Consider the following 115,343-nt stretch of genomic DNA (forward strand, 5'->3'; position numbering starts at 1 on the left):
TCTCGCACTTGCAGCAGTACGTGCCGGCTCCGGCGGTCCAGGACGAATTCGACCTGCGAAACCAGCTTGAGCAACTGCTGACCCGGGTCAGCGTCAAAAGCGGCAAGTCGCGTGTGGTCGGCGTCGCTGACGAAGATGTGATCAACCTGATTGCCATGCTTTTCGAATGCATCCTCGATGACCGCAATCTGCCGGATTCTCTCAAGGCGCTGATCGGGCGCTTGCAGATCCCGATGCTGAAAGTGGCGGTGATCGACAAGAGTTTCTTCAGCCGCAGCAGTCACCCGGCCCGTCGTCTGCTCAACGAAATCGCCGCCGCGGCCCTGGGCTGGGGCGAGTGCGATGACCACGAGCGCGACAGCCTGTACCTGCGCATCGAGCAAGTGGTGCAGCGTTTGTTGAACGACTTTGTCGACGATCCGGCGATCTTCTCCGAATTGCTGGCGGATTTTCTGGCGTTTACCAGCGACGAGCGTCGTCGCAGCGATTTGTTGGAGCAGCGTACCCGCGACGCCGAAGAGGGCCGCGCCAAAACCGAACTGGCCCGGCAACGTGTCGAGCTGGCGTTGAATCAGGCGTTGTTGGGCAAAGTGCTGCCGCAACGGGTGGTGGCGTTTGTTCAGGACGCCTGGAGCCAGGTGCTGCTGCTGACCTGCCTCAAGCACGGCGATCAGTCCGCCGAGTGGCATGCGGATGTGCAAACCATGGAGCAATTGATCTGGAGCGTGCAGCGCCATGACGACGCTGACGCAAGCCTGCGCCTGTTGGCGCTGGTGCCGGGGTTGCTCAAGTCCTTGCGCGACGGGTTGAGCAGTTCGGCGTTCGATCCGTTCGCCACCGGAGAGTTTTTCAGCGAGCTGGAAGGCTTGCACGTTCAACTGTTCGAACGAGCGGACCAGGCACCGGCCGCCACCCGTCCAGCCGATGCGCCGCTGATGGTTGAAGTGCGCGAAGAAATCGTGCTGCTCACCGCCGACGAAGGACCAGTCGAAACGGCCTCGGTGCGCTTGCCGGCGGATGATCCGGGCCTGCTTCAAGTCGATCAGTTGCACGCGGGTTGCTGGGTCGAGTTTCAGGAAGACGAGGAAAACACCCTGCGCTGCAAGCTCGCCGCGATCATCGAAGCCACGGGCAAGTACATTTTCGTCAACCGCACCGGCATGAAAGTGCTGGAGCGCAGCCGTACCGGGCTGGCACTGGATTTCCGTCGTGGCGCGGTGCGCACCCTCGACGACACCTTGCTGTTCGATCGGGCCCTGGAGTCGGTGGTCGGCAACCTGCGGCGGCTCAATCGCGGCAAGTGATCGCGCGCCGAGGGTCTATCGCGGCATACTGGGCACCAACACAGTCGTCGTTGAAGGAACCTGTATGCAGTTGGACCCCGCGAGCGGTTGGTGTCAGGGCGTGAACGTTTGCCCTTCACCCAACTTCAATGCGCGCCCCACGGGCGAAATTTCCCTGCTGGTGATCCACAACATCAGTCTGCCGCCGGCGCAGTTTGCCACCGGCAAGGTGCAGGAATTTTTCCAGAACCGGCTGGATGTCACAGAGCATCCCTACTTTGAAGGGATCGCTGGCCTACGGGTGTCTGCGCATTTTCTGATTGAGCGTGACGGCACCGTCACTCAGTTTGTCTCTTGTCTTGAACGCGCCTGGCATGCCGGTGTGTCGTGTTTCGACGGCCGGGAAACCTGTAACGATTTTTCCGTGGGCATCGAGCTTGAAGGCACGGATGATCTGCCGTTCACCGAAGCTCAATATGACGCGTTGACGGCCCTGACCTTGCAACTGCAAAGCGCTTTTACGGGCATCACCGCGCAGCGCATCTGCGGGCATAGCGACATCGCGCCGGGGCGCAAGACGGATCCCGGACCTGCGTTCGACTGGGCGCGTTATCGCGCGGCCCTGGCCAAAGAGGAACCACAATGAGTTTTCTGGTGTTGCTGTTGGCGGTCTGGATCGAGAAGTTCTCGGCCCTGCGCCATCGGGTTCAACGTGATGGCGGTTGGGTGGCCGAGTTGCACAAGCTTGAAGTCAACCCGCGTCTGGTCAATCGTCCGTGGTTGATTTTGCTGATTCTGGTGCTGCTGCCGGTGGCATTGCTGGGGTTGCTGCTGGTGGTGCTGGAGCCGGTCGCTTACGGTCTGTTGGCGCTGCCGGTGCATTTGCTGGTGGTGATTTATAGCCTGGGGCGCGGTGATCTGCTGGCCGATCTCGGACCGTTTCGCGATGCCTGGCGCCGGGAAGACCTGCAAGCTGCCGCTCATGTGGCAAAACGTGACCTGGACATTTGTGCCGAAAACGGCGAGCAACTGCTGGAACGGGTCGAGGGGCATCTGCTCTGGGAGGCGTACCAGAGCTTTTTTGCGGTGATTTTCTGGTACTTCCTGCTGGGTCCGGTGGCGGCGCTGAGCTATCGACTGCTGGCCCTCGCCGAAGAACACGGGCAGAACCCGGCCGTCGTCGAGCGTGCCGCACAACTGCGTCACGCCTTCGATTGGGTGCCGGTGCGTCTGTTGGCGGCGAGTTTTGCGCTGGTCGGCAATTTTGTCGCCGTCAGTCGGGTGATGCTGAGCGAACTGCTGAACTGGAACATCAGTGCCGCCCAATTGATCGAGAAGGTCGGGCTGGTGGCCGGTGAAATTCCTGCGCCGGTGGTCGGGCCCGATGGCATCAACAGCCTCGACCGGATCTGGGAGCTGTTGCTGCGTGCGGCGGTGCTCTGGTACGCCGGTTTCGCGCTGTGGACAGTCTTCCCCTAAACACAATCCTCTCTGTAGGAGCGAAGCTTGCTCGCGAAAGCGGTGTGTCATTCACATTGAACACGCCTGACCCACCGCTTTCGCGAGCAAGCTTCGCTCCTACAGGATCCGAGGCTGCCGTTAACCTTAAGTTACAAAACCTCCCGTCGATTTAAGCTATACAGAGATAGCACTCAATAGTGGCTATCTGCTGCTTGTCTGTGCCTGCCAATAAAAATAAGAAACCCAAGGGAGACTTCCAGTGAAGAGCTTGCTCTATCCCGCCGTCGCGCTAATGAATCGCCTGAGCTTCGGCATGAAGTTCAGCCTGATCAGCGTTCTGTTCCTGGTGCCCATGCTGGTGACCAACTTTTATCTGGTGCGTGATTCCTATCGCGAATTCCAGGGCACCCGGGTGGAACTGCAGAGCCTCGACCTGCTGGGCAGCAGCCTGTCGCTTCGACGCGACCTGGAAACCCTGAACAACCTGGTGCAGATCAACGTCATCCTTGGCCAGTCCGGCAAGGCCGGTAATCTCGAATCCCAGATCACATCCCTGGAGCAAAACGTTCTGGCCCGCCTGCAAGGGCTGACTGCGATGACCACCGATCCGGAACTGATCACCGTTTTCGATGGCAAGCGCGACGAAATGATCACCGCGTTCAAGGCCCAGCAAACGGAAAACTCCCTGCAAAGCAAAAGTGCGCTGATCGGCAAGTTGCTTGGCAATGCACAGATTTTCAGCCAGATCATCGCCAGCCAGGCGGGTTTGAGCCGTGACAATCAGAGCGACATGCGTCAGCTCACCGAACTCATCACCAATGTCACACCGCCCGTCACCCAGACGTTGGGCGATGGCCGCGCCATGGGTTCTTACTCGCTGGGGCAAGGGTTTCTCAATTCGTCTTCGAGCACCCGCTTCGATGAATTGCTGGTGCAGATTGAAAAGCTGCAAGCCGAGTACGGTCTGAAGTTGCAGGATGCGCTGGGGTCGAGCAAGGCGGCACGTGAAACCCTGGCGGCGCAGGCCGAGAGCAGCAAGGCGTCGCTGAAAAAAGCCAGTGAACTGTTCGAAGAGCAGGTGGTGATGGCCGACACCCTCGATGCGCCGTGGCTGGCCTTCTACGATCAGGTCAGCGGTCTGATGGATCAGACTTACCAACTCAACGAAGCCACCCTGAAATTCCTCGACACCCAATTGCAACAACGACTGAGCCAGAACCGCACGCACATGGTCTTGCAGGCCGTGGCGCTGTCGGTGGTGTTTGTGTTGATTTTTTATCTCTACGGCGGCTTCTACGCCTCGACCCGCACCACCCTCAAGCGCCTTGGCGCGATGATGGACAAGGTCGCGGCCGGCGACATGACCGTGACCTTCAACGCCAACAGCCGTGATGAGCTGGGCGAGTTGGGCGAGGTGTTCAACGGCACGGTGAAGAAAATCCATGACTTGATCGAGCGTGTCGGCCAAACGGTCGGGGAAGTCGAGCGTCAGGCCGGTCAGGTCGAGAACGTGTCAGCCCAGAGCAACCAGGCTGTTGCGGGGCAACGCACGCAGATCGAACAGGTCGCCACGGCGATGAACCAAATGTCGGCCACCTCACTGGAGGTGGCCCGCAGCGCCGCCGCGGCGGTCAGCAGCGCTCACAGCGTCAATGACGAAACCATCAGCGGTCGCGGGTTGGTGGAGTCTCAGCAGGGCAGCATCGCTGCGCTGGCCAGCGAGATCGATCAGTCGGTGCTGGTGATCAATCAACTGGCCAGCGACAGCCAGTCCATCAGCCGCGTGCTGGAAGTGATCAAAAGCATCGCCGAACAGACCAACCTGCTGGCGCTCAACGCCGCTATCGAAGCTGCGAGGGCAGGCGAGCAGGGGCGTGGTTTTGCGGTGGTGGCGGACGAGGTCCGGACCCTGGCCAAACGCACCCAGCAATCGACCGAAGAAATCGAACAGATGATCGCCAAACTGCACAGCGGTGTCGGTGCCGCGGTGAAGGCCATGGGCACCAGTCATCAAATGGCCAACGGCACGGTGGGGCAGTCGGAAAAGGTCCAGCAGGCGCTGGAAAACATCCTTGGCGCTGTCGGCATGATCGTCGATCAGAACCAGCAGATTGCGGCCGCCGTAGAGCAGCAGACCGCCGTGGCCCACGACATTGACCAGAACATCGTCGAGATCAACCGGGCTGGCGAACGCACCGCCGAAGGTGCGCACCAGACCGAGGACGCCAGCCGGGCGTTGTCGGCGCAGGTGGTGGAGCTCAAGCAGTTGATCAGCGCGTTCCGGGTTTGATGGCATAAACCGGATCAAATGTGGGAGCGGGCTTGCTCGCGAAAGCGGTGTGTCAGTCGCCATTGATGTTGTCTGACAGGACGTTTTCGCGAGCAAGCCCGCTCCCACAAGATTTGGATGGGGTCTGTAAGAATTGTTGCCTCTCAACGTCAGGATTTTCCTGTTTCTCTCCGTAGTCTGGTTTTTGGTCTTCAATGAGGGATGATCCACAACCCTGACCTACTCTGAGGAGGCTCGGTTATGTCCTTCGCTACAACTGGAATCCAGGGCCATTGTGCTCATTGCGGATGCACACTCCTGCTCGAACCCTGGCAACTCAACGCCATTGCCATCCATGAAGCCTTCGCCTGTTCCCACTGTCACAAAGCCTTGCAACTGAGCGACCCGAAACAGATCAGGCGCATCAAGTCCCTCGACTCACTCGCGATGCTGCGGGCGAGCACGCTGGTGATGGTATGCACCGCGTTGCTGGTGGCATTAGTGATGGAATGGGTGGGGATGCTCAGCGTGGTCGAGCAGCTGAATTTTTCGTTGATCGCGATTCTGGTCTACTTCGCGGTTATCCGGTTCGCCCGTCACCGACAACACATGACGCTGATTCTGGAAGCGGCCAAGGCTCACGCCGACTGATTACCAGTTGAACAACTCACACGCATTGGCCGTGCTGGCAGCCGCCAACTGCTCGGGGCTGATCGCCATGATGTCAGCCAGCGCCGAGCAGATCGCCGGCAAATGCGCCGGGCTGTTGCGTTGACCGGGAAACATGGCGGGGGCCATGTCCGGTGAGTCGGTTTCCAGCACCACAGACTCCAACGGCAACTCGGCAAGCACCCGGTGCATGCGCAACGCCTGCGGCCAGGTCGCCGCGCCACCCAGGCCCAGTTTGAAGCCGAGCCTGATGTACTCGCGGGCCTCTTCCTTGCTGCCGGCGAAGGCGTGAATAATCCCCGCGCGTTTCAACTTGAAGCGCTTGAGCGTGGCAATCACCGCTGCATGGCTGCGTCGCACGTGAATCAAAGCCGGCAGATTGAAGTCCGCCGCCAGTTGCAGTTGCGCGTCGAACAACGTCTGCTGGCGTTCGCGGTCGAGGGTTTCGATGAAGTAATCCAGGCCAATCTCGCCCACCGCGCACAGTTGTCGGTGACCGGCCAGGCGGGTCAGCCACTCGGCGAGTTCGCGTAGGTCCTCAGGCCGATGCTCGTCCAGATACACCGGGTGCAAACCGAACGCCGCGTACAGATCGGGATCGCTTTGCACCAGATCCCAGACCCGCTGCCAATTGGCCTGATAAACCCCCAGCACCACCATCCGCCGCACGCCGAGGGCGCGGCTCTCGGCGAGCAGCGCCTGACGATCCTCGTCGAAGTCCGGAAAATCCAGATGAGTGTGGCTGTCGATCAGCTCCACGGTTCAGTCCTGGCGAATACGCTGCTTGAAGGTCCGCGCAATGGCTTGCACACCGGGCTGGTAATCGGACTGCTCGATGGCGGCGAGGGCCAGTTCCAGCGCTTTGTCGGCGATCAACTGGTGTTGCTGGGCCATGGCGTTGACCGGCAGCGGCAGAAAGTCCAGCAACTGCGTGTCGCCGAATGTGCCGAGGCGCAGCGGGCGGTTTTTCAACGGGAAGTCGTGCAAGGCGTCGAACACACCCTGGAGCAGCACGTAGGAAGTGGTCACCAGCGCGTCCGGCAAATGCCCCAGGCGCTGAAGCATTTCTTCCATCAGTTGCTTGCCGTACTCACGGCTGAACGATTCGCCGTGTTCGATGAGGATCTCGCCTTTGAACCCGGCCAGCGCTTCCTTGAAACCGGCGGCCCGTTCCTGACTGATGCTCAGTTCGGGGCGCGCGCCGATCAGGGCGATCTGCTTGGGCAATGGATCGAGCAGGCTGCGCGTCAGTTGCAGGCTGGCTTCACGATCATCACTGATCACCGAGCAGAAATGCTCGGGCTCCATGACCCGGTCGATGGCGATGATTGGGATGCCTTTGGCTTGCAACTGGCGGTAACTGTCGTCGCCGGACGGCAGGCAACTGGCGACGATCAACGCGTCGCAGCGCCGGGCGCGGAACAGTTGCAGCAGTTGTCGTTCGCTGTCCGGCGCATCGTCGGAACTGGCGATCAGCAACTGATAACCGCGGGCCCGGGCACCTTGCTCCAGCAGCTTGGCGATACGTGCGTAACTGGGGTTTTCCAGGTCCGGCAGAATGAAACCCAGCGTGCGGGTGTGCCGACTGCGCAGCCCGGCCGCTTGCGGATTGGGCGTAAAGCCATGTTCTTCAACAACCGCGCGCACGCGCTCGACGGTGGCACTGCTGATGCGTTGCTGTTCCGCCTTGCCGTTGATGACATAACTGGCGGTGGTCACGGACACACCGGCCAGTTGGGCGATATCACTGAGTTTCAACTCGGGATTTCCTTGTTTTTCGGCCGATACTTTCGCCAATCCTACCCGATTCAGGCAGGGGACTATTGTTGCAACATATCCGACAAGTTGGACTTCAAGGATGGGACATTATCGAGTAACGTGCCAATCATTCTAGATTAAACGTTTCAGCAAGCGTATTTTCTACGCATCAGGTGCATTTGGCCGGTTCTGCCGCGAAACCGCCAAAAGTGATGATTAAGCGCCTAAGCTGACTCATTCAAAACAATACCTGGCGCCTCAAGGTGCCAAAAAGGAGAAAGCATGCTCGAGCTCACTCTAGAGCAGATTTCCATGGGCCAGTCGGCCGTGGACAAGTCCGCAGCACTGCATTTGTTGGCGCAGCATCTGGTCAACGACGGCCTGGTCGCCGAAGGTTATCTCGCCGGTTTGCAGGCGCGTGAAGCCCAGGGCTCGACCTTTCTCGGTCAAGGTATTGCCATCCCCCACGGTACGCCGCAAACCCGCGATCAGGTGTTTTCCACTGGCGTGCGGCTGATGCAGTTTCCCGAAGGCGTGGATTGGGGCGATGGTCAGATCGTCTACCTGGCGATCGGCATTGCGGCCAAATCCGATGAACATTTGCGCCTGTTGCAATTGCTGACCCGCGCCCTTGGCGAAACCGATCTGGGCCAGGCCCTGCGTCGCGCCAGTTCTGCCGAAGCGTTGCTGAAACTGCTGCAAGGCGCGCCGCAGGAACTGGCGCTGGATGCGCAGATGATCGGTCTCGGGGTGTCGGCCGATGACTTCGAAGAACTGGTCTGGCGCGGTGCCCGTTTGCTACGTCAGGCGGATTGTGTGAGCAATGGTTTTTCTGCGGTTTTGCAGCAAGTCGACGCGTTGCCGCTGGGCGACGGTTTGTGGTGGTTGCACAGCGAGCAAACGGTGAAGCGTCCGGGCTTGGCGTTTGTCACGCCGGACAAACCGATGCGCTACCTAGGCCAGCCGCTCAGCGGTCTGTTCTGTCTGGCCAGCTTGGGCGAGGCGCACCAGGCGTTGCTCGAACGCCTTTGCGCGTTGCTGATCGAAGGCCGTGGCCATGAACTGGGACGCGCCACCAGCAGCCGAAAAGTCCTCGAAGTGCTCGGCGGTGAACTGCCGGCGGACTGGCCGAGCGCACGCATTGCGCTGGCCAATGCCCACGGTTTGCATGCGCGCCCGGCGAAGATCCTCGCGCAACTGGCGAAGAGTTTTGAAGGCGAAATTCGTGTGCGCATCGTCGATGGCCAAGACAGCGCGGTGTCGGTGAAAAGCTTGAGCAAACTGCTCAGCCTCGGCGCCCGTCGCGGTCAGGTGCTGGAATTTATCGCCGAGCCGAGCATCGCCGCCGATGCCTTGCCGGCGTTGTTGGCGGCAATCGAAGAGGGGCTGGGTGAAGAAGTCGAGCCTTTGCCTGCCGTGAGCCCGCAGCGCGAAGTGATCACCGAGGTGGCCGAAGTGCTGCTCGCCCCTGCGTCCGGCAGCCTGGTTCAGGCGATCCCCGCCGCACCGGGCATCGCCATCGGTCCGGCGCATATCCAAGTGCTGCAAACCATCGAATACCCGCTGCGCGGCGAGTCCGCCGTCATTGAGCGCGAGCGTCTTAAACAAGCGCTGGCGCACGTGCGTCACGACATCGAAGGCTTGATCGAACGCAGCAAGGCCAAAGCCATTCGCGAAATCTTCATCACCCATCAGGAAATGCTCGACGACCCGGAACTGACCGATGAAGTCGAGACGCGCCTCAAGCAGGGCGAAAGCGCCGAAGCGGCGTGGATGGCGGTGATCGAAGCAGCGGCGAAACAACAGGAATCGCTGCAGGATGCATTGCTTGCCGAGCGTGCGGCGGACTTGCGCGATATCGGCCGTCGCGTGCTGGCGCAACTGAGCGGCGTCGAAACCCCGAGCGAACCCGATCAACCGTACATTCTGGTAATGGATGAAGTCGGTCCTTCCGACGTGGCACGTCTCGATCCGACCCGAGTCGCCGGCATTCTCACCGCCCGTGGTGGCGCCACCGCGCACAGTGCCATCGTCGCCCGTGCGCTGGGCATTCCGGCATTGGTCGGCGCAGGTGCCGCGGTGTTGCTGCTGGCGCCGGGCACACCGTTGCTGCTCGATGGCCAGCGCGGTCGCCTGCACGTGGACGCCGATGCGGCGACCTTGCAGCGCGCCACCGAAGAGCGTGACACCCGCGAGCAACGCTTGAAAGCCGCGGCCGAACAACGTCATCAACCGGCGCTGACCACCGACGGCCATGCGGTCGAAGTGTTCGCCAACATCGGCGAAAGCGCGGGCGTCACCAGCGCCGTGGAGCAGGGTGCCGAAGGCATTGGCCTGCTGCGCACCGAACTGATTTTCATGGCCCACTCGCAGGCGCCGGACGAAGCGACTCAGGAAGTCGAATACCGTCGTGTGCTCGATGGCCTCGCCGGTCGGCCACTGGTGGTGCGCACCCTCGACGTTGGCGGCGACAAGCCGCTGCCGTATTGGCCGATTGCGAAAGAAGAAAACCCGTTCCTCGGCGTGCGCGGCATTCGCCTGACCTTGCAGCGTCCGCACATCATGGAAGCGCAATTGCGCGCCTTGCTGCGGGCCGCTGACAACCGCCCGCTGCGCATCATGTTCCCGATGGTCGGCAGCGTTGACGAGTGGCGTCAGGCGCGGGACATGACCGAGCGCTTGCGCCTGGAAATCCCCGTGGCGGACCTGCAACTGGGGATCATGATCGAAGTGCCATCGGCCGCACTGCTGGCGCCGGTTTTGGCCAAAGAGGTCGATTTCTTCAGCGTCGGCACCAACGATCTCACGCAATACACCCTGGCCATCGACCGCGGTCATCCGACCTTGTCGGCCCAGGCTGACGGCTTGCACCCGGCGGTGCTGCAACTGATCGACATCACCGTGCGCGCGGCCCATGCCCATGGCAAATGGGTTGGTGTGTGCGGCGAACTGGCGGCCGATCCGCTGGCGGTGCCGGTGCTGGTCGGCCTCGGTGTAGACGAGTTGAGCGTGTCGGGCCGCAGCATTGCCGAGGTCAAGGCGCGCATCCGCGAACTCAGCCAGACCCAGACTCAAACCCTTGCCCGACAGGCGCTGGCCGTGGGCAGCGCCAATGAAGTGCGCGCATTAGTGGAGGCCCTGTAATGGCCAAGATCCTGACCCTGACACTCAACCCGGCGCTGGACCTGACGGTGCAGTTGCCGCGCCTTGAGCCCGGCCAGGTCAATCGCAGCGACGAGATGCACACCCACGCCGCCGGTAAAGGCGTGAACGTGGCGCAGGTGCTGGCAGACCTCGGGCATTCGCTCACCGTCAGCGGCTTTCTCGGCGAGGACAACCTTCAGGCGTTCGAAACCCTGTTCGCCAAACGCGGTTTTGTCGACGCGTTTATCCGCGTTCCCGGTGAGACCCGCAGCAACCTCAAACTGGCGGAAAGCGACGGGCGCATCACCGACATCAACGGTCCAGGACCCAAGGTCAGTGAAGCGGCGCAGCAGGCGTTGCTTGATCGACTGGATCAGATTGCCCCGGGGCATGACTCGGTTGTCGTGGCCGGCAGCCTGCCGCAAGGCGTCAGTCCTGAATGGTTGCAGGCGTTGGTACAGCGCTTGAAAAACCTCGGCTTGAACGTCGCGCTCGATACCAGTGGCGAAGCATTGCGGGCGGCGCTCAAGGCCGGTCCGTGGCTGATCAAACCGAACACCGAAGAGCTGGCCGAAGTGCTCGGCTGCGAGGTTGTTTCGGTTGCGGCTCAAGCCGAAGCCGCGAGCCGTTTGCATGCCCAAGGCATCGAGCACGTGGTGATTTCCCACGGTGCCGACGGTGTGAACTGGTTCAGTGTCGGTTCGGCGCTGCACGCCACGCCGCCCAAGGTCAGCGTCGCCAGCACGGTAGGCGCAGGGGATTCGTTGCTGGCCGGCGTGCTTCACGGTTTGCTTAAGCCCGATACGCCGGAACAGACCCTGCGCACCGCCACGGCGATTGCGGCGATGGCGGTCACGCAGATCGGTTTCGGTATCGGCGATGCGGCGCAGTTGGCGCGGCTCGAACAGGGTGTGCGCGTGCGCCCCCTGACAGAACAATAAGAGGGTTTGTCATGAAGTTAGCCATCGTTACGGCTTGCCCCAACGGCATGGTCACCAGCGTGCTGTGCGCCCGTTTGCTCGATGCCGCGGCGCAGCGTCAGGGCTGGAGCACCAGTGTCGAAGTGGTGGATGTGGCGCACCCGGAACGCCAGTTGTCGGCGGCCACGATCGAGGCTGCCGAGTGGGTGTTGCTGGTCACCAGCGCACCAGTGGATATGTCGCGATTCGTCGGCAAGCGTGTGTTCCAAAGCACCCCGGCCCACGCCCTGCAAGATGTCGAAGCGGTGCTGCGACGCGGTGCCGAAGAAGCGCAGGTTTACGCCGCAGCCGAAGTCACCGTCGAACCTGCAGCCGTTACCAAAAGCGCCCCGCGCCTGGTCGCGATCACCGCGTGCCCGACCGGCGTTGCTCATACTTTCATGGCCGCTGAAGCCTTGCAGCAGGCGGCCAAGCGATTGGGCTATGACCTGCAGATCGAAACCCAGGGCTCGGTCGGTGCGCGCAATCCGTTGAGCGCGGCAGCGATTGCCGACGCGGACGTGGTGCTGCTGGCCTGCGATATCGAAGTCGCGACCGAGCGTTTTGCCGGCAAGAAAATCTACCGTTGCGGTACGGGCATCGCCTTGAAGCAAGCCGAAGCGACGCTGAATAAAGCGCTGGCCGAAGGCAAGCAGGAAAGTGCCGCGACCGGCGCCAAAGGCCCGGCCAAACAAGAGAAGACCGGCATCTACAAACACCTGCTGACCGGCGTGTCGTTCATGCTGCCGATGGTGGTGGCGGGCGGTCTGATGATTGCTTTGTCGTTCGTGTTCGGCATCACCGCGTTCAAGGAAGAAGGCACACTCGCCGCTGCGCTGATGCAGATCGGCGGCGAGACCGCGTTCAAGCTGATGGTGCCGCTGCTGGCGGGCTACATCGCCTACTCGATTGCCGACCGTCCGGGCCTGGCGCCGGGGATGATTGGCGGCTTGCTGGCGAGCACGTTGGGTGCCGGTTTCATCGGCGGGATCATTGCCGGTTTCATCGCCGGTTACGCGGCGCAAGCGATCAACCGTTACGCGCGATTGCCGCAAAGCCTTGAAGCGTTGAAACCGATCCTGATCATCCCGTTGCTGGCGAGTCTGTTCACCGGGTTGGTGATGATCTACGTGGTCGGTAAACCGGTGGCCGGGATGCTCACCGGGCTCACGCATTTCCTCGACAGCATGGGCACCACCAACGCGATCCTGCTCGGCGTGTTGTTGGGCGGGATGATGTGCGTCGACTTGGGCGGGCCGATCAACAAAGCCGCTTATGCCTTCTCGGTGGGGCTATTGGCGTCCCAGAGTTACGCGCCGATGGCCGCGACCATGGCCGCCGGGATGGTGCCGCCGATTGGCCTGGGCATTGCCACGTTCATTGCCCGGCGCAAGTTTGCCCAGACTGAACGCGAGGCGGGTAAAGCGGCGTTGGTGCTGGGGCTGTGCTTCATCTCCGAAGGCGCGATTCCGTTTGCCGCCAAGGACCCGCTGCGGGTGATTCCGGCAAGCATTGCCGGTGGCGCGCTGACCGGTGCGCTGTCGATGTACTTCGGCTGCAAACTGATGGCGCCGCACGGTGGATTGTTTGTGTTGGCGATCCCGAATGCGATCAACCATGCGTTGTTGTATTTGCTGGCGATTGTGGCCGGGAGTCTGCTGACGGCGGTGGTTTATGCGGTGGTCAAGCGGCCTGAGGTTGCCGAGTTGGCAATAGAACCCGTCAACGCATAATCCACCTTTGTAGGAGCCAGCTTGCTGGCGATATCGGTCTTGAAATCGCCATCGCCAGCAAGCCGGCTCCTACAGGTGTGAGTCGATCACAAAATGCATGAACGACACGGACCTGTAGGAGCAAGCTTGCTCGCGATAGCGGCTTCCCAGCCAACATAGTTCCTGAATGCTAAACCGCTCTCGCTCCCACAGTGGGGCTGGTTTGTTTTCGGAGTCAGGATGCCCATGCCTCATTTCTCCTTGAATCCGGGCAGGCCTTGGGCTGCACGCCACTGCTTCACAGTCTGCGTGATGCCTTCATTTGAGTTGTCCGCACCAGCTTCAGGGTAGTAAATGAGATCGGTTCCGTCAGGATGCTCTGTAATCTCGCAAAACTGTTTCAGCAAAGGATCGAGAATCTCGTCCGGTGCAGTCTGGTTCGCGGCCCGGATTTCCTGCATGAGCTGAATAAACTCTGCTTCGGTGAAATCAGCAAATTTTTTTTCAAGGGCGGTCAATTGTGGCTCGATGGCAAAAGTCACTCGACTTTGAACCCCGGCAAACCTTGAGTGGCGCGCCATTCCTTGAGTGTGCGAGTGATACCTTCTGCCGAGTCGTCAGCGCCGTCTTCCGGGTAAAAAATCAGATCTGACCCTGATGGATGTTCACTGATTTTTTCAAAGTGGAACACCAATGTGTCAATCTCTTTTTCCGTTCCGTCGTGGCTGATGATGCTCTGAAGCAAAGCCACGAACTCGCTCTCTGTGTATTCACCGATTTTGTTTTTCATGGTTTCTGCCGGTCTTCCTTGTGGGTTGTTGCGTGTTGTTTGGGTGTCATTACGCGAAGGTTATCAATATCGAAAACAGCACCTCCATGCTGGATCTGTTCAATGTGATGCAGTTCATAACGAGCGTTTCCTCCGTTACGCCCGGTCTTGGGGGCAAACGGGGAGTTGCCACCCAGAACGAAACTTTGGTTGCTGGCCTTGAACTGGCCAAGTAGCTCGGCATCATTTCCCACCGCAGTCCAAAACGCCTTCCTGAATGCATCAAAGTCTCTGAATTTTTGCCCCCGAAGCACATCCGCAATGCGTGTTGGAATGGGCGAACCCTGCCCAGTACTGGCCCCCGCCAGCCAAACCCCCGCAACATCTTCACCCACCCCCGTGACACCGCCCGGCTCATACCGTGCATTGAGCACAATGTAGATCGGCTCAAGCCCGGCATCCGCCGGGAACCAGATAATTGCATCCTGGTACTCGGGAGGATGCTCCGGGTTCTCCAGTATCTTGTCGGCCTGTTCCGTGGGCGGGTACACCCATATCGTCGGCAGTGGCGGGGCGCCTTCCAGGGCGGGGACAGTTGGGGCGTCGTCAGGATTGGCGGCGGGTGTCCAGGTCAGGCCAATGCCGTTGCCGAGGTCGGCGATGAACTGCTCGCCGTCCTTTCGGGCCTTGATGACGGGGACAAACTCCCAGTCTTTTTTTCCGCCGGTGTAGAAGCCGTAAGCGCTGATGGCGTTGTCCGGCAAGACCTTTACGTTGACGCGTACACGGGTGCGTCCCGCCTCCAGTGCTGCGTATTGCTCGTTTTTGTAGAAGGCGCTGTCGGGCGAAAGGCGGGTGTTGGGCATTAGCAGCGCCACTGTCCCGACGGCTGCCCCGGTCGCCACCACCGAACCCGTCAGCGATAGGGCGAGCGAACCACCGAGACGTTGGGCAAAGGCGTTGCCCGTCGCCGAGCCGGCCACCCATTCAAGCGGTGTGCCTTCGGCGGTAATCGCCGCGCCGGTGCCCAGTACCGCCCACAACCCGTAGTCAGCCAGTTTCTCGACGGGGACATAACCGGCGTGGTTGTTGTGATTGATGACACCGTCCGGGAGGTTGCAGCTTTTGGCGAACACGCAACCTTTGAAGTGCGAATCGGACGTTGTGTCGAGAGCGTTTTGTCGTGTTTTTCGACGGACCTCCCAACGGGCATTGGCGTCCAGTTCATGCCGTTCGTTCTTGGCGGATACCGCTGCGCCAGCATCCTGGAAGGCTTGCACTTCCTCCGTCGTGGGGAGTTGTCTTGGGGCGGGCAGATAGTCCGGGGTTTCCGGGAAACCGAGCTTTTTCATCAGCGCTTCTTTTTCGTCCTTGGACAATCCCGGCATGTAGCCGGGTTTGCCTCAACCCTATCCGGGACGCTCAGGCGTAGGCGTTAGGACGTTTCCTAAAAGCGGTGCTGAAATTTCCTATTTCATGGTGTTGCCGGGTGCTGTGGTGGTGAGTCAGTAAGTCCGCGTTATCGTTCTTCGCGGGCCAGCCACGCTCCCACAGGGTTTGGCGTTGAACACAAATCTTGTGTACGGCATCGAACACTGTGGGAGCGGGCTTGCCCGCGATGGGGCCGGCGGCAACACCGCTAAATCGTGGCTTTGTACTCATTCTCCCGCTGCGATGCCCGCGCCTGAACCACATCCAGCACCGCACAGCCTTCACGCATCAGCAGATGCACGGCGCGGGTGACCCGCGTCAGATCACAGTCGGAAATGTTTTTCAGATTCAGGCTGGTCAGCGTGTCTGCCAAATCGCGAACCACGGTGAAGCGATGCATGGCGCAGGCGGTGAGTTCACTGAGTTCTTTGTGGGTGTTGACGAAGAGCACCGGTGTTTCGGCGTCGTAGGTATCGATGGGGAGGTAGCGCGGCATGACTTGGAACATAGGTGTAACTCCAAATAGAGCTACCACCGTTCGCGGCCAAGCGAAAAAGGTGGCAGCTGTGTGCGGGTTGGCCGACCGGCACACCCAACCCCGGCACACCCTAAGGTGTCCCGCGCACAGCTGCCATAACACGACATCCAGACATGAAAATGCCTAAACAATGACGCTGATGCGTTTGGTGTGGTCGACCGGCCAAGGTCGTTCGCGGGTGTTTTCCGCGAGCACGAACTATGGAGTCGATACCGAAACGCGGCAACAAGATACGTTGTAGGAAACGTCTTGAAAAGTTGTGTGCCTCACGGTGATCATTTCCACCTGTGTGGGAGAGCGACGCAGATCCTGTAGGAGCAGAGCTTGCTCGCGAAGGCGGTGTAACTGTTGGCATCGTTGGTGAATGTTAAACCGTCTTCGCGAGCAAGCTCGGCTCCTACAGGGATTTGTGGTGTTGGTGGATTTTGTGTCATGCCCGGTTCACACGGCCATGCTTTAGTTTTCCTTTTTCAGGGAGAACACCATGAGCGAATTCAACCTCGGTCGCCGTCGTGTCATGCAAGCAGTCGGCGCCGGGATTCTGCTTCCCGGTCTTGCGCCGGCGGTGATTGCCTCGGTCAAGGATCGGCCGCAACTCACCGATGGCGTGCAGTCCGGCGACGTTCTGGGCGACCGGGCGATGGTCTGGAGCCGCAGCGATCGTGCGGCGCGGATGGTGGTGGAATGGGACACCCGTAGCCTGTTCACCAACCCTCGGCGTTTTGTTTCGTCGCTGGCTGATGCCCGTAGCGATTTCACCGCGCGGGTCGAGCTCACCGGTCTGCCCGCCGATCAGGCGATTTTCTATCGCGTGCATTTCGAAGACGCCCAGAGCGGTGTCACCAGCGAACCCTGGTTTGGCCACTTGCGCAGCGTGCCGCAAACCCGGCGCGACATCCGTTTCGTCTGGAGCGGCGATACCGTTGGCCAGGGCTACGGCATCAACCCGGACATCGGTGGCATGCGCATCTACGAAGCCATGCGTTTGCGCCTGCCGGACTTCTTTATCCACAGTGGCGACACCATCTACGCCGACGGCCCGGTGCCGGCACAGCTTGTGACTGAAAGTGGCCGCGTGTGGCGCAACATCACCAGCGACGCCAAGAGCAAAGTCGCCGAAACCCTCGACGAGTATCGCGGCAATTACCGCTACAACCTGATGGACGAAAACGTCCGTCGCTTCAACGCCGAAGTGCCGCAGATCTGGCAGTGGGACGACCACGAAGTGGTCAACAACTGGTCGCCGGGCAAGCAACTGGATGAGCGTTACCAGAGCAAGGATATCCACAGCCTGGTAGGCCGCGCACGTCAGGCGTGGCTGGAATATGCGCCTATGCGGTTGCAGAGCGCGGATAACGGCGGGCGGATCTATCGCAAGCTCGGTTATGGGCCGATGCTGGATGTGTTTGTGCTCGACATGCGCAGCTATCGCGAGGCCAATGATGACAACCTCGGTGCAGCCAAACCCTTTCTCGGGCGTGAACAGCTGGACTGGCTCAAGCGTGAATTGAAAGCCTCCAGCGCCCAGTGGAAAGTCATTGCCGCCGACATGCCGATCGGCCTCGGCGTACCGGACGGTGAAGTCAGCCCCGGCGTGGCGCGCTGGGAAGCGGTGGCCAACGGTGATCCGGGCGCGGCCCAGGGGCGTGAGCTGGAAATTGCCGAACTGCTTGGTTTTCTGCGGGCGCAACAGGTGCGCAATTTCGTGTTCCTGACGGCGGATGTGCATTACTGCGCGGCGCATCACTACCATCCGGATCGTGCCGCGTTCCAGGATTTCGAACCGTTCTGGGAGTTTGTTGCCGGACCGTTGAACGCGGGGAGCTTCGGGCCTAATCCGCTGGATAAAACCTTCGGGCCTGAAGTGGTGTTCGAGAAAGCACCGCCGGCGCAGAACATGTCGCCGTTTGCCGGGTTTCAGTTTTTTGGCGAGGTGAATATTGAGGGGGCGACGGGGGAGATGAGTGTGGTGTTGCGGGATCTGGATGGGGTCAGTGTGTTTGAGCAGAAGTTGCAGCCGGTGTGAGACGTAGCCGACCGGCCTAGATCAATGTGGGAGCGGGCTTGCTCGCGAAAGCGGTATAACAGGCAACACAGATGTTGAATGTTAGTCAGTCTTCGCGAGCAAGCCCGCTCCCACATTGAATCGTGTAGGGTCAGTAGACGTCGCGGCGGTAGCGGCCTTGCTCGATCAAGCGCTCAACCTCTTCAGCCCCGAGCACTTCGTTGAGCACCTGATCCACCCCCGAAGCCATTCCCTGCAAGCTGCCGCAGATGTAAATGACGGCACCGTCATCCAGCCATTGCTTGAGTAAACCGGCGGATTCACGCAGGCGATCCTGCACGTAGATCTTCTCGGCCTGATCTCGCGAAAACGCCAGGTCCAGACGCTCGATATCCCCTGAAATCAACCAGTCTTCAAGTTCGTCGCGGCACAGGTAGTCGTGCTCGCGATTTCGTTCGCCAAACAACAGCCAGTGACGTTGCTGCCCATCGGCGATCCGCGCCTTGAGCAAACTGCGCAGCCCGGCCAGGCCGGTGCCGTTGCCCAGCAGGATCATCGGCAGCGGTTCGACCGGCAGATGGAAACCGCTGTTGCGGCGCACCCGCAGGCTGATGGTGCTGCCCACCGGCGCGTGTTCGGTCAGCCATCCGGAGCCGATACCCAGGCTGCCGTCGGGGTGCAGTTCCTGGCGCACGATCAGTTCCAGCACACCGTCGGCGGCAATCGAGGCGATGGAGTATTCGCGCATGGCCAGCGGCACCAAAGCATCCACCAGTGCTTGCGCGTGCAAGCCGACAAGGTGCGTACGGTTCTCGGGCAATTGTCGAGTCGCGAGTGCTTGTTCCAGCGCTTGCGACAGGCCATCGAGCATCACCGAGGCGCGACCGTCGATCCCGAGGCCATCGAGGAAGTGCTCGATGGCCCATGGGCAGTTACGCGGCAACACTTCCACCAGATCACCGGCCAGCCAACTGCTGGTGGTCGGCGCGCTGAGGCCCAGCAGGTACACCGGCGAGCCGCTGCTGTCCGGGTTCATCACGTCGCGGCGGCTCAGCGTCCAGTTGTCGTAGCTTGGCGCTTGCCAGGTGTCCACGGGGGCTTGTCCGGTCAGCAGACCAAGTTGCTGCTGCCAGTGACGCAAGGCGTAAGGGTCGCCGCAGTCGACTTCCACCGGCGCGAACAAATGCTTGCCGCCGTGCTCGCCGAGCCAGGCATGCAAGCGTCGGGCGAAACCGCAGAAGTGTTGATACTGCCGGTCACCCAATCCAAGCACCGCATAATTCAGGCTCCCCAGGCTCAATGCCCGGCCCAGCACTTTGCGTTCGAAACCACGGGCGCTGTCCGGCGCTTCGCCGTCGCCGAAGGTGCTGACGACGAACAGCGCGTTGCTGGAATGACGCAGGTCATGCTCGCTGACGCTGGCCAGTGGCTGAACCTTTACCGGCAGGCCTGCTGCCTGCAGTTGGCCGGCGGTCTGCCACGCTAGTTGTTCGGCAAACCCGCTTTGGCTGGCGAAGCCGATCAGCCACGCCGGAGCATCGCTGTTTGGTTGTTCGAGACCTTTGCGGGCGTCCTTGATCTGCTTTTTCTTGCGTCGGCGATCGAGGTACAGCAACCAGCCCGTGACAAAAAACAGTGGCATGGTCAGCGCGCTGAGCGTCAGGACGATCCGCCCGACAATCCCGAAGTAACTGCCGACGTGCAGCGCGTAGATGCTCGTCAGCAGTTGCGCCTTGAAGCTTTTGTCGCTGTAGCGGTCATGGCGTTTGACGACGCCGGTGGCCGGATCAAGGGTGATCTGGTTCAGCGCGCGGTCGTGAGGCGAGGTGGTCAACAGGTAGAACACCGTCGCGGGTTGCCCGGCCACAGGCGGCATACGAATGTTGTAGGCACTCAATGCCGGGCCGGCAGCGCTGTAAATGCTGCTCCACATCGACGCGTAATCGGCCGTCGGTGCCGGGCCTTCCGGTGCCGGGCCACGATTGCGAACGCGTTCATTCTGCGGCGCATCGGACAGCAATCGGGTCAGGCCCTTGTTGTACCACTCATAGGACCAGGACAACCCGGTCAGCGCTGCCAACAGATAAAACACCAGGCACCAGGTGCCGGCCACCGAGTGCAAATCCCAGTTGAAGCTGCGGCCTGTTTTCTTCCAGTCGAGGGTCAGCCAGGCGCGCCAGCTTTTCCATTGACGCGGCCAGCGCAGGTACAGGCCGGACAGGCAGAAGAACAGCAGAATCAGCGTGCACGCGCCGGTGATCTGCCGACCGGTATCGCCCATGGCGAGGAAGCGGTGCAGTTTCAGCATCAGGTCGAAGAAACCCTGGCCGGTGGCGTCGCCCATGAACTCGGCGGTGTACGGGTCGAAGTAGCGCATCTCCCCGCGACGCTCACCCGGTGGCGGGGTGAAGTTCACCCGTGCGGCGTTACCGCTGTCGGTGTCGACCCAGAGCATCGCGACTTTCTTGCCCGATGCACCCTCGATTTTTTCCACCAGCTCAGCGGGCGGCAGCACGCCGGCGACCTGTTTCTCGACCTGCAACACCGACGGGTTGAGTGCGCGCAGGATTTCATCCTCAAACGACACTATCGCCCCGGTGATGCCCATGAGGGCCAGGACCAGCCCGGCACTGATACCGAAAAACCAGTGCAACTGGAACAGGGTTTTCTTCAACACGTCACTCGCCTTGTTCGTTCGAAATTGTCATCACGGCGCGCATTATGCCGTGGGCTGTCGAGAAGCATTCTTTTTTACGCACAAAAGCCCCGTTCAATTGCGTGAACGGGGCCTTTCCCTGATTCCAGCCTTCATCTGCACACCTGTAGGAGCACAGCTTGCTGGCGATGACGGTGTGTCAGGCAACATAAATGCTGTCTATGCCGACGTCTTCGCGAGCAAGCTTTGCTCCTACAGGGTTGTGGTGTGGTCAAAAGTGGAAGTTGGCGCTCAGCAGGGCGGTACGGCCGGCCGCTACGTGGGCGTAGTGGGTCTGCAGTATCTGGTCGAAGTAACGCTTGTCGGTCAGGTTCTGCACGTTGAGTTGCAGATCGACGTTTTTGGTCAGGCGGTAGCTGGCCATCGCGTCGTAACGCCAGTAGGACGGGATCTCCACCGAGTTGGCGATGTTGCCGAACTGCGAGTCAACAAAAGTGGCACCCGCACCCACGGTAAGCTTGTCCGGCACTACGTCGTAAGTCGACCACAGGGTGAAGTTGTTCCGCGGGGTGCTCGGCATGTGGTTGCCTTCATCGGCGGCGAGGGTGGTTTTGACCACTTCGCTTTCCATGTAGGTGTAGCCGCCGAAGACTCTCCAGTTGCGGGTCAGCTTACCGGTGTACGTCAGCTCGAGGCCGTTGACGGTTTGCTCGCCGTCCAGCACTTGCGAGGTGGCACCATCCGGATCGTTCATACGTGCGTTGGTTTTCTCGGTGCGGAACAGTGCAGCGGTCAGCGACAGGTCGTCACCGAAGAAGTCCCACTTGGTGCCGATCTCGTAGTTGCGGTTCTTTTCCGGGTCCAGATCGGTGTTGTTCGCCGCCAGATCCAGGCCACCGTTGCCGCTGGTTTCACCGGACGGGTTGCTGGAGGTGGAGTAGGCCGCGTAGATGCTGCCGTTAGGCAACGGGTTGTAGACCACGCCGATCTGGTAGTTGACCAGGTCGCTGGTGTTCTCGCGGGAGAAGTCGTTCGCCGGCGCTGTGCTGCTAGCGTTGGCGTGGCCGCTGGATTCGACTTGGTAGTTGTCATAACGCAGGCCCAGGTTCAGGGACCATTGATCGTTGAACTTCAGCGTGTCGAACACGTAGGCCGCGGCGGTTTTGGTGTCGGTGTCGGTGAACGCGGCGCTGTCGGTGATCTTGCCGTTCCAGGTATCCCCAGGCGTCGGGTTGTACAGGCTGGTGCAGTCGCCGGAGCGGAAGAGTGCAGTGTTGCACGTCGTGCCGCTGGCGGCCGAAGTCAGGATGTAAGGGCGGTTGTGGGTGTCTTGATAAGAGAACTCAATACCGGTGACCAGGCTGTGTGCGATGGTGCCAGTGTCGAACTTGGCGCTCAGGTCGGTCTGGTTGATCCAGCCGCTGGACGTCGAATTACGGCTCTTGGCGCCACGGTACACACTGCCCTTGGCGACGTTGCCCTTGCTGTCGTCCGGGTTGGTGACGATGTAGTCCAGCGTCGAACGGGACATGCGGAAGCTGTTGGACACGGTCAGGTCTTCATTCAGATCGTGCTCGATCTTGAAGGTGCCGCTGTCATTGGTGGTCTCGCGGAAGTCGCGGCTGGTGACGCCGTAGAAGTTGTCGCGGTCGACATGCACTGGTTTGTCGACGTTGTACTTGCTGCGGGCCGGGTTCAGGGTCAGCGGAATGCCGTAGTCCGGCATGTCGTCGGTTTCAACGTGGTAGTAACCGAGGGTCATGCGGGTATCGGTGCCCAGGCCGAAGGCGAACGTCGGCGCGACACCCCAGCGGCTGACGTCCACGGTGTCACGGCCGGCGACATTGGCTTCGTGTTTCATCAGGTTCAGGCGGAAGGCCGAGGTGTCGGTCATCTGCTGGTTCAGGTCGAGTGTGGTGCGCTTGGTCTGATCCGAGCCCCAGGTGAAGCCGCCATTGTAGAAACTGCCCAGTTTGGCGGTCTTGCTCACCAGGTTCAGGCTGCCACCGGTGGAGCCGGCGCCGGTGTAGGCCGACCCCGGGCCTTTGCTGACTTCGATCGATTCAACGTTGAAGATTTCGCGGCTTTGGGACGCCGGGTCGCGCATGCCGTCGACGAACGTATCGCTTTCAGCGCTGAAGCCACGAATGATCGGACGGTCGCCCGCCGGGTTACCGCCTTCGCCAGCACCGAAGGTGATGCCGGGTGTCGTGCGCAAGGCGTCGACCAGGCTGGTAGCGCCTGTGTCGCGGATCACCTGCTGCGGAATCACGGTGACACTTTTCGGCGTTTCACGCAGCGGTGCGGTGTATTTCTTGTTGGCCGAGGTATCGGTCTTGTAGGAGGTATCGTCCTGTGTTTCGCCGGTGATGGCAGTGGCGTCCAGGGAAATCGCATTGTTCGGCGCTTTTTCGGTCTTTTCGGCCGCGAAAACCATATGCCCCGCAGAGCCGGCGGTGATTGCCACGCCAATCGCAGAAGCGAGCAAACGCGGTGAATTGACAGGTAATTGTGGTTGTTGGCGTGACATGTGAATTCCCCTCCCCAAGGATTTGAGGCCGCGGAATATAGGGTAGACGCGTCTATGTATCAATTGCGAAACGTTTCTATTCGCACTGAATTTACATTCTTTACAATTTACCCTTACGGTTTTTGCTGTTTCATTCGTCATGGGGGTTTTACAGCGTCAATAAGAATCAATACCATTGACGCCCCTTTGTCTTCAGGTGGTCCTCATGCTGCTGCACATTCCCGGCTTGTTCACTAAAGAAGAAGTGCAGCGCATCCGCGAGGCTCTGGAACAGGCGGATTGGGCCGACGGCAAGATCACCGCCGGCTACCAGTCGGCCAAGGCCAAACACAACCTGCAACTGCCGGAAGGTCATCCACTGGCCAAGGAAGTCGGCGCGGCGATGCTGGAACGGTTGTGGAAAAATCCGCAGTTCATGTCAGCGGCGTTACCGCACAAGGTCTTTCCTCCGTTGCTGAACTGTTACACAGCGGGCGGCAGTTTCGATTTTCATATCGACAACGCCGTGCGCCAGCCCAAAGGCAGCATCGAGCGTGTGCGCACGGATTTGTCGTCGACCCTGTTCTTCAGTGAGCCGGAGGACTACGACGGCGGCGAACTGGAAATCCAGGACACCTACGGCACCCAGCGCGTGAAGTTGCCGGCCGGCGACATGGTCTTGTACCCCGGCACCAGCCTGCACAAGGTCAATGCCGTCACCCGTGGTACACGGTTCGCCTCATTCTTCTGGACCCAAAGCCTGGTCCGCGAAGACAGCCAGCGCGCCTTGCTGTTCGAGATGGACGGTGCGATCCAGCAACTGACGCAGGACATGCCCGACCACCCTTCACTGATCCGCCTGACCGGCACGTATCACAACCTGTTGCGTCGCTGGGTCGAGGTATGAGTTTTCAACTGCGCCGCGAGGAAGTGCTCGACGGCGATCACCTCAAAGTCATGCTTGAGGAAAGTCCTGCGCGTGCTGCTCAGGCGATCCTGATCGCTGCCCGCGAAGGCGTGCTCGACGCGCAAGCCTTGCTCGGCCAGATTCTGCTGGACGGACAGGGCATCGCGCTGGATCAACCGCTGGCGCTGCGTTGGTTCGAGATAGCCGCTCAGCGCGGGCACCTGATGGCGCGCAACATGCTCGGTCGCTGTCATGAACATGGCTGGGGTTGTGCGGCAGATGCTTCGGTTGCAGCGCAGCATTATCGCGTCGGCGCTGAAGCCGGACTGGATTGGGCGATGTACAACTACGCCAACCTGCTGGCGACCGGACGCGGGGTGATCGAGGATCAGCTACAAGCGCTGAACCTCTATCGCCGCGCTGCGGAGCTGGGCCATGCGAAGTCGATGAACCTGCTTGGGCGTTACCTGGAGGAAGGACGGATTTGTCCTGCGGATCTGCAAGGCGCACGCGAGTGGTATCGACGCTCGGCCGATGCCGGGGATTTTCGTGGGCAGTTCAGTCATGGCGCGGTTTTGGTGGAGCAGGGCAGGCTTGACGAAGGAATGGCCTGGTTGCGCCAGGCGATGGTCAACGGCAATCAGCGGTTCCTGCGGGTCAGTGTCCAACGCTTGCGTGAAGCGTCCGACCCTGCGCTCAAGTGTTTGGCTGAGGAGTATGCCCATCACGAACAAACACTGTTCGGTCGAGCCTGAAAGACGCTTCATATAAACATTAAGTGGGTTGTTTTGCAGGTTTGTATTCTTTTCTTATATATGCCCCTCAGGGTTTCTTTGACAGCACTTTTATAAGTGGATTAGTCTTTTGTTCGGCGCAGTTAAATTGGATTTGACAGCGCGCCGTTACGATCTGCTTTAAGTTATTTAAAGATATTCATGCCTATAGTTAATGGAGTAGTTATGAGCAATGATACGTTGTGGGAGCACTCTTTACAGGGAGCGAACTACGAGAAAATAACCGAGTTTGCAACCGAAGTTCCAAAGATCCTGTCCGATGCGTCCAACGCGGAGGCGGACAATGTGACGCGTGAAGCCGGTTTGTTACTGACCAAAAAACAGATCATTGATCTGCGCAGGTACGAAGCTGCAGGCTTGGCCCTTCCTTATACATTGAAGGATGTCACCGACTATCTGCGCTTCGGTGCGGGCCAGGATGGCGGTGACGGACTCAGGGCCGCCGACTTCCTGAAGACGTTTGCCGAGACTCGTGATCACGCCAGGCGCTGGTCACCGCTACGCGAACGCATCATGATCACCGGGACCGAACTGAAGCTGTTTGGCGCAAGCATGCAGCGCTACGGCGAAGACATGGAAGAGGTCTACCTCGATCTGAAGTCCGGTCCATTGCTTGAACAATATAATGTCAAAACACTGGAGCAACTGAAAAAGTTGCAACTTGAACTGGGCGATAAGTTTCCCGGTATAGAACTTGATGCGGATACGGTTCCGGACATGAGGTTTTACCTGGGTAAAATATTCGACAGGGTTGCATCCAATCTGGTGAGTGTCCGGGGTATAAAAACCGATCTGGACAAGTTTGGTTATGACCTGCGTGAAAAAGTGCTTCCAGGTATCAAGTTGCGAGTGGCATTGATTCAAACCAATTCCTATCCAGCGGAAGTCAAGAAACTCGATGAAGTCATCGCCCGTCGTGCCGAAGAGATTCTGGAAAAGAATACCCAATACCAGGCGTTGGTCGACAAGGCGCTGGGCTCGGCAGCCGGGTTGAATATTTTCGGCTTGGGAATGGCTGTTTACTACGGTGTCGAAGCGGAGGCGGTACGAGCCAAACGCAAGGAACTGAACGCGGCGCAGGACAAAGACATTGAAGTCCTGAGAAACATGAACCAGACCCTCGGTTCGTTAAAGCGTGTCGAACAGGATCTGCAAAACCTGACCGTCATCGCCATTGATGCTGATCTGGCCACGCAGAATCTCATACACGTCTGGAATGTCATGCATCGGTACGTCGATGAGTCGTCGAACGCCATGTTGGGCATCACCGATGCGCTGAGTTTGAGGCGCTTCATGTCGTCATTCCGAGAGGTCGTCGGCCCTTGGGTGCAAATCCACAATGATGCGGACCTCTTGATCGAAGTGTTCAAGGAAGCGGATCAGGAATACAACCAGGACCAAGGAAGGGCGGTACCCAAAATGACAACTTTTTCCATCAAACAGAACTATCCGGAACCCAATCTTCAGGTTCTGAAGGACAGCCATCACGCGATGCGTGACGATGCTGTCGCGGCCGAAGCCCTTTTTATCCGGCTCAATTACTTGCCGGGTGTATTCGATCGCTTTCAAAGGTTGCTCGGCGATGTCGGTGCCGCAGCCCGGGATCTGCGTGAATCGAGCCTCAACAGCAAGATGGACCTGGAGTCCAAGGTTCGTAAGTTAGTGGCGCTTGAAAAGGAACTGACCGGTGCCGTTGAGGGTTCCGAGGAGTTCGACGAGATTGAAGAGGATCTCATTGCGGCATTGAAAAAAATGCTCGCCATCACGCGCAGCGAGGCGAGCAAAGTGAGTATTCGCCTGGCCAACATCAGCGACGGGTATGACAGACGTACCACATTGGGCTACATCGCGGGTCTGGAAAAGGACCAACTCGACGCCAGGGAGTCCAAACAAGCGTTGGGCGAGACTCAGGTCAAGCTTCAACGTGAGCTCAAGGTTTTGTCCGAGGCAATCAGCGCAATCGAAAAAGCCGGTATCGAGAAAATTGGCAAAGACATTGCCTTGACCATCGATAAGCTCAAAGAGCTGGGCATGGCGCCGCCGCAAGCTCAGATCGTGATGTTTGTGATCGATGAGCTGAAGAAAGCTATGGACGATATCAATGCAGGCATCACGTTCGTCAACATGATCCATGAAAGCAACAAACTGCAGGACAAGGTCAATGAGCTTGGTCGAAAGATTGCGCTCAAAGACCGGGATATCGATCAGTCGGTGGGCAAGATCGAGTTTATCCATTTGATTCATGCGCTGGAGGACCAACGTCAGCGTTATGTGGGCGAGTACAAGCCGGCTGTTGCTGCATTCAATCAATTCCTGACGGTCATGGAGGGCAACACGGCGGGTGATGTCGCGACGCGCAGTGCCAGGGCCATAAAAGAAGCGAACCAGTTCATTGGCTTTCTGACGCCGGTTTCACTGCCGTAACGCCAGCATTCACTGATGGCAGGGGTGGCTTTCATCGAGCATCGCTACCCCTGCCGGATATTGATCAGCGACGGTTTCCCACGCTGGCCTTCGTCAGTGTCATCAGGTTATTTGCCATGTATGAATTTTTGCTTGCGAAGACGCATTTCGTTGCGTTGAAAAAATACTTCGATTTCCTCCGCGCACTTCCCGCCACGCTGGATCAACTGAAAAGCCATTCAGACAACTTGCAGCGTCAGGGACATGTGCCGACGCCAGGGCCTGACGCTGAGCGTCTTAAAGTGCTGGCTTCATTCAGCACCGGTTATCTGGAAAGGCTTGAGGCTGATATTTCGGCGCTGGGTAAGGTGTGTGACGAGAGCTTGCACCACATCTGGGTGTTTACCGTGGAGTGCCGAATACTGGCCAAACTGTCGCACAAGCAAGGCCGCTCTTTCAGTATCAGCTCCGTGAACTACAAATTATTCAGCCTGTCCCGATCGCAGTGGTGGATCTGGTTTCCTCCCAGTGATGTCGACGGCCTGGCTTTCGAGCTTTCTCTGCGCCTGGGTCGTACCAAGTCTGCACTGTTGGACTTCAAGGCTGTGCCGCAGGAATTGCACAATGATATCCAGAACGTGTTCGAGCGGTTTTTCCGGTCGTTGACGTTGAAATCCTGTGAGTGCCACTCGCGCTATTCCCGACTTGAAGCCTGGTACGTGGATGGCGGATCAGGCCTGCCCGGGCTGAGTGGCGCTGCCAGTCCAGGCGATTCTGCACAGGCGCGTCAGGCGCGGGCGAACGAGCATCTGCGTGAACTATTCGCGATCAAGACAGAGGCCTGCTCGGCGATTCACAATCTGAGCGACTTCCTCTATGCAATGCAGCACTTTCTGACGGTAGCGGAGCTTGAATTACGTAACGTCAGGTCGACTATTAAACTCTCGCAATTGAACTGCGCTCTGGCGCAGGTCGAGCATGTGCTGAGAGAGGTCAAGTCGATGGCTGAACAAATGCGGTACTGGTCCCGGGCATAAAAAAAGGTCCATGACATGTCATGGACCTTCTGTTGTTACAGCAAGCGGTATTACACGTAGAACGACTTCAGCGGCGGGAAGCCATTGAACTCGACGGCGCTGTAGCTGGTGGTGTACGCACCGGTCGACAGCCAGTACAAACGATCACCGATCGCCAGGTTCAGCGGCAAACCGTACTTGTAGTTTTCGTACATGATGTCGGCGCTGTCGCAGGTCGGGCCGGCGATAACCACTTCTTCCACTTCGCCTTTCTTTTCGGTCCAGATCGGGAACTTGATGGCTTCGTCCATGGTTTCGATCAGGCCGGAGAACTTGCCCACATCCGTGTACACCCAACGCTCGACGGCGGTGCGGGATTTGCGTGCAACCAACACCACTTCACTGACCAGGATGCCGGCGTTTGCGATCAACGAACGGCCTGGTTCCAGGATGATTTCCGGCAGATCGTCACCGAAGTCTTCCTTGAGGAAACGGATGATTTCTTCGGCGTAGGTTTCCAGGCTGTTGGTGCGGGTGATGTAGTTGGCCGGGAAGCCACCGCCCATGTTGATCAGCTTCAGGTGGATGCCGTCTTCTTCTTTCAGGCGCTCGAAGATCACTTTGACCTTGGCGATCGCTGCGTCCCAGACGCTGATGTCGCGCTGTTGCGAGCCGACGTGGAACGAGATGCCGTAAGGCACCAGGCCCAGGTCGCGAGCAAGGATCAGCAGGTCCATGGCCATGTCGGTCTGGCAGCCGAATTTGCGCGACAAAGGCCAATCGGCAGTGGTCGAGCCTTCGGTGAGGATGCGCACGTAGACTTTCGAACCCGGTGCGGCCTTGGCGATGTTGCGCAGGTCGGCTTCGGAGTCGGTGGCATACAGACGCACGCCCTTCTCGTAGAAGTAGCGGATGTCCTTGGATTTCTTGATGGTGTTGCCGTAGCTGATGCGATCCGGGCCGACGCCCTGGTTCATCACTTTATCGAGCTCGTAGATCGAGGCGATGTCGAAGTTCGAGCCTTTCTCTTTGAGCAGGTCGATGATTTCGACGGCCGGGTTGGCCTTGACGGCGTAGTAGACCTTGGCGAATTCGAAACCGGCGCGCAGGTCGTCATAGGCCTGGCTGATCATCGCGGTGTCGATAACCACGAACGGGGTTTCTTGTTTGTCGGCGAAAGCCTTCATTTTCTGAAAGGTATCGCGCGCGAAATAGTCTTCGACGTTGATCGACATGCTGGGAACTCCTACTGGCAAACTAGATTAATCAATGGGTGCGAGGGTGTGTCATCAATGAAATCGCGAGTGCGTTGCGCCTGAGCGCGTGCCAGGCAAGGCGCAGGCCGCCGCTAATGGTCATTCCCTTCGCAAGGCCTGCAACGCAGCATGGCGCGCGCTCAGGCACAACCCGAAGGGCCGGGCCTGCTTTTGCGCAGGGCTGCGTTGCTCGTCCCTTATTTGGAACAACCAAACCGCGGGCCTCGCGCCTTGCCCTGCGCAAAAGCAGGCTCCGGCGCACTCGTGATTTCATTGATGACACACCCTCCTGAACGTCCTCCGTATCCCCACTTTGGTTCGCCTACTTCCCAAGGCATGTCGCCGAAAGCAAAAAGGCCATGGGAAGCGGTGCTTTCCCTTGGCCTTGCTGTCTCGTCGTCAGTACTTGAGCCGGATGGATCGTTTCCAGCATGGACGTTCGGCGCGAACTTTAGGGCGTGAGGGGCTTGAGATCAACAAAAAATGTCGCGTTTTTGCACTTGTCTGACGCACGTTGCCGCCAGCTCTCCTTGTACTCGACACAGATGACAGGCCGATGTTCCCGAGGAAATCTGAAGTGTTAAAAATACCTGCACGTTCGACGCTTATGTCTGCCAACTCAAAGATAACTGCGATGGCGTCAACATCGGCGACGATAGCTGCGAAAAGGTCGGCTGAGCGATTTTTTGACTGTTTCGGCGGACCTTTTTAGAGGCCGCTTGCCGAGGCAGGTGTTGATATTTTTTTCCGGTCACAGGCTGTGCGGTTTTTGTGGGAGCGAGCCTGCTCGCGATGGCAATTTCAAATTCAACATCGTCGTTGGCTGACCATGCGCTATCGCGAGCAGGCTCGCTCCCACAGGTTTTGCATTTTTACCCAGCGATTCAGGCTGTCAGGCGACTGCCTCGGCCGGCGACACGATATTGGTTTTCATGCCTCGTGAACGTCCTGAGCTCAGATAGGCCGCAATCGACTCCTGCGTCACCTCCCCCAAAAACACCCGCTCGGCATCCATCACCGGCAACCACGAACGATTGAACTCGTACATCCGCGACAGCAGGATACGCAAATGCTCGTCGTACGCTGCCGTGGCATTGAACTCACGCAGGTACTGCGCGCAAGCCCCGGTCTGACGGTGCAGGTCGCGACGTCGTACATAACCGAGCGCCTTGTTCTCACCGTCCGTGACCACGACATAACGACGGTCATGTTCATCCATCAGCTCCAGCGCTTCAGCCACCGGCGTCTCCGGGCTGACGGACGGTGCGTTGTCCGCCGCGTCTTCGGCCTTCACCAGCAACAGACGCTTGAGCGTGCTGTCCTGGCCGACGAAGTTGCTGACAAAGTCGTCCGCCGGGTGCGCCAGCAGCGTGTCCGGGTGATCGATCTGCAACAGCTTGCCGGCGCGGAAGATTGCAATCTTGTCGCCCAGCTTGATCGCTTCGTCGATGTCGTGGCTGACCATGATCACGGTCTTGTTCAGTGCCCGTTGCATCTCGAAGAACTCGTTCTGGATCATCTCGCGGTTGATAGGGTCGACCGCGCCGAACGGTTCATCCATCAACAGCAACGGTGCATCCGCCGCCAGTGCGCGAATCACGCCGATCCGTTGCTGCTGACCACCGGACAATTCTCGCGGATAACGATTCAAATACTGCTTGGGCTCCAGCTTGATCATGCTCATCAACTCGCGGGCGCGGTCGTGGCACTTCTGTTTGTCCCAGCCCAGCAGGCGCGGAACGATGGTGATGTTTTCCTCGATGGTCATGTTCGGGAACAGACCGATCTGCTGGATCACGTAACCGATGTTGCGACGCAGGGTCACTTCGTCGAGGTCGGTGGTGTCTTCGCCGTTGATCAGGATCTTGCCCGAGGTCGGCTTGATCAGGCGGTTGATCATCTTCAGCGTGGTGCTTTTGCCGCAGCCCGATGGCCCGAGGAACACACAGATTTCGCCTTCATTGACGGTCAGGCTGACCGAGTCCACGGCTTTCACATCTTTGCCGTTGCTTTGGAAAGTCTTGCTGAGGTTTTGAAGTTCGATCATTTGAGCAGTCCTTTTGGAGTCAGCGTGCGTTGCAGCCATTGCAGAAGCAGGTCGGCGAAGATGGCCAGCAGGCTGACCAGCACGGCGCCGACGATCAGCATCGACATGTCGCTGCGGCTGATGGAAGCGAGAATGAGGACACCGAGGCCACCGGCGCCGATGGTCGCGGCGATGGTCATTACACCGATGTTCATGACCACGGCGGTGCGCACGCCGGCGAGGATCACCGGCACGGCGATGGGCAGTTCGACCATGCGCAGGCGCTGGCCGAAGGTCATGCCGATGCCGCGTGCGGCTTCGCGAATGCCCGGTTCGACGTTGGTCAGGGCGAGGTAGGTGTTACGCATGATCGGCAGCAGCGAGTACAGAAACACTGCCGTGATCGCCGGCATCGGCCCCAGGCCCTGGCCGAATTTGGAGTAGAACGGCAGCAGCAGACCGAACAGTGCAATCGACGGCACGGTCAGCAGCACCGTGGCGCTGGCTTGCAAGGGGCCGGCGAGCGTCGGGAAACGTGTCATCAGAATGCCCAGCGGCACGCCGACCAGAATCGCCAGGGTCACGGCGATGCCGACCAAGGTGATGTGCTGCCAGGTCAGGTGCAGCACCAGCGGCCAGTCGAGATGGGAAAAGGCGTTGAGAAATTCCATGACTTTTCCTCCTTAGTTGATGGGGTGCTGGCGCAGGAAATCGGCAGCAACGGATGAAGGGCTTTCGTGATCGACATCGACCCGCGCGTTGAGCTGGCGCATGGTTTCGTCATCGAACAGCTCGGCCAGCGGCTTGATCTCTTGCGCCAGTTTCGGGTGGGCATCGAGGTAAACCTGACGCACCACCGGCGCGGCGGTGTAGTCCGGGAAGTAGTGCTTGTCGTCTTCAAGCAGTTTCAACTTGAAGGCGTTCAAGCGACCGTCGGTGGTGTAGACCAGGCCGGCGAACACCTGGCCGTTGCGCAGGGCGGTGTAGACCAGGCCTGCATCCATCTGGCGGATGTTTTTGCGCGTCAGGTTCATGCTGTAGAGGTCGACCATGCCGTCCAGACCGTCGGAGCGGTTGGCGAACTCGGTGTCCAGCGCGACCAGGTGATTAGTCTTCGCCTCAGCCTGCATCACCGTGTTCAGTTCGCTGATGGTGTTGATCTGCGGGTAGGCCTTCGCAGTTTTTTCCGGCAGGGCCAGGGCGTAGGTGTTGCTGAACTTCGACGGGGTCAGCCAGACGAGGCCTTTTTTCGCGTCGAGTTCTTTCACCTTGGCGTAGGACTGAGCGCTGTCGAGTTTTTCGGTGACATGGTTGTAGGCCACCAGTGAGACGCCGGTGTATTCCCACATCAGATCCAGTTGGCCACTTTCGTGGGCGCTGCGAGCGAGGTTGCTGCCCAGACCGCCAGTCACCTGGGTGTCATAACCCTTGGCGCGCAGGTACTGGGAGGTGATTTCCGCGAGCAGGGTTTGTTCGGTGAACACCCGGGCGCCGATGCGGATCACCGGTTTTTCAGCGGCTTGGGCGATTCCCGAGAACAGCAGAACGCAGCCTAGTAAAAAGCTTGATGTCTTCATGATTATTCCTTTGCCGAGGCTTAAGACGGGCGCAAGCCGCGTTCGAGCCAGAGGCGGCTGGCGAGTGTCACCAGGCCGTCGAGCAGCAAGGCCAGCAGGGCGGTGCAGGCCGCGCCGAGCAGCAGTTGCGGCTGATTGTTCAGGGCGATGCCGGGGAAAATCAGGCTGCCCAGACTGTTGGCGCCAATCAGGAACGCCAGCGGTGCGGTACCGACGTTGATCGCCAGCGCCACACGCACACCGCCGATGATGATCGGCACGGCGTTCGGCAGTTCGACCTGCCACAGCACTTGAGTCGGCGTCATGCCGATGCCGACGGCCGCTTCCTTGAGGGAACCCTGAACATTTTTCAGGCCTTCATAGGTGTTGCGCACGATCGGCAACAGCGAGGCGAGGAACAGGGCGAAGATCGCGGGGCCGCTGCCGATGCCCAGAATCCCCAGGGCAATGGCCAGTACGGCAAGTGGCGGCACGGTGTTGCCGATGTTGAAGATCTGCATGAAGCGTTCGGCGCGTCCCACCATGGTCGGACGGCTGAGGAAGATACCGGCGGGTATGCCCACAACAAGGGCGGCCAGCATGGAGGCGAGGACGAGAATCAGATGAGCTTGCAGGTAAAACAACAAATCGTCGCGGTACTGTTCGATCGTGTTGATGCCAATCCAGTGGACCAGCAGGGCCAGAAGGGCGACGACAACCGCACCTCCTGTCAGCCCTTTGCCATAGCGAATAGCCACAGGCGGACTCCTTTTTTCTTTGTCGGCGAACGCAGCTTCGTGTGGCAATGCCAGTCCTGGCTGCCGAAGTAAGCGTTCGCGAGAAGCAGCGCGTTCTATGCCTGCGAAGGGACATGAATCGAGCCATAAGCGCAGCCTCGTCAGGCTAACTTGCTGATTTTTCAGCCCCTGGGACGAGTGCCGTAACAGGGGAGTGGACGCCTCCACCTTTTAAAAGGTTCCATAATTAGCAGCAGATAGCCACCCTTGATGCCGACGCGTACCTGCCCGATGCCATAACACCCACCTGTAGGAGCCGGCTTGCTGGCGATGGAATCACCTCGGTTTGTCAGGTGCACCGAGGTGATGCGATCGCCAGCAAGCCGGCTCCTACAAAGATCTATGCGTCCGGGCGGGCGGTGGTCCGTGGCGGTCGGTTTGCGCTATACTCGCCGCCCTTTTTTGAATCACCGCCAGGCGATTTCCCATGACCAAACAGGCCGCCGAAGTCGCGAAACGCCGCACTTTCGCCATTATTTCCCACCCCGATGCCGGTAAAACCACCATCACCGAGAAGCTCTTGCTGATGGGCAAGGCGATTGCGGTTGCCGGCACGGTGAAGTCTCGCAAGTCCGACCGCCATGCCACCTCCGACTGGATGGAAATGGAAAAGCAGCGGGGTATCTCGATTACCACGTCGGTCATGCAGTTCCCGTATCGCGATCACATGATCAACCTGCTCGACACCCCGGGCCACGAAGACTTCTCCGAAGATACCTACCGCACCCTGACGGCAGTGGACTCGGCATTGATGGTCCTCGACGGCGGTAAGGGTGTAGAGCCACGGACCATCGCGCTGATGGACGTTTGCCGTCTGCGTGACACGCCGATCGTCAGCTTCATCAACAAACTCGACCGTGACATCCGCGACCCGATCGAACTGCTCGACGAAATCGAAGCGGTCCTGAAAATCAAGGCTGCGCCGATCACCTGGCCGATCGGTTGCTACCGCGATTTCAAAGGCGTTTATCACCTCGCCGACGACTACATCATCGTGTACACCGCCGGTCACGGCCACGAGCGCACCGATGTGAAAATCATCGAAAAGCTCGACTCCGATGAAGCCCGCGCACACTTGGGCGACGAGTACGATCGCTTCGTTGATCAACTGGAACTGGTGCAAGGCGCCTGCCACGAATTCAACCAGCAGGAATTCCTCGACGGCCAACTGACCCCGGTGTTCTTCGGTACCGCACTGGGCAACTTCGGTGTCGATCACGTGCTCGACGCCGTGGTCAACTGGGCACCGAAACCGCTGGCCCGTGTCGCCAACGAGCGCACCGTGGAGCCGGTCGAAGAGAAATTCAGCGGCTTCGTGTTCAAGATCCAGGCGAACATGGACCCGAAACACCGCGACCGTATCGCCTTCATGCGCATTTGCTCCGGCAAGTACGAAAAAGGCATGAAGATGCGCCACGTGCGCACCGGCAAGGACGTGCGGATCGGCGATGCCCTGACGTTCTTCTCCTCCGAGCGTGAGCAACTGGAAGAAGCGTTTGCCGGCGACATCATCGGCCTGCACAACCACGGCACCATCCAGATCGGCGACACCTTCACCGAGGGCGAAGTCCTGGGCTTCACCGGTATCCCGCACTTCGCCCCGGAACTGTTCCGTCGCGTGCGTCTGCGTGATCCGCTGAAATCCAAGCAACTGCGCCAAGGCTTGCAGCAGTTGGCGGAAGAAGGCGCGACCCAGGTGTTCTTCCCTGAGCGTAGCAACGACATCATCCTCGGCGCCGTCGGTGTGCTGCAGTTCGACGTGGTCGCCAGCCGCTTGAAAGAGGAATACAAGGTTGAGTGCTCCTACGAGCCGATCACCGTGTACTCCGCGCGCTGGATCGATTGCGACGATAAGAAGAAGTTCGAGGAGTTCCGGGTCAAGGCCGTGGAAAACCTCGCGGTCGATGGCGGTGGTCACCTGACCTACCTGGCGCCGACCCGCGTTAACCTGGCGCTGATGGAAGAGCGCTGGCCGGACGTGAAATTCCGTGCGACGCGTGAGCACCACTAAGCGCTGAGCTGCAAAACCAAAAGCCCCGGTCGCGAAAGCACCGGGGTTTTTTAATGCCCGACACAAATCCCCCTTGTAGGAGCGAGCCTGCTCGCGATAGCGGAGTGACATTCAACACATTCATTGAGTGAAAGAATGCCATCGCGAGCAGGCTCGCTCCCACAGGGGATCACCGTTGTTAGTGGATTCGGAGATAACGCTTATTTCAAACCAATCTCCCTACCCAGGGCATTTCCCGTCCATCGTTCGGGTCCTATCCGGTGAATCCCGCCAAACTCAATACCGTCGGTCCACCACGTTTCACTTGCGATAAGGATGGAATCAGCCATGAACATTTTTCAACGCATTGTGTTGTTGCTGAAGGTTTTGGTAATGCTGTCGGTCGGCATGTCGGCGGCAGCGTGGGCTGAATGCCCGGATCATGATGAGCAGGCATCGAGCGGGCAGGTGACGCACCCCGGCATGATGATTGCCAAGTCCGAATCAGAGCCCGGTGATCAGGGGCAGGGCGGCAGTGCGGACGATGATGATACGACCACTGACGAGCCGGACAGTGATGAGGAAGAAGGGGCCTGAGTAGCAGGTAAAATAAAACCCCTTCGACCCGATTGACGCGCAATCGAACCAGAAGAGGTTTTTGAACAGAACACCTATCCCTTGTAGGAGCGAGCCTGCTCGCGATGGAGTATCAGTAACAGCCGTGTTGGCTGACACTCCATCGCGGGCAGGCTCCCTCCTACAGGTTTTTTCAGCCCGCTGTTATGCCGCGCCGTCGAGGAATTGCTCGGCGTAGTGGCAAGCCACCTGGCGGTTATCGAGAGGGCGCAGGGCTGGCTCTTCGGTTTTGCAACGGTCGGTCGCGTACGGGCAACGCTTGTGGAAAGCGCAGCCCGACGGCGGGTTCAGCGGGTTGGGCAACTCGCCGACGATCTTGATCTTCGGCTTGTTCGGGTCCGGGTGAATGGTCGGTGTGGCCGACAGCAACGCCTGGGTGTACGGGTGCAGCGGACGCTCGTAGATGTCGTTCTTCGGGCCCATTTCCACCGGGCGACCGAGGTACATCACCATCACGTCATCGGCAACGTGTTGCACCACGGCCAGGTTGTGCGAGATGAACACGTAGGCGGTGTTGAACTCTTGCTGCAGATCCATGAACAGGTTCAGCACCTGCGCCTGGATCGACACGTCCAGCGCCGAGGTCGGTTCGTCCGCGACCAGCACTTTAGGCTGCAGCATCATCGCGCGAGCGAGGGCGATCCGCTGGCGTTGACCGCCGGAGAACATGTGCGGATAGCGCTGGTAATGCTCAGGGCGCAAACCCACCTGCTTCATCATCGCCTGCACTTTCTCGCGACGCTCGGCTGCGCTGAGGCTGGTGTTGATCAGCAGAGGTTCGGCGAGTTGATCACCGACTTTCTGCCGAGGGTTCAACGAGGCGTACGGGCTCTGGAACACCATCTGCACGTCTTTGCGCAGTTGTTTGCGTTGAGCCTTGTCAGCCCCGGCGACTTCCTGCCCGGCGATTTTCAAGGAGCCGGAAGACGGCTCTTCGATCAGCGTCAGGGCGCGGGCCAGGGTGGATTTGCCGCAACCGGATTCGCCTACGACAGCGAGGGTCTTGCCGGCTTCCAGTTCAAACGACACACCGTTCAGGGCGCGTACGGTCGCATGGCCCTTGAACAGGCCGCGGGACACTTCGTAGTGACGGGTGAGGTCGCGGGCGGTAAGTACGACGGCCATTACGCCACCTCCTGGTTCAGCGGGTAGAAGCAGCGGGCGAGGCTGTTGCTTTTCGGGTCAAGGGCCGGACGCTGCGCGCGGCAGCTGTCTTGCACATACGGGCAGCGCGGCGACAGCAGGCAGCCTTGCGGACGGTCGTAACGACCGGGAACGATGCCCGGCAATGTCGACAGGCGTGAGGCGCCGAGGCTGTGTTCCGGAATCGCCTTGAGCAGCGCTTCGCTGTACGGGTGCGCCGGAATGTCGAACAGTTGTGGCACCTGACCGACTTCTACGGCCTGGCCGGCGTACATCACGCACACACGCTGGGCGGTTTCGGCCACGACCGCGAGGTCGTGAGTGATCAGCACCAGGCCCATGTTCTGCTCTTTCTGCAACGCCAGGAGCAGGTCCATGATCTGCGCCTGAATCGTCACGTCCAAAGCTGTGGTCGGTTCGTCGGCGATCAGCAGTTTGGGCTCGCCGGCAATCGCCATGGCGATCGCAACACGCTGGCTCATACCGCCCGACAGTTGATGCGGGTAGGCGTCCATACGGCTGGCGGCGCCCGGGATTTCCACTTTTTCCAACAGTTCGATGGCGCGTTTGCGCGCTTGCTTACCGGACATTTTCAGGTGCAGGCGCAGCACTTCTTCGATCTGGAAACCGACGGTGTAGCTCGGGTTCAGCGCGGTCATCGGGTCCTGGAAGACCATGGCCAGGTCTTTGCCGACGATTTGCCGACGCTGACGGTTGCTGAGCTTGAGCATGTTCTTGCCGTCGAAATTCAGGGCGTCGGCGGTGACGATCCCCGGATGCTCGATCAGGCCCATCAGCGCCATCATGGTCACGGATTTACCCGAACCCGACTCGCCAACGATGGCCAGTACTTCGCCTTTGTCCACGGAAATGTCGAGCCCGTCGACCACCGGAACGGCGTTCTTGTCGCCGAAGCGAACGTTGAGATTCTTGATTTCTAACAGTGACATTTGAATCTCCTCAGGCGGCGTTCTTGAGTTTCGGGTCCAGCGCATCGCGCAGGCCGTCGCCCATCAAGTTGATTGCCAGCACGCTGAGCAAAATGGTCAAACCAGGCAGACTTACTACCCACCAGGCGCGTTCGATGTAGTCGCGAGCCGAAGCCAGCATGGTGCCCCACTCAGGGGTTGGCGGTTGTACGCCAAGGCCCAGGAAGCCAAGGGCTGCGGCATCGAGAATCGCCGAGGAGAAACTCAGGGTGGCCTGAACGATCAGCGGCGCCATGCAGTTGGGCAGCACGGTGACGAACATCAGGCGTGGCAGACCGGCACCGGCCAGGCGCGCGGCGGTCACGTAGTCGCGGTTCAGCTCGCCCATCACCGCAGCGCGGGTCAGACGAACATAGGACGGCAACGAAACCACGGCGATGGCAATGATGGTGTTGATCAGGCCAGGGCCGAGGATGGCGACAATCGCCACGGCCAGCAGCAGCGAGGGCAGGGCCAGCATGATGTCCATCAGACGCATGATGGTCGGGCCAAGGATGCGCGGGAAGAAGCCGGCGAACAGACCGAGCAGGATGCCCGGGATCAGCGACATCACCACCGACGACAAGCCGATCAGCAGGGACAGGCGCGAACCGTTGATCAGGCGCGACAGCAGGTCGCGGCCCAGTTCATCGGTGCCGAGCAGGAACTGGATTTGCCCGCCTTCCAGCCAGGACGGCGGGGTCAGCAGGAAGTCACGGTATTGCTCGCTTGGGTTATGTGGCGAGACCCACGGCGCGAAGATCGCGCAGAAGATCACCAGCAACATGAACATCAGGCCGGCGACGGCGCCTTTGTTCTTGGAGAACGCTTGCCAGAATTCTTTGTACGGGGACGGGTACAGCAGGCTTTGATCGACTGTTACCGCTTGATTTGCAGTTGAAGCTGGAGTGGTCATGGTCATGATCTCAGCGCTGGTGACGGATGCGTGGGTTGGCGAAGCCGTAGAGGATGTCCACGATGAAGTTCACCAGAATCACCAGGCAGGCGATTAACAGGATGCCGTTTTGCACCACGGGATAATCCCGTGCGCCAATGGCTTCGATCAGCCATTTGCCGATGCCGGGCCACGAGAAGATGGTTTCGGTCAGGACCGCACCGGCCAGCAATGTGCCGACTTGCAGGCCGACCACGGTCAGTACCGGAATCAGCGCGTTGCGCAGGCCGTGCACGAACACTACGCGCGACGGCGACAGGCCTTTGGCCTTGGCGGTCCGGATGTAGTCTTCGCGCAGCACTTCGAGCATCGAAGAACGGGTCATCCGCGCAATCACCGCCAGCGGGATGGTGCCGAGCACGATGGCCGGCAGGATCAGGTGATGCAGGGCATCGAGGAACGCACCGACGTCATCGGCCAGCAGCGTGTCGATGAGCATGAAGCCGGTGCGCGGCTCGATGTCATAGAGCAGGTCGATCCGCCCGGACACCGGGGTCCAGCCCAGGGACACCGAGAAGAACATGATCAGGATCAGGCCCCACCAGAAGATCGGCATCGAATATCCCGCCAGGGAGATGCCCATCACCCCGTGGTCGAACAGGGATCCTCGCTTGAGTGCCGCGATCACCCCGGCCAGAAGGCCCAGGATGCCGGCGAACAACAGGGCGGCCATGGACAGTTCCAGGGTCGCGGGGAATAGAGAGCTGAACTCGCTCCACACGCTTTCACGGGTACGCAGGGATTCGCCGAGATCGCCGTGAGCCAGTTTGCCGATGTAGTCCAGGTATTGGGCATACAGCGGTTTGTTCAGACCTAGGCGTTCCATTGCCTGAGCATGCATTTCGGGGTCGACTCGTCGTTCGCCCATCATTACTTCCACGGGGTCGCCTGGAATCATGCGAATCAACGCGAAAGTCAGCAAGGTGATGCCGAAGAACGTGGGGATCAATAACCCCAATCGGCGGGCAATAAAACTAAACATCTTCTGGTGTACCTCATCAGCCGGTTAGGCGTGCCTGGTGTCCCTGGAGTCAGGGACACCGGGAGTTTTCTTATCTACTTCACCTGGGTGGTGGCGAAGTTATTAGTGGTGAGGGGGCTAATGTGATAGCCCTCTACGTTGTTGCGCATAGCGGTGAACATTCTAGTGTGCGCCATGCTGATCCATGGCTGGTCCTGGTTAAAAATAACCTGGGCCTGCTCGTACAGCGCTGCCCGCTCGGCCGGATCGGTTTTTTCGCGAGCCTGGTCGATCAGCGCCTGGAACTTGTCATTGCACCAGCGTGCATAGTTTTCGCCGTTCTTCGCGGCTTCGCAACTGAGCATAGGCGTCAGGAAGTTATCCGGGTCGCCGTTATCACCCGCCCATCCGGCGGAAACCATGTCGTGCTCGCCGTTTTTCGCGCGTTTGAGCATTTCGCCCCATTCCATCACGCGAATGTCGATCTTGATCCCGACCTTGGCCAGGTCAGCCTGCATCATCTGCGCGCCGAGCATCGGATTCGGGTTGGTCGGGCCACCACCGTTGCGGGTGAACAGGGTGAAGGTGGTGCCTTCCGGTACGCCGGCTTCCTTGAGCAGGGCGCGAGCCCTGTCCAGATCACGGGCCGGGTTTTTCAGGCTGTGGTTGTAGCCCAGCAGCGTGTCCGGGAACGGGTTGACCGCCACTGTCGCATTGCCTTTACCAAACAGCGCGTTGACATAAGCCTCTTTATCGAAGGCGATGTCGATGGCTTTGCGCACCCGCACGTCGCTCATGTATTTGTGCGTGGTGTTCATGGCGATGTACGAAACGGTCATCGCGTTCAGTTCATCGACGCTCAGTTTGGCGTCTTTCTTGATGCTCGGGATGTCATCCGGCTTCGGATACAGCGCAACCTGGCACTCGTTGGCCTTGAGCTTTTGCAGGCGCACGTTGTTATCGGTGGCGATGGCCAGGATCAACGAGTCAGCCGGCGGCTTGCCACGGAAGTAGTCCGGGTTGGCCTTGAAGCGAACCTGGGCGTCCTTGGCGTAACGCTGGAAAACGAACGGGCCGGTGCCGACCGGTTTGTTGTTGAGGTCGCCGGTCTTGTTCGCCTTGAGCAGCTGGTCGGCGTACTCGGCAGGGTAAATCGAGGAGAAGGCCATGGCGATGTCGGCCAGGAACGGCGCTTCGCGACGGGTCAGGGAGAATTTGACCGTGTTGTCGTCAACTTTCTCGACGCTTTTCAGCAGTTCCTTGAAGCCCATGCTTTCAAAGTACGGGAAGCCCACGCTCGACAGTTTGTGCCACGGGTGATTCGGGTCCAGTTGACGCTGGAAGCTCCAGACCACGTCGTCGGCGTTCATGTCGCGGGTCGGCTTGAAGTATTCGGTGGTGTGAAACTTGACGCCTTTGCGCAGGTGGAACGTGTAGGTCAGGCCGTCTTCGCTGATGTCCCAGGACTCGGCCAGTGCCGGAATCACTTCGGTGGTACCGGGCTTGAAGTCCGCCAGGCGGTTGAAGATGGTTTCGGCCACCGCATCGGCTGTGACTGCAGTCGTGTATTGAACCATGTCGAAGCCTTCCGGACTGGCTTCGGTGCAAACCACCAAGGGTTTGGCCGAGACGCCAACGGCAACACTCAGCAACGCGGCAGCGATGGCCGCACGTAGGGGAAGCATTTTCATCAAGAGCCCTCTGCAATCAGTTAAGGACAAAAGCCGAACGGTAGATTCGTCACTGAATCAGCCGTTCGGCGGGTGCATTACAGAACGTTGAACGGGATGGTGGTCACGAGACGGAACTCGTTGAGGCTGCCATCCGCCTGGTTTTCGCTGGCGCGGTGAGCGGTGTAGGTCGCGCGGATCGCGGTCGCCTTGAGCGGGCCACTCTGCACGGCGTACGAAGCACCGATGCCGTATTCGTAATGGTGCTCGCCGTCCATTCCTTTCACGTCGCCGTAGCCGGTGCTGTTGTAGTGAGTACCGTCGATGCCCCAGCCGCGCGCCTGGTAGATGTTGAACTTCAGGCCTGGAACGCCGTATTCAGCCATGTTCAGGCCGTAGGCGACCTGGAAGGATTTCTCGTTCGGGCCGTTGAAGTCCGACAACAGGGAGTTGGCCAGGTAGATGCCGTTGGTTTCGTGCAGGTAGTCGAAGTACTCGTTACCGTTCACTTCCTGGTACGAGAAGGTCAGGCTGTGAGCCTGGTGGGTCAGGCCGAACGACAGGGAGTAGGTGTCGTTGTCGATCTGGCCGAGCTTGGCTTTACCTTCGTCGACGGTTTTGTAGTAGTTCAGGCCGGTGGTCAGGCTCAGGATCGAGCTGTCGCCCAACACATGGCTGGCGCCGAAGTAGTACTGGTTCCACAGGTCTTCAGCCTGGGTGCCCCACAGACTGGTGGTCAGGCTGGCGAACGGCTGGTAGGTGATACCGGCGGTGTTGACGTGATCCGCTTCGGCAGTACCGTCGCCGTATTCGGAGCGGAACTTGCGCTGGCTCTGTTCGGTACGCGGCGAGTTACGGTCGAAGGTGCCGAGGTCGAAGGAGAGGTTTTCCAGCTCTTCGCTGTGCAGGGTCACACCTTCGAAGCTCGAAGGCAGGGGACGGTTACCGATGACATCCACTTGCGGGCTGCTGAAATTCTGGCGGCCGGCGGTCAGTGTGGTGTTGGAGACGCGTGCCTTGACGTTGGCCAAGCCCAGTTTGCTCCACTGATCAACAGCGTCACCGCCATTTTCAGTCAGCGTACGGTTGTTACCACGGCCGGAGCGACCTGGCTCAGGCGCACCGCCGTTGCCGGAGGCGAGGTCTTTACGGTCACGGTCCAGGGCAATGGCGTTGTAGGCGGCGATTTCGGTGCTGAAGCCTACGGTGCCTTCGGTGAAGCCCGAGTTGTACTTGATGATCGTGCCTTGCACCCAGTTGATGCGGCGGTCAGTCGTGTGAGTCTCACCATTTTTACGATAGTTGAGCGTCGCGCCCCGCTTGAACGACTCATTCGCATACCAGTTACGCGTGGAACCGGTGACCGATTGCCCTTCAACAAAGCCGGTGGCTTCGCTTTGGGCGCTCTTTTCCTTGACGGTGACCGGTGTGAAAGCCTGGCTCTGGGACTCAGCGTAGGCCGTGGCGGTAACGCTGCTGATGGCCAGGGCCAATAACGCGGTGCTGCTCAGTTTCATGGGTGAAGCTCCTTTCTTTCTTTTTTTATACCGGTCTTTTTTTGTGATCCGGCTATTGGTTTTGGAACTCATACAAGGCTTCGCAAACGTTTGCTGTCGGCCTGATCGGCAAATAACGGCAATACGCTTGCGTGAGGGCGGAATCCGCCCCCTGCGTTTTTTTGGCTAATCGGTTATTTGTCGATACTGACGCCCGAGAACACGTTGCGGCCGAAAGGACTCACCTTGAATCCTTCGACTTTGGCGCTTAACGGCTGGTTGACCGTCGAGTGAGCGACAGGTGTGATCGGCACTTGCTGCTTGAGCAACTGCTGAGCCTGTTTGTAAAGCACGGTGCGCTGGTCACGGTCGGTGACGACCTTGGCCTGCTTGATCAGTTTGTCGTAAGCCGGATCACACCATTGGGAGTAGTTGTTGCCGCCAATGGCGTCGCAGCTGTAAAGCGTGCCGAGCCAGTTGTCCGGGTCCCCATTGTCACCGGTCCAGCCAATCAGGCTGACGTCGTGCTCGCCATTTTTGGTGCGCTTGATGTACTCGCCCCATTCGTAGCTGACGATCTTCACTTTGAGACCGATCTTCGCCCAGTCTGCCTGGAGCATCTCGGCCATCAACTTGGCGTTGGGGTTGTAGGGACGCTGAACCGGCATCGCCCACAGGGTAATTTCGGTGCCTTCTTTCACGCCGGCAGCCTTGAGCAGTTCCTTGGCTTTTTCCGGGTTGTAGGCGGCGTCTTTAATGGTCTCGTCGTAGGACCATTGGGTCGGCGGCATGGCGTTTTGCGCCAGTTGACCGGCGCCTTGGTAAACGGCGTTGAGAATGCTTTGCTTGTTCACCGCCATGTCCAGCGCCTGACGCACTTCGAGCTGGTCGAATGGCTTGTGGCGCACGTTGTAGGCGATGTAGCCGAGGTTGAAGCCAGGTTTTTCGATGAGCTTGAGATTCGCGTCGTTCTTCAGCGCTTCGACATCGGCGGGACGTGGGTGCAGGGTGATCTGGCACTCGTTGGCCTTGAGTTTCTGCACCCGCACCGAGGCGTCGGTGTTGATGGCGAAAATCAGGTTGTCGAGCTTGACCCGGCTCGGGTCCCAGTACTGCTTGTTGCCGCTGTAACGGATGTTGGAGTCTTTCTGGTAGCTCTTGAACACGAACGGCCCGGTGCCGATCGGCTTCTGGTTGATGTCGCTCGGCTTGCCTTCGGCCAGCAGCTTGTCGGCGTATTCGGCGGACAGGATGGCAGCAAAGCTCATGGCGATGTTCTGGATGAACGCGGCGTCCACGCTGTTGAGCGTCATGACCACGGTCAGCGGCCCGGTCTTTTCGACCTTGGCGATGTTCTTGTTCAGGCTCATCCCGTTGAAATACGGGAACTCGGTTGGATAAGCCTTACGGAAAGGTTGCTGCGGATCGAGCATGCGATTGAAGGTGAACAGCACGTCATCGGCGTTGAAATCACGGCTCGGCGTGAAGTACTTGGTCGTATGAAATTTCACCCCTTCGCGCAGGTGAAAGGTGTACTTGAGGCCGTCTTCGGAAATATCCCAGCTCTTTGCCAGGCCTGGTACGACGTTGGTGGCGCCTTTTTCGAATTCTGCCAATCGGTTGTACAACGGCTCGGCGGCGTCGTTATCGGTCGCGGTCGTGTACTGCGCGGTGTCGAAGCCAGCCGGGCTGCCTTCGGAGCAGAACACCAGGCTGTTGTTGGCGGCCTGGCTGATGGAAGTGGCGGCCAGCAGGCCGGTGCCCAGCAATGCGGATAAAACCAAGGTATGGCGCATGACGCTCCCTTTTCTCTTTCGCTAAGTGTTTTCAATGCGCCGCTGTCCCGTCCGGGGACGTGGAGGCGTCATTGATCTCAAGCCATGACGTGCAGCAATAACCGAGAGCCCACGCGTGCACTGGTCAGAACCCGACGGTAAGAGCCGCGAGTCTGGCAGTAAATGCGTAGAGTCCTAAAGACTCGTAGGAAAGGGCAACGCGTCCGACGCCGCAGCTGTAATGCTCAGCGGAATAGGATGTAGGTTGTTTCCTGCTTTCTCGGTAGAAAAAGCAACGGCGACGTCAAAAACGTCGCCGTTGCCAAATCTTATTTGCTGACGCTAACGCCGTAGAAGGAGTTCAAGCCGAATGGGCTGATCTTGAAATCCTGCACTTCGTTGCGCATGGGTTGGAACACCGTCGAGTGAGCGATAGGTGTCATTGGAACAGCGTCTTTGAGGACGTGTTGCGCCTGCTTGTACAGTTCGGTGCGCTTGCCCTGGTCGGTCGTGCGCTTGGCTTCTTTGACGATGCCGTCGAACTTCTTGTCGCACCACTTGGAGAAGTTGTTGCCTTGCAGCGAGTCGCAGCCGAACAGCACGTTCAGCCAGTTGTCCGGGTCACCGTTGTCGCCGCTCCAGCCAATCAGCATCGCGCCGTTTTCGCCGCCTTTGGAGCGCTTGATGTACTCGCCCCACTCGTAGCTCTGGATTTTGGCCTTGATACCGATCTTCGCCCAGTCGGACTGCAGCATTTCTGCCATCAGCTTGGCGTTCGGGTTGTACGGACGCTGCACCGGCATTGCCCATAGAACGATTTCGGTGCCTTCCTTCACACCGGCTTCCTTGAGCAGCTCCTTGGCTTTCTCAGGGTTGTACGGAGCATCCACGATGGTGGTGTCGTAAGACCACTGGGTCGGCGGCATGGCGTTGACGGCCTTTTGACCTGCACCCTGGTAAACCGAGTCGATGATCTGTTGTTTGTTGACGGCCATGTCCAGTGCCTGACGCACTTTCAGTTGGGCCATCGGGTTCGGCTTGTCGTCACCCTTGATCTTGTCCATCACGTTGTAGGCGATGTAACCCAGGTTGAAACCGGCCTGGTCAGGCACCTTCAGGGTTTTGTCTTCTTTCAGCGCCTTCAGGTCGGCCGGACGCGGGAACAGAGTGATCTGGCACTCGCCCTTTTTCAGCTTCTGGATACGCACCGAAGGGTCGGTGGTGATGGCGAAGATCAGGTTGTCGATCTTGACGTCGTCAGGCTTCCAGTAGTCCTTGTTCCCGGTGTAGCGGATGTTGGAGTCTTTCTGGTAGCTCTTGAACACGAACGGACCAGTGCCGACCGGCTTCTGGTTGATGTCGGCGGCTTTGCCTTCCTTGAGCAGCTGGGCTGCGTACTCGGCGGACTGCACCGAGGCGAAGCTCATGGCCATGTTCTGGATGAACGCGGCATCTACTTCTTTGAGGGTGAACTTGACGGTGTGGTCGTCGACTTTATCGATCTTGGTGATGTTGGTGTCCATCCCCATGTCGGTGAAGTACGGGAATTCGGTCGGGTACGCCTTACGGAACGGATCATCCTTGTTAATCATGCGATTAAAGGTGAACAGCACGTCGTCGGCGTTGAACTCGCGAGTCGGCTTGAAGTACGGGGTAGTGTGGAACTTGACGCCTTCACGCAGGTGGAAGGTGTAAGTCAGGCCATCATCGGAGATGTCCCACTTGGTCGCCAGACCAGGAATAACGGCGGTGCCGCCGCGCTCGAACTGAGTCAGACGGTTGAACATGGTTTCGGCAGAGGCGTCGAAGTCGGTTCCGGTGGTGTACTGACCAGGATCAAAACCGGCCGGGCTCCCTTCGGAGCAGAACACCAGGTTAGTCGCCGCTTGGGCGAAAGGTGCGGCAGCTAACAAGCTGGCGCCGACTAAAAACGGAATGACCGCGTGTTTAAGCATGGTGGCCTCATGATTTGTTGTCATTTTTGAATTTGAGGACGACCTCGTGAGTCGTGCCTGCGGATACTTATGCAGGGGCCATACCCAATGCAAGATGTTGAATGGCCACAAGCCTTAAACAGTGGCACGAACGTACCTTAATGTCGCATATGTATAAATTGACGCGCATTTGACCGTTTGCGTGTATTTTTTTCGGTGCAAACCACGCACTGACGAAGGGCAACCGGGGCGCTGGGCGCACCCGGTTGGCGCGCGGTGTTACTTATTTATACCCACACCATAGAAGGGTGTGAGGCCGAACGGGCTGATCTTGAAGTCGGTGACTTCCTTGCGCAGCGGCTGGAACACCGTCGAGTTGGCGATCGGCGTGATAGGCACCTGTTGCTTAAGGATTTGTTGGGCCTGTTGATACAGTTTCACCCGCTGCTGTTTGTCCGTGGACACCTTGGCTTGCTGGACGAGTTTGTCGTAGGCCGGGTCGCACCACTTGGCGTAGTTGCTGCCCTTCACGGCCGCGCAGCTGTAGAGCACGCCGAGCCAGTTGTCGGGGTCGCCGTTGTCGCCGGTCCAGCCGTAGATCATCGCGTCGTGTTCGCCGTTCTTGGCGCGCTTGATGTACTCGCCCCATTCATAGCTGACGATGTTGGCCTTGATGCCGACCTTCTCCCAATCCTGCTGGATCATCTGCGCCGACATCCGCGCATTGGGGTTGGAGGCACGCTGCACGGTCATGGCCCACAAATTGATGGTGGTACCGGGTGCAACCCCTGCTTCTTTCAGTAGCGCCCGGGCTTTTGTCGGGTCGTAGGAAGCATCCTTGATGCTCGGGTCGTAAGACCATTGCGCCGGTGGCAAGGCGTTTTGCGCCAGTTGCCCGGCACTCTGGTAGACAGCCTTGATGATCGCCGGTTTGTCGATCGCCATGTCCAGGGCCTGACGCACCTTGAGCTGGTCCAGTGGCGGGTGTGTGACGTTGTAGGCCAGGAAGCCGAGGTTGAACCCGGCCTGCTTGAGCACGCGCAGGTTCGGGTCTTTCTCCATCACCTCGATGTCGGCCGGGCGTGGGTAACCGCTGACCTGGCACTCGCCGGTCTTGAGTTTCTGCAAGCGCACGGCGGCGTCCGGGGTGATCGAGAACACCAGGTTGTCGATTTTCACGTCCTCGGGTTTCCAGTACGCCTTGTTGGCGACGTAGCGGATCTGCGAGTCCTTTTGATAACGCTTGAACACGAACGGGCCGGTGCCGACGGGTTTCTGGTTGATGTCGGCCGCTTTGCCTTCCTTTAACAATTGCGCGCCGTACTCGGCGGATTGCACCGAAGCGAAACTCATCGCCAGGTTCTGGATGAAGGCGGCGTCGATGTTGTTCAGGCTGAAGCGCACGGTGTGTTCGTCGATTTTGTCGACGCTCTTGATCGTTTTGTTCAGGTCCATATCGGTGAAGTACGGGGACTCGGCGGGATAGGCCTTGCGGAACGCATTTTCCGGGTCGAGCAGGCGCTGGAAGGTGAACAGCACGTCGTCGGCGTTGAAGTCGCGGGTCGGGGTGAAATAGTCGGTGGTGTGGAATTTCACGCCGTTGCGCAGGTGGAAGGTGTAGGTGAGGCCGTCTTTTGACACGTCCCAGTTTGTCGCCAGCCCGGGTTCGACTTCGGTGCCGCCGCGTTTGAATTGGGTGAGGCGGTTGAAGACGGTTTCGGCCGAGGCGTCGAAGTCGGTGCCGCTGGTGTATTGGCTGGGGTCGAAGCCGGCGGGGCTGGCTTCGGAGCAGTAGACCAGGGTGGTGGCGGCTTGTGCGAATGGGGCGGTAGTTGCGAGGGCTAGGGCGAGCAGGAGTGGTTTGACGGTGGTTCTTTCCATGGAGTCCCCGGGGGTTTGGGTCGCTGTGTTTTCCTCAGGGTAGCGTCGTAGACGGGGTGGGCGGAAATATCCGTTTGTGAGGGGGACCCCTCTATCTCGGTATATTCAGGCTGGTTGCCTGTTGTGTGCACGTTCAAAATGTAGGAGCCGGCTTGCTGGCGATGGCGGCCTTATGGCCGACCAATTTCCTTTTGGGCGTACATATCCATTCCTGCGGTAACGGCCGCCTATGGTTTCGCCCTTACGGCGAGTCCCTTTTGGCAAACGCCCCAAAAGGAACCAAAAGGTCTCGCCCCGGCGTCCGGCCCCTCGCTAAAGCTCGGCGTTCCCTCGCTCCGGTCCTGCTCCGTGGGCCCGCCGCCATCGGCCATCCATGGCCGGGGGCGGCTAGCCCGGCATCCATGCCGGGCTGCCCACTGCGCAGAACCTCCACTCGGCCTCCCGAAGGGGCGGGCAGATCAAAATCAAAAGCTGCAGGCGAGCTAACGCTCGGCCTGATGAGTGGTGAGAAGCGGGTGTACGCCGGCCTGCTTTTGTAGGAGCCGGCTTGCCGGCGATGGCGGCCTGTCAGCCAACCTGATTTCGCGGATGTACCCGAACCTTTGTAGGAGCCGGCTTGCTGGCGATGGCGGCCTGTCAGCCGACCCGATTTCGCGGATGTACCCGAGCTTTTGTAGGAGCCGGCTTGCTGCGGGCGGCGTTCCGACGATGGCGTGCGTAGCAGCGCCGCAAAATCCGGAATTTTTCGCCAGCAAGCCGGCTCCTACAGGATCGGGTGGTGTCGATTTTCCGGGGCCATAAAAAACGGCGATCACTATGGTGATCGCCGTTTCTGTGTACGGGCTATCGAATCAAGGCATCAATACTTCAATCGACCCATCCGCCGTCATGCTGACCTGGCTGGTGCCGGCTTCAACTTCCGGCGTAACCGGTGCGGCATCCATGCTGGCCGCTTTCATCATCATCGGCCCACGCATGTACGGTTGTGGATAACCGTTGCTGTTCAGGTTCAGGTTGACGATTTTGTAACCCTTGCCGCCCAGCGCGTCGGTGGCCAGTTGTGCTCGGGCTTTGAAGGCGGTCACGGCGTCTTTGAGCAGGGCGTCTTCGCTGGCCTTGCGGGTTGGCGTGGCGATGGCGAAGTCCATGCCGCCCATTTTCAGGTCGGTGAGCAGTTCGCCGGTCAGTTTCGACAGGGCGGCGAAATCGGAGCTTTCCAGGCGCAGTTCGGCGCGCTCGCGCCAGCCAGTGATTTTCTGGCCCTTGGTGTCGTAGATCGGGTAGCTGTTGCGGCTGCCCTGGCGCAGGGTGATGTCTTTGACTTGCTTGGCCTGGGCCAGCGCCTTGTTCATGGTGGTGCTGACATCGGCCGCGAGTTTGGCCGGGTCGGTGTTTTGTTCTTCGGTGTAGAGGGTCACGATCATCAGGTCGCGGGCAACTTCCTGACTGACTTCGGCGCGCAGGGAAATCTGGTTGTAATGCAGCTCGTCGGCGGCCATGGCCGGGAGGCTGGCGACGGTGCCAACGCTGAGGGCGAGAAGGGCGGCGCTGCGGCGGAAAGTGTGCATGAAAACTCCTTGGACGGTGCGCAGGGGTTAGGTCCGAGCCTGCGTGAAACCATCAGACTCTAGCTTTAATGATCCGGTTCGCACAGTTACAACTTCTATACAGATGGTTGACCGCGTCGCGGCCTTCGCGGGCAAGCCTCGCTCCTACGCCAGAATGCATTTTCCTGTAGGAGCGAGCGGGCGGCGATCCGACTTGCCCGCGAAGGCGGCCTTATAGACGCAGCTGATATTCCTGCCATGTGGCCGTTTGCCGCACTTTTGCCTGTCAGCCCCCGTGCTTGGTTATACTCCGTGCGATCTGCCTGGAGCGCTCATCAGGAGAGCTCATGCTCGCCCCCGTTCAAATCACTTCCGCAACTCGTCAGAATCTCTGGCGGCTGACGTTCATCCGCACATTGGTGTTGGCCGCTCAGGCCGGTTCCGTGGGCCTGGCCTACTGGCTCGACTTGCTGCCGCTGCCTTGGTTCCAACTGGCCGCGACCCTCGGTTGCTCTATGTTGCTGTGCGCGTTCACGGCGATTCGGCTGCGTACCTCCTGGCCGGTTACCGAGCTCGAATACGCCGTGCAACTGGCCTGCGACCTGTTTATCCACAGCGCCTTGCTGTATTTCTCCGGCGGCTCGACCAACCCCTTCGTCTCTTATTACCTGGTGCCGCTGACCATCGCCGCCGTGACGTTGCCATGGCGTTATTCGGTGATTCTGTCGGGCATCGCCCTGGCGATGTACACCTTGTTGCTGGCGGGTTTCTATCCGCTGCAAACCTTCCCGATTGCCCGGGAAAACCTGCAGGTCTACGGGATGTGGCTGAGCTTCGCCCTCGCCGCGGCGGTCATCACCTTTTTCGCCGCGCGCATGGCCGAGGAGCTGCGCCGGCAGGAAGAGCTGCGCGCCATCCGTCGCGAAGAAGGCCTGCGTGATCAGCAATTGCTGGCCGTCGCGACCGAAGCCGCCGGTGCCGCCCATGAACTGGGCACGCCGCTGGCGACCATGAGCGTGCTGCTCAAGGAAATGCGCCGGGACCATCACGATCCGATGTTGCAGGACGACCTCAGCGTGCTGCAGGATCAGGTCAAACTCTGCAAAGAAACCTTGCAGCAACTGGTGCGCGCCGCCGAGGCCAATCGCCGCTTGGCGGTGGAGATGCAGGACGTCACTGATTGGCTCGACGAAGCGCTGAACCGCTGGCACTTGATGCGCCCGGAAGCCAGTTACCGCTTCCAGCGCCTGGGCCAAGGCACCGTGCCACGCATGGCGCCGCCGCCGGACCTGACCCAGGCGCTGCTGAATTTGTTGAACAACGCCGCTGACGCATGCCCCGAAGGGCTGCAAGTGACGCTGGACTGGAATGCCGAGGACTTGACCATCAGCATTCGCGACCACGGCGCCGGTGTGCCGCTGGCCATTGCCGAACAGATCGGCAAACCGTTTTTTACCACCAAGGGCAAAGGTTTCGGCCTGGGCCTGTTTTTGAGCAAGGCCAGCGTGACACGCGCCGGCGGCTCAGTGAAACTCTACAGTCATGAGGAAGGCGGTACGCTCACCGAGCTGCGCCTGCCCCGTGTCGCCCGAGGAGACGAACATGAGTGAAGAGATCCAAGTCGAAGGCGAAGAACTGCCGCATTTGCTGCTGGTAGATGACGACGCCACGTTCACCCGCGTGATGGCGCGCGCCATGGCTCGCCGTGGTTTTCGCGTCAGCACCGCCGGCTCCGCCGAAGAAGGCCTGACCATCGCCCAGGCCGATATCCCGGATTACGCCGCGCTGGACCTGAAAATGGACGGCGATTCCGGCCTGGTGTTGCTGCCAAAACTGCTCGAACTCGACCCGGAGATGCGCGTGGTGATCCTCACCGGTTACTCGAGCATTGCCACCGCTGTCGAAGCGATCAAGCGCGGTGCCTGCAACTACCTGTGCAAACCGGCGGATGCCGATGATGTCCTTGCTGCGCTGCTCTCCGAGCACGCCGACCTCGACTCCCTGGTGCCGGAAAACCCGATGTCGGTGGACCGCTTGCAGTGGGAACACATCCAGCGCGTGTTGACCGAACACGAAGGCAACATCTCCGCCACTGCCCGCGCCTTGGGCATGCACCGCCGTACGCTGCAGCGCAAACTGCAAAAGCGTCCCGTTCGTCGCTGAACCTGCGCTGAACAAATGCCGGCCGCGCCTCGCGACAAACCGAGCCGATCATCTATGATCGGTTCGTGCGTGTTCTTTTCTTTATCGAGCCTTTTCCATGAATCAGAACGCTGAATATTCCGCGGTCAACGATGCCGTGCGCGGGCAGTTTTTTCGCAAAGTCTGGGCGATGATCACGCCTTATTGGCAAAGCGAAGAGAAGGTCAAGGCCTGGACACTACTGATCGCGGTGATCGCGTTGTCGTTGATCAGCGTGGGGCTCTCGGTGTGGTTCAACACCTGGTACAAGGACTTCTACAACGCTCTGCAGAAGAAGGACGAAGCCGCGTTCTGGCAGCTGATTCTGTATTTCTGCGGGATTGCGGCGGTGGCGATCATCGGTGCCGTTTACCGGCTCTATCTGACGCAGATGCTGACCATCCGCTGGCGTGCCTGGCTCACGGAAAAGCATTTCGCCCGCTGGCTCGGCAACAAGAATTACTACCAGCTGGAGCAGGGCGGTTACACCGATAACCCGGACCAGCGGATTTCCGAAGACCTCAACAACTTCACCTCCAATACCCTGGAACTGGGCATCGGTTTGCTGCGCAACATTGTCAGCCTGGTGTCGTTCTCGATCATTCTGTGGGGCGTGTCGGGCAGTATCGAAGTGTTCGGTTTCACCATCCCCGGCTACATGTTCTGGTGTGTGCTGGTGTATGCCGTGATCGGTAGCTGGCTGACGCATCTGATCGGTCGTCGCCTGATCGGCCTGAACAACCAACAACAACGCTTTGAAGCCGACCTGCGTTTCTCCATGGTACGGGTTCGCGAAAATGCCGAGACCATTGCGCTGTACAACGGCGAACCCAATGAGAATCGTCGCTTGAGCCACCGCTTCGGGCTGGTCTGGCACAACTTCTGGGACATCATGAAGGTGTCCAAGCGTCTGACGTTCTTTACCGCAGGTTACCAACAGGCCGCCATCATCTTTCCGTTCATGGTCGCTGCCCCACGTTATTTCGCTGGCAAGATCGAACTCGGTGATCTGATGCAAATCAGTTCGGCGTTCGGCAATGTGCAGGAGAGTTTCAGCTGGTTTATCAGTGCGTACCAGAACCTCGCCTCATGGCGTGCCACTTGTGATCGTCTGCTGAGTTTCCGTCAGGCCATGACCGACAACGAAGAGCGCGCGCCAGCCATCGACGTACAGAATCAGGGTAATGGGTTGAAGATTCACAACCTGGGCCTCGATCTGGCGGACGGTCGGCATCTGCTGACCAATGCCGACATGACCGTGGAGGAGGGCGAGCGCGTGATGCTCAGCGGCCGTTCCGGCAGTGGCAAGTCCACGTTGCTGCGAGCGATGGGGCATTTGTGGCCAACAGGCCATGGCAGCATTCGTCTGCCGGCGGCGCGCTATTTGTTCCTGCCGCAAAAGCCTTATCTGCCGATTGGCACGCTGCGCGAGGTGTTGAGTTATCCACAGCCTGGCGAGACCTATCCGCAGGAACGCTACGTTCACGTGCTGGAAACCTGTCGTTTGCCACACCTGGTTTCGCGCCTGGATGAAGCGAATCACTGGCAACGCATGCTTTCGCCGGGCGAACAGCAACGTCTGGCCTTTGCCCGTGCGCTGCTTTATGCGCCGCAATGGCTGTACATGGACGAAGCGACTTCGGCGATGGATGAAGAGGATGAAGCTTCGCTGTATCAGGCGTTGATCGATGAGATTCCGGGGCTCAGCATTGTCAGCGTCGGGCACCGCAGCAGCCTGAAACGCTTCCATCCACGGCATGTGCGCATCGACAACGGCCATCTGGTGGACCAGGCCGTAACCGCATAACCACCACAATCCCTGTAGGAACGAGCGGTGCGGCGATCCGACTTGCCCGCGAAGAACGATGACGCGGTCTTAATTACAATCCGCGTAACGGCCTTCGCGGGCAAGTCGGATCGCCGCACCGCTCGCTCCTACAAAGGGGTGATGGTGATCGTACAACCGCGTTGAGCTATGATGCGGTTTCAGCCGAATTTTTCGAGACAGACGTTCACCATGGAAAACCCGATCGACGCACCACGCCTCCCTCGCAAGCGCCGCAGCCTCGCACAGGAATTGGTGACGGTGCTGTCCGAGCAGATCCGCGATGGTCACCTCAAGCGCGGCGACAAATTGCCCACCGAGTCGGCGATCATGGATGCCCATGGCGTCAGCCGCACCGTGGTGCGCGAGGCGATTTCCCGTTTGCAGGCGGCCGGGCAGGTGGAAACCCGCCACGGCATCGGCACCTTCGTGCTCGATACACCGAGCCCGAGCGGTTTCCGTATCGACCCGGCGACGGTGGTGACGCTGCGTGATGTGCTGGCGATTCTGGAGCTGCGTATCAGCCTCGAAGTGGAATCCGCGGGGCTTGCTGCGCAACGTCGCAGCCCTGAGCAGTTGGCGTTGATGCGCGCCGCTCTGGACGCCTTGAACGAAAGCGCGGCCCACGCCAGCGATGCGGTGGCCTCGGACTTCCAGTTCCACCTGCAAATCGCGCTGTCGACCGGCAACCGCTACTTCACCGACATCATGACCCACCTGGGCACCAGCATCATTCCGCGTACGCGCCTGAACTCGGCACGCCTGGCCCATGACGACCAACAGCACTACATGAGTCGCCTGAGCCGTGAGCACGAAGAGATTTACGATGCGATTGCACGTCAGGATTCCGATGCGGCGCGGGCGGCGATGCGCTTGCATCTGACGAACAGCCGCGAGCGGTTGCGTCATGCGCATGAAGAGGCTGAGGCGCAGCGGGGGTAGGTTTCCAATTGGGTTGATCTGTCGCCTGACAGACCGCTATCGCCGGCAAGCCGGCTCCTACAGGAACTGTGTCATACGCAAATTTTGTGTACGACGACAATCCTGTAGGAGCCGGCTTGCTGGCGATGAGTCCTGCGGCCGTTACACCACAGCGTCAGCCAGCACGAAGAATCGAACGATCCACCCTCACCGCCAACCGACCTGCACCGGGCTTGGCATCGAACACCACATCCCCATGCTTGCCCACCACCGCCTTGGCAATGGCTTTGCCATCAGCCAGCAATTCCAGCGGCGCACCCTTCAGCGAATCGCCCGAAGCCAATTCCAGTTTCAGTTTGATAGTCATCATCGATCTCCTTATCAGGCCACGTTGCCAGTCGGGTTGTAATCCTTGAGCAGCAGGTAAGTGCTCCAGCCCCACCAGTCATCGACGGTGGCGGTGTCATTCAGGTTATTGACGTCCTTGCGCCGCAACACCTTGTTGCCCTCGACCTTGAACAGCGGCGAGAAATTGCCTGTCGGGTTCAGTACCGCTTGCAGGTCAGGCAGTTTTTTCAACGCTGCGAAACTGCCGGGCGACGGGGCGATGCCGCTGAGGTACGTCGCGAAAATTTCATCCGCCGACACCTGGACCGCTAGATTGACCTGGGCGCGATTGGCGCTGTCGATTGCATCGAAGTAGCGCTTGTCGCCATAAGCGTGCCATTGAACGCCGTCACCGTTGCGCACATTGAGGCCGAACTTGCTGTCTTCGTCGTGCATGAAGCGGGTAATCAACGAGCCCAGGTCACTCGGCGTGACCACCGCTGCCAACTGTTTGCGCGGCACCCGCAGGTGGCCGGCGGAAAACAGGTCGGTCAGGTAGTGATCGGCGAAAGCGTTCATCGCGTAAGCCAGTTCCAGCGACGCGTCATCGCCACTGTTGTGGGCGACCACCGCTTGTTGCAATGCCGCCGTATGCCCGGCGATGTAGGCCAGCAGTGCCCACTCGGCGAAGTGGTCAGCATTGTTGGCGGCCAGTTTCAGGTAGCGGCCCAATGGATACAGGGCCGAGACGAAACTGCCGCCGCCGGTGATCTTGTTCCACTCTTCCGACAACGTATCACCCAATGCGTCATACGCCTCGTGGGGCTGTTTGCCGTCCTTTATCGCCTGTTTAACCGCGGCGATTTCCTTCTGCATGACGCCGAGGATCAGCTTCGCTTCGGCATTTGACGCCGGCAGCACCGCCAGGGAATTGAAGGTCTCGGTAAAGCGCTGGATCCGGTCGGCAGCGGTTGCGCCTTCGCTGACCGGTTTGTCCGGGATTCCATAGAAATCACCGCCCAGTGCAACAACCTGCCCATACGTCAGGGCCAGGCCGTTAGGCAAATGCAACTCGACCTGCGAGGCTGTTATCGCCGGTGCATCCTTGACGAAACGCAGCAGCGTGTTATCGCCGATGGCGGTGTGTTCACCACCTTCGAACCTCAGCTGTGGCTTGCCTTTCAAGGCGTTGCCGGATGCAGGGGCGGATGGCTGGTGGGTGTCGGTCCGGTGCTCGTCGAGGCGCAGGACCAGATGGTCATTGCCCTTGATGGCGATGCCGTTTTCGGTGAACAGATCATCCAGGCCAGCAATGACCTGTTTTGGTTTTTCCTGAGTTTTTGTGTGTAGACCTGACATTTCTATCTCCTTGATATGTCGTCGGTATGTTTCAAGATAACTGTATGTATATACAGTTGTTCAGAGCATAGAGGAGATCTTTCCTACGTCAAGAAAATACTTTTCCGACGCATAAATTTTGGGTGCGGCGATGAAATGCAGTTGACGGTTGTTTTTTAAGTTGTACGATGACCTACAACTTCGGCGCAGGCTGAACGGTTTTCTCACACACACACATAAACAAACGTTGCTACCCAGGGTGTTCGAATAATGAATCCACAAGAACTGAAGTCCATCCTCTCTTCCGGTCTGTTGTCTTTCCCGGTTACCGATTTCAATGCTCAGGGCGACTTCAATCGCGCGGGCTACATCAAGCGTCTCGAATGGCTGGCCCCATACGGCGCCTCGGCTCTGTTCGCCGCAGGCGGCACCGGTGAGTTCTTCTCCCTGGCGGCCAGCGAATATTCGGAAATCATCAAGACTGCCGTCGACACCTGCGAAACCAGCGTGCCGATTCTGGCCGGCGTTGGCGGTTCGACCCGTCAAGCCATCGAATACGCACAGGAAGCCGAGCGTCTGGGCGCCAAAGGCCTGTTGCTGCTGCCGCACTACCTGACCGAAGCCAGCCAGGACGGCGTTGCCGCCCACGTTGAAGCCGTGTGCAAATCGGTGAAGATCGGCGTGGTGGTTTACAACCGCAACGTCTGCCGCCTGACCGCGCCGCTGCTGGAACGCCTGGCCGAGCGCTGCCCGAACCTGATCGGCTACAAGGATGGCCTGGGCGATATCGAGCTGATGGTGTCGATCCGTCGTCGCCTCGGCGATCGCTTCAGCTACCTGGGTGGTTTGCCGACCGCCGAAGTCTACGCCGCTGCCTACAAGGCCTTGGGCGTACCGGTTTACTCCTCGGCGGTGTTCAACTTCATCCCGAAAACCGCGATGGATTTCTACCACGCCATCGCTCGCGAAGATCACGCCGCCGTCGGCAAGATCATCGACGACTTCTTCCTGCCGTACCTGGACATCCGTAACCGCAAATCCGGTTACGCAGTGAGCATCGTCAAGGCGGGTGCGAAAATTGCCGGCTATGACGCAGGTCCTGTGCGTGCGCCGCTGACCGATCTGACCGGCGAAGAGTACGAAATGCTCGCCGCGCTGATCGACAAGCAAGGTGCGCAGTAACACACCCGATTAAACAAGGCCGCTGAGCAATCAGCGGCCTTTTGCGTGAGGAGATTGTTGTGGCTGATACAAAGCGTTTCGATAACTACATCAACGGTGAATGGGTTGCCGGCAGTGAATACTGCGCCAACATCAACCCGTCCGAACTGACCGACACCATCGGTGAATACGCCAAGGCTGATCTGGCCCAGGTCCACGCCGCCATCGACGCCGCTCGCGCTGCGTTCCCGGCCTGGTCGACCTCGGGCATTCAAGCCCGCCACGACTCGCTGGATAAAGTCGGTACTGAAATCCTCGCTCGCCGCGAAGAACTCGGCACCTTGCTGGCTCGGGAAGAGGGCAAGACCCTGCCTGAAGCCATCGGCGAAGTGACCCGTGCCGGTAACATCTTCAAGTTCTTCGCCGGTGAAACCCTGCGTCTGTCCGGCGACTACTTGCCGTCGGTACGTCCGGGCGTCAACGTCGAAGTCACTCGCGAAGCCTTGGGCGTGGTTGGCCTGATCACCCCGTGGAACTTCCCGATCGCCATCCCGGCGTGGAAAATCGCCCCGGCCCTGGCCTACGGCAACTGCGTCGTGCTGAAGCCGGCGGATCTGGTGCCGGGTTGTGCCTGGGCGCTGGCTGAAATCATCTCCCGCGCAGGCTTCCCGGCCGGCGTGTTCAACCTGGTGATGGGCAGCGGTCGCGTGGTTGGCGATGCAATGGTTCAGAGCCCGAAAGTCGATGGCATCAGCTTCACCGGTTCCGTCGGTGTCGGTCGTCAGATCGCCGTCAGCTGCGTGTCGCGCCAGGCCAAGGTTCAGCTGGAAATGGGTGGCAAGAACCCGCAGATCATCCTCGACGACGCCGACCTCAAGCAAGCGGTCGAACTGTCGGTACAGAGCGCGTTCTACTCCACCGGCCAGCGTTGCACCGCTTCCAGCCGCTTCATCGTCACTGCCGGCATCCACGACAAGTTCGTCGAAGCGATGGCCGAACGCATGAAGTCGATCAAGGTTGGCCACGCGCTGAAAACCGGCACCGACATCGGTCCGGTGGTCTCGCAAGCTCAGCTTGAACAGGACATGAAGTACATCGACATCGGCCAGTCCGAAGGTGCACGTCTGGTCAGCGGCGGCGGTCTGGTGACCTGCGACACCGAAGGTTACTACCTCGCGCCTACGCTGTTTGCCGACAGCGAAGCGGCGATGCGCATCAGCCGCGAAGAGATCTTCGGCCCGGTGGCCAACATCGTTCGCGTGGCGGATTACGACGCTGCACTGGCCATGGCCAACGACACCGAATTCGGTCTGTCGGCGGGCATCGCCACCACGTCGCTGAAGTACGCCAACCACTTCAAACGCCACTCCCAGGCCGGGATGGTGATGGTCAACCTGCCGACGGCGGGCGTGGATTACCACGTTCCATTCGGTGGGCGTAAAGGTTCATCCTATGGTTCCCGCGAGCAAGGTCGCTACGCGCAAGAGTTCTACACGGTCGTAAAAACCTCCTACATCGGTTCCTGATTTACGCAATACCTGTGGGAGCTGGCCTGCCAGCGATGGCATCACCGCGGTGTGACTGACATACCGAAGTGTCCGCATCGCTGGCAGGCCAGCTCCCACAAAAAACAAAACCGTTATTACCCGCATAAAAATAATCAGTGGGAGTACATCTACATGCAAGCGACCAAGCCGACCCACGTCCGCTATTTGATTTTGCTCATGCTTTTTCTGGTGACCACGATCAACTACGCCGACCGGGCAACCATCGCAATCGCCGGCTCCAGCCTGCAAAAAGACCTCGGCATCGACGCGGTCACCCTCGGTTACATCTTCTCCGCATTCGGTTGGGCCTACGTGGCCGGGCAAATTCCCGGTGGATGGCTGCTGGACCGTTTCGGCTCGAAAAAAATCTATGCGCTGAGCATTTTCACCTGGTCATTGTTCACCGTGCTGCAGGGCTATGTCGGCGAGTTCGGCATGTCCACGGCAGTGGTTGCGCTGTTCATGCTGCGCTTCCTGGTGGGCCTGGCCGAAGCGCCGTCCTTCCCCGGTAACGCACGCATCGTGGCCGCCTGGTTCCCGACCGCTGAACGCGGCACCGCCTCGGCGATCTTCAACTCGGCGCAGTACTTTGCCACCGTGTTGTTCGCGCCGCTGATGGGCTGGATCGTCTACAGCTTCGGCTGGCAGCACGTGTTCATCGTGATGGGCGTGATCGGCATCATCTTCTCGGGCATCTGGCTGAAGGTGATCTACAGCCCGCGCCAGCACCCGATGATCAACGACGCCGAGTTCAAACACATCGCCGACAACGGCGGCATGGTCGATATGGACCAGGACAAAGGCAAAGGCAAAAAAAGCGACGGTCCGAAGTGGGATTACATCCGCCAGTTGCTGACCAACCGCATGATGCTCGGCGTGTACCTGGGCCAATACTGCATCAACGGCATCACCTACTTCTTCCTGACCTGGTTCCCGGTATACCTGGTGCAAGAACGCGGCATGACCATCCTCAAGGCTGGTTTCATCGCCTCGTTGCCGGCGATCTGCGGCTTCATCGGTGGTGTGCTCGGTGGGGTGATTTCCGACTACCTGCTGCGCAAGGGCCATTCACTGACCTTCGCTCGCAAGGCGCCGATCATCGCGGGCCTGCTGGTCTCCAGCAGCATCGTGGCTTGCAACTATGTCGATGTTGAATGGATGGTCGTGGGCTTCATGGCCTTGGCATTCTTCGGCAAAGGCGTGGGTGCACTGGGTTGGGCCGTGGTGTCCGACACCTCGCCAAAACAGATCGCCGGTCTCAGCGGTGGCCTGTTCAACACCTTCGGCAACATCGCGTCGATTACCACGCCGATCGTCATCGGCTACATCATCAGCTCCACCGGTTCGTTCAAATGGGCGCTGGTGTTTGTCGGTTGCAACGCACTGGTTGCAGTGTTCAGCTACCTGGTGATCGTTGGCCCGATCAAACGTGTGGTGCTCAAAGAGCCACCGGTCAGCGGCCCTGAAACAAACAACAAATTGTCACAAGCGCATTCCTGAGGAGCGGCGTCATGCAGTTGATTGAACATTCCGACTCGCCGCGCTACATCCGCCTGCACGAGCGAGACAACGTCGTGATCGTGGTCAACGATCAGGGCGTGCCGGCGGGCACCGAGTTTCCCGATGGCCTGGTCACCGTGGACTTCGTGCCGCAGAGCCACAAGGTCACCCTCGAGGACATTCCCGAGGGCGGCCAGGTGATTCGTTACGGCCAGACCATTGGCTACGCGTTGCAGCCGATTCCGCGCGGCAGTTGGGTCAAGGAAGATCAACTGCGCATGCCCACCGCGCCACCGCTGGACAGCTTGCCGCTGTCCACCGAGGTGCCGGCGGCGCAGGCACCGCTGGAAGGCTTTACGTTCGAGGGTTATCGCAACGCCGACGGCACCGTCGGCACGCGTAACATTCTCGGGATTACCACCACGGTGCAGTGCGTCACCGGCGTTCTGGATCATGCGGTCAAGCGCATCAAGGACGAGTTGCTGCCCAAGTACCCGAACGTCGATGACGTGGTCGCGTTGACTCACAGCTACGGCTGCGGCGTGGCAATTACCGCCACCGACGCGTACATCCCGATCCGCACCGTGCGCAACCTGGCGCGCAATCCGAACCTGGGCGGCGAAGCGCTGGTGATCAGTCTGGGCTGCGAGAAATTGCAGGCCGGGCAGGTGATGCACGAGAACGACAGCTCGGTGGATTTGAGCGATCCGTGGTTGTATCGCTTGCAGGATTCGAGTCACGGTTTCACCGAAATGATCGAGCAGATCATGGCCCTGGCCGAGACCCGTTTGAAGAAGCTCGATCAACGTCGCCGGGAAACCGTGCCGGCGTCCGAGCTGATTCTCGGCATGCAGTGTGGTGGCAGCGATGCGTTCTCCGGCATCACCGCCAACCCGGCGCTGGGTTACGCCTCTGACCTGTTGCTGCGTGCCGGTGCGACGGTGATGTTTTCCGAAGTCACCGAAGTGCGCGACGCGATTTACCTGCTGACGTCCCGCGCCGAAACCGAGGAAGTCGCTCAGGAACTGGTGCGGGAAATGGACTGGTACGACCGTTACCTGGCCAAGGGCGAAGCGGATCGCAGCGCCAACACCACGCCGGGCAACAAGAAGGGCGGGTTGTCGAACATTGTCGAGAAATCCCTTGGGTCGATCGTCAAATCCGGCAGCAGCGCGATCAACGGCGTGCTGGGCCCTGGCGAGCGCTTCAAGCGCAAAGGCCTGATTTTCTGCGCGACCCCGGCCAGCGATTTTGTCTGCGGGACGTTGCAACTGGCGGCCGGGATGAACCTGCACGTGTTCACCACCGGGCGTGGCACGCCGTATGGCCTGGCGATGGCGCCAGTGGTGAAGGTGTCGACCCGGACCGAACTGGCGCAGCGCTGGCCGGACCTGATCGACATCGATGCCGGACGGATTGCGACCGGACGAGCGTCGATCGAGGATCTCGGCTGGGAGTTGTTTCACTACTACCTGGACGTGGCCAGCGGGAAGAAGCAGACGTGGTCGGAGCGGCACAAGCTGCATAACGACATTACCCTGTTCAACCCGGCGCCGATCACGTAAGACCGCGTCATCGTTCTTCGCGGGCAAGCCTCGCTCCTACAGAAGATCACCGAACCTGTAGGAGCGAGGCTTGCCCGCGAAGGCTTTCTACCAGACGCCAACGCCCTGGGTGGCTTATCATTAGCCCCCTAACGACGCCCACCCAAGGTGACCCCCGGCATGCTGGCTATCTTCCTCGAAACCCTGAACATCACCGCGCCGGTGTTTGCCATGCTGTTTCTGGGCGTGCTGCTAAAGCGTATCAACTGGATCAACGACAATTTCATCCACACAGCGTCGGCTCTGGTGTTCAACGTCACCATGCCGGCGTTGCTGTTTCTGGGCATCCTGCATGCCGACTTGCACGCCGCGCTGCAACCGTCGCTGCTGATCTATTTTTCGATTGCCACGCTGGTCAGCTTCGCCATCGCCTGGGGCTGGGCGATCTGGAAGTGCCCGCGTGAAGACCGCGGGATTTACACCCAGGGTGCGTTTCGCGGCAACAACGGCGTTATCGGCCTCGCGCTGGCAGCGAGCATGTACGGCGATTACGGAATTTCCCTCGGCGCGATTCTCGCGGCACTGGTGATCCTGTTTTACAACACGCTGTCGACCATTGTGCTGGCGGTGTACAGCCCGGTGATCAAGTCCGACCCGTGGAGTATCTGCAAAAGCGTGATGAACAACCCGCTGATCATCAGCGTGTTTGCGGCGGCGCCGTTTGCGTATTTCAATATTGCCTTGCCGGGCTGGCTGGAGAAGTCCGGGCAGTACCTGGCGCAAACCACGTTGCCCTTGGCGTTGATCTGCATCGGCGGCACGCTGTCGCTGGCGGCGATGCGCAAAAGCGGCCACATGGCGCTCAGCTCCAGCCTGGTGAAGATGATCGGCCTGCCGGTGCTGGCGACGCTGGGCGCATGGCTCTGGGGTTTTCGCGGGGCGGAGTTGGGGATTCTGTTCCTGTACTTCGGCAGCCCGACCGCGGCGGCCAGTTTTGTCATGGCGCGTCAGGCCGATGGCAATCATGAACTGGCGGCGGCGATCATTGTGATCACCACGCTGATGGCGGCGGTGACCACCAATATCGGGATCTTTTTGTTGCAGTGGGGTGGGTGGATCTAGCTTCAGATTCTCTGTGCGCTTTAGATCCATTCGCGGGCGAGCCTCGCTCCTACAGAAGGTCATCGAACGTGTAGGAGCGAGGCTTGCCCGCGAAAGCGGCGGACCTGCTTACTCCGGCTTCTGATAGCTATCGATCACTTCCTGCGCCGCCCGAAACGCATCGATCGCCGCCGGCACACCGGCATACACCGCGCAATGCAGCAGTGCCTCGCGAATCTCTTCCACGGTGCAGCCATTGTTCAGCGCGCCGCGCACGTGGCCTTTCAATTCCTGCGGGCACTTCAACGCGGTCAGCGCGGCGAGGGTGATCAGGCTGCGGGTTTTCAGCGGCAACCCTTCGCGACTCCACACACTGCCCCAGGCGTGTTCATTGACGAAATCCTGCAACGGCTGGGTGAACTCGGTGGCATTGCCCAATGCGCGATCGACGAACGCGTCGCCCATCACTTGGCGGCGGACTTCAACGCCGGTTTTTTTATTGTCGGTCATGGCAATTCCTTCTTGTGGTGTTGGCGACGCCAGGCGCGCAGCGACGTGAACAGCAAAAACGCCAACAGCGCCGGCAGGACGAAAAACAGCATCAGGTGTTCAAGCTTGCCGGCCAGCGGCATGCCGGTGGTGAACGACACCACGTGCAGACCGTAAGCCAGGTACAAACCCAAAAACAGCAGACCTTCGGCGCGGGTCACCCGGTAGCCGGAATAGAACACCGGCAGGCACAGCGCCGCGACGCCGAGCATCACCGGCAAGTCGAAATCCAGCGCGTTGGGCGAGACCGACAGCGGCGACGGCGCGATCAGTGCGGTAACGCCCAGCACGCCCAACAGGTTGAACAGGTTGCTGCCGATCACGTTGCCTACGGCGATGTCGCGCTGGCCACGCAATGCCGCGATCAACGAGGTCGCCAGTTCCGGCAACGAAGTGCTGACGGCGACGATGGTCAGGCCGATGATCCGTTCCGACAGCCCCAGATCCGTGGCGACCGACACCGCGGCGCCCAGCAGCAAATGCCCGGCGTAGATCAGCATCGCCAGGCCCGCGACGATCATCAGCAGGCTGCTGAACCACGGAACTTCAGGGCCTTCATGCGGGCTCGTTTGTGGACGTGCCGAATGCCGCGACTGGCGCAGCAGCAGGCCCAGATACACCATCAGCGCCGCCAATAGCAGGACGCCGTCGACCCGGGTCAGTTCTTCATTCCATGCCAGGACGAACACCAGCAGGCTGGCGCCGATCATCAGTGGGATATCGAGGCGCACCAGTTGTCGCGAGACCCGCAGCGGGATGATCAGCGCCGAAAGCCCGAGGGTGACGAGAATGTTGAAGATACTGCTGCCGATCACGCTGCCGACGGCGATGTCGGCGTTCTGCGCCAGCGTGGCTTGCAGGCTGACGGCCATCTGCGGTGCGCTGCTGCCGAGGGCGACGATGGTCAGACCGATGATCAACGGTCGAACGTGCAGTCGCGCGGCCACGCGCACGGCGGCGCGCACCATCAGTTCGGCACCGGCGATCAGTAGAACCAGGCCGCTGAGCAGTTCAATCACGCTGAGCAAGGGTAAGTCGGCAAGTCCGAAAATGGTCGGGGCTCCGTGAGTCAGTCGAGGGCTTGCACGCGAACCCGTGCGGTGCCGCTTTTGATCATGCCCAGTTGCTCGGCGGCTTCGTGAGACAAGTCGATCAGGCGCCCGCGAGTGTGCGGCCCGCGATCATTGATGCGGACTACACAGGATTTGTCGTTTTTCAGATTGGTGACCTTCACCCGCGTACCAAAGGGTAGTTGGCGATGGGCGGCGGTCATGGAATTTTTGTCGAAACGTTCACCGCTGGCGGTGCGTTTGCCCTGGTGTTTGGCGCCGTAGTAGGACGCCACGCCTGTCTGGTCGTAACCGTGAGGATCGACGACATCGGTGCTGGCGCAACCGGCCAGTAAAGACAACAGGGCGCAGGCCCCCAGTAGACGTTTCATTCAAAGGTATCCACATACAAATGTGGGAGCGGGCTTGCTCGCGAAAGCGGTATCACATTCAACATCGATGTTGACTGTTTTACCGCTTTCGCGAGCAAGCCCGCTCCCACAGGGGGTAGAGCCAGGCTTGAATACTGGCTCCATGCTCATCAGCCTTCGAGCTTGCTTTTCAGCAGTTCGTTGACCTGTTGCGGGTTGGCCTTGCCTTTGGAGGCTTTCATGGCCTGGCCGACGAAGAAGCCGAACATCTTGCCGCGTTTGGCTTCGTCTGCCGCGCGGTATTGTTCGACTTGCTCGGCGTTGGCCGCGAGCATTTCGTCCAGCACCGCCGAGATCGCGCCGGTGTCGGTCACTTGCTTCAAGCCGCGCTTGTCGATGATCTCGTCCGCGCTGCCTTCACCGTTGGCCATCGCTTCAAACACCACTTTGGCGATTTTGCCGGAGATGGTGTTGTCCTTGATGCGCAGCAGCATGCCGCCCAGTTGCTCGGCCGAAACCGGCGACTGATCGATGTCCAGGCCTTGTTTGTTCAACAGGCTGCCCAGTTCAACCATGACCCAGTTGGCCGCCAGTTTGGCGTCGCCGCCAATGCTCGCGACTTTCTCGAAGTAATCGGCTTGCTCGCGGCTGGTGGCCAGGACGCTGGCGTCGTAGACCGACAGACCGAACTGCTCCTGGAAACGCTCGCGTTTCTGCGGTGGCAATTCCGGCAGGGTGGCGCGCACGTCGTCGAGGAACGAGTTCTCGATGACCACCGGCAGCAGGTCCGGATCGGGGAAGTAACGGTAGTCGTTGGCTTCCTCTTTGCTGCGCATCGGACGGGTTTCGTCCTTGTTCGGGTCGTACAGGCGAGTCTGCTGGATCACCTTGCCGCCGTCTTCGATCAGTTCGATCTGACGCTGCACTTCGGTGTTGATCGCCTTCTCGATGAAGCGGAACGAGTTGACGTTCTTGATCTCGCAACGCGTGCCGAACTCAGCCTGGCCTTTCGGACGGATCGATACGTTGCAGTCGCAACGCAGCGAACCTTCGGCCATGTTGCCGTCACAGATGCCCAGGTAGCGTACCAGCGCGTGGACAGCCTTGACGTAAGCCACGGCTTCCTTGGCGCTGCGCATGTCCGGCTCGGAAACGATTTCCAGCAGCGGCGTGCCGGCGCGGTTCAGGTCGATGCCGGTGGCACCGTTGAACTCTTCGTGCAGGCTTTTACCGGCGTCTTCTTCCAGGTGCGCGCGGGTGATGCCAACGCGTTTGACCGTACCGTCTTCAAGGGCGATGTCCAGGTGGCCCTTGCCGACAATCGGCAATTCCATCTGGCTGATCTGGTAGCCCTTGGGCAGGTCCGGGTAGAAATAGTTTTTACGGGCGAACACGTTGTGCTGGCCGATCTCGGCATCGATAGCGAGGCCGAACATCACGGCCATGCGCACCGCTTCCTGGTTCAGCACTGGCAAGACGCCAGGCATGCCGAGGTCAACCAGGCTGGCCTGGGTGTTCGGCTCGGAACCGAAAGTGGTGGAGCTACCGGAAAAGATTTTCGACCGGGTGGTGAGCTGGGTGTGAATCTCCAGCCCGATCACGACTTCCCATTGCATGTGTTTCTCCTCAGAAGCCGGTTGGGGTGCGGGTGTGCCAGTCAGTGTTCAACTGATACTGATGGGCAACGTTCAACAGGCGACCTTCCTGGAAATACGGGGCGAGCAGTTGCACGCCGACCGGCAGGCCATCGACGAAACCGGCGGGCATGGACAAGCCCGGCAGGCCGGCGAGGTTGGCGGTGATGGTGTAGACGTCTTCCAGATAGGCAGCGACCGGGTCGCTGCTCTTGGCGCCAAGCTTCCAGGCCGGGTTCGGCGTGGTTGGGCCGAGGATGATGTCGACTTCATTGAAAGCCGCCATGAAGTCGTTTTTCACCAGGCGACGAATCTTCTGCGCCTTCAGGTAGTAGGCGTCGTAGTAACCGGCCGACAGCGCGTAGGCGCCGACCATGATCCGGCGCTGCACTTCTGCCCCGAAACCTTCGCCACGGGAACGCTTGTACAGGTCTTCCAGGTTTTTCGGGTCTTCGCAGCGATAGCCGAAACGCACGCCGTCGAAACGCGACAGGTTGGAAGACGCTTCTGCCGGGGCGATCACGTAGTACGCAGGAATCGCGTGCTGCATGTTCGGCAGGCTGATTTCCTTGATCACGGCACCGAGCTTTTCCAGCTCCTTGATGCTGTTCTGGATCAGCTCGGCGATACGCGGGTCGAGACCGGCGCTGAAGTATTCCTTCGGCACACCGATGCGCAGGCCTTTCAGCGAATCGTTGAGGCTGGCGCTGTAATCCGGCACGGGCTCGTCGATGCTGGTGGAGTCATTGCTGTCGAAACCGGCCATGCCTTGCAGCAGGATCGCGCAGTCTTCGGCAGTGCGCGCCAGCGGGCCGCCCTGATCGAGGCTGGACGCGTAAGCGATCATGCCCCAGCGCGAAACGCGACCGTAGGTCGGTTTCAGGCCGGTGAGGTTGGTGAACGCGGCCGGCTGGCGGATCGAGCCGCCGGTGTCGGTGGCGGTCGCGGCTGGCAACAGACGAGCGGCAACGGCCGCCGCCGAACCACCGGACGAACCGCCCGGCACGTGTTCCAGGTTCCACGGGTTTTTCACCGCGCCGTAGTAGCTCGACTCGTTGGCCGAACCCATGGCGAATTCGTCCATGTTGGTCTTGCCCAGGGTCACCGCGCCGGCGGCTGCCAGTTTGGCGACGACGGTGGCGTCGTACGGTGCCTTGAAGTTGTCGAGCATCTTCGAGCCGCAGCTGGTGCGCACGCCCTGGGTGCAGAACAGGTCTTTATGGGCGATCGGCGCGCCGAGCAGGGCGCCGCTCTCACCATTGGCACGGCGTGCGTCAGCGGCTTTCGCCTGCTGGAGCGCCAGGTCTTCGGTGAGGCTGATGAAGCTGTTGAGCTGTGGATCGAGCTGGGCGATGCGCGCCAGCAGGACTTTGGTCAGCTCTTCGGAAGAAAACTTTTTATCGGCGAGTCCGCGGGCGATCTCGGCCAGAGTCAATTGATGCATTGCAGGCTCTTTCCCTTTAGTCGATGACTTTCGGAACCAGGTACAGGCCGTTTTCGACCGCTGGTGCGATGGACTGATAGGCCTCGCGATGATTGGTCTCGGTCACGACGTCTGCACGCAGGCGCTGGCTGGCTTCCAGTGGGTGGGCGAGCGGTTCGATACCGTCGGTATTGACCGCCTGCATTTCGTCGACCAGTCCCAGAATGCTGTTCAGGGCCGAAGTGATGTGTGGAAGATCGGCATCATTGAGGCCCAGACAGGCCAGATGAGCGATTTTTTCCACGTCGGAGCGTTCAAGCGTCATGGGATTCTCCAGTGGAAGGAAAACAGAACGGATGCTATCCGTGTGTTAGATTGTCGGAACACTACCGCATTTCTACGGTCATAAGGCCGCGATTGTGGGGGTTGGTGCACAGAAAAGCGGCCAATTTAACATATTGGCGCCTTGCCCAAAATCCCTGTCGTTGTTAGAGTTTGCCGCACTTTTTTACCCACGCGTTGCCTAGGGTCCCTTTCCCATGTTCAAGAAACTGCGTGGCATGTTTTCCAGCGATCTTTCCATTGACCTGGGCACTGCCAACACCCTTATTTACGTGCGCGAGCGCGGAATCGTCCTGAATGAGCCATCGGTTGTGGCTATTCGGACACACGGTAACCAGAAAAGTGTCGTTGCTGTCGGCACCGAGGCCAAGCGCATGCTCGGCCGTACGCCGGGCAACATTGCCGCCATTCGTCCGATGAAGGATGGCGTCATTGCCGACTTCAGCGTCTGCGAAAAGATGCTGCAATACTTTATCAACAAGGTTCACGAAAACAGCTTCCTGCAGCCTAGCCCTCGTGTGCTGATCTGCGTTCCGTGCAAATCCACTCAGGTTGAGCGTCGTGCCATCCGTGAATCGGCCCTTGGTGCCGGCGCACGTGAAGTGTTCCTGATCGAAGAGCCGATGGCGGCTGCGATCGGTGCCGGCCTGCCGGTTGAAGAAGCACGCGGTTCGATGGTGGTGGATATCGGTGGTGGTACCACTGAAATCGCACTGATCTCCCTGAACGGTGTGGTTTACGCCGAATCCGTACGGGTTGGCGGCGACCGCTTCGACGAAGCGATCATCACCTACGTGCGTCGCAACTACGGCAGCCTGATCGGCGAATCCACCGCCGAGCGCATCAAACAGGAAATCGGTACTGCCTACCCGGGCGGCGAAGTTCGCGAAGTCGACGTTCGCGGCCGTAACCTGGCCGAAGGCGTTCCACGCGCATTCACCCTGAACTCCAATGAAGTGCTGGAAGCTCTGCAAGAGTCCCTGGCCACTATCGTTCAGGCTGTTAAAAGCGCACTGGAGCAATCGCCGCCGGAGCTGGCTTCCGACATCGCCGAGCGTGGCCTGGTACTGACCGGTGGTGGCGCCTTGCTGCGTGACCTCGACAAGTTGCTGGCCCAGGAAACCGGTCTGCCGGTGATCGTTGCCGAAGACCCGCTGACCTGCGTTGCTCGCGGCGGTGGCCGCGCATTGGAAATGATGGATAAACACACCATGGATCTGCTGTCGAGCGAGTGATCGCCCGATGCAACTATGCTGTTGAGCGCGCAGGCGGCACTTTGCAGTGCTGCCTGTTTGCGTTTACCTTCTGTCAGTCTGTATCCAGGCCGGTCTGCCGTATGAATAAAGAAAACATTTGCCTGGGAGGAGCGGCTTATTAAACCGCTTTTCACCAAAGGGCCTTCACTGGGCGTGCGCTTGTTGGTGCTGGTCGTGCTATCGGTCGCGCTGATGGTGGTCGATGCCCGCTTCACACTGCTCAAGCCAGTGCGTAGCCAGATGTCGCTGGTGCTGATGCAGTCTTACTGGATCACCGACCTGCCGCAGCGGCTATGGCAAGGTGTGGCCAGCCAGTTTGGCAGTCGTACCGAGCTGGTCGCCGAAAACGAAAAACTCAAGACCGAAAACCTGCTGCTGCAGGGTCGCATGCAAAAGCTTGCCGCCCTCACCGAGCAGAACGTTCGGCTGCGCGAGTTGCTCAATTCCTCCGCGCTGGTCAACGAGAAGGTCGAAGTGGCCGAGTTGATCGGCATGGACCCCAACCCCTTCACCCATCGCATCATCATCAATAAAGGTGAGCGCGACGGTGTGGTCCTCGGTCAGCCGGTGCTCGATGCCCGTGGCCTGATGGGCCAGGTGGTCGAGTTGATGCCGTACACCTCCCGTGTGCTGTTGCTCACCGACACCACCCACAGCATCCCGGTGCAAGTGAACCGTAACGGACTGCGAGCGATTGCCAGCGGCACCGGCAACCCGGAACGTCTGGAACTGCGTCACGTGGCCGACACGGCGGACATCAAGGAAGGCGACTTGCTGGTCAGCTCCGGTCTCGGCCAGCGATTCCCGGCGGGTTACCCGGTGGCGACGGTCAAGGAAGTGATTCACGATTCCGGCCAGCCATTTGCCATTGTCCGCGCCGTGCCGACCGCTGCCTTGAACCGTAGCCGTTACCTGTTGCTGGTGTTCAGCGATACGCGTACACCGGAAGAGCGTGCAAACGACGCCGCTCAGGCTCAGGAAAACCTCGATGCGCAAGGCGGCGGGCCAATCATTCCCGCCACCGTGCCGAAACCTGCTGCGGTGATTGCACCTGCTGCTGCCGCCGCCGTTCCAGCGACTGCACCTGCTGCGACCCCGGCCAAGCCTGCTGCCACAACCCCGGCCAAACCCGCTGCCGCACACCCTGCCGCCGCCAAGCCGCCCGCGACTGCACCCGCCGCCAAACCACCGGCGACACAACCCGCTGTCGTGAAGCCCGCTGCCAAACCGCCTGTCTCTGCACCGGCTACCACTGGGGGAAGAGAATAATGGTCGGTGCTACCGCCTCCCGAAACGGCTGGATGATCTGGCTGACGTTCGCCATCGGCATGTTGCTCAGCGTTTCGCCGCTGCCGCAATTCATGGAAATCCTTCGCCCGCTATGGCTCGCCTTGCTGCTGGCGTTCTGGGCGTTGGCCCTGCCGCAGAAAGTCGGCATGGTCACCGCGTGGTGCCTGGGCCTGGCCGAAGATGTGCTTTATGGCACGCTGCTGGGCCAGAACGCGTTGATCCTGACGCTCATCACGTTCCTGGTGCTGTCGCTGCAACAGCGGCTGCGGATGTTCCCGATGTGGCAACAGAGCCTGGTGATCCTGGTGATCTTCGGCCTCGCGCAGCTTGTTCAGCTGTGGCTCAGCGCCCTGACCGGCAATCGTCAGCCAACGCTGGCGCTGGTCTTGCCGGCACTGGTCAGCGCGTTGCTCTGGCCGTGGATCAGCTTCGGTTTGCGCGGTCTGCGTCGACGTTACAAAATTAACTGATTCGGTCAGGCATTTGCCCACACCATGACAAGGGAGATGTCTTGATGAAACAGCTATTCCTCGCCTCAGGCTCGCCGCGTCGGCGTGAACTGCTCACGCAGATCGGCGTGCCGTTTTCCGCCATCAGCGCGGACATCGATGAAACCCCTTTGAACCATGAATCGCCGTCGGCCTATGTCGAGCGCCTTGCGCGCGGCAAGGCTGAAGCCGGGTGTGGCGCGGTCGTGTCCGACGCCGATTTTTGCGTGCTGGGCGCTGATACCGCCGTAGTGCTCAACGGCAAAATTCTCGGCAAACCGGTGGACGAAGCCGACGCGTGCGCCATGCTTATGATGTTGGCAGGACAAGAACATGAAGTGCTGACCGCCATTGCCGTGCTTGACGGTGAGCGCTGCGAGTCTCGTGTTGTGCGCAGCCTGGTGCGTTTTCGCCCCATTGATCTCAATGAAGCGGCGGCCTACTGGGCCAGCGGCGAACCTCGGGACAAGGCGGGTGGCTATGGCATTCAAGGACTGGGCGCGGTGTTTGTCGCCGGGCTCAATGGCAGCTACTCGGCGGTGGTCGGACTGCCGCTGTGCGAAACCGCTGAGCTGCTTGGCCATTTCGGCATACCCTGTTGGCAAACCCTTAACGCGCGCTGAGCGTCGTACTGACAAGATGCGGCCATTATCGTGAACATGCCTGAACGAGACCCTGCCATGAGTGAAGAGATCCTGATCAACATCACGCCGATGGAATCGCGCGTGGCGGTGGTTGAAAACGGTGTCCTGCAAGAGGTCCACGTCGAACGCACGCAAAAACGCGGTATCGTCGGCAACATCTATAAAGGCAAAGTCGTGCGGGTGTTGCCGGGCATGCAGGCGGCGTTCGTCGACATCGGTCTGGACCGCGCTGCGTTCATTCATGCCTCGGAAATTTCCCTGCGCGAAGGCCCTGCGGTCGAAAGCATCAGCTCCCTGGTCCATGAAGGCCAAAGCCTGGTCGTGCAAGTCACCAAGGACCCGATCGGTTCCAAAGGCGCACGCCTGACCACACAACTATCAATACCTTCGCGTTATCTGGTGTACATGCCGCGTACCGCGCATGTCGGCATTTCCCTGAAGATCGAAGACGAAGCCGAGCGCGAGCGCCTCAAGCAAGTGGTCACCGATTGCGTGGCCACGGAAGGTATCAAGGAAGCCGGTGGTTTCATCCTGCGTACCGCCGCCGAAGGCGCCGGGGCCGATGAGATCCTCATGGACATCCGCTACCTGCGCCGGCTCTGGGATCAGATCAACGAGCAGATCAAAACCATCAGCGCGCCGAGTGTGATCTACGAAGACCTCGGCCTGGCACTACGCACCTTGCGCGACCTGGTCAGCCCGAAGATCGAGAAGATCCGCATCGACTCCCGGGAAACCTTCCAGAAAACCACGCAGTTCGTGGCCGAACTGATGCCGGAAATCGCGGATCGCCTGGAGCATTATCCGGGCGAGCGGCCGATCTTCGACCTGTACGGCGTCGAAGACGAAATCCAGAAAGCCCTCGAACGCAAGGTTCCGCTGAAGTCCGGCGGTTACCTGGTGGTGGACCCGGCGGAAGCCATGAGCACCATCGACGTCAATACCGGGGCGTTCGTCGGTCATCGCAACCTTGAAGAAACCATCTTCAAGACCAACCTCGAAGCCGCGACCGCCATCGCTCGCCAACTGCGCCTGCGCAATCTGGGCGGGATCATCATCATCGACTTCATCGACATGGAAGACGAAGAGCATCAGCGTCAGGTGCTGCGCACGCTGGAGAAACAACTGGAGCGCGACCACGCCAAGACCAACATTATCGGCATCACCGAGTTGGGCCTGGTGCAGATGACCCGCAAGCGCACCCGCGAAAGTCTCGAACAAGTACTGTGCGAGCCGTGCAACAGTTGCCAGGGGCGCGGCAAGCTCAAGACACCGGAAACGGTCTGCTACGAAATTTTCCGCGAAATCCTCCGTGAGGCTCGCGCCTATCAAGCGGAAGGCTATCGTGTATTGGCGAACCAGAAAGTCGTCGACCGCTTGCTCGATGAAGAGTCGGGCAACGTCGCCGAGCTGGAAGGATTTATCGGACGCACCATTCGGTTCCAGGTGGAAACCATGTATTCCCAGGAACAATACGACGTGGTGCTGCTCTGAATCGCTGTGTTTCAACCCGACTAGAACAGCTGGCCTCAGCTTTTTGCAGTAATTTTGCCATGGGAGCCAACTGACATGGACCGTCTGACACGCATTTTGGCCGCACTGACCCGCTGGGGTCTGGGCCTGTGCGCGTTGGCTTTGGTGATGATGGCGCTTTACGTCAGCCTCGGTCGCGAGCTGGCGCCGCTGGTGGCCGAGTATCGGGCCGAAGTCGAAACCAAAGCCGGCGCAGCCCTGGGCATGCCGCTGCATATCGGTGAGCTGGAAGGCAACTGGAGTGGCTTCGCGCCGATTCTGCTGGCTCACGACGTGATGGTCGGCGAGGGCGCCAATGCCCTGCGTCTGGATCAGGTGCGCGCGGTGCCGGACCTCTGGGCCAGCCTGACGGCCCGTGAACTGCGCATCGCTCATCTGGAACTCAACGGTCTGAAGATCAGCCTCAAGGAAGGCGAGGACGGTCATTGGGCGCTGGAAGGCTTGCCGGTGCAGCAGGATCAGCCGCTGGATCCGGAACAACTGCTCAATCGCATGCAGATGGTCCAGCAGTTGTCGGTGCTCGACAGCCAAGTGACCTTGCAGCCACTGGATCACCCGCCGCTGACCTTGACCTACGTTGGCCTGAATCTGAAAACCGGCGTCTCCCGGCAGCGACTCGACGCACGGCTGACCCTGCCCGACGGCCAGCCGGTCGCCATGAGCGTTCGCACCCGTATTAGCGCCAGTCAGTGGCAGGACGGTGCAGCGGATGCGTACCTGAGCCTGCCGCAAAGCGACTGGTCGAAATGGCTGCCCGAGCGTGTGACCCAGCAATGGAACTTCTCCGAAATCAAGGCCGGTGGCGAACTCTGGGTCAACTGGGATAAGGGCGCTCTGCAAAGCGCCGCGATCCGCTTGAACGCGCCGCAACTCAAGGGCGCCTACGCCGAGCGCAAGCCGATCCAGATCAACAACCTGGCGCTCAACAGTTATTTCCAGCGCAGTGCCGAAGGCTTTCTGGTGACGGTGGACTCGCTGTCCATGAACTTCGGTGAGACCCGCTGGGAATCGCACCTGCAACTCAAACAGAGCCTGGCCACCGACACGACCGAAGAGCTCTGGCATCTGCAAGCCGACCGCCTCGACCTCACCCCGCTGACTCCGCTGCTGAATGCCTTGGGGCCATTGCCCGAAGGCGTCGCCACCGCCGTCGAGCGGCTCAAGGTGACGGGTGGTTTGCGTAACGTGCTGGTCGACATCCGGCCCAACGCCACCGACGACAGCAAGGTCAGTTTTGCCGCCAACCTCGACCGGGTCGGCTTTGATGCCTATCACGGCGCCCCGGCAGCGCGGAATGTCAGCGGCAGCATCAGCGGTGATCTGGGTCACGGCGAACTGCGCATGGACAGCAAGGATTTTTCCCTGCACCTGGACCCGATTTTCGCCAAGCCATGGCAATACATTCAGGCCAACGCCCGTTTGACCTGGAAGCTCGACAAAGAAGGTTTCACCCTGATCGCGCCGTACCTGAAGGTGCTGGGCGAAGAGGGCAAGATTGCCGGCGACTTCCTGATCCGCCTGCATTTCGATCACACCCAGGAAGACTACATGGACCTGCGGGTCGGCCTGGTGGAGGGCGATGGCAAGTACACCGCCAAGTACCTGCCCGAAGTGCTCAGCCCGGCGCTGGACGAATGGTTGCGTACGGCGATTCTCAAGGGCGCGGTGGACCAGGGCTTCTTCCAGTATCAAGGCTCGCTGAACCATGGCGCCGCCGACACCGCGCGCAGCATCAGCCTGTTCTTCAAGGTGCACGATGCCGAGCTGGCGTTCCAGCCGGGCTGGCCGCATGTCAGCAAGGTCACTGGCGACGTGTTCATCGAAGACAGTGGCGTGCGGATTCTGGCCAGCAAAGGCCAGTTGCTCGACACACAAGTCAGCGATATTTACGTCAATATTCCCCACGCGCCCGCCGGGCAAAACCCTCACCTGTTGCTCGATGGCGCTTTCGCTGGCGGGTTGGGCGATGGCCTGAAAATTCTCCAGGAAGCGCCGATCGGCACCGCCGCCACCTTCGCCGGATGGGAAGGCGAGGGCGAGCTGAAGGGCAAGCTGAAACTGGATATTCCGCTGGCCAAAGGCGAACAGCCGAATATCCTCGTCGACTTCAAGACCGCCAAGGCGCGCTTGAAACTGGCCGAGCCAGTCCTTGAACTGACTCAGTTGAAGGGCGATTTCCGCTTCGACAGCACCAAAGGCTTGAGTGGGCAGAACATCACCGCTCGTGCCTTTGACAAACCCGTCACCGCACAGATTTTCGCCGATGGCAGTCCAGGCGACATCAAGACGCGCGTCACCGCTTCCGGCCAGGTCGAGGTCAAAAAGCTGACTGACTGGCTGAGTGTCACGCAGCCGTTGCCGGTCTCTGGTTTGATCCCGTATCAGTTGCAACTGAACCTGGATGGCGCAGACAGCCAGTTGATGGTCAATTCCAGCCTCAAAGGCGTGGCCGTCGATTTGCCGGCGCCGTTCGGCATGGCGGCCGATGTGGGGCGCGACACGACGTTCCGCATGACCCTGCAAGGGCCGGAACGGCGTTACTGGGTCAAGTACGGCGAATTGGCCAGCTTCACGTTTGCAGCGCCGGCCGGCAGTTTTGCCGATGGTCGCGGTGAACTGTTCCTCGGTGGTGGCGATGCCGTATTGCCAGGCGGCAAAGGCCTGCGGGTGCGCGGCGTGCTGTCGGAGCTGGATGTCGGCCCGTGGAAGGATCTGGTGGACAAGTATGCCGGCCAGGATCCGGGCGGCAGCGCCAAGCAGTTGCTCAGCGGTGCGGATTTCAAGGTCGGCAAGCTCAGCGGCATCGGTACCACGCTTGATCAGGCCTCGGTGCAGTTGAACCGCAAGCCGAGTGCGTGGGCCCTGCAGCTCGACAGCCAACAGGTCAAGGGCACCGCCGGTATCCCCGATGCGAAAGGCGCACCGATTGCGATCAATCTGCAATACGTGCGTTTGCCGGCACCGGACCCAACGGTTTTGGCCGATGAAAATTCGCCGGATCCATTGGCTTCCGTGGATCCGACGAAGATCCCGGCGCTGGATATCACCATCAATCAACTGTTCCAGGGGCAGGATCTGGTAGGGGGTTGGTCGCTGAAAGTGCGTCCGACCGCCAAAGGCATCGCGCTCAATACGCTGGATCTTGGCCTCAAGGGCCTTCTGTTGCAGGGCAGCGGCGGCTGGGAAGGCGCGCCAGGTGCTTCCACCAGTTGGTACAAGGGCCGGGTCAGCGGCAAGAATCTGGCGGATGTGCTGAAAGGCTGGGGCTTTGCGCCCAGTGTCACCAGCGAAGAGTTTCATATGGATGTCGACGGTCGCTGGCCCGGTTCACCGGCCTGGCTGGCCACCAAGCGTTTCTCCGGGACGCTTGATGCGTCGCTGAACAAAGGCCAGTTCGTTGAAGTCGAGGGTGGCGCTCAGGCGTTGCGGGTATTTGGCCTGCTCAACTTCAACTCCATCGGCCGGCGCTTGCGGCTGGACTTCTCCGATCTGTTTGGCAAAGGCTTGAGTTACGACCGGGTCAAAGGCTTGCTGGTCGGGACCAACGGCGTTTACGTGACCCGTGAGCCGATTCTGCTGACCGGTCCGTCGAGCAATGTCGAGCTCAATGGCACGCTGGACCTGGTGGGTGATCAGATCGATGCGAAACTGCTGGTGACCTTGCCGGTTACCAACAACTTGCCGATTGCCGCGCTGATTGTCGGTGCACCGGCCATCGGTGGAGCGCTGTTCCTGATCGACAAGCTGATCGGTGACCGCGTGGCACGTTTCGCCAGCGTGAAATACACCGTCAAAGGCCCGTGGAAAGAGCCGAAAATCACCTTCGACAAACCTTTTTGAAAAGCCACTCCCCAAGCCTATGGAGTAGCATGGCCCTAGGCTCTAATGCTCCGACGCTAATCTCTGTAGGAGCGAGCGATGCGGCGACCCGACTTGCCCGCGAACCGACCCACCGAGGTGTGTCAGGAACGACGCTTTCGCGGGCAAGTCGGCTCGCCGCATCGCTCGCTCCTACGGGGTATCTATTGATTTCCAGGTAAAGGGAAGGCCATGTCTGTAGCGGTGATTCAAATGGTCAGCCAGAGCGACGTGCTGGCCAATCTGGCCCAGGCCCGTCGGCTGCTCGAACAAGCGGCCGTCGGGGGCGCAAAGCTTGCCGTGCTGCCGGAAAACTTCGCCGCCATGGGCCGACGCGACATCGCTGACATCGGCCGCGCCGAGGCGTTGGGCGAAGGTCCGATCCTGCCCTGGTTGAAACAGACCGCCCGCGACCTCAAGTTATGGATTGTGGCCGGCACATTGCCGTTGCCGCCGGCGGATCAGCCGACGGCGAAAGTGCATGCCTGCTCGCTGCTGGTCAATGATCAGGGCGAAACGGTGGCACGCTACGACAAGCTGCATTTGTTCGACGTGGACGTGGCGGACAACCGTGGGCGTTATCGTGAGTCCGATGACTATGCTTATGGCAGTGACGTGGTGGTCGTGGACACGCCCGTCGGTCGAGTCGGCCTGACGGTCTGTTACGACCTGCGCTTCCCCGAGTTGTACAGCGAATTGCGCGCTGCCGGGGCGGAGTTGATTACCGCGCCGTCGGCCTTTACCGCAGTGACCGGCGCGGCGCATTGGGATGTGCTGATTCGTGCGCGGGCCATTGAGACCCAGTGTTACGTGCTCGCGGCTGCCCAGGGTGGAACGCATCCGGGGCCGCGAGAAACCTGGGGGCATGCCGCAATTGTCGACCCTTGGGGTCGAGTGCTGGCGCAACAGGATCAAGGCGAGGCCGTGCTGCTGGCCGAACGCGATAGCAGCGAACAGGCGTCCATCCGGGCGCGGATGCCGGTGTCCAGTCACCGGCGCTTTTTCTCGCAGGGCGCCCGGCGACCTGCCTCAGAACGATGAATTTAAGGCGTAAAGCATATGAGCGAGTTGTTGTCCTCAGTCAGTGAACACCTCCTGGCGCCCGGCGGCGTTACCATCGAAAGCCTGCAAGGTGTGCTCGGCGATCTGGCCGGCCCGGGCATCGATGCCGCCGACCTGTATTTCCAGGGGCAGATTTCCGAGTCCTGGGCGCTGGAAGACGGCATCGTCAAGGAAGGCAGTTTCAACCTTGACCAGGGCGTTGGCGTGCGCGCGCAATCGGGTGAGAAAACCGGTTTTGCCTACAGCAATGCCATTACCCTCGAAGCCCTTGGCGCTGCAGCCCGTGCTGCGCGCTCGATCTCCCGCGCCGGGCAGAACGGCACGGTGCAGGCCTTCACCACCCAGGACGTCGCCCAGTTGTACGGGCCGGACAACCCGCTGGAAGTGATGACCCGCGCCGAGAAAGTCGAACTGCTCAAACGCATCGACGTCGCCACCCGCGCTCTCGACCCGCGTATTCAGCAAGTCACGGTGAGCATGGCCGGCGTCTGGGAGCGCATTCTTGTCGCTTCGACCGACGGCAGCCTGGCGGCGGATGTACGGCCGCTGGTGCGCTTCAACGTCAGTGTGATCGTTGAGCAGAACGGTCGTCGCGAGCGCGGCGGCCATGGCGGCGGCGGGCGTACCGATTACCGTTATTTCCTCAGCGACGACCGCGCCATGGGCTACGCCCGTGAAGCGTTGCGTCAGGCACTGGTCAATCTTGAAGCCATTCCGGCACCGGCCGGTACGTTGCCGGTGGTGTTGGGTTCGGGCTGGTCCGGCGTGTTGCTGCACGAAGCGGTCGGTCACGGTCTGGAAGGCGATTTCAACCGCAAGGGCAGTTCCGCTTACAGTGGCCGTATGGGCGAAATGGTTGCGTCGAAACTCTGCACCATCGTCGATGACGGCACGCTGGCCGGTCGTCGTGGTTCGTTGAGCGTCGACGACGAAGGCACGCCGACCGAGTGCACCACGCTGATCGAAAACGGCGTACTCAAAGGCTACATGCAAGACAAACTCAACGCGCGCCTGATGGGCGTCGCCCGCACCGGCAACGGTCGCCGTGAGTCCTACGCGCACCTGCCAATGCCGCGCATGACCAATACCTACATGCTGGCGGGCGAAAGCGATCCGGCGGAAATCATCGCCTCGGTGAAGCGCGGCATCTACTGCGCCAACCTTGGCGGCGGTCAGGTGGACATCACCAGCGGCAAGTTCGTGTTCTCCACCAGCGAGGCGTACCTGATCGAAGACGGCAAGATTACGGCGCCGGTCAAAGGCGCGACGTTGATCGGCAACGGGCCTGAAGCGATGAGCAAGGTGTCGATGGTCGGTAATGACCTGGCGCTGGACAGCGGCGTGGGCACGTGCGGCAAGGATGGGCAGTCGGTGCCGGTGGGTGTCGGCCAGCCAACGCTGAAAATCGATGCGATCACTGTGGGTGGTACAGGATCGTAAGGGATGGAGCTTCGGGTGAGCCGCGTGGCGACTCACCCGAGAAGAGATTCAACGCAGACCGCGTTGAGTCTCGTCCAGCTCACGGATGTACTTGAAGATTTTACGGCTCGATGCCGGTGGCTTGTTGGTCGCCAGTTCGTGCTGGGCCTGACGGATCAGGGAGCGCAACTGCTGGCGATCAGCCTCCGGGTAGTCGAACACGAACTTCTCCAGGACTGCATCGTCGCCCGCGATCAAGCGATCGCGCCAGCGTTCCAGGCCATGGAAACGTTCGTTGTACTGCCGGGTGGAGGCATCGAGTTGATCGAGCAAAGTCAGAATGGCGTCAGTGTCCTGATCGCGCATCAGTTTGCCGATGAACATAAGGTGCCGTTTACGCGCGATATTCGCGGTGTGCTTGGGCGCATCGCCCAGAGCCCGGCGCAGAGCGTCGGTCAACGGGAGTTTTGCCAGCAAGTCAGGCTTGAGCGTTGTAAGGCGTTCGCCGAGGTCAACCAGAGCATGCAGCTCGCGTTTAACCTGGGATTTGCTTTTTTCTCCCGTATCGAGGGAGTCGTCGTAAGAATCAACCATGGTGGCCGTCCGCAAAGAAACGCCGCCATGATAACCAGTCGGGGGCCGCTTGTCCGGCCCGGTCGCTCGAAGGCCTTTACCGAAAGCAGAATTTGAGTGGAGAACAGCATGAGTGCAGTTGAAAGCGTCGGCCCACAAGCGTTGCCGGCACTGCAAGAACAAGTCGAGCAGATCATCGCTGAAGCCAAGCGTCAGGGCGCCAGTGCCTGTGAAGTGGCGGTGTCCCTGGAGCAGGGCCTGTCCACATCAGTGCGTCAGCGCGAGGTCGAAACCGTCGAATTCAACCGCGATCAGGGCTTTGGCATCACCTTGTACGTCGGGCAGCGCAAGGGCTCGGCCAGCACGTCGGCCAGCGGTCCTGAAGCGATTCGTGAAACCGTCGCTGCGGCGTTGGCCATCGCTAAACACACCTCCGAAGACGAAGCCGCCGGCCTGGCGGATGCCGCGCTGATGGCCAAGGATCTGCAGGATTTCGACCTGTTCCATCAGTGGGACATCACACCGGAACAAGCCATCGAGATGGCCCTGAGCTGTGAAGCTGCGGCATTTGCCACCGACAGCCGGATCAAGAACGCCGACGGCACCACCCTCAGCACGCATCAGGGCTGCCGCGTTTACGGCAACAGCCACGGTTTTATCGGCGGCTATGCATCGACTCGTCATAGCTTGAGCTGCGTCATGATCGCCGAAGCCGACGGCCAGATGCAGCGTGATTACTGGTACGACGTCAATCGCCAGGGCAACTTGCTGGCTGACCCGGCGAGCATCGGCCAGCGTGCCGCGCAGCGGGCGGCGAGCCGACTGGGCGCGCGTCCGGTGCCGACCTGTGAAGTACCGGTATTGTTTTCCGCTGAGCTGGCCGGTGGCTTGTTCGGCAGTTTCCTTTCGGCGATTTCCGGCGGCAGTCTGTATCGCAAATCGTCGTTCCTTGAAGGGACCTTGGGTCAGAAGCTGTTCCCGGAATGGCTGACCATCGATGAGCGTCCGCATTTGATGCGTGCAATGGGCAGCTCGGCGTTTGACGGCGATGGCCTGGCGACTTACGCCAAACCGTTCGTCGAAAAAGGCGAGTTGGTGTCCTACATCCTCGGCACCTATTCCGGTCGCAAACTCGGCATGCCGAGCACGGCCAACGCCGGCGGCGTGCACAACCTGTTCGTCACCCATGGCGATGAAGATCAGGCGGCGTTGCTGCGCCGCATGGGCCGTGGCTTGCTGGTCACCGAGCTGATGGGCCAGGGCCTGAACATGGTCACGGGCGATTACTCCCGTGGCGCGGCGGGTTACTGGGTCGAGAATGGCGAAATCCAGTTCGCCGTCCAGGAAGTGACCATCGCCGGCAACATGCGCGACATGTTCAAGCAGATCGTTGCGGTGGGTAACGACCTGGAATTGCGCAGCAACATTCGCACAGGTTCGGTGCTGATCGAGCGGATGACAGTCGCCGGCAGCTAACCCGCGACCGCTACACAAAAGGCGCGTCACCCAATGGGTGGCGCGCCTTTTTTTGTGCCCGCATAACACACCTGTAGGAGCCGGCTTGCTGGCGATTGCGGTCAATCAGTCGACATCGATGTTGAATGCCAGATAGCAATCGCCAGCAAGCCGGCTCCTACAAGGGACCATGCTCGGGCTTGTGTTGGTTCTCATTATCATCTAATAATAAATCTCATTACCGAATGAGCCCCGGATCATGAGTTCTGCCTTGCACGAGCAGCCTTACCTCGAAAGCTGGCGCTGGATGAGTCGCCAGATCCGTTGCGGGATGGACCCTGACGAGCCGCGCCTGATCGACCACTACCTGGCCGAAGGCCGGTATCTGGCGTGTTGCACGGCGACTTCACCCTGGACCATCGCTGAAACCTCTTTCCGTTTATTGCTCGACACCGCAGCAGACGTCGCGCTGCCCTGGCACTGGCGAACCTATTGCCTGGACCAGGCATGGCGCCCGTTGCGCGAACTCGAACGCCTCTCTCTGTGCAAGTGCCGCCTCAAGCGCTGGCAAAGCTACACCTGGCAACTGGCGACCTGCGAGTTGCAGCCTTCGATTCCTCTCATAGAACTGGTGCAAGGATTTTCTGATGACCAAGACACGTATTGAGCGCGACAGCATGGGCGAGCTTCAGGTCCCGGTGGACGCCCTCTACGGCGCACAGACCCAGCGTGCGGTGAATAACTTCCCGATCAGCGGCAAGCCGATGCCCGTGCAATTCATCCGTGCGCTGATCCTGGCCAAGGCCGCCGCCGCCCGCGCCAACGTCGAACTCAAGCAGATCAGCGAATCCCAGGGCAATGCCATCGTCGAAGCGGCGTTGGGTTTGCTCAAGGACGACTTCATGCAGCACTTCCCGGTGGATATCTTCCAGACCGGTTCCGGCACCAGTTCCAACATGAACGCCAACGAAGTGATTGCCACGCTGGCGAGCCGACTGCTTGGCGAGCCGGTGAACCCCAACGATCACGTCAATTGCGGGCAGAGCAGCAACGACATCATCCCGACCACCATCCACGTCAGCGCTGCGCTGGCATTGCATGAGCAATTGCTGCCGGCATTGGTGCGCTTGGTGCAGGTGATCGAGCAAAAGGCTGAAGAGGTTCACCACCACGTCAAAACCGGTCGCACTCACTTGATGGATGCGATGCCGGTGCGCATGAGCCAGGTGCTCAACGGTTGGGCGCAACAGCTCAAAGCCAACATCGGCCATCTGCAGGATCTGCTGCCGAGCCTGCAATCCCTGGCTCAGGGTGGCACGGCGGTGGGCACCGGTATCAATGCGCACCCTGAATTTGCCGGGCTTTTCAGCCAGCAGTTGAGCAAGTTGACTCAGGTGCAATTCACGCCGGGCACCGATCTGTTTGCACTGATCGGCTCTCAGGACACCGCCGTTGCGGTCTCCGGGCAGCTGAAAACCACCGCTGTCTCGCTGATGAAAATCGCCAACGACCTGCGCTGGATGAACTCCGGCCCGCTGGCCGGCCTTGGTGAAATTGAACTCGAAGCCTTGCAGCCGGGCTCGTCGATCATGCCCGGCAAGGTCAACCCGGTGATCCCGGAAGCCACCGCGATGGTCGCCGCTCAGGTGATCGGCAATGACACGGTAATCACCATCGCCGGGCAGTCGGGCAATTTCGAGCTGAACGTGATGCTGCCGATCATCGCCCAGAACCTGCTGAGCAGCATCGAATTGCTGGCCAACTCCAGCCACCTCTTGGGTGAAAAGGCTATCGCCAGTTTCAAGGTCAACGAAGCCAGGCTCAAGGAAGCGCTGTCGCGCAACCCGATTCTGGTCACGGCACTCAACCCGATCATTGGTTACCAAAAAGCTGCGGAGATCGCCAAGAAGGCTTATCAGCAAGGCCGGCCGGTGATCGATGTCGCTCTGGAGCACACCGAACTGTCGCGCAGCCAACTGGAAGAGTTGCTCAATCCGGAAAAGCTCACCGCAGGCGGCGTGTAATCACCGCAACCGCTTTGGAGGCTCACCATGGAGCACTGGAAACGCACGATCGAAAGGGCAAACCGTTGTTTCATGCTGGGCGAATACGTCGATGCCCGCGAGGCTTACTTGCAGGCATTGGCCCTGGCCCAGGTGTTGTTCGAGCGCTGGGCGGATGCCGACGAAGCGGTGGCGGCCTGCGTCATTTCCCATCACAACCTCGCGGACCTGCATTTGCGTCTGAACCAGCCGGAGGAGAGTGCCGAATACCTGTGCGCCATCCACCAGCGCTTGTTGAAGACCATGCAGGACCCGCGACTGGCACCCGCATTGCGTGAAGCCGCACTGCGTCAGAGCAGCAAAACCTACGTCGAACTGCTGAATTTCATCAGCGAGCATGGCGAATACCCGCGCACTCATCGTTTGCTGCACGTCGATGTCGCGTCGCCCCCTGCGTCTCTACATCATGGAGTCCACTGAAATGGCTTTTAGCTTGCCTGCATTGCCGTACGCCTACGATGCCCTGGAACCGCACATCGATGCGCAGACCATGGAAATCCACTACACCAAGCATCACCAGACTTACATCAATAACCTCAACGCGGCTGTCGAAGGCACCGAGTTCGCCGAGTGGCCGGTGGAAAAACTGGTGGCAGCAGTCCAGCAACTGCCGGAAAAGCTCCGCGCGGCGGTGATCAATCAGGGCGGCGGTCACGCCAACCACTCGCTGTTCTGGGAAGTGATGGTGCCCAACGGCGGCGGTCAGCCGGACGGTGAACTGGCCAAGGCCATCGAAGACCAGTTGGGCGGCCTCGACCGTTTCAAGGAGGCCTTCACCAAAGCCGCGCTGACCCGTTTCGGCAGTGGCTGGGCCTGGCTGAGTGTGACGCCGCAAAAGACGCTGGTCGTTGAAAGCAGCGGCAACCAGGACAGTCCCTTGATGAACGGCAATACGCCGATTCTGGGGCTGGATGTCTGGGAACATGCCTATTACCTGCAGTATCAAAACCGCCGGCCGGAATACATCAACGCTTTTTACAACGTGATCAATTGGCCCGAAGTCGCTGCGCGCTATCAGGCTGCACTGGTTTAAGTCTTCTATAAAAACAATCCTGGGCGGGCTATGGGCACTGAAACACTGGCGATCGGAAGTGGACGAATGTTTCGTTACGCGTTTGGGTCGCTGTTACTACTGGCGGGCATGAGCCTGTTGGTTGCGCATGGGCTCGCGTGGCTGGACCTTGAGCCGAAACTGCTGCGTGCGTTGCAGGGCGGGGCCATTTGCGCCTTGGGCACGGCCTTGGGCGCGGTGCCGGTGCTGGTGATTCGACGCATGCCCCAGACGGTCAGCGATACGCTGCTCGGCTTCGGTGCCGGGGTGATGCTCGCGGCGACGGCGTTTTCGCTGATCGTGCCAGGCATTGCCGCCGCTGAAAGCCTGGGGCTGACACCTTGGGCGGCCAGCGGTCTGATCAGTTTCGGCATCATGCTTGGCGCGTTCGGGCTGTATCTGGTGGATCGAAAGGTTTCCGGCGCCTCGCCGGAAATGCTCGTCGGCACGCTGGAGCGGCCGGTCATTGCGCCACGGATCTGGTTGTTCGTGTTTGCCATCATTGCCCACAACATTCCCGAAGGCATGGCGGTCGGTGTCTCGGCGGGTGGCGGCATGCCCGACGCCGACAGCCTGGCCATGGGCATCGCCTTGCAGGATGTGCCGGAAGGATTGGTCATTGCGTTGGTGTTGGCCGGGGCAGGGATGTCGCGGGTCAAGGCGTTCCTGATCGGGGCGGCATCAGGCTTGGTCGAGCCGGTCTTCGCACTGTTGTGCGCCTGGCTGGTGAGCCTGGCCGAATTGCTGTTGCCGTTGGGCCTGGCGCTCGCGGCCGGGGCCATGTTGCTGGTGGTCACGCACGAAGTCATCCCCGAGTCGCGACGCCATGGTCACGACAAGCTGGCCAGCCTTGGGTTGCTGATCGGGTTTTGTTTGATGATGGTGATGGATACAGCGCTCGCCTAGGCGAGCGTTATTCGCCTTCGTCGAAGTAACGGTTGATCAAGTCTGTCAGCGCATCCAGCGCTCTTTGCTCGTCTTCGCCTTCGGTGCTGATATAGATTTTGGTGCCTTTGCCCGCAGCGAGCATCATCATTGCCATGATGCTTTTGCCGTCGACCGTTGATTCCGGCGTTCGTCCGACTCTGATCGTGCAGTCTTTGAACTCGCCGGCGACACCAACGAATTTGGCGGAAGCACGGGCATGCAGGCCCAGCTTGTTGATGATTTCGATTTCCAGAGCAGGCATCGCGATGTGAATCCTTTAGCTGAGGTCGCGGTGGCGGACCTGGACGTTCTTCAGGGTTTTTTGCAGGGCCTGACCCAGACGTTCGGTCAGATAGACGGAGCGGTGATGCCCGCCGGTGCAGCCGATGGCAATGGTGACATAAGCGCGGTTGCTGGCGGCAAAGCGCGGCAGCCATTTGAGCAGGTACGTGGAAATGTCCTGGAACATCTCTTCGACGTCCGGCTGGGCGGCCAGGTACGTGGCAACCGGTTCATCAAGCCCGGACTGATCGCGTAGCTCGGGCTTCCAATAGGGGTTCGGCAGGCAGCGCACGTCGAACACCAGATCGGCGTCCACCGGCATGCCGCGCTTGAATCCGAACGACTCCACCAAAAACGCAGTACCGGGTTCCGGCTGGTTCAGCAGGCGCAACTTGATGGTGTCGCGCAGCTGATACAGGTTCAGGTTGGTGGTGATGACCTTGAGATCGGCGAGGTCGGCAATCGGCCCGAGCAGGCTGGTTTCGTCGTTGATCGCCTCGGCCAGCGAGCGGTTGGCGCTGCTCAGCGGGTGACGACGGCGAGTTTCCGAAAAACGCTTCAGCAAGGTTTCTTCGTCGGCGTCCAGGTACAGGACGTCGCACTGGATATGCCTGCTGCGAACTTCTTCGAGCAGTTCCGGAAACCGGCTCAGGTGGCTCGGCAGGTTGCGCGCATCAATAGAGACGGCAACCAGCGGCTGTGGCAGTTCGGTGTGGACCAGCGCGCGTTCGGCCAGTTCCGGCAACAACCCGGCGGGCAGGTTGTCGATGCAGTAATAGCCGTTGTCCTCGAGAACATCGAGCGCGGTGCTTTTACCTGAGCCGGAACGGCCACTGACGATGATCAAGCGCATGATTAGTGCCCGTTTTGCTCGTCCAGGACAACCTGATACAAGGCTTCATTGCTCGGGGCGCTACGCAGGCGATCGCGGACTTCCTTGCGATCGAGCATGCTGGCGATCTGGCGGAGCAATTCAAGGTGCGCATCGGTAGCGGCTTCGGGGACCAGCAAGACGAACAGCAGGTCAACCGGAGCACCGTCGATGGCGTCGAAATCGATGGGGGCGTCCAGGTGCATCAAGGCGCTGATGGGCGAGGTGCAACCTTTCAGCCGGCAGTGAGGGATAGCGATGCCGTTGCCAAAACCGGTCGAGCCGAGTTTTTCACGGGCAATCAACGCCTCGAAGACATCTTGCATCTCCAGATCCGGCACTTCCCGGGCGATCAGGTTGGCAATTTGCTCGAGGGCTTTCTTTTTGCTGCCGCCCGGCACGTTCACGAGGGAACGGCCGGGGGTCAGGATGCTTTCAAGTCGGATCATGGGTTGGGAGTGTTAACGACCGGTCGCGCCCTGGAGGAGGCTCTGGGTCTTTTCCTTATGCTTTTTGAGTTGTTTATCCAGCTTGTCGGTCAATGCGTCGATCGCCGCGTACATATCGGTATGTTCCGCGTTGGCGACCACTTCATTGCCGGGAATATGCAGCGTGGCTTCGATTTTCTGCTTCAGCTTTTCGACCGTCATCGTGACCTGCACGTTGGTGATCTTGTCGAAATGCCTCTCTAACCGTTCGAGTTTTTCGCCGATGTAGGTGCGAAGAGGTTCGGTCACTTCCAGTTGGTGTCCACTGATGTTGACTTGCATACAGCTTCTCCTTCGTTGCCAGTGCATAAAGCGGTAGACCAGATGATCTACCACTGGAACGCTGTGGCGTGGCTCTACATCAACCGCTTGCGTTCGCTCGAAGGCGCGATCCCGAGGGATTCGCGGTACTTGGCGACGGTGCGGCGAGCCACCTGAATGCCTTGTGCCTCCAGTAAACCAGCGATCTTGCTGTCACTCAACGGCTTTTTCTGATTTTCCGCGGCAACCAGTTTTTTGATGATCGCGCGGATCGCCGTGGACGAGCATTCACCGCCTTCGGAGGTGCTGACGTGACTGGAGAAAAAGTATTTCAGCTCATATATGCCCCGGGGGGTATGCATGAATTTTTGTGTGGTTACGCGGGAAATCGTCGACTCGTGCATGCCCACCGCTTCGGCGATGTCATGCAGCACCAGCGGTTTCATCGCTTCGTCGCCGTATTCCAGAAAACCGCGCTGATGCTCGACGATCTGGGTGGCAACTTTCATCAGGGTTTCGTTGCGGCTTTGCAGGCTCTTGATGAACCAGCGGGCCTCTTGCAACTGATTGCGCATGAAGGTGTTGTCGGCACTGGTGTCGGCGCGGCGCACAAAACCGGCGTATTGGGCGTTGACCCGCAGCCGTGGCACCGATTCCTGGTTCAGCTCGACCAGCCAGCGCTCGTTGTCTTTGCGCACGATCACGTCGGGGACGACGTACTCGGCTTCGCTGGATTCGATCTGCGAGCCAGGGCGCGGGTTGAGGCTCTGAACCAGTTCGATCACCTGGCGCAGTTCATCTTCCTTGAGCTTCATGCGGCGCATCAGTTGGCTGTAGTCGCGGCTGCCGAGCAGGTCGATGTAATCGGTGACCAGGCGCTTGGCCTCGGCCAGCCAAGGTGTCTTGGCAGGGAGTTGGCGCAATTGCAGCAGCAGGCATTCACCCAGGTTGCGGGCGCCGATGCCGGCGGGTTCGAATTGCTGGATGCGATGCAGGACGGCTTCGATCTCGTCCAGTTCGATGTCGAGTTCCGGATCGAAGGCTTCGAGGATTTCCTCGAGGGTTTCGTCCAGGTAACCCTGATTGTTGATGCAGTCGATCAGGGTCACGGCGATCAGGCGATCGGTGTCGGACATCGGCGCCAGGTTCAGTTGCCACAACAGGTGGCTTTGCAGGCTCTCACCGGCGGATGTACGGGTCGTGAAATCCCACTCGTCGTCATCGTTGCTCGGCAGGCTGCTGGCGCTGGTCTGGTAGACGTCTTCCCAGGCGGTGTCGACGGGCAGTTCGTTGGGAATGCGCTCGTTCCAGTCACCTTCCTCGAGGTTGTCCACCGTCGGGGCGGTTTCCTGATAGGAGGGTTCTGAAACGTCGGCGTTGGGTTGCTGTTCGGCTTTGTCGGCCAAGGGGTCGGCGTTATCGAAGTCGTCGCCTTCTTCCTGGCGTTCGAGCATCGGATTGGACTCCAGGGCCTCCTGGATTTCCTGTTGCAGGTCCAGGGTCGACAATTGGAGCAGGCGGATGGCCTGTTGCAGCTGCGGTGTCATCGTCAGCTGCTGGCCCATTCTCAAGACTAGCGATGGTTTCATGGCAGGGGCTAAACACCTTATTCGCCGGCGCACATGCGCCATCCACTACAGGGCGCCGAAGCGCCAAACATAAGCAAATTATATGCCCGAAACCGTAGCGTTTGCCTAGAGCGCTGTAACAATAAAAAAGTATTGATTTTTTATCGAGACAAGCGCTCGGACAGCCAGCCAGACACCTCTGTGCTTACAGGCGGAACTCATGGCCCAGATAGACTTCTTTCACGAGGTCGTTGGCCAGGATGGTGGCCGAATCACCTTCGGCGATCAGTTGGCCATCGTTGACGATGTAGGCGGTTTCGCAGATATCCAGCGTTTCACGGACGTTGTGGTCGGTGATCAGCACGCCAATGCCCTTGGCCTTGAGGTGGTAGATGATCTGTTTGATGTCGCCCACCGAAATCGGGTCCACGCCGGCGAACGGTTCGTCGAGGAGGATGAATTTCGGGTTGGTGGCCAGTGCCCGGGCGATTTCCACGCGGCGGCGCTCGCCACCGGACAGGCTCATGCCGAGGCTGTCGCGGATGTGGCTGATGTGGAATTCCTGCAGCAGGCTTTCCAGTTCCTTGCGGCGATCGGCCTTGTCGAGTTCCTTGCGGGTCTCGAGGATCGCCATGATGTTGTCGGCGACCGAGAGTTTGCGGAAGATCGACGCTTCTTGCGGAAGATAGCCGATACCTGCCTTTGCACGACCGTGCATCGGCTGGTGGCTGACGTCCAGATCATCGATCAGTACGCGACCCTGATCCGCCTGAACCAGGCCGACAATCATGTAGAAACAGGTGGTTTTACCGGCGCCGTTAGGGCCAAGCAGGCCGACGATCTGACCGCTGTCGATAGACAGGCTGACGTCGCGCACGACCTGACGGCTCTTGTAGCTCTTGGCCAAATGCTGAGCTTTCAGAGTTGCCATTACGGGGCCTTTTGCTCGTCGGTTTTCTTTTTCGGCTGGATAACCATGTCGATACGTGGACGCGACTCGGTCACATTGGTGCCCGTGGCACGGCCTGCGCTGGCAAGCTTTTTGTTGGTGTCGTAGACGATTTTCTCGCCTTGGGTGACGTTACCGTCCTTATCGACAACTTTGGCGCGATCGATCAGCACAACGCGGTCTTGCGAGGCGTGGTACTGGATGGTGACGCCCCAGCCCTGAACCGGCTTGGTGTCGCCCGCCGTTTGCAGTTGTTCGAAATAGGCAAGGTTGCCCACCGAAGTCACCACGTCGATGTCGCCCGCAGGGGTGCGGGTCATGGTCACAGTATTGCCTTTAACGATCATCGAACCTTGGGTGATGATCACGTCACCTTTATAGGTGGCAATACCGTTCTTGTCGTCCAGTTGGGCGTCGTCGGCCTGGATGCGGATCGGCTGCTGTTGATCGTTCGGCAGAGCCCAGGCGCTCACGCTTCCCAGTGCTGCGCTCAGGCCGAGCAAAATAGGGAGAGTTTTAACGAGCCTCATACTGTCCTCTTACGTTCGATAGCAGGTGTATCCTGCTTTCTTTCAAATACGCTTTCATTCCCTTGCCAGTCGATACACCGCCAGCGCCGTCGATTCTAACGGGTTGCTCGGTCTGCGCATATTGCTGTTGCGGGAACACGGTCATGCGGGTGGTGGTAATCAGGGTCTTGCGGTTTTTCTCGTCGAAACGCGTGATGCGCACCGAGTCGATCAGTTCGACCTGAGTGCCGTCCGGGTTGACCTCGCCGTGTTCGCTCTGGACGTGCCAAGGGAACTGGGTGCCGCGGAACAGGTTCAGGTCCGGGTTGGTCAGCAGCGTCACTTCGGTCGCCTTCAGGTGTTCAACCTTGTCGGACGTCATTTCGTATTGCAGTTTGCCATCCGGCAGGAACTGGACGCTGTGCGCGTTGATCGCGTAGTAGTCGATTTCGCTTTCATCGACCTTTGCCACAGGCTTGTCGAGGAAGCGCTCCGGGCTGATGTTCCAGTAGCCGACCGCAGCAAATATCGCTGCGATGCAACCGAACATCAGGATGTTGCGAAATTTCTTGCTCAGCATAGTTGGCTCACAGGTACGCGGCGTTGGCCGCATCGAGGCGGCCCTGGGCGCGCAGGATCAATTCGCAGAATTCGCGAGCGGCACCCTCGCCACCACGGGCCTGGGTGATGCCGTGGGCGTGTTCACGCACGAAGCTGGCGGCATTGGCCACCGCCATGCCCAGGCCAACGCGGCGGATCACCGGCAGGTCTGGCAGGTCGTCGCCGAGGTAGGCGACTTGTTCATAGCTTAGATTGAGCTGTGCGAGAAGCTCGTCAAGCACCACCAGTTTATCTTCACGGCCCTGATAAAGGTGGGGAATACCGAGGTTCTTCGCCCGTCGCTCGACCACCGGGGTCTTGCGGCCGCTGATGATAGCCGTCTGCACGCCCGCTGCCATCAACATCTTGATGCCCTGGCCGTCGAGAGTATTGAATGTCTTGAATTCGCTGCCGTCTTCAAGGAAGTACAGGCGTCCGTCAGTCAGGACGCCGTCGACGTCGAATACCGCCAGTTTGATCTGTTTGCCGCGTTGCAGCAGGTCCGTGCTCATTACATTACTCCCGCACGCAGCAAATCGTGCATGTTCAAGGCGCCGACCGGGCGGTCTTCGCTATCGACCACGACCAGCGCGTTGATTTTATGGTCTTCCATGATTTTCAGGGCCTCGGCCGCGAGCATCTCGGCGCGGGCGGTCTTGCCGTGAGCGGTCATGACCTGGTCGATCGTCGCGCTGTGGATGTCGATGCTGCGATCCAGGGTGCGGCGCAAATCGCCGTCGGTGAAGATCCCGGCGAGTTTGCCGTCGGCTTCCAGGATCACGGTCATGCCCAGACCCTTGCGGGTCATTTCCATCAGCGCGTCCTTGAGCAGGGTGCCGCGCTGGACTTGCGGCAGCTCCTGCCCGGCGTGCATGACGTTTTCCACTTTCAACAGCAGGCGTCGGCCCAGCGCGCCACCAGGGTGGGAAAAGGCGAAGTCTTCAGCAGTAAAGCCGCGGGCTTCCAGCAGCGCAACGGCCAGGGCGTCGCCCATGACCAGTGCCGCGGTGGTCGACGATGTCGGCGCCAGGTTCAGCGGGCAGGCTTCGTGCTCGACGTGCACGTTGAGGTTGACCTCGGCGGCCTTGGCCAGCGGTGAGTCGGGGTTGCCGGTCACGCTGATCAGTTTGATGCCCAGGCGCTTGATCAGCGGCAGCAGGGTCACGATTTCGTTGGTGGAGCCGGAGTTCGACAGGGCCAGGATGATGTCATCGCGGGTGATCATGCCCATGTCGCCGTGACTGGCTTCGGCCGGGTGCACGAAGAATGCGGTGGTGCCGGTGCTGGCCAGGGTGGCCGCGATCTTGTTACCGATGTGCCCTGATTTGCCCATGCCGACCACGACTACGCGGCCTTTGCTGGCCAGAATCATCTCGCAAGCGCGTACGAAATCTGCGTCGATGTGGGGCAGCAAGCCTTCTACGGCTTCCAGTTCGAGGCGGATGGTGCGTTGTGCTGATTGAATCAGGTCGCTGGATTGGCTCATGTCAGAAATCGTATAGCCTGATGAAAAGGCGGCGATTATAGCGGTAATGATCGAAACCCTCACGCAAGTTCGTCGCGCTTTGTCATTCCCTGTTACCGAAACCCTCCGAGTGAAAGCTTTTTGCCTGTCATGTTGCTGAACATGGCCCGGCTTGGCGCTTGGGCGCTTGGCCTTTGCAGTGATATAGTTCGCCGCCAGTTCGGCCTGCCCGGGAGGTATGTGCTTTCGTCAGAAAGTCAGGCGTCCGAGTGAGAGGCTGCATCGCAAGGAGTTTAGATGAGTGCCGATAACGCCTACGCGGTCGAGCTGAAGGGACTGACCTTCAAGCGCGGTTCGCGCAGCATTTTCAATAACGTCGATATCCGTATTCCACGCGGCAAGGTCACCGGCATCATGGGGCCTTCCGGGTGTGGCAAGACCACATTGCTGCGTTTGATGGGCGCACAGCTGCGTCCCACCAAGGGCGAAGTCTGGGTCAACGGTCAAAACCTGCCGAAGCTGTCGCGCAGCGATTTGTTCGACGCTCGCAAGCACATGGGCGTGCTGTTTCAGAGCGGCGCACTGTTTACCGATCTCGATGTGTTCGAGAACGTCGCCTTTCCGCTTCGCGTTCATACCGAGCTTCCGGAAGAAATGATCCGGGACATCGTCCTGCTCAAATTGCAGGCCGTGGGCCTGCGTGGCGCCATCGACCTGATGCCCGAGGAACTGTCCGGCGGCATGAAGCGTCGTGTGGCGCTGGCCCGGGCAATTGCTCTCGATCCGCAGATTCTCATGTATGACGAACCCTTCGTCGGTCAGGACCCGATCGCCATGGGCGTCCTGGTGCGCCTGATCCGCCTGCTCAACGACGCGCTGGGCATCACCAGCATCGTGGTCTCCCACGATCTGGCCGAGACGGCGAGCATCGCCGACTACATCTATGTGGTGGGCGAAGGCCAGGTGTTGGGGCAGGGCACGCCCGAGGAACTGATGAACTCGCAGGAGCCGCGAATTCGCCAATTCATGACCGGCGAACCCGACGGCCCGGTGGCGTACCACTTTCCAGCGACGGATTACCGCGCAGATCTTCTGGGGAAGCGTTGATGCGCAAGATTTCACTATTGGAGCGCGTGCGCCGGTTCGGCCACTCCGGCATCGATGTGCTGGCAGTGTTCGGTCGTTCGACGATCTTCCTGTTTCATGCCTTGCTCGGCCGTGGCGGTATCGGCGGCGGGTTCGGGCTGCTGATCAAGCAATTGCATTCGGTGGGCGTAATGTCCCTGGTGATCATCGTGGTCTCCGGGGTGTTCATCGGCATGGTGCTGGCACTGCAGGGGTTCAACATCCTGTCCAGCTATGGTTCGGAGCAGGCGGTCGGGCAGATGGTTGCGCTGACGTTGCTGCGTGAACTGGGCCCCGTGGTCACGGCGTTGTTGTTCGCCGGGCGCGCCGGTTCGGCCCTGACGGCTGAAATCGGCAACATGAAGTCCACCGAGCAGTTGTCCAGTCTGGAAATGATTGGTGTCGACCCGCTCAAGTACATCATTGCCCCGCGCCTGTGGGCCGGCTTCATTTCCCTGCCGGTGCTGGCGATGATTTTCAGCGTGGTGGGTATCTGGGGCGGTTCGTGGGTGGCCGTCGACTGGCTGGGTGTCTATGAAGGTTCCTACTGGTCGAACATGCAAAACAGCGTGACCTTTGCCGACGATGTGCTGAACGGCATCATCAAAAGCATTGTCTTCGCTTTTGTCGTGACCTGGATCGCCGTATTCCAAGGCTATGACTGCGAGCCCACATCCGAGGGGATCAGTCGTGCCACTACCAAGACCGTTGTGTACGCCTCGTTGGCGGTACTCGGCCTGGACTTTATTCTGACCGCCTTGATGTTTGGAGATTTCTGATGCAAAACCGCACCCTGGAAATCGGTGTCGGCCTTTTCTTGCTGGCTGGCATCCTGGCTTTGCTGTTGCTGGCGTTGCGGGTGAGTGGCCTGTCCCCGAGCGCAACCAACGATACATATAAACTTTATGCGTATTTCGACAATATCGCCGGTTTGACGGTCAGAGCTAAAGTGACCATGGCCGGTGTGACCATCGGCAAGGTCACGGCGATCGATCTGGACCGCGACAGTTTCACCGGTCGAGTGACGATGCAGCTGGAAAAGCGCGTAGATAACCTGCCGAATGACTCCACTGCATCTATCCTGACTGCTGGCCTGTTGGGCGAGAAGTACATCGGTATCAGCGTGGGCGGCGAAGAAGCCCTGCTCAAGGATGGTGGAACCATCCATGACACCCAGTCGTCGCTGGTGCTCGAGGACCTGATCGGTAAATTCCTGCTCAATACCGTTAGCAAAGACGCCAAATGAGGAGCTTTTGAATGATCTCTACCTTGCGACGTGGCCTGTTGGTATTACTCGCGGCCCTGCCGTTGATGGCTAACGCCGTGGCGGCGCCTTCCGCGCACGAACTGGTACAAGACACCACGACCCGGTTGCTGGCGGATCTGTCGGCCAACAAAGAGAAATACAAGCAGGACCCGCAGGACTTTTACACGGCGCTGAACACCATCGTCGGGCCTGTGGTGGATGCCGAGGGCATCTCCAAGAGCATCATGACGGTCAAATATTCGCGCAAGGCCACGCCGGCGCAAATGAAGACCTTTGAAGAAAACTTCAAGAAAGGCCTGTTCCAGTTCTATGGCAACGCCTTGCTCGAGTACAACAACCAGGGCATCGTCGTCGACCCTGCCAAGGATGAGTCGGGAGACCGCACCAGCGTTGGCATGACGGTCAAAGGCAGCAACGGCGCGATCTATCCTGTGTCCTACACGCTCGAGAAGATCAACGGCGAGTGGAAGCTGCGTAACGTGATCATCAACGGCATCAATATTGGCAAGCTGTTCCGCGACCAATTCGCCGATGCGATGCAGCGCAATGGCAACGACCTGGACAAGACCATCAATGGTTGGGCCGGTGAAGTCGCCAAGGCCAAGGAAGCCAGCCAGAAGCAATCCACCGAGCAGCAAGCCCAATGAGTGTATCGGCCATTCGCATGAACGAATCCGGTGAACTGATGCTCAGCGGCATGCTGGACTACCTCACTGGCCCGGGCCTGCGCAAGCAGGGCCAGGCGCTGATCAAGGCCAGCAAGGCCCCCGCACTGGTGGTGGACTGTTCGGCGGTGTTGAAATCCAGCAGCGTCGGCTTGTCGTTACTGCTGTGTTTCATGCGGGATGCGCACGAGGCCGGCAAGACGCTGAGCATCCGCGCGATGCCCGAAGACATGCGCGAAATCGCTCAGGTCAGCGAAATGACCGAGCTGTTGGCGCATCCCTAACCGCATCGACAGAGAAGCCCCCCGTCAGAGTCCTGCTTCGCGGGGTTCGCAGGCGCGGGGCTTTTTTGTATGATGTCCGACCCGCGCGCACAGGGCGCCGATTGAGGTTGAGCATGCAGGCCGTAGAAGTGAAGAGCTTCCTTGAAGGAAAGCTGCCAAACACCAAGGTGGAAGTTGAAGGCGAAGGCTGCAATTTCCAGCTGAATGTGATTAGCGATGAACTGGCGGCGTTGAGCCCGGTGAAGCGTCAGCAGCAGGTCTATGCCCATTTGAACCCATGGATCACCGATGGCAGCATCCATGCGGTCACTATGAAATTTTTCAGCAGCGCGGCCTGGGCCGAGCGCACCTGAGCCCAAGGGCGTCGAGATTCTTATGGATAAATTGATTATTACCGGTGGCGCTCGTCTTGATGGCGAGATCCGCATTTCCGGGGCAAAGAACTCTGCCCTGCCGATCCTGGCTGCAACTTTGCTGTGCGATGGCCCGGTTACCGTTGCCAACCTGCCGCACCTGCACGACATCACCACCATGATCGAGCTGTTCGGTCGCATGGGCATCGAGCCGGTGATCGACGAGAAACTCAGCGTCGAAATCGACCCGCGCACCATCAAGACCCTGATCGCTCCGTACGAACTGGTAAAAACCATGCGTGCGTCGATCCTGGTGCTGGGCCCGATGGTTGCCCGTTTCGGTGAAGCCGAAGTCGCACTGCCTGGCGGCTGCGCCATCGGTTCGCGTCCGGTGGACCTGCACATCCGTGGTCTTGAAGCCATGGGCGCGGTCATCGACGTCGAAGGCGGCTACATCAAGGCCAAGGCGCCTGAAGGCGGCCTGCGTGGCGCGCACTTCTTCTTCGACACCGTCAGTGTGACCGGTACCGAAAACATCATGATGGCCGCTGCCCTGGCCAAGGGCCGCAGCGTGCTGGCCAACGCCGCGCGCGAGCCTGAAGTGGTCGACCTGGCGAACTTCCTGATCGCCATGGGCGCCAAGATCTCTGGCGCCGGCACCGACACCATCACCATCGATGGCGTCGAGCGTCTGCACACCACCACTTACAAAGTGATGCCGGACCGTATCGAAACCGGTACCTACCTGGTTGCCGCCGCCGTGACCGGCGGTCGTGTGAAGGTCAAGGACACCGATCCGACCATCCTCGAAGCCGTCCTGGAAAAACTCCGTGAGTCGGGTGCCGAAATCAACTGCGGCGAAGACTGGATCGAGCTGAACATGCACGGCAAGCGGCCAAAAGCCGTCAATGTGCGCACTGCTCCATACCCGGCGTTCCCGACTGACATGCAGGCGCAGTTCATCTCGCTCAACGCCATTGCCGAAGGCACCGGTGCCGTGATCGAGACGATCTTCGAAAACCGCTTCATGCACGTTTACGAACTGCACCGCATGGGCGCCAAGATCCAGGTCGAAGGCAACACCGCCATTGTCACCGGTACCGAGAAGCTGAAAGGCGCGCCAGTCATGGCCACCGACCTGCGTGCTTCGGCCAGCCTGGTGATCTCGGCGCTGATCGCTGAAGGCGACACCCTGATCGACCGCATCTACCACATCGACCGTGGTTACGAGTGCATCGAAGAGAAACTGCAGATGCTCGGCGCCAAGATCCGCCGCGTACCGGGCTAGTTTTTTGCTGCATGGGCATAAGGATGTGCCCGTTGAATTCGTTTCAAGTCGAGGGTACTTCACCCACGATGTGTGTCCGGCGCCGTTTGTGACCGGGCACGTACCTTGATAAGGACTGACGTTTCCCATGTTGACCATCGCACTGTCCAAGGGCCGCATCCTTGACGACACCCTGCCGCTTCTGGCTGAAGCGGGCATCGTGCCGACCGAGAATCCGGACAAGAGCCGCAAGCTGATCATCCCCACGACCCAGGAAGATGTACGCCTGCTGATCGTGCGCGCCACCGATGTGCCGACCTATGTCGAGCATGGTGCCGCTGACCTGGGCGTCGCCGGTAAAGATGTGCTGATGGAATACGGCGGCCAGGGTCTCTACGAGCCTCTGGACCTGCGCATTGCCCTCTGCAAGCTGATGACCGCTGGCCGTGTCGGCGATGTCGAGCCCAAGGGCCGTTTGCGGGTGGCGACCAAGTTCGTCAACGTTGCCAAGCGTTACTACGCCGAGCAGGGCCGTCAGGTCGACATCATCAAGCTGTACGGCTCGATGGAACTGGCGCCGCTGATCGGTCTGGCGGACAAGATCATCGACGTGGTCGACACCGGCAATACCCTGCGTGCCAATGGCCTGGAACCCCAGGATTTCATTGCCGACATCAGCTCCCGGCTGATCGTCAACAAAGCTTCGATGAAAATGCAGCACGCCCGTATCCAGGCGTTGATCGACACCCTGCGCAAGGCAGTGGAGTCTCGACACCGCGGCTGATTCACCTGCGCGACCTTGAGTCGCGCCCGTCTATCCGCCTCATAGCCAGAATCTCAGGTGCCCAAGCGGAAACGACTGCTAAGTTAGGGCGCCTGAGTTTTTGCCATTCCTATGAGGCTCTCGCTATGACCGCACCGACTGCAATTCGCCGACTCAACGCTGCTGACCCGGATTTCGCACATCATCTGGATCATCTGCTGAGCTGGGAAAGTGTGTCTGACGACTCGGTCAATCAGCGGGTGCTGGACATCATCAAGGCCGTGCGCGAGCGTGGTGATGCGGCGCTGGTGGAATTCACCCAGAAGTTCGACGGCCTGGAAGTCGCCTCGATGGCCGACCTGATCCTGCCGCGCGAGCGCCTGGAACTGGCGCTGACCCGCATCACTGTGCCACAGCGTGAAGCGCTGGAAAAAGCCGCGGCCCGCGTGCGCAGCTACCACGAAAAGCAGAAACAGGATTCCTGGAGCTATACCGAGGCCGATGGCACCGTGCTGGGCCAGAAGGTCACGCCGCTGGATCGCGCCGGTCTTTATGTCCCGGGCGGCAAAGCGTCGTACCCGTCGTCCGTACTGATGAATGCGATCCCGGCCAAAGTGGCGGGCGTGACCGAAGTGGTCATGGTGGTACCGACCCCGCGCGGTGAAATCAACGAGCTGGTATTGGCCGCAGCGTGCATCGCTGGCGTCGATCGTGTGTTCACCATCGGTGGCGCCCAAGCGGTTGCCGCGTTGGCTTATGGCACCGAAAGCGTGCCGAAGGTCGACAAGGTGGTCGGCCCGGGCAACATCTATGTCGCCACCGCCAAGCGTCACGTGTTCGGCCAGGTCGGCATCGACATGATCGCCGGTCCGTCGGAAATCCTCGTTGTGTGCGACGGCCAGACTGATCCGGACTGGATTGCCATGGACCTGTTCTCCCAGGCCGAGCACGACGAAGACGCCCAGGCGATTCTGGTCAGCCCGGACGCCGCATTCCTCGATAAGGTCGCCGCCAGCATCGCCAAACTGCTGCCGACCATGGAACGCGCCGAGATCATCGAAACCTCGATCAATGGTCGTGGGGCGCTGATCCAGGTTCGCGATATGGAGCAAGCCATCGAAGTGGCCAACCGCATCGCACCGGAGCACTTGGAGTTGTCGGTCGCCGATCCACAAGCGTGGTTGCCGCAGATCCGTCACGCCGGCGCAATCTTCATGGGCCGTCACACCTCCGAAGCCTTGGGCGACTACTGCGCCGGCCCGAACCACGTGCTGCCGACCTCCGGCACTGCTCGTTTCTCGTCGCCGCTGGGCGTGTACGACTTCCAGAAGCGCTCGTCGATCATCTTCTGCTCTGAGCAGGGTGCGTCGGAACTGGGCAAGACCGCTTCCGTGCTGGCCCGTGGCGAGTCGCTGACCGCCCACGCCCGCAGTGCCGAATACCGCATCATCGACGACAAGCAGGGGAACTGAGATGAGTAAATTCTGGAGCCCGTTCGTCAAGAACCTAGTGCCTTACGTGCCGGGCGAGCAGCCGAAACTGGCGAAACTGGTGAAGCTCAACACCAACGAAAACCCGTACGGCCCATCGCCAAAAGCCCTGGCGGCGATGCAGACCGAGCTAAACGACAACCTGCGTTTGTACCCGGACCCGAACAGCGACCTGTTGAAGAACGCTGTCGCCAAGTACTACGGCGTGCAAAGCAATCAGGTGTTCCTCGGCAACGGTTCCGATGAAGTCCTGGCGCACATCTTTCACGGTTTGCTGCAACACGATCAGCCGGTGCTGTTCCCGGACATCAGCTACAGCTTCTACCCGGTCTACTGCGGGTTGTACGGCATCACGTTCGACGCGGTGCCGCTGGACGAGCAGTTCCAGATCAACCCGGCGGATTACGCCAAGCCGAACGGCGGGATCATCTTCCCGAACCCGAACGCCCCGACCGGTTGCCTGCTGGCGCTGGACGCGGTTGAGCAAATCCTCAAGGCCAGCCCGGATTCGGTGGTCGTGGTGGATGAGGCTTACATCGACTTCGGTGGCGAGACGGCGATCAGTCTGGTGGGCCGCTATCCGAATTTGCTGGTGACTCAGACGTTGTCCAAGTCCCGTTCCCTGGCCGGCCTGCGGGTCGGTCTGGCGGTGGGGCATCCGGACCTGATCGAGGCGCTGGAGCGGATCAAGAACAGCTTCAACTCTTATCCGCTGGACCGCCTGGCGAACGTCGGTGCAGCCGCCGCGTTCGAAGACCGCGAGTACTTCGACAAGACCTGCGGGTTGGTGATCGAGAATCGCGAGAAGGTCGTCGCGCAACTGCAAGCCAAGGGCTTTGAAGTGCTGCCGTCAGCGGCGAACTTCATCTTCGCCCGGCATCCGCAGCACGATGCAGCGGGGCTGGCGGCGAAGTTGCGCGAGCAAGGCGTGATCGTCCGGCACTTCAAGCAGGAGCGCATTGCGCAGTTCCTGCGGATTTCGATTGGCACACCTGAACAGAATCAGGCACTGATCGACGGCCTCGGCGACCTCTAAACACCCCACAACCCCTGTAGGAGCAAGGCTTGCCCGCGAAGAACGATGACACGGTGTATCAAGTACACCGCGTCATTGTTCTTCGCGGGCAAGTCGGATCGCCGCACCGCTCGCTCCTACAGGGATCGTGTGGGGAGTGCTTACTGTTCTTCTTTCTCTTTGACCGGCGCCGGTGGCGGGCGCAAGCCGATTTCAGCGGTGAGCTTCAGTTCCTTGCCGTTGCGCATCACCTGAACCGTGACTTTGTCGGTCGGTTTGATCCGCGCGACCTGGTTCATCGAGCGACGACCATCACCGGCCGGTTCGCCGTCGATGGTGAGAATCACGTCACCCAATTGCAGGCCGGCCTTCTGCGCCGGACCGTCACGGAAAATCCCCGCGACCACAATGCCCGGACGTCCCGACAGGCCATACGACTCCGCCAGTTCCTGGCTCAACGGCTGCACTTCGATACCGAGCCAGCCGCGAATCACCTGGCCGTGTTCGATGATCGACTTCATGACTTCCATCGCCAGTTTGACCGGGATCGCGAAACCGATGCCTTGCGAACCGCCGGACTTGGAGAAGATCGCCGTGTTGATCCCGGTCAGGTTGCCATTGGCATCCACCAGCGCACCGCCGGAGTTGCCGGGGTTGATCGCGGCGTCGGTCTGGATGAAATCTTCGTAGTTGTTCAGGCCCAGCTGGTTACGGCCGGTGGCGCTGATGATGCCCATGGTCACGGTCTGGCCGACGCCGAACGGGTTGCCGATGGCCAGTGCGACGTCGCCGATGCGGATGTTGTCGGAGCGGCCGACGGTGATCGACGGCAGGTTTTTCAGATCGATCTTCAGGACCGCGAGGTCGGTTTCCGGGTCGCTGCCGATGACGCGGGCCAGGGTTTCACGCCCGTCCTTCAGCGCGACGACAATCTGGTCGGCACCGCTGGTCACGTGGTTGTTGGTCAGCAGGTAGCCTTCCGGGCTCATGATCACGCCGGAGCCGAGGCTCGATTCCATGCGTTTCTGCTTGGGCGCGTTGTCGCCGAAGAAGCGGCGGAACTGCGGGTCTTCGAACAGCGGATGGTTCGGCTTGTTGATGACTTTGGTGGTGTACAGGTTCACCACCGACGGCGCAGCGGTGGTGACTGCGTCGGCATAGGACACCGGCCCCTGTTGCATGGTGGTGGTTTGCGGGGCTTGCTGCAGGTTGACGTCGAGGCTTGGAAGCCCGACCCACTGCGGGTAACGCTGGATGATCAATAGAGCGATAAGCACGCCGGCCAACAGCGGCCAGCCGGAAAAACGCAGCGCCTTGAGCATTAAGCACGTCCTGAGAGGTTGCAGGCGGTTAGAGACCGCCCATAATGTCGCGCATTATACGAGGCCGCGCGCGCCTCTGAACGGGATATTTAGGAGTCTTTTATGGCCGTCGCCCTGAGCACCCTGGTCGAAGAAGCCGACCGTTATCTGAACAGTGCAAAGATTGCCGATTATTGCCCCAACGGGTTACAGGTCGAAGGCCGGCCGCAGGTGATGCGCATCGTCAGTGGCGTCACGGCCAGTCAGGCGTTGCTGGATGCAGCGGTTGAAGCGCAGGCCGATCTGGTGCTGGTGCATCACGGTTACTTCTGGAAGGGCGAGAACCCGTGCATCACCGGCATGAAGCAGCGTCGGTTGAAAACTCTGCTCAAGCACGACATCAGCCTGCTGTCCTATCACTTGCCGCTGGACCTGCACCCGGAAGTCGGTAACAACGTGCAGCTCGCCCGTCAGTTGGACATCACCGTCGAAGGGCCGTTGGATCCGGATAACCTGAAGATTGTCGGTCTGGTCGGCTCGTTGAACGAACCGATGACGCCGCGTGATTTCGCTCGCCGCGTGCAGGAAGTCATGGGGCGCGAGCCGCTGCTGATTGAAGGCAGCGAGATGATTCGTCGGGTCGGCTGGTGCACCGGTGGCGGCCAGGGGTATATCGATCAGGCGGTCTTGGCGGGCGTCGATCTGTACCTCAGCGGTGAGGCGTCCGAACAAACCTTCCACAGCGCCCGGGAAAACGACATCAGCTTCATCGCCGCCGGTCACCACGCCACCGAGCGTTATGGTGTGCAGGCGCTGGGGGATTACCTGGCGCGACGGTTTGCGCTGGAGCACATCTTCATCGATTGCCCGAATCCGATCTAGTTTCATGTAGGAGCGAGGCTTGCCCGCGAAAAACGATAACGCAGTACATCATGCACACCGCGTTATCGTTCTTCGCGGGCAAGCCTCGCTCCTACAAGGTCCCTGGGCCCAAACGAGGGGGTATATTCATATACCCTTTCGATCTAGCTCGCGTCCTGATTAGAAGAGGTCGCTGTGCTAGGATTCCCCGCTCGAACACGGCCCGCTGGCCGTCCATAAGATCGTTTTCGTGAGTAGCCATGGTCGACAAACTGACGCATCTGAAACAGCTGGAGGCCGAAAGCATCCACATCATCCGCGAGGTCGCCGCCGAGTTCGATAACCCGGTGATGCTGTACTCCGTCGGTAAAGATTCCGCCGTGATGCTGCACCTTGCGCGCAAGGCATTCTTCCCGGGCAAATTGCCGTTCCCGGTGATGCACGTCGACACCCGGTGGAAGTTCAAGGAAATGTACGAATTCCGCGACCGTATGGTCGAAGAACTCGGCCTGGACCTGCTGGTGCACGTGAACCCCGATGGCGTGGCCCAGGGCATCAACCCGCTGACCCACGGTAGCGCCAAGCATACCGACATCATGAAAACCGAGGGCCTGAAACAGGCGCTCGACAAGTACGGTTTCGACGCCGCTTTCGGTGGCGCTCGCCGCGACGAAGAGAAGTCCCGCGCCAAAGAGCGCGTGTATTCCTTCCGCGACACCAAGCACCGCTGGGACCCGAAAAACCAGCGTCCAGAACTGTGGAACGTCTACAACGGCAACGTCAACAAGGGCGAATCGATCCGCGTTTTCCCATTGTCGAACTGGACCGAACTGGACATCTGGCAGTACATCTACCTCGAAGGCATCCCGATTGTGCCGCTGTATTTCGCCGCCGAGCGCGACGTCATCGAGATGAATGGCACCTGGATCATGATCGACGACGAACGCCTGCTCAATCACCTGAGCGACGAAGACAAGGCGCGCATCGTCAAGAAGAAAGTCCGTTTCCGTACATTGGGTGACTACCCGCTGACCGGTGCGGTCGAGTCCGAGGCCACCAGCCTGACCGACATCATTCAGGAAATGCTCCTGACGCGAACTTCCGAACGCCAGGGCCGGGTCATCGATCACGATGGCGCAGGCTCGATGGAAGAAAAGAAACGTCAGGGTTATTTCTAAGGGGTTGTCATGTCGCACGCATCTGATTTGATCAGCGAGGACATCCTCGCCTACCTGGGCCAGCACGAACGCAAGGAAATGCTGCGCTTTCTGACCTGTGGCAACGTCGACGACGGCAAGAGCACCCTGATCGGGCGCCTGCTGCACGACTCCAAGATGATCTACGAAGATCACCTGGAAGCCATCACCCGCGACTCGAAAAAAGTCGGCACCACCGGCGAAGACATCGACCTGGCATTGCTGGTCGACGGCCTGCAGGCCGAGCGTGAGCAGGGCATCACCATCGATGTCGCCTACCGCTACTTCTCCACCGCCAAGCGCAAATTCATCATCGCCGACACCCCTGGCCATGAGCAGTACACCCGCAACATGGCCACCGGTGCATCCACCTGTGACCTGGCGATCATCCTGGTCGACGCCCGCTACGGCGTGCAGACCCAGACCCGTCGCCACAGCTTCATCGCCTCGTTGCTGGGCATCAAGCACATCGTGGTCGCCATCAACAAGATGGACCTCAACGGCTTCGACGAAAGCGTGTTCGAGTCGATCAAGGCCGATTACCTGAAGTTCGCCGAAGGCATCGCGTTCAAGCCGACCACCATGGCCTTCGTGCCGATGTCGGCGCTGAAGGGCGACAACGTGGTGAACAAGTCCGAGCGCTCGCCGTGGTACACCGGCCAGTCGCTGATGGAAATTCTCGAAACCGTCGAAATCGCCAGCGACCGCAACTACACCGACCTGCGTTTCCCGGTGCAGTACGTCAACCGTCCGAACCTGAACTTCCGTGGTTTCGCCGGCACCCTGGCCAGCGGCGTCGTGCACAAGGGCGATGAAGTCGTTGTGCTGCCGTCGGGCAAGAGCAGCCGCGTGAAATCCATCGTCACCTTCGAAGGTGAGCTGGAGCATGCCGGTCCGGGTCAAGCGGTGACGCTGACCATGGAAGACGAGATCGACATCTCTCGCGGCGACTTGCTGGTGCACGCCGACAACCTGCCGCAAGTGACTGACGCCTTTGACGCCATGCTGGTATGGATGGCCGAAGAACCGATGCTGCCGGGCAAGAAATACGACATCAAGCGCGCTACGACGTATGTGCCGGGTTCGATCACCAGCATCGTCAATCGCGTTGACGTGAACACCCTGGAAGAAGGTCCTGCCAGCGCGTTGCAGTTGAACGAGATCGGTCGCGTCAAGATCAGCCTCGACGCCGCCATCGCGCTGGACGGTTACGCGAGCAACCACACCACCGGTTCGTTCATCGTCATCGACCGTTTGACCAACGGCACCGTTGCCGCCGGCATGATCATCGCTCAGCCGTTGGCGCATGGCAGCAGCACGCACCACGGCAAACTGGCGCACGTTGCCACCGAAGAACGCGCTCAGCGTTTCGGCCAACAGCCGGCCACCGTGTTGTTCAGCGGCTTGTCGGGCGCGGGCAAAAGCACTCTGGCGTATGCGGTTGAACGCAAGTTGTTCGACCTGGGCCGTGCGGTGTTTGTGCTCGATGGCCAGAACCTGCGTCACGACCTGAACAAAGGTCTGCCACAGGATCGCGCCGGGCGTACCGAGAACTGGCGTCGTGCCGCGCACGTTGCGCGTCAGTTCAACGAAGCCGGTCTGCTGACCCTCGCTGCGTTTGTTGCGCCGAGTGCAGAAGGGCGTGAGCAGGCCAAGGACCTGATCGGCAAGGAGCGTCTGCTGACGGTCTACGTCCAGGCCTCGCCGACTGTTTGTGCCGAGCGTGATCCGCAAGGCTTGTACGCCGCGGCCGGGGATAACATTCCGGGCGATTCCTTCCCGTACGACGTGCCGCTGGACGCCGACCTCGTGGTCGACACCCAGTCGCTGTCGCTGGAAGAAAGCGTCAAGCAAGTGCTGGATCTGCTGCGCAAGCATGGCGCGATCTAAGCGTTAGCTGCTCATGAAAAACCCGCCGATGAGTGATCATCGGCGGGTTTTTTTGTGGGGCAACTCGGTCAACTGTGGGAGCTAGCCTGCTAGCGATTGCGGTGATTCAGGCAATAAATCTGCTGAATGTGAACCCGCTATCGCCAGCAGGCTGGCTCCCACAGTAGGTCAGTGTTTATCGGGGTATTCGCGATGCATCTGCGTCAGCAGCGCATCCTTGTCTAACCAAAGCTGATTGATCCACCCCTGAAACTGCAACCGATACTCCCCATCCTGGTCGTAGTTCTTGCCAATAAACTGCGGCGGAATCTTCAACTCCTGAAAGTGCACCACCACGTCCGCAACGTTCCCGCATAACAGATCCCAATACCCCGGACGCCCGCCCGGATAGTGAATCGTCACGTTGACGATCGACTCCAGCTGTTCGCCCATCGCGTCCAGCACAAACGCAATGCCACCGGCCTTGGGTTTGAGCAGGTACTTGAACGGTGATTTCTGCTGCGCATGCTTGCCTTCGGTGAAGCGCGTGCCTTCGACGAAATTGAAAATTCCCACCGGGTTATCGCGAAACTTCGCACAGGTCTTGCGCGTGGTTTCCAGGTCTTTGCCTTTCTTCTCCGGGTGCTTTTCCAGGTAAGCCTTGGAATAGCGCTTCATGAACGGAAAGCCCAGTGTCCACCAGGCCAGGCCAATCACCGGCACCCAGATCAACTCTTGCTTGAGAAAGAACTTCAGCGGCTGGATACGACGGTTGAGCACGTACTGCAACACCATGATGTCGACCCAGCTCTGGTGGTTGCTGGTGATCAGGTACGAGTGCTGATAGTCCAGCCCTTCAAGGCCGCTGAGGTGCCAGCGGGTGCGGCGGACCAGGTTCATCCAGGCCTTGTTGTTGCTGATCCAGGCTTCATGGGTATGGTTCATCAGCCAGCGTGTGAAACGCTGGGTCAGGGCGAACGGCAACACCTTGAAAATCGCCACGCAGAACAGAAACGAGCAGAGCAGAATCGTATTCAGTGCCAGCAACAACGATGCAATCACGCCGCGTGCGGCGGCAGGCAGGAAATCCAGCATTTAAACATCCAGAGGTCGGTTGGCAGCTTGAATCGCGGTCAACGCGATGGTGTACACGATGTCGTCGACTTGCGCGCCACGCGGCAGGTCGTTCACCGGTTTGCGCAGGCCTTGCAGCATCGGGCCGAGGCTGACGCAGTCGGCGCTGCGCTGCACGGCTTTGTGCGTGGTGTTGCCGGTATTCAGGTCGGGGAACACAAACACCGTGGCGCGGCCGGCGACCTGACTGTTCGGCGCCAGTTGCCGGGCAACGGTTTCGTTGGCGGCGGCGTCGTACTGCAACGGACCGTCGATCAGCAGCGAATGTTGTTGTTCGTGGGCGAGCAACGTCGCCTCGCGGACCTTCTCGACCTCTTCGCCGCTGGCCGATTCGCCGCTGGAATAGCTGATCATTGCCACGCGCGGCGTAATGCCGAACGCTGCTGCCGAGTCCGCACTTTGCAGGGCGATCTCGGCCAGTTCCGTGGCGCTCGGGTGCGGGTTCATCACGCAGTCGCCGTAGACCAGCACCTCTTCGGGAAACAGCATGAAGAACACCGACGACACCAGGGTGCAGCCCGGCGCGGTCTTGATCAACTGCAAGGCCGGGCGGATGGTGTTGGCGGTGGAGTGAATGACACCGGACACCAGGCCGTCGACTTCATCCAGCGCCAGCATCATCGTGCCGATCACCACGGTGTCTTCCAGTTGCTGCTCGGCCATCGGCGCGTTGAGGCTTTTGGTCTTGCGCAGCGCAACCATCGGCTCGACGTAACGTTCGCGAATCAGGTCCGGGTCGAGAATCTCCAGGCCTGGCGGCAGTTCGATATCGTGGGCACGCGCCACGGCCTCGACATCCGCCGGTTTCGCCAGCAACACACAACGGGCAATGCCGCGCGCTTGGCAGATTGCCGCGGCTTGCACGGTCAGCGGCTCACTGCCTTCGGGCAACACGATGCGTTTGTTGGCGGCCTGGGCGCGCTGGATCAATTGATAACGGAACACCGCAGGCGACAGGCGCATTTCCCGAGGCGTGCCGCAACGCTGGTGCAGCCAGTTGGCGTCGAGGTGGCTGGCGACGAAGTCGGTGATGATCTCCGCACGCTCGCGGTCGTCGATCGGGATTTCCTTGTTCAAACCGTTCAGCTGGTTCGCGGTGTCGTAGGAGCCGGTGCTCACCGACAACACCGGCAAACCGGCCTGCAAGGCGCCACGGCACAGGTCCATGATGCGCGGGTCGGGCAGGGTGTCGCTGGTCAGCAGCAGGCCGGCCAGCGGCACGCCGTTCATGGCGGCGAGGCTGACGGCGAGGATGATGTCGTCGCGATCTCCGGGCGTCACCACCAGCACGCCGGGCTTGAGCAGCTCCACGGTGTTGCGCATGGTGCGCGCACAAATGATGATTTTGGTCATGCGCCGGGTTTCGTAGTCGCCGGCATTGAGGATTTGCGCGCCCATCAGATCGGCCACGTCGCGGGTGCGCGGCGCGTTCAGTTCCGGCTGGTACGGGATGCAACCGAGCAAGCGGAAATCACCGCTGCGCAGCAACGGCGAATGCTCCTTGAGGCGCGAGGCGAAGGCCTCCATGCTCTCGTCGGTCTTGACCTTGTTGAGGATCACGCCGAGGACTTTCGGGTCTTTCGGCCCGCCGAACAACTGCGCCTGCAACTCCACGCGACCGGAGAGCTCGGTCAGCACTTCGTTTTCCGGTGCCGAAACCAGAATCACGTCGGCATCCAGACTCTTGGCCAAATGCAGATTGACCCGCGCGGCGTAACTGGCGCTGCGGGTCGGGACCATGCCTTCGACGATCAGGACGTCCTTGCCGATGGCCGCTTGCTGATAGAGCGTGATGATTTCTTCGAGCAACTCATCGAGCTGGCCGTCGCCGAGCATGCGCTCGACGTGCGCCAGGCCCAGCGGTTGCGGCGGTTTCAAACCGTGGGTTCGCGCCACCAGTTCGGTGGAGCGCTCCGGCCCGGTATCACCAGGATGCGGTTGGGCAATCGGTTTGAAAAAGCCGACCTTGAGGCCGGCCCGCTCGAGGGTGCGCACCAGCCCGAGGCTGATGGAGGTCAGACCCACACCAAAATCGGTGGGCGCGATAAAAAAAGTTTGCATGCGGATTCTCTAAGGGAGCATGACAAAGGTGATCATCTATAGCTGACGATCTACCGAAATTCAGTCGCCAAGGTTATCGCTAACCGAGCCTTGTGCGCACCAACCGCATTCAAAGGGCTGACCTATTTTTTCATGACGCAGCAGTGGGTCCATGACCCAGGCGCGCGATTGCCACGGTGGCTGGTGGCGCAGGTGCTGCGTGTGGCCACAGGACAGCTCGGCCACCCAATGCCCGTCCTCGTCCTGATGGAAACCTGTGACCGTCGAGCCTGGCGCCGCATTCCGTCTGTCCGGGTTGTGTTCGCTTTCGGACGATTGCTTCGCTAAACTTGGCCTTTCTAAATTCTTATGCAAAAGGTCTCGCCCCATGCTGATCGCCGCCAATAAGGCTGTCTCCATCGACTATACCCTGACCAACGACGCTGGTGAGGTCATCGACAGCTCCGCCGGCGGCGCGCCGCTGGTCTACCTGCAAGGCGCAGGCAACATCATTCCGGGCCTGGAAAAGGCTCTGGAAGGCAAAGCAGTCGGCGACGAGCTGACCGTGGCCGTTGAACCTGAAGACGCTTACGGCGAATACGCTGCCGAACTGGTCAGCACGCTGAGCCGCAGCATGTTCGAAGGCGTCGACGAGCTGGAAGTGGGCATGCAGTTCCACGCTTCCGCACCAGACGGCCAAATGCAGATCGTGACCATTCGCGATCTGGACGGCGACGATGTCACCGTCGACGGCAACCACCCGTTGGCCGGTCAGCGCCTGAACTTCCAGGTCAAGATCATCGCCATCCGTGACGCCAGCCAGGAAGAAATCGCTCATGGTCACGTCCATGGCGAAGGTGGCCATCACCACTGATTTTCTGCGCTAAGCTCAGAGAACTGGAGAGGCGCCCGAGGGCGCCTTTTTAGTCCGCGGCTGTCCTTGGTGGCCTCACCAAGAGGCTGTTTCGAGAAGAACACGGGAATCTGGAGTACGTCATGAGTGCTTTTCACGACCTTAATTTGACAGGCCTGGATGGTCAGGAGCTACCTCTGGCGCCCTTCAAGGGGCATGTCGTGCTGGTGGTCAACGTCGCCTCCAAATGTGGCTTGACCCCACAATACGCGGCGCTGGAAAACCTTTACCAGCAATACAAAGGTAAAGGCTTCAGCGTGCTGGGCTTGCCGTGCAACCAGTTTGCCGGACAGGAACCGGGTACCGAGAAAGAGATCCAGGAGTTCTGCAGCCTCAACTATGGCGTGACCTTTCCGTTGTCCAGCAAGCTGGAAGTCAACGGTCATGAGCGTCATCAGTTGTACCGCCTGCTGGCGGGCGAGGGGGCTGAATTCCCGGGTGATATCACCTGGAACTTCGAAAAATTCCTGCTCGGCAAGGACGGTCGCGTACTGGCACGGTTCTCACCGCGTACGGCGCCGGATGATCCCACTGTCATTCAGGCAATCGAAAAAGCCCTGAGCTGAAATCCCCCCCCTGTAGGAGCGAGGTTTGCCCGCGAAGGCGTCAGGTCAGTCAGTAATGATGTCGACTGACCGACCGCCTTCGCGGGCAAGTCGGAGCGCCGCCCGCTCGCTCCTACGATGCTTTCCACCTTTTATTCCTTAATCACCAAAATCAATAGTGCTATTCAAGGCGTTCCCAACTCCATATTATCGCCGTCATAAAGTCTATTCCCGTGGAGCGTCCCATGCCTGTCAAAGCCCTGTTCAAACCGTTCCACCTCGGCACCCTCGAACTGCCGACCCGTGTCGTCATGGCGCCGATGACCCGCTCGTTTTCGCCGGGTGGCGTACCCAACTCCAAAGTGATCGAGTACTACCGTCGTCGCGCCGCCGCCGGCGTGGGCTTGATCATCACTGAAGGCACCACCGTCGGCCACAAGGCCTCCAACGGCTACCCGAACGTGCCGCATTTCTACGGTGAAGCCGCGCTGGCCGGCTGGAAGAAAGTCGTCGACGCAGTGCATGCCGAAGGCGGCAAGATCGTTCCGCAGCTTTGGCATGTCGGCAGCGTGCGTCGCATCGGCACCGAGCCTGACGCCAGCGTGCCGGGTTACGGTCCGTCGGAAAAGCTGAAGGACGGTCAGGTCGTGGTTCACGGCATGACTAAACAGGATATCCAGGACGTGATCGCCGCGTTCGCTCAAGCCGCCAAAGACGCGCAAAGCATCGGCATGGACGGCGTGGAAATCCACGGCGCCCATGGCTACCTGGTGGACCAGTTCTTCTGGGAAGGCAGCAATCAGCGCACCGATGAATACGGTGGCGACCTGGCGAACCGTTCGCGTTTCGCCATCGAACTGATTCAGGCGGTGCGTGCGGCAGTTGGTGAAGGCTTCCCGATCATTTTCCGTTTCTCTCAGTGGAAGCAGCAGGATTACACCGCGCGTCTGGTGCAAACACCGGAGGCCTTGGGCGAGTTCCTCAAGCCTTTGTCCGACGCTGGCGTGGACATTTTCCACTGCTCGACGCGCCGTTTCTGGGAGCCGGAGTTCGACGGTTCCGAGCTGAACCTGGCAGGCTGGACGCGCAAACTGACCGGCAAGCCGACCATCACCGTGGGTAGCGTCGGCCTGGATGGCGAGTTCCTGCAATTCATGGTCAACACCGACAAGATCGCGCAGCCGGCCAGCCTGGAAAAACTGCTGGAGCGTTTGAACAACGACGAGTTCGATCTGGTGGCGGTGGGGCGTGCGCTGCTGGTGGACCCGGACTGGGCGCAGAAAGTGCGTGACGGTCGTGAGGGAGATATCCTGCCGTTCAGTCGTGAGGCGTTGATGACGCTGGTTTAAGCGGCGACTGGAAAGGCCTCTTCGCGGGCAAGCCTCGCTCCTACAGGATTTGAGTCGTACACAATAATTCGGATCGACTCAAATCCTGTAGGAGCGAGGCTTGCCCGCGAAGCTTTTAAGGCAACAAAGCCACATCAGGCAAAACCTGTTCCTGCGAACAAGCCCCCCGCAACTGCCCCTCGAACTGCTCGATAATCGCTGCCCAACCCTGCCGACTCGCATGCTGGCGCGCATTGAGCCTTACGCATCGCAAGGTTTCGCGCTTCTCCAACAGCCACACCGCGGCATCGCTGAACGCTTCCTCATCCCCCGGCATCGCCAGCACGCCGTTGTAGCCATGGCGAATATGCTGCGCCGCCGCAGCCTGATCGTAAGCCACCACGCCCAACCCTGACGCGAGTGCCTCAAGCACCACATTGCCGAAGGTTTCGGTCATGCTCGGAAACAAAAACACATCCCCTGACGCATAGTGGCTGGCCAGGGCCTCGCCGCGCTGAGTGCCGCAGAAAATCGCTTCGGGCAGTTCCTGTTCCAGGGCCACTCGTTGCGGACCGTCACCGACGATGATCAGCTTTAGGATTCGCTGTGGATAAGTCGCTTTCAACGTGTCGAAACAACGCTTGAGCAAACCAAGGTTCTTCTCCGGTGCCAGGCGTCCTACGTGGATGACTGCGATGTCCTTCTCGCCAAGGCCCCATTGCTCACGCAACGATTGCAGCCGTTTGGTCGGGTGGAACAACTGACTGTCGACCCCACGGGACAGCAATGCCAGCCGCTCGAAATGCCGGCGCTCCAACTCCAGTCGCTGACTGACACTCGGCACCAGCGTCAGGGTCGAGCGATTGTGAAACCAGCGCAGGTAGTGGGTCAGCAGACGCGTGAGCAATCCGAGCCCGTACTGATTGGAGTACTGCTGGAAGTTGGTGTGAAAACCGCTGACCACCGAAATCCCCAGGCGCCGTGCCGCGCGCAACGCGGACAAGCCCAGCGGTCCTTCCGTGGCGATGTACAGCACGTCCGGGCGCTGGCGCTTCCAGCGTCGCAGCAGCTTGTGCATCGACGACTGACCCCATTGCAAACCCGGATACCCCGGCAGCGGCCAGCCCCGGCACAGCAGCAATTCATCGTCGCTGCCCAGCTGCTGATCGCAACCCTGGCGTGGCCGCACCAGTTCAACCTGATGCCCGCGCGCGCGCAAACCGTCGCACAAGCGGCCAAGGGTATTGGCCACGCCGTTGATTTCGGGAGGGAAGGTTTCGGTGATCAGGGTGATATGCAGAGCTGTCGTCATGACCTCAGTGTCGGCTGGGGCCATGTCGTCGTTGTGGCGTTTTGATGATGGATTTGTGACCGCGCGAGCATTGAATGTCATTTGTCGGGCGACTGAGGATGGGCGTGGGCTAGCGTCGCGTCCACAAAACGTTAACTCGTTCGAGCGTTTGCTGAGGCAAAAAACCATGAAAAGGGTGACGCTTCCCCCCATTGCAGATTAATATGACAGCCTTAAAAATTGTGTAGTGATATTGCTGTGCGTCTAAGTGCTCGTTCTACTTCACAATTACATTTCTCAATGAAGATTCACCGTCGCCAGGGAACAGTGCGTTGAA

The 115,343-nt window shown here is 59.8% G+C and carries 102 protein-coding genes (2 of these 102 running past the window's edge); 55 read left to right on the top strand and 47 right to left on the bottom strand.

Features of this window, described 5'->3' with window-relative positions; genetic code table 11:
• The 5 genes from IB245_RS12280 to IB245_RS12300 form a co-directional block, all read left to right on the top strand.
• A protein-coding gene (locus IB245_RS12280) for a DUF1631 domain-containing protein (RefSeq protein ID WP_192227696.1) crosses the window boundary here: on the top strand, positions 1–1,304 show its 3' portion. Its footprint begins 907 nt before the window's first position; 1,304 of the gene's 2,211 nt are visible here — the last part of the coding sequence; its start codon lies beyond the left edge, outside the window; the stop codon is at positions 1,302–1,304.
• Positions 1,305–1,368: 64 nt separating this feature from the next.
• Positions 1,369–1,929, top strand: coding sequence for a 1,6-anhydro-N-acetylmuramyl-L-alanine amidase AmpD (ampD, locus tag IB245_RS12285; protein ID WP_192227697.1), 561 nt, complete (start codon positions 1,369–1,371; stop codon positions 1,927–1,929).
• The gene (gene ampE, locus IB245_RS12290; protein WP_192227698.1) at positions 1,926–2,762 is read left to right on the top strand and encodes a regulatory signaling modulator protein AmpE; all 837 of its coding nucleotides are present in this window, start codon (positions 1,926–1,928) and stop codon (positions 2,760–2,762) included. Before ampD ends, ampE begins: the two co-directional genes overlap by 4 nt.
• A gap of 241 nt (positions 2,763–3,003) precedes the next feature.
• The gene (locus tag IB245_RS12295; RefSeq protein ID WP_192227699.1) at positions 3,004–5,034 is read left to right on the top strand and encodes a methyl-accepting chemotaxis protein; all 2,031 of its coding nucleotides are present in this window, start codon (positions 3,004–3,006) and stop codon (positions 5,032–5,034) included.
• A 240-nt stretch (positions 5,035–5,274) separates the two neighbouring features.
• Positions 5,275–5,664 (top strand): hypothetical protein, encoded by a 390-nt coding sequence (locus IB245_RS12300; RefSeq protein ID WP_192227700.1) that lies wholly within the window; start codon positions 5,275–5,277, stop codon positions 5,662–5,664.
• On the opposite strand, the gene IB245_RS12305 is transcribed toward IB245_RS12300, so the two are convergent.
• Both IB245_RS12305 and cra read right to left on the bottom strand, forming a co-directional pair.
• A complete protein-coding gene (locus IB245_RS12305) occupies positions 5,665–6,441 on the bottom strand; it encodes a TatD family hydrolase (protein WP_192227701.1) in 777 nt (258 codons plus the stop codon).
• Positions 6,442–6,444: 3 nt separating this feature from the next.
• Positions 6,445–7,440 carry a catabolite repressor/activator gene (gene cra, locus IB245_RS12310; protein ID WP_008036238.1) on the bottom strand — a complete coding sequence of 332 codons (996 nt, stop codon included), beginning with the start codon at positions 7,438–7,440 and terminating at the stop codon, positions 6,445–6,447.
• A 282-nt stretch (positions 7,441–7,722) separates the two neighbouring features.
• On the opposite strand from cra, the gene ptsP reads away from it, so the two are divergent.
• From ptsP to IB245_RS12325, 3 genes are read left to right on the top strand one after another with little or no spacing between them, the layout of a single operon-like run.
• Positions 7,723–10,584: a phosphoenolpyruvate--protein phosphotransferase gene (gene ptsP, locus IB245_RS12315; protein WP_192227702.1), complete on the top strand. Its 2,862-nt coding sequence runs from the start codon at positions 7,723–7,725 to the stop codon at positions 10,582–10,584.
• Positions 10,584–11,525, top strand: a complete 942-nt coding sequence (gene pfkB / locus IB245_RS12320; protein ID WP_192227703.1) for a 1-phosphofructokinase — start codon at positions 10,584–10,586, stop codon at positions 11,523–11,525. The genes ptsP and pfkB overlap by 1 nt, the downstream gene beginning before the upstream one ends.
• Positions 11,526–11,536: 11 nt before the next feature.
• The gene (locus IB245_RS12325) at positions 11,537–13,276 is read left to right on the top strand and encodes a PTS fructose-like transporter subunit IIB (protein WP_192227704.1); all 1,740 of its coding nucleotides are present in this window, start codon (positions 11,537–11,539) and stop codon (positions 13,274–13,276) included.
• Between the two features lie 230 nt (positions 13,277–13,506).
• Here IB245_RS12325 and IB245_RS12330 read toward each other — a convergent pair whose 3' ends face one another.
• From IB245_RS12330 to IB245_RS12345, 4 genes are all read right to left on the bottom strand, one after another.
• The gene (locus tag IB245_RS12330) at positions 13,507–13,797 is read right to left on the bottom strand and encodes a bacteriocin immunity protein (protein ID WP_318652966.1); all 291 of its coding nucleotides are present in this window, start codon (positions 13,795–13,797) and stop codon (positions 13,507–13,509) included.
• Positions 13,794–14,045 carry a bacteriocin immunity protein gene (locus IB245_RS12335; RefSeq protein ID WP_192227706.1) on the bottom strand — a complete coding sequence of 84 codons (252 nt, stop codon included), beginning with the start codon at positions 14,043–14,045 and terminating at the stop codon, positions 13,794–13,796. The genes IB245_RS12330 and IB245_RS12335 overlap by 4 nt, the downstream gene beginning before the upstream one ends.
• Positions 14,042–15,412, bottom strand: a complete 1,371-nt coding sequence (locus tag IB245_RS12340) for an S-type pyocin domain-containing protein (protein ID WP_225609871.1) — start codon at positions 15,410–15,412, stop codon at positions 14,042–14,044. The genes IB245_RS12335 and IB245_RS12340 overlap by 4 nt, the downstream gene beginning before the upstream one ends.
• 251 nt (positions 15,413–15,663) lie before the next feature.
• A complete protein-coding gene (locus IB245_RS12345) occupies positions 15,664–15,963 on the bottom strand; it encodes a hypothetical protein (RefSeq protein ID WP_192227707.1) in 300 nt (99 codons plus the stop codon).
• A gap of 514 nt (positions 15,964–16,477) precedes the next feature.
• Between IB245_RS12345 and IB245_RS12350 the strand changes: the two genes are divergently transcribed.
• A complete protein-coding gene (locus IB245_RS12350; RefSeq protein ID WP_192227708.1) occupies positions 16,478–18,019 on the top strand; it encodes an alkaline phosphatase D family protein in 1,542 nt (513 codons plus the stop codon).
• Positions 18,020–18,149: 130 nt separating this feature from the next.
• Here IB245_RS12350 and IB245_RS12355 read toward each other — a convergent pair whose 3' ends face one another.
• Complete coding sequence (locus tag IB245_RS12355; RefSeq protein WP_192227709.1) at positions 18,150–20,675, bottom strand: PepSY domain-containing protein; 2,526 nt, start codon at positions 20,673–20,675, stop codon at positions 18,150–18,152.
• A 250-nt stretch (positions 20,676–20,925) separates the two neighbouring features.
• Positions 20,926–23,184, bottom strand: coding sequence for a TonB-dependent receptor (locus tag IB245_RS12360; RefSeq protein ID WP_008036253.1), 2,259 nt, complete (start codon positions 23,182–23,184; stop codon positions 20,926–20,928).
• Positions 23,185–23,389: 205 nt separating this feature from the next.
• Here IB245_RS12360 and IB245_RS12365 point away from each other — a divergent pair, with 205 nt between their 5' ends.
• The 4 genes from IB245_RS12365 (at position 23,390) to IB245_RS12380 (ending at position 28,304) form a co-directional block, all read left to right on the top strand.
• Positions 23,390–24,070: a Fe2+-dependent dioxygenase gene (locus tag IB245_RS12365; RefSeq protein WP_008036255.1), complete on the top strand. Its 681-nt coding sequence runs from the start codon at positions 23,390–23,392 to the stop codon at positions 24,068–24,070.
• Positions 24,067–24,825, top strand: coding sequence for a tetratricopeptide repeat protein (locus IB245_RS12370; protein ID WP_192227710.1), 759 nt, complete (start codon positions 24,067–24,069; stop codon positions 24,823–24,825). Before IB245_RS12365 ends, IB245_RS12370 begins: the two co-directional genes overlap by 4 nt.
• A gap of 204 nt (positions 24,826–25,029) precedes the next feature.
• The gene (locus IB245_RS12375) at positions 25,030–27,288 is read left to right on the top strand and encodes an alpha-xenorhabdolysin family binary toxin subunit A (RefSeq protein ID WP_192227711.1); all 2,259 of its coding nucleotides are present in this window, start codon (positions 25,030–25,032) and stop codon (positions 27,286–27,288) included.
• A gap of 116 nt (positions 27,289–27,404) precedes the next feature.
• Positions 27,405–28,304 (top strand): hypothetical protein, encoded by a 900-nt coding sequence (locus IB245_RS12380; protein ID WP_192227712.1) that lies wholly within the window; start codon positions 27,405–27,407, stop codon positions 28,302–28,304.
• 50 nt (positions 28,305–28,354) lie between these two features.
• Here the strand turns inward: IB245_RS12380 and IB245_RS12385 are convergent, their stop codons facing one another.
• The 5 genes from IB245_RS12385 to IB245_RS12405 all read right to left on the bottom strand — a co-directional run bounded on the left by IB245_RS12385 (position 28,355) and on the right by IB245_RS12405 (position 33,879).
• Positions 28,355–29,518, bottom strand: a complete 1,164-nt coding sequence (locus IB245_RS12385) for a type III PLP-dependent enzyme (RefSeq protein WP_008024420.1) — start codon at positions 29,516–29,518, stop codon at positions 28,355–28,357.
• 913 nt (positions 29,519–30,431) lie between these two features.
• Positions 30,432–31,586 carry a betaine/proline/choline family ABC transporter ATP-binding protein gene (locus tag IB245_RS12390; protein ID WP_008036261.1) on the bottom strand — a complete coding sequence of 385 codons (1,155 nt, stop codon included), beginning with the start codon at positions 31,584–31,586 and terminating at the stop codon, positions 30,432–30,434.
• Positions 31,583–32,236 (bottom strand): ABC transporter permease, encoded by a 654-nt coding sequence (locus IB245_RS12395; RefSeq protein WP_192227713.1) that lies wholly within the window; start codon positions 32,234–32,236, stop codon positions 31,583–31,585. Before IB245_RS12395 ends, IB245_RS12390 begins: the two co-directional genes overlap by 4 nt.
• A 12-nt stretch (positions 32,237–32,248) precedes the next feature.
• Complete coding sequence (locus tag IB245_RS12400; protein WP_192227714.1) at positions 32,249–33,142, bottom strand: glycine betaine ABC transporter substrate-binding protein; 894 nt, start codon at positions 33,140–33,142, stop codon at positions 32,249–32,251.
• A 20-nt stretch (positions 33,143–33,162) separates the two neighbouring features.
• Positions 33,163–33,879 carry an ABC transporter permease gene (locus IB245_RS12405; RefSeq protein ID WP_192227715.1) on the bottom strand — a complete coding sequence of 239 codons (717 nt, stop codon included), beginning with the start codon at positions 33,877–33,879 and terminating at the stop codon, positions 33,163–33,165.
• Between the two features lie 466 nt (positions 33,880–34,345).
• On the opposite strand from IB245_RS12405, the gene IB245_RS12410 reads away from it, so the two are divergent.
• Positions 34,346–35,929 (top strand): peptide chain release factor 3, encoded by a 1,584-nt coding sequence (locus IB245_RS12410; RefSeq protein ID WP_008024413.1) that lies wholly within the window; start codon positions 34,346–34,348, stop codon positions 35,927–35,929.
• A gap of 327 nt (positions 35,930–36,256) precedes the next feature.
• On the top strand, positions 36,257–36,505 hold the full coding sequence (locus IB245_RS12415) for a hypothetical protein (RefSeq protein WP_192227716.1): 249 nt from the start codon (positions 36,257–36,259) through the stop codon (positions 36,503–36,505).
• Positions 36,506–36,688: 183 nt separating this feature from the next.
• On the opposite strand, the gene IB245_RS12420 is transcribed toward IB245_RS12415, so the two are convergent.
• The 10 genes from IB245_RS12420 to IB245_RS12465 all read right to left on the bottom strand — a co-directional run bounded on the left by IB245_RS12420 (position 36,689) and on the right by IB245_RS12465 (position 50,895).
• Positions 36,689–37,669, bottom strand: coding sequence for a peptide ABC transporter ATP-binding protein (locus IB245_RS12420; protein ID WP_008024408.1), 981 nt, complete (start codon positions 37,667–37,669; stop codon positions 36,689–36,691).
• Complete coding sequence (locus IB245_RS12425; RefSeq protein WP_192227717.1) at positions 37,669–38,637, bottom strand: ABC transporter ATP-binding protein; 969 nt, start codon at positions 38,635–38,637, stop codon at positions 37,669–37,671. Before IB245_RS12425 ends, IB245_RS12420 begins: the two co-directional genes overlap by 1 nt.
• Before the next feature lie 10 nt (positions 38,638–38,647).
• The gene (locus IB245_RS12430; protein WP_192227718.1) at positions 38,648–39,571 is read right to left on the bottom strand and encodes an ABC transporter permease subunit; all 924 of its coding nucleotides are present in this window, start codon (positions 39,569–39,571) and stop codon (positions 38,648–38,650) included.
• A gap of 10 nt (positions 39,572–39,581) precedes the next feature.
• Positions 39,582–40,592 (bottom strand): ABC transporter permease subunit, encoded by a 1,011-nt coding sequence (locus tag IB245_RS12435; RefSeq protein ID WP_008024401.1) that lies wholly within the window; start codon positions 40,590–40,592, stop codon positions 39,582–39,584.
• A gap of 74 nt (positions 40,593–40,666) precedes the next feature.
• Positions 40,667–42,262 carry an ABC transporter substrate-binding protein gene (locus tag IB245_RS12440; RefSeq protein WP_192227719.1) on the bottom strand — a complete coding sequence of 532 codons (1,596 nt, stop codon included), beginning with the start codon at positions 42,260–42,262 and terminating at the stop codon, positions 40,667–40,669.
• A 77-nt stretch (positions 42,263–42,339) separates the two neighbouring features.
• Positions 42,340–43,758, bottom strand: coding sequence for an OprD family porin (locus IB245_RS12445; protein ID WP_008036267.1), 1,419 nt, complete (start codon positions 43,756–43,758; stop codon positions 42,340–42,342).
• A gap of 173 nt (positions 43,759–43,931) precedes the next feature.
• Complete coding sequence (locus IB245_RS12450) at positions 43,932–45,533, bottom strand: ABC transporter substrate-binding protein (RefSeq protein ID WP_008024394.1); 1,602 nt, start codon at positions 45,531–45,533, stop codon at positions 43,932–43,934.
• 308 nt (positions 45,534–45,841) lie between these two features.
• Positions 45,842–47,467 (bottom strand): ABC transporter substrate-binding protein, encoded by a 1,626-nt coding sequence (locus IB245_RS12455; protein ID WP_008036270.1) that lies wholly within the window; start codon positions 47,465–47,467, stop codon positions 45,842–45,844.
• A gap of 258 nt (positions 47,468–47,725) precedes the next feature.
• Complete coding sequence (locus IB245_RS12460; protein WP_192227720.1) at positions 47,726–49,327, bottom strand: ABC transporter substrate-binding protein; 1,602 nt, start codon at positions 49,325–49,327, stop codon at positions 47,726–47,728.
• 851 nt (positions 49,328–50,178) lie between these two features.
• The gene (locus IB245_RS12465; protein WP_008037440.1) at positions 50,179–50,895 is read right to left on the bottom strand and encodes an SIMPL domain-containing protein; all 717 of its coding nucleotides are present in this window, start codon (positions 50,893–50,895) and stop codon (positions 50,179–50,181) included.
• 326 nt (positions 50,896–51,221) lie between these two features.
• On the opposite strand from IB245_RS12465, the gene IB245_RS12470 reads away from it, so the two are divergent.
• The 4 genes from IB245_RS12470 to IB245_RS12485 all read left to right on the top strand — a co-directional run bounded on the left by IB245_RS12470 (position 51,222) and on the right by IB245_RS12485 (position 55,822).
• Positions 51,222–52,484 carry an ATP-binding protein gene (locus tag IB245_RS12470; protein WP_008037438.1) on the top strand — a complete coding sequence of 421 codons (1,263 nt, stop codon included), beginning with the start codon at positions 51,222–51,224 and terminating at the stop codon, positions 52,482–52,484.
• Entirely contained in the window at positions 52,477–53,037 is a 561-nt protein-coding gene (locus tag IB245_RS12475) for a response regulator transcription factor (RefSeq protein ID WP_008026845.1), read from the top strand. Before IB245_RS12470 ends, IB245_RS12475 begins: the two co-directional genes overlap by 8 nt.
• A 97-nt stretch (positions 53,038–53,134) precedes the next feature.
• Positions 53,135–54,862 carry an ABC transporter ATP-binding protein/permease gene (locus IB245_RS12480; protein ID WP_192227721.1) on the top strand — a complete coding sequence of 576 codons (1,728 nt, stop codon included), beginning with the start codon at positions 53,135–53,137 and terminating at the stop codon, positions 54,860–54,862.
• 210 nt (positions 54,863–55,072) lie between these two features.
• Positions 55,073–55,822, top strand: a complete 750-nt coding sequence (locus IB245_RS12485) for a FadR/GntR family transcriptional regulator (protein WP_031318393.1) — start codon at positions 55,073–55,075, stop codon at positions 55,820–55,822.
• Positions 55,823–55,976: 154 nt separating this feature from the next.
• On the opposite strand, the gene IB245_RS12490 is transcribed toward IB245_RS12485, so the two are convergent.
• On the bottom strand, positions 55,977–56,168 hold the full coding sequence (locus IB245_RS12490) for a hypothetical protein (RefSeq protein ID WP_192227722.1): 192 nt from the start codon (positions 56,166–56,168) through the stop codon (positions 55,977–55,979).
• Positions 56,169–56,182: 14 nt separating this feature from the next.
• Positions 56,183–57,487 carry a phospholipase gene (locus IB245_RS12495; RefSeq protein ID WP_192227723.1) on the bottom strand — a complete coding sequence of 435 codons (1,305 nt, stop codon included), beginning with the start codon at positions 57,485–57,487 and terminating at the stop codon, positions 56,183–56,185.
• 249 nt (positions 57,488–57,736) lie between these two features.
• Here IB245_RS12495 and kdgD point away from each other — a divergent pair, with 249 nt between their 5' ends.
• From kdgD to IB245_RS12520, 5 genes are all read left to right on the top strand, one after another.
• Complete coding sequence (gene kdgD / locus IB245_RS12500) at positions 57,737–58,648, top strand: 5-dehydro-4-deoxyglucarate dehydratase (RefSeq protein WP_192227724.1); 912 nt, start codon at positions 57,737–57,739, stop codon at positions 58,646–58,648.
• Positions 58,649–58,707: 59 nt separating this feature from the next.
• Positions 58,708–60,153, top strand: coding sequence for an aldehyde dehydrogenase family protein (locus IB245_RS12505; RefSeq protein WP_008026857.1), 1,446 nt, complete (start codon positions 58,708–58,710; stop codon positions 60,151–60,153).
• A 60-nt stretch (positions 60,154–60,213) separates the two neighbouring features.
• On the top strand, positions 60,214–61,674 hold the full coding sequence (locus tag IB245_RS12510) for an MFS transporter (RefSeq protein ID WP_192227815.1): 1,461 nt from the start codon (positions 60,214–60,216) through the stop codon (positions 61,672–61,674).
• 11 nt (positions 61,675–61,685) lie between these two features.
• The gene (garD, locus tag IB245_RS12515; protein WP_008037432.1) at positions 61,686–63,239 is read left to right on the top strand and encodes a galactarate dehydratase; all 1,554 of its coding nucleotides are present in this window, start codon (positions 61,686–61,688) and stop codon (positions 63,237–63,239) included.
• A gap of 159 nt (positions 63,240–63,398) precedes the next feature.
• Positions 63,399–64,340, top strand: a complete 942-nt coding sequence (locus IB245_RS12520; RefSeq protein WP_192227725.1) for an AEC family transporter — start codon at positions 63,399–63,401, stop codon at positions 64,338–64,340.
• Positions 64,341–64,448: 108 nt separating this feature from the next.
• Here IB245_RS12520 and IB245_RS12525 read toward each other — a convergent pair whose 3' ends face one another.
• From IB245_RS12525 to gatC, 6 genes are all read right to left on the bottom strand, one after another.
• Positions 64,449–64,829: a carboxymuconolactone decarboxylase family protein gene (locus IB245_RS12525; RefSeq protein ID WP_008026864.1), complete on the bottom strand. Its 381-nt coding sequence runs from the start codon at positions 64,827–64,829 to the stop codon at positions 64,449–64,451.
• Complete coding sequence (locus IB245_RS12530; protein WP_008037426.1) at positions 64,826–65,887, bottom strand: calcium/sodium antiporter; 1,062 nt, start codon at positions 65,885–65,887, stop codon at positions 64,826–64,828. Before IB245_RS12530 ends, IB245_RS12525 begins: the two co-directional genes overlap by 4 nt.
• A 50-nt stretch (positions 65,888–65,937) precedes the next feature.
• Positions 65,938–66,309, bottom strand: coding sequence for a septal ring lytic transglycosylase RlpA family protein (locus IB245_RS12535; protein ID WP_008037420.1), 372 nt, complete (start codon positions 66,307–66,309; stop codon positions 65,938–65,940).
• 149 nt (positions 66,310–66,458) lie between these two features.
• On the bottom strand, positions 66,459–67,904 hold the full coding sequence (gene gatB / locus IB245_RS12540) for an Asp-tRNA(Asn)/Glu-tRNA(Gln) amidotransferase subunit GatB (protein ID WP_008026871.1): 1,446 nt from the start codon (positions 67,902–67,904) through the stop codon (positions 66,459–66,461).
• A gap of 10 nt (positions 67,905–67,914) precedes the next feature.
• Complete coding sequence (gatA, locus tag IB245_RS12545) at positions 67,915–69,366, bottom strand: Asp-tRNA(Asn)/Glu-tRNA(Gln) amidotransferase subunit GatA (protein ID WP_008026874.1); 1,452 nt, start codon at positions 69,364–69,366, stop codon at positions 67,915–67,917.
• A gap of 16 nt (positions 69,367–69,382) precedes the next feature.
• Positions 69,383–69,670 carry an Asp-tRNA(Asn)/Glu-tRNA(Gln) amidotransferase subunit GatC gene (gatC, locus tag IB245_RS12550; protein WP_008026876.1) on the bottom strand — a complete coding sequence of 96 codons (288 nt, stop codon included), beginning with the start codon at positions 69,668–69,670 and terminating at the stop codon, positions 69,383–69,385.
• A 214-nt stretch (positions 69,671–69,884) separates the two neighbouring features.
• Between gatC and mreB the strand changes: the two genes are divergently transcribed.
• From mreB to tldD, 8 genes are all read left to right on the top strand, one after another.
• Positions 69,885–70,922 carry a rod shape-determining protein MreB gene (gene mreB / locus IB245_RS12555; RefSeq protein ID WP_002555108.1) on the top strand — a complete coding sequence of 346 codons (1,038 nt, stop codon included), beginning with the start codon at positions 69,885–69,887 and terminating at the stop codon, positions 70,920–70,922.
• A 138-nt stretch (positions 70,923–71,060) separates the two neighbouring features.
• Complete coding sequence (mreC, locus tag IB245_RS12560) at positions 71,061–72,212, top strand: rod shape-determining protein MreC (protein ID WP_192227816.1); 1,152 nt, start codon at positions 71,061–71,063, stop codon at positions 72,210–72,212.
• Positions 72,212–72,703 carry a rod shape-determining protein MreD gene (mreD, locus tag IB245_RS12565; RefSeq protein ID WP_008037410.1) on the top strand — a complete coding sequence of 164 codons (492 nt, stop codon included), beginning with the start codon at positions 72,212–72,214 and terminating at the stop codon, positions 72,701–72,703. The genes mreC and mreD overlap by 1 nt, the downstream gene beginning before the upstream one ends.
• A gap of 44 nt (positions 72,704–72,747) precedes the next feature.
• Positions 72,748–73,344 carry a Maf family protein gene (locus IB245_RS12570; protein ID WP_192227726.1) on the top strand — a complete coding sequence of 199 codons (597 nt, stop codon included), beginning with the start codon at positions 72,748–72,750 and terminating at the stop codon, positions 73,342–73,344.
• Positions 73,345–73,401: 57 nt separating this feature from the next.
• Positions 73,402–74,859, top strand: coding sequence for a ribonuclease G (gene rng / locus IB245_RS12575; RefSeq protein ID WP_008026884.1), 1,458 nt, complete (start codon positions 73,402–73,404; stop codon positions 74,857–74,859).
• 75 nt (positions 74,860–74,934) lie between these two features.
• Positions 74,935–78,738 (top strand): YhdP family protein, encoded by a 3,804-nt coding sequence (locus tag IB245_RS12580; RefSeq protein WP_192227727.1) that lies wholly within the window; start codon positions 74,935–74,937, stop codon positions 78,736–78,738.
• A 210-nt stretch (positions 78,739–78,948) separates the two neighbouring features.
• Positions 78,949–79,797, top strand: coding sequence for a carbon-nitrogen hydrolase family protein (locus IB245_RS12585; protein WP_192227728.1), 849 nt, complete (start codon positions 78,949–78,951; stop codon positions 79,795–79,797).
• Between the two features lie 18 nt (positions 79,798–79,815).
• Positions 79,816–81,258, top strand: a complete 1,443-nt coding sequence (gene tldD, locus IB245_RS12590) for a metalloprotease TldD (protein WP_008037402.1) — start codon at positions 79,816–79,818, stop codon at positions 81,256–81,258.
• A gap of 48 nt (positions 81,259–81,306) precedes the next feature.
• Here the strand turns inward: tldD and yjgA are convergent, their stop codons facing one another.
• The gene (yjgA, locus tag IB245_RS12595; protein ID WP_192227729.1) at positions 81,307–81,831 is read right to left on the bottom strand and encodes a ribosome biogenesis factor YjgA; all 525 of its coding nucleotides are present in this window, start codon (positions 81,829–81,831) and stop codon (positions 81,307–81,309) included.
• Between the two features lie 108 nt (positions 81,832–81,939).
• Between yjgA and pmbA the strand changes: the two genes are divergently transcribed.
• From pmbA to IB245_RS12625, 6 genes are all read left to right on the top strand, one after another.
• Positions 81,940–83,286, top strand: a complete 1,347-nt coding sequence (gene pmbA / locus IB245_RS12600; RefSeq protein ID WP_008026894.1) for a metalloprotease PmbA — start codon at positions 81,940–81,942, stop codon at positions 83,284–83,286.
• A gap of 238 nt (positions 83,287–83,524) precedes the next feature.
• Positions 83,525–83,932 carry a hypothetical protein gene (locus tag IB245_RS12605; RefSeq protein WP_008026896.1) on the top strand — a complete coding sequence of 136 codons (408 nt, stop codon included), beginning with the start codon at positions 83,525–83,527 and terminating at the stop codon, positions 83,930–83,932.
• Entirely contained in the window at positions 83,913–85,289 is a 1,377-nt protein-coding gene (locus IB245_RS12610) for a class II fumarate hydratase (protein ID WP_192227730.1), read from the top strand. The genes IB245_RS12605 and IB245_RS12610 overlap by 20 nt, the downstream gene beginning before the upstream one ends.
• Positions 85,290–85,316: 27 nt before the next feature.
• Entirely contained in the window at positions 85,317–85,748 is a 432-nt protein-coding gene (locus tag IB245_RS12615; RefSeq protein WP_192227731.1) for a hypothetical protein, read from the top strand.
• Position 85,749: 1 nt separating this feature from the next.
• On the top strand, positions 85,750–86,361 hold the full coding sequence (locus tag IB245_RS12620) for a superoxide dismutase (protein WP_008026904.1): 612 nt from the start codon (positions 85,750–85,752) through the stop codon (positions 86,359–86,361).
• Between the two features lie 30 nt (positions 86,362–86,391).
• On the top strand, positions 86,392–87,285 hold the full coding sequence (locus tag IB245_RS12625) for a ZIP family metal transporter (protein WP_192227732.1): 894 nt from the start codon (positions 86,392–86,394) through the stop codon (positions 87,283–87,285).
• A gap of 7 nt (positions 87,286–87,292) precedes the next feature.
• Here the strand turns inward: IB245_RS12625 and IB245_RS12630 are convergent, their stop codons facing one another.
• From IB245_RS12630 to IB245_RS12675, 10 genes are all read right to left on the bottom strand, one after another.
• A complete protein-coding gene (locus tag IB245_RS12630) occupies positions 87,293–87,568 on the bottom strand; it encodes an HPr family phosphocarrier protein (protein WP_008037392.1) in 276 nt (91 codons plus the stop codon).
• 15 nt (positions 87,569–87,583) lie between these two features.
• Positions 87,584–88,441 (bottom strand): RNase adapter RapZ, encoded by an 858-nt coding sequence (rapZ, locus tag IB245_RS12635; protein WP_008037390.1) that lies wholly within the window; start codon positions 88,439–88,441, stop codon positions 87,584–87,586.
• Positions 88,442–88,443: 2 nt separating this feature from the next.
• Entirely contained in the window at positions 88,444–88,908 is a 465-nt protein-coding gene (gene ptsN, locus IB245_RS12640; protein ID WP_008026914.1) for a PTS IIA-like nitrogen regulatory protein PtsN, read from the bottom strand.
• A 12-nt stretch (positions 88,909–88,920) separates the two neighbouring features.
• On the bottom strand, positions 88,921–89,229 hold the full coding sequence (gene hpf / locus IB245_RS12645; RefSeq protein ID WP_007941242.1) for a ribosome hibernation-promoting factor, HPF/YfiA family: 309 nt from the start codon (positions 89,227–89,229) through the stop codon (positions 88,921–88,923).
• A gap of 74 nt (positions 89,230–89,303) precedes the next feature.
• Entirely contained in the window at positions 89,304–90,797 is a 1,494-nt protein-coding gene (locus tag IB245_RS12650; RefSeq protein WP_032828652.1) for an RNA polymerase factor sigma-54, read from the bottom strand.
• Positions 90,798–90,981: 184 nt separating this feature from the next.
• A complete protein-coding gene (gene lptB, locus IB245_RS12655; protein ID WP_008026918.1) occupies positions 90,982–91,707 on the bottom strand; it encodes an LPS export ABC transporter ATP-binding protein in 726 nt (241 codons plus the stop codon).
• Positions 91,707–92,255: a lipopolysaccharide transport periplasmic protein LptA gene (lptA, locus tag IB245_RS12660; protein WP_008026920.1), complete on the bottom strand. Its 549-nt coding sequence runs from the start codon at positions 92,253–92,255 to the stop codon at positions 91,707–91,709. The genes lptB and lptA overlap by 1 nt, the downstream gene beginning before the upstream one ends.
• Entirely contained in the window at positions 92,242–92,814 is a 573-nt protein-coding gene (gene lptC / locus IB245_RS12665; protein ID WP_008026921.1) for an LPS export ABC transporter periplasmic protein LptC, read from the bottom strand. Before lptC ends, lptA begins: the two co-directional genes overlap by 14 nt.
• 7 nt (positions 92,815–92,821) lie before the next feature.
• On the bottom strand, positions 92,822–93,346 hold the full coding sequence (locus IB245_RS12670) for a KdsC family phosphatase (protein WP_008037377.1): 525 nt from the start codon (positions 93,344–93,346) through the stop codon (positions 92,822–92,824).
• Positions 93,346–94,320 carry a KpsF/GutQ family sugar-phosphate isomerase gene (locus IB245_RS12675; RefSeq protein ID WP_008026924.1) on the bottom strand — a complete coding sequence of 325 codons (975 nt, stop codon included), beginning with the start codon at positions 94,318–94,320 and terminating at the stop codon, positions 93,346–93,348. The genes IB245_RS12670 and IB245_RS12675 overlap by 1 nt, the downstream gene beginning before the upstream one ends.
• Positions 94,321–94,596: 276 nt before the next feature.
• Here IB245_RS12675 and IB245_RS12680 point away from each other — a divergent pair, with 276 nt between their 5' ends.
• From IB245_RS12680 to hisC, 10 genes are all read left to right on the top strand, one after another.
• Positions 94,597–95,406 (top strand): ATP-binding cassette domain-containing protein, encoded by an 810-nt coding sequence (locus tag IB245_RS12680; protein ID WP_008026926.1) that lies wholly within the window; start codon positions 94,597–94,599, stop codon positions 95,404–95,406.
• On the top strand, positions 95,406–96,203 hold the full coding sequence (mlaE, locus tag IB245_RS12685; RefSeq protein WP_008026928.1) for a lipid asymmetry maintenance ABC transporter permease subunit MlaE: 798 nt from the start codon (positions 95,406–95,408) through the stop codon (positions 96,201–96,203). Before IB245_RS12680 ends, mlaE begins: the two co-directional genes overlap by 1 nt.
• Positions 96,203–96,670 carry an outer membrane lipid asymmetry maintenance protein MlaD gene (mlaD, locus tag IB245_RS12690; protein ID WP_008026930.1) on the top strand — a complete coding sequence of 156 codons (468 nt, stop codon included), beginning with the start codon at positions 96,203–96,205 and terminating at the stop codon, positions 96,668–96,670. Before mlaE ends, mlaD begins: the two co-directional genes overlap by 1 nt.
• An 11-nt stretch (positions 96,671–96,681) precedes the next feature.
• Positions 96,682–97,338: a phospholipid-binding protein MlaC gene (locus tag IB245_RS12695; RefSeq protein ID WP_008026933.1), complete on the top strand. Its 657-nt coding sequence runs from the start codon at positions 96,682–96,684 to the stop codon at positions 97,336–97,338.
• Complete coding sequence (locus IB245_RS12700) at positions 97,335–97,640, top strand: lipid asymmetry maintenance protein MlaB (RefSeq protein ID WP_192227733.1); 306 nt, start codon at positions 97,335–97,337, stop codon at positions 97,638–97,640. The genes IB245_RS12695 and IB245_RS12700 overlap by 4 nt, the downstream gene beginning before the upstream one ends.
• Before the next feature lie 113 nt (positions 97,641–97,753).
• Positions 97,754–97,993 carry a BolA family protein gene (locus IB245_RS12705; protein WP_007901566.1) on the top strand — a complete coding sequence of 80 codons (240 nt, stop codon included), beginning with the start codon at positions 97,754–97,756 and terminating at the stop codon, positions 97,991–97,993.
• Positions 97,994–98,015: 22 nt separating this feature from the next.
• Entirely contained in the window at positions 98,016–99,281 is a 1,266-nt protein-coding gene (murA, locus tag IB245_RS12710; protein WP_008026938.1) for a UDP-N-acetylglucosamine 1-carboxyvinyltransferase, read from the top strand.
• A 127-nt stretch (positions 99,282–99,408) separates the two neighbouring features.
• Entirely contained in the window at positions 99,409–100,044 is a 636-nt protein-coding gene (hisG, locus tag IB245_RS12715; RefSeq protein WP_008026940.1) for an ATP phosphoribosyltransferase, read from the top strand.
• Positions 100,045–100,169: 125 nt separating this feature from the next.
• Entirely contained in the window at positions 100,170–101,495 is a 1,326-nt protein-coding gene (hisD, locus tag IB245_RS12720; protein ID WP_192227734.1) for a histidinol dehydrogenase, read from the top strand.
• A gap of 1 nt (position 101,496) precedes the next feature.
• Complete coding sequence (gene hisC / locus IB245_RS12725) at positions 101,497–102,549, top strand: histidinol-phosphate transaminase (RefSeq protein WP_192227735.1); 1,053 nt, start codon at positions 101,497–101,499, stop codon at positions 102,547–102,549.
• Between the two features lie 140 nt (positions 102,550–102,689).
• Here the strand turns inward: hisC and algW are convergent, their stop codons facing one another.
• Positions 102,690–103,850: a Do family serine endopeptidase AlgW gene (gene algW / locus IB245_RS12730; protein WP_008026944.1), complete on the bottom strand. Its 1,161-nt coding sequence runs from the start codon at positions 103,848–103,850 to the stop codon at positions 102,690–102,692.
• A 102-nt stretch (positions 103,851–103,952) separates the two neighbouring features.
• Between algW and IB245_RS12735 the strand changes: the two genes are divergently transcribed.
• The 3 genes from IB245_RS12735 (at position 103,953) to cysN (ending at position 107,776) form a co-directional block, all read left to right on the top strand.
• Positions 103,953–104,711, top strand: coding sequence for a Nif3-like dinuclear metal center hexameric protein (locus tag IB245_RS12735; protein ID WP_192227736.1), 759 nt, complete (start codon positions 103,953–103,955; stop codon positions 104,709–104,711).
• A gap of 239 nt (positions 104,712–104,950) precedes the next feature.
• Entirely contained in the window at positions 104,951–105,868 is a 918-nt protein-coding gene (gene cysD, locus IB245_RS12740; protein WP_008026947.1) for a sulfate adenylyltransferase subunit CysD, read from the top strand.
• A 9-nt stretch (positions 105,869–105,877) separates the two neighbouring features.
• Positions 105,878–107,776 (top strand): sulfate adenylyltransferase subunit CysN, encoded by a 1,899-nt coding sequence (gene cysN / locus IB245_RS12745; RefSeq protein ID WP_192227737.1) that lies wholly within the window; start codon positions 105,878–105,880, stop codon positions 107,774–107,776.
• Between the two features lie 168 nt (positions 107,777–107,944).
• On the opposite strand, the gene IB245_RS12750 is transcribed toward cysN, so the two are convergent.
• The 3 genes from IB245_RS12750 to IB245_RS12760 are packed head-to-tail and all read right to left on the bottom strand — an operon-like array spanning position 107,945 to position 111,349.
• Positions 107,945–108,850 carry an acyltransferase gene (locus tag IB245_RS12750; protein WP_192227738.1) on the bottom strand — a complete coding sequence of 302 codons (906 nt, stop codon included), beginning with the start codon at positions 108,848–108,850 and terminating at the stop codon, positions 107,945–107,947.
• The gene (gene pta / locus IB245_RS12755) at positions 108,851–110,950 is read right to left on the bottom strand and encodes a phosphate acetyltransferase (protein WP_008026952.1); all 2,100 of its coding nucleotides are present in this window, start codon (positions 110,948–110,950) and stop codon (positions 108,851–108,853) included.
• A gap of 60 nt (positions 110,951–111,010) precedes the next feature.
• The gene (locus IB245_RS12760) at positions 111,011–111,349 is read right to left on the bottom strand and encodes a DUF3565 domain-containing protein (RefSeq protein ID WP_192227739.1); all 339 of its coding nucleotides are present in this window, start codon (positions 111,347–111,349) and stop codon (positions 111,011–111,013) included.
• On the opposite strand from IB245_RS12760, the gene IB245_RS12765 reads away from it, so the two are divergent.
• The 3 genes from IB245_RS12765 to IB245_RS12775 all read left to right on the top strand — a co-directional run bounded on the left by IB245_RS12765 (position 111,318) and on the right by IB245_RS12775 (position 113,736).
• Positions 111,318–111,803, top strand: coding sequence for an FKBP-type peptidyl-prolyl cis-trans isomerase (locus IB245_RS12765; protein ID WP_008026954.1), 486 nt, complete (start codon positions 111,318–111,320; stop codon positions 111,801–111,803). The two genes, IB245_RS12760 and IB245_RS12765, sit on opposite strands and share 32 nt — an antisense overlap.
• A gap of 122 nt (positions 111,804–111,925) precedes the next feature.
• Positions 111,926–112,408 (top strand): glutathione peroxidase, encoded by a 483-nt coding sequence (locus IB245_RS12770; protein WP_008037360.1) that lies wholly within the window; start codon positions 111,926–111,928, stop codon positions 112,406–112,408.
• A 224-nt stretch (positions 112,409–112,632) separates the two neighbouring features.
• The gene (locus IB245_RS12775) at positions 112,633–113,736 is read left to right on the top strand and encodes an NADH:flavin oxidoreductase (protein ID WP_008026958.1); all 1,104 of its coding nucleotides are present in this window, start codon (positions 112,633–112,635) and stop codon (positions 113,734–113,736) included.
• A 115-nt stretch (positions 113,737–113,851) separates the two neighbouring features.
• Here IB245_RS12775 and IB245_RS12780 read toward each other — a convergent pair whose 3' ends face one another.
• On the bottom strand, positions 113,852–115,051 hold the full coding sequence (locus tag IB245_RS12780) for a glycosyltransferase family 4 protein (protein ID WP_192227740.1): 1,200 nt from the start codon (positions 115,049–115,051) through the stop codon (positions 113,852–113,854).
• A gap of 287 nt (positions 115,052–115,338) precedes the next feature.
• Here IB245_RS12780 and IB245_RS12785 point away from each other — a divergent pair, with 287 nt between their 5' ends.
• Positions 115,339–115,343, top strand: partial view of a WbqC family protein gene (locus IB245_RS12785; protein ID WP_032832353.1) — the start only. It continues 691 nt past the right edge of the window; the window shows 5 of its 696 coding nt (coding positions 1–5); its start codon is at positions 115,339–115,341; the stop codon falls past the right edge of the window.

Source organism: Pseudomonas sp. PDM02 (genome assembly GCF_014852285.1).
Classification (GTDB): Bacteria; Pseudomonadota; Gammaproteobacteria; order Pseudomonadales; family Pseudomonadaceae; genus Aquipseudomonas; species Aquipseudomonas migulae.

Excerpts from the sequence above, each read along its gene's own strand:
- ampD (WP_192227697.1), top strand. The coding sequence starts at position 1,369 with ATGCAGTTGGACCCCGCGAGCGGTTGGTGTCAGGGCGTGAACGTTTGC.
- ampE (WP_192227698.1), top strand. The coding sequence starts at position 1,926 with ATGAGTTTTCTGGTGTTGCTGTTGGCGGTCTGGATCGAGAAGTTCTCG.
- IB245_RS12300 (WP_192227700.1), top strand. The coding sequence starts at position 5,275 with ATGTCCTTCGCTACAACTGGAATCCAGGGCCATTGTGCTCATTGCGGA.
- ptsP (WP_192227702.1), top strand. The coding sequence starts at position 7,723 with ATGCTCGAGCTCACTCTAGAGCAGATTTCCATGGGCCAGTCGGCCGTG.
- pfkB (WP_192227703.1), top strand. The coding sequence starts at position 10,584 with ATGGCCAAGATCCTGACCCTGACACTCAACCCGGCGCTGGACCTGACG.
- IB245_RS12325 (WP_192227704.1), top strand. The coding sequence starts at position 11,537 with ATGAAGTTAGCCATCGTTACGGCTTGCCCCAACGGCATGGTCACCAGC.
- IB245_RS12335 (WP_192227706.1), bottom strand. The coding sequence starts at position 14,045 with ATGAAAAACAAAATCGGTGAATACACAGAGAGCGAGTTCGTGGCTTTG.
- IB245_RS12340 (WP_225609871.1), bottom strand. The coding sequence starts at position 15,412 with ATGCCGGGATTGTCCAAGGACGAAAAAGAAGCGCTGATGAAAAAGCTC.
- IB245_RS12345 (WP_192227707.1), bottom strand. The coding sequence starts at position 15,963 with ATGTTCCAAGTCATGCCGCGCTACCTCCCCATCGATACCTACGACGCC.
- IB245_RS12350 (WP_192227708.1), top strand. The coding sequence starts at position 16,478 with ATGAGCGAATTCAACCTCGGTCGCCGTCGTGTCATGCAAGCAGTCGGC.
- IB245_RS12360 (WP_008036253.1), bottom strand. The coding sequence starts at position 23,184 with ATGTCACGCCAACAACCACAATTACCTGTCAATTCACCGCGTTTGCTC.
- IB245_RS12365 (WP_008036255.1), top strand. The coding sequence starts at position 23,390 with ATGCTGCTGCACATTCCCGGCTTGTTCACTAAAGAAGAAGTGCAGCGC.
- IB245_RS12370 (WP_192227710.1), top strand. The coding sequence starts at position 24,067 with ATGAGTTTTCAACTGCGCCGCGAGGAAGTGCTCGACGGCGATCACCTC.
- IB245_RS12375 (WP_192227711.1), top strand. The coding sequence starts at position 25,030 with ATGAGCAATGATACGTTGTGGGAGCACTCTTTACAGGGAGCGAACTAC.
- IB245_RS12380 (WP_192227712.1), top strand. The coding sequence starts at position 27,405 with ATGTATGAATTTTTGCTTGCGAAGACGCATTTCGTTGCGTTGAAAAAA.
- IB245_RS12385 (WP_008024420.1), bottom strand. The coding sequence starts at position 29,518 with ATGTCGATCAACGTCGAAGACTATTTCGCGCGCGATACCTTTCAGAAA.
- IB245_RS12390 (WP_008036261.1), bottom strand. The coding sequence starts at position 31,586 with ATGATCGAACTTCAAAACCTCAGCAAGACTTTCCAAAGCAACGGCAAA.
- IB245_RS12395 (WP_192227713.1), bottom strand. The coding sequence starts at position 32,236 with ATGGAATTTCTCAACGCCTTTTCCCATCTCGACTGGCCGCTGGTGCTG.
- IB245_RS12400 (WP_192227714.1), bottom strand. The coding sequence starts at position 33,142 with ATGAAGACATCAAGCTTTTTACTAGGCTGCGTTCTGCTGTTCTCGGGA.
- IB245_RS12410 (WP_008024413.1), top strand. The coding sequence starts at position 34,346 with ATGACCAAACAGGCCGCCGAAGTCGCGAAACGCCGCACTTTCGCCATT.
- IB245_RS12415 (WP_192227716.1), top strand. The coding sequence starts at position 36,257 with ATGAACATTTTTCAACGCATTGTGTTGTTGCTGAAGGTTTTGGTAATG.
- IB245_RS12420 (WP_008024408.1), bottom strand. The coding sequence starts at position 37,669 with ATGGCCGTCGTACTTACCGCCCGCGACCTCACCCGTCACTACGAAGTG.
- IB245_RS12425 (WP_192227717.1), bottom strand. The coding sequence starts at position 38,637 with ATGTCACTGTTAGAAATCAAGAATCTCAACGTTCGCTTCGGCGACAAG.
- IB245_RS12430 (WP_192227718.1), bottom strand. The coding sequence starts at position 39,571 with ATGACCACTCCAGCTTCAACTGCAAATCAAGCGGTAACAGTCGATCAA.
- IB245_RS12435 (WP_008024401.1), bottom strand. The coding sequence starts at position 40,592 with ATGTTTAGTTTTATTGCCCGCCGATTGGGGTTATTGATCCCCACGTTC.
- IB245_RS12440 (WP_192227719.1), bottom strand. The coding sequence starts at position 42,262 with ATGAAAATGCTTCCCCTACGTGCGGCCATCGCTGCCGCGTTGCTGAGT.
- IB245_RS12445 (WP_008036267.1), bottom strand. The coding sequence starts at position 43,758 with ATGAAACTGAGCAGCACCGCGTTATTGGCCCTGGCCATCAGCAGCGTT.
- IB245_RS12450 (WP_008024394.1), bottom strand. The coding sequence starts at position 45,533 with ATGCGCCATACCTTGGTTTTATCCGCATTGCTGGGCACCGGCCTGCTG.
- IB245_RS12455 (WP_008036270.1), bottom strand. The coding sequence starts at position 47,467 with ATGCTTAAACACGCGGTCATTCCGTTTTTAGTCGGCGCCAGCTTGTTA.
- IB245_RS12460 (WP_192227720.1), bottom strand. The coding sequence starts at position 49,327 with ATGGAAAGAACCACCGTCAAACCACTCCTGCTCGCCCTAGCCCTCGCA.
- IB245_RS12465 (WP_008037440.1), bottom strand. The coding sequence starts at position 50,895 with ATGCACACTTTCCGCCGCAGCGCCGCCCTTCTCGCCCTCAGCGTTGGC.
- IB245_RS12470 (WP_008037438.1), top strand. The coding sequence starts at position 51,222 with ATGCTCGCCCCCGTTCAAATCACTTCCGCAACTCGTCAGAATCTCTGG.
- IB245_RS12475 (WP_008026845.1), top strand. The coding sequence starts at position 52,477 with ATGAGTGAAGAGATCCAAGTCGAAGGCGAAGAACTGCCGCATTTGCTG.
- IB245_RS12480 (WP_192227721.1), top strand. The coding sequence starts at position 53,135 with ATGAATCAGAACGCTGAATATTCCGCGGTCAACGATGCCGTGCGCGGG.
- IB245_RS12485 (WP_031318393.1), top strand. The coding sequence starts at position 55,073 with ATGGAAAACCCGATCGACGCACCACGCCTCCCTCGCAAGCGCCGCAGC.
- IB245_RS12490 (WP_192227722.1), bottom strand. The coding sequence starts at position 56,168 with ATGACTATCAAACTGAAACTGGAATTGGCTTCGGGCGATTCGCTGAAG.
- IB245_RS12495 (WP_192227723.1), bottom strand. The coding sequence starts at position 57,487 with ATGTCAGGTCTACACACAAAAACTCAGGAAAAACCAAAACAGGTCATT.
- kdgD (WP_192227724.1), top strand. The coding sequence starts at position 57,737 with ATGAATCCACAAGAACTGAAGTCCATCCTCTCTTCCGGTCTGTTGTCT.
- garD (WP_008037432.1), top strand. The coding sequence starts at position 61,686 with ATGCAGTTGATTGAACATTCCGACTCGCCGCGCTACATCCGCCTGCAC.
- IB245_RS12520 (WP_192227725.1), top strand. The coding sequence starts at position 63,399 with ATGCTGGCTATCTTCCTCGAAACCCTGAACATCACCGCGCCGGTGTTT.
- IB245_RS12525 (WP_008026864.1), bottom strand. The coding sequence starts at position 64,829 with ATGACCGACAATAAAAAAACCGGCGTTGAAGTCCGCCGCCAAGTGATG.
- IB245_RS12535 (WP_008037420.1), bottom strand. The coding sequence starts at position 66,309 with ATGAAACGTCTACTGGGGGCCTGCGCCCTGTTGTCTTTACTGGCCGGT.
- gatB (WP_008026871.1), bottom strand. The coding sequence starts at position 67,904 with ATGCAATGGGAAGTCGTGATCGGGCTGGAGATTCACACCCAGCTCACC.
- gatA (WP_008026874.1), bottom strand. The coding sequence starts at position 69,366 with ATGCATCAATTGACTCTGGCCGAGATCGCCCGCGGACTCGCCGATAAA.
- gatC (WP_008026876.1), bottom strand. The coding sequence starts at position 69,670 with ATGACGCTTGAACGCTCCGACGTGGAAAAAATCGCTCATCTGGCCTGT.
- mreB (WP_002555108.1), top strand. The coding sequence starts at position 69,885 with ATGTTCAAGAAACTGCGTGGCATGTTTTCCAGCGATCTTTCCATTGAC.
- mreD (WP_008037410.1), top strand. The coding sequence starts at position 72,212 with ATGGTCGGTGCTACCGCCTCCCGAAACGGCTGGATGATCTGGCTGACG.
- IB245_RS12570 (WP_192227726.1), top strand. The coding sequence starts at position 72,748 with ATGAAACAGCTATTCCTCGCCTCAGGCTCGCCGCGTCGGCGTGAACTG.
- rng (WP_008026884.1), top strand. The coding sequence starts at position 73,402 with ATGAGTGAAGAGATCCTGATCAACATCACGCCGATGGAATCGCGCGTG.
- IB245_RS12580 (WP_192227727.1), top strand. The coding sequence starts at position 74,935 with ATGGACCGTCTGACACGCATTTTGGCCGCACTGACCCGCTGGGGTCTG.
- IB245_RS12585 (WP_192227728.1), top strand. The coding sequence starts at position 78,949 with ATGTCTGTAGCGGTGATTCAAATGGTCAGCCAGAGCGACGTGCTGGCC.
- tldD (WP_008037402.1), top strand. The coding sequence starts at position 79,816 with ATGAGCGAGTTGTTGTCCTCAGTCAGTGAACACCTCCTGGCGCCCGGC.
- yjgA (WP_192227729.1), bottom strand. The coding sequence starts at position 81,831 with ATGGTTGATTCTTACGACGACTCCCTCGATACGGGAGAAAAAAGCAAA.
- pmbA (WP_008026894.1), top strand. The coding sequence starts at position 81,940 with ATGAGTGCAGTTGAAAGCGTCGGCCCACAAGCGTTGCCGGCACTGCAA.
- IB245_RS12605 (WP_008026896.1), top strand. The coding sequence starts at position 83,525 with ATGAGTTCTGCCTTGCACGAGCAGCCTTACCTCGAAAGCTGGCGCTGG.
- IB245_RS12610 (WP_192227730.1), top strand. The coding sequence starts at position 83,913 with ATGACCAAGACACGTATTGAGCGCGACAGCATGGGCGAGCTTCAGGTC.
- IB245_RS12615 (WP_192227731.1), top strand. The coding sequence starts at position 85,317 with ATGGAGCACTGGAAACGCACGATCGAAAGGGCAAACCGTTGTTTCATG.
- IB245_RS12620 (WP_008026904.1), top strand. The coding sequence starts at position 85,750 with ATGGCTTTTAGCTTGCCTGCATTGCCGTACGCCTACGATGCCCTGGAA.
- IB245_RS12625 (WP_192227732.1), top strand. The coding sequence starts at position 86,392 with ATGGGCACTGAAACACTGGCGATCGGAAGTGGACGAATGTTTCGTTAC.
- IB245_RS12630 (WP_008037392.1), bottom strand. The coding sequence starts at position 87,568 with ATGCCTGCTCTGGAAATCGAAATCATCAACAAGCTGGGCCTGCATGCC.
- rapZ (WP_008037390.1), bottom strand. The coding sequence starts at position 88,441 with ATGCGCTTGATCATCGTCAGTGGCCGTTCCGGCTCAGGTAAAAGCACC.
- ptsN (WP_008026914.1), bottom strand. The coding sequence starts at position 88,908 with ATGATCCGACTTGAAAGCATCCTGACCCCCGGCCGTTCCCTCGTGAAC.
- hpf (WP_007941242.1), bottom strand. The coding sequence starts at position 89,229 with ATGCAAGTCAACATCAGTGGACACCAACTGGAAGTGACCGAACCTCTT.
- IB245_RS12650 (WP_032828652.1), bottom strand. The coding sequence starts at position 90,797 with ATGAAACCATCGCTAGTCTTGAGAATGGGCCAGCAGCTGACGATGACA.
- lptB (WP_008026918.1), bottom strand. The coding sequence starts at position 91,707 with ATGGCAACTCTGAAAGCTCAGCATTTGGCCAAGAGCTACAAGAGCCGT.
- lptA (WP_008026920.1), bottom strand. The coding sequence starts at position 92,255 with ATGAGGCTCGTTAAAACTCTCCCTATTTTGCTCGGCCTGAGCGCAGCA.
- lptC (WP_008026921.1), bottom strand. The coding sequence starts at position 92,814 with ATGCTGAGCAAGAAATTTCGCAACATCCTGATGTTCGGTTGCATCGCA.
- IB245_RS12670 (WP_008037377.1), bottom strand. The coding sequence starts at position 93,346 with ATGAGCACGGACCTGCTGCAACGCGGCAAACAGATCAAACTGGCGGTA.
- IB245_RS12675 (WP_008026924.1), bottom strand. The coding sequence starts at position 94,320 with ATGAGCCAATCCAGCGACCTGATTCAATCAGCACAACGCACCATCCGC.
- IB245_RS12680 (WP_008026926.1), top strand. The coding sequence starts at position 94,597 with ATGAGTGCCGATAACGCCTACGCGGTCGAGCTGAAGGGACTGACCTTC.
- mlaE (WP_008026928.1), top strand. The coding sequence starts at position 95,406 with ATGCGCAAGATTTCACTATTGGAGCGCGTGCGCCGGTTCGGCCACTCC.
- mlaD (WP_008026930.1), top strand. The coding sequence starts at position 96,203 with ATGCAAAACCGCACCCTGGAAATCGGTGTCGGCCTTTTCTTGCTGGCT.
- IB245_RS12695 (WP_008026933.1), top strand. The coding sequence starts at position 96,682 with ATGATCTCTACCTTGCGACGTGGCCTGTTGGTATTACTCGCGGCCCTG.
- IB245_RS12700 (WP_192227733.1), top strand. The coding sequence starts at position 97,335 with ATGAGTGTATCGGCCATTCGCATGAACGAATCCGGTGAACTGATGCTC.
- IB245_RS12705 (WP_007901566.1), top strand. The coding sequence starts at position 97,754 with ATGCAGGCCGTAGAAGTGAAGAGCTTCCTTGAAGGAAAGCTGCCAAAC.
- murA (WP_008026938.1), top strand. The coding sequence starts at position 98,016 with ATGGATAAATTGATTATTACCGGTGGCGCTCGTCTTGATGGCGAGATC.
- hisG (WP_008026940.1), top strand. The coding sequence starts at position 99,409 with ATGTTGACCATCGCACTGTCCAAGGGCCGCATCCTTGACGACACCCTG.
- hisD (WP_192227734.1), top strand. The coding sequence starts at position 100,170 with ATGACCGCACCGACTGCAATTCGCCGACTCAACGCTGCTGACCCGGAT.
- hisC (WP_192227735.1), top strand. The coding sequence starts at position 101,497 with ATGAGTAAATTCTGGAGCCCGTTCGTCAAGAACCTAGTGCCTTACGTG.
- algW (WP_008026944.1), bottom strand. The coding sequence starts at position 103,850 with ATGCTCAAGGCGCTGCGTTTTTCCGGCTGGCCGCTGTTGGCCGGCGTG.
- IB245_RS12735 (WP_192227736.1), top strand. The coding sequence starts at position 103,953 with ATGGCCGTCGCCCTGAGCACCCTGGTCGAAGAAGCCGACCGTTATCTG.
- cysD (WP_008026947.1), top strand. The coding sequence starts at position 104,951 with ATGGTCGACAAACTGACGCATCTGAAACAGCTGGAGGCCGAAAGCATC.
- cysN (WP_192227737.1), top strand. The coding sequence starts at position 105,878 with ATGTCGCACGCATCTGATTTGATCAGCGAGGACATCCTCGCCTACCTG.
- IB245_RS12750 (WP_192227738.1), bottom strand. The coding sequence starts at position 108,850 with ATGCTGGATTTCCTGCCTGCCGCCGCACGCGGCGTGATTGCATCGTTG.
- pta (WP_008026952.1), bottom strand. The coding sequence starts at position 110,950 with ATGCAAACTTTTTTTATCGCGCCCACCGATTTTGGTGTGGGTCTGACC.
- IB245_RS12765 (WP_008026954.1), top strand. The coding sequence starts at position 111,318 with ATGCTGATCGCCGCCAATAAGGCTGTCTCCATCGACTATACCCTGACC.
- IB245_RS12760 (WP_192227739.1), bottom strand. The coding sequence starts at position 111,349 with ATGGAGACAGCCTTATTGGCGGCGATCAGCATGGGGCGAGACCTTTTG.
- IB245_RS12770 (WP_008037360.1), top strand. The coding sequence starts at position 111,926 with ATGAGTGCTTTTCACGACCTTAATTTGACAGGCCTGGATGGTCAGGAG.
- IB245_RS12775 (WP_008026958.1), top strand. The coding sequence starts at position 112,633 with ATGCCTGTCAAAGCCCTGTTCAAACCGTTCCACCTCGGCACCCTCGAA.
- IB245_RS12780 (WP_192227740.1), bottom strand. The coding sequence starts at position 115,051 with ATGGCCCCAGCCGACACTGAGGTCATGACGACAGCTCTGCATATCACC.